We start from the raw sequence: 115,343 nt of genomic DNA, 5'->3' as shown, positions 1-115,343 counted from the left end.
GAGTCAGGTTTTTAATTTTAGACAATTATCAAAAGCAGAAAAAGAAAACACACTATTACAAAAACAGAATGAGGCCATATCAGGACTTCATAAATCATTAAATAAATTTAAAGAGCAGGAAGAAGAATTAAAAGCTTTAAGTAAAACTCAAAAAGAAAAGAAAAGATTAGATTTTAATGACAAAAAAAAGCTAGAAGACTTTTTAAAACGCCAAAAAGAGCAAGAGAAAATGATGCAAGATTTCTCTAGGGAATTGAAAGAAAACCTTAATCAGTTTGAAGATAAAAAAGAAGAACCATTTAAAGATGCCCTAAAAGAAAGACTAGAAAGAAATGAAGAAAAGCTCAAAAAAAATGAAAAGCTTTTAGAAGAAATAGAACGATTATCTAAAAAAATTCAAAAAGAAGAACTTACTAAAAAACTTGAAGAATTAGGTAAAGAAAATAAGAATATAAAGAAAAATTTAGAACAACTTCTAGAATTAACCAAACGATATTATGTTGCAGAAAAACATGAAAAACTCGTAGAGGAACTTGATAAATTATCTGATAAACAAGAAAAACTATCTAATAAAAAGGATGAAGATAATACTAAAGAAAAGCAAGAAGAATTAAATAATGAGTTTGAAGAATTTCAAAAAGAAATGGAGAAACTCAGAAAAGAAAATGAAGATTTAAAAAAACCCATGGATTTAGATCAGAAAAAAGAAGATGAAAATGAGATAAAAAAAGAGCAAGAACAAGCAAGAGATAACTTAGAGAAAAACGATAAATCCGATGCTAAGAAAAATCAAAAATCTGCCGCTCAGAAAATGAAAAAGATGAGTAATAGTATGAAAATGCAAATGCAGATGGCCGGAGGAGAACAGCAGCAAGAAGACATGCAAATGCTAAGACAGATTTTAGATAATCTAGTAGATTTTTCTATTGCACAAGAACGCTTAATGAAAGATTTTAAAGGAATAGATATTAATAATCCTTCATATTCTTCTAAGTTAAGAAAGCAAAGTGTTTTAAGAGAGAACTTCATACACATAGATGATAGTCTATATGCCCTTGCGTTACGTACACCTAAGATTACAGAAAGTGTTACTACTAAACTGACAGATATAGAATTTAATATAGATAAATCATTAGAAAAATTATCAGAAAACATGGTAGTGCCAGGTTCTGCAAATCAACAATATACCGTTACAGGATCTAATGATCTGGCATATTTGTTAAGTAGAGCATTAGATCAGATGCAGAATAGTATGTCTGCTTCGGGCAGTAAAGGAAAGAACGGTTCTAATGAATTTCAATTACCAGACATTATAAAAAAACAAGAAGAGTTAAACAAACAGATGTCTGAAGGAGCTAAGAAAGGAAAGAAGGAAGGAAAGAAGGAAGGAGAGAAAAAAGGTAAAGAAAAAGGAGAAAAGAAAGGTGATAAAGAAGGAGAGAAGAATAGTGGTAAAGGAAAAAAAGGAAATCAAAAAGGAGGTAAGAATGGTAATAAAGATGATGGAGGAAATAAGAATGGCGAGGGAGAATCACAAATGCAAAAAGAGAATCTAGATGGGGAACTATATGAGATTTATAAACAACAGCAACAGCTTAGAAATGCATTACAAGATCGGATTAAAAAAGAGGGAAAAGGAAATAAAATTGGTAGTGGCTTATTAAGAAGGATGGAAGAAGTGGAGCAAGAGTTACTAGAAAAAGGATTTAATGAGAGAACTCTTAGTAAGATGCTTAATTTAAAGCATGAATTACTCAAACTGGAAGATGCTACTCTAGAGCAAGGAGAAGAAAAGAAAAGAGAAAGCAAAACAAATAAAGTACAGTTTGATAACCAAAATAGTAACCAATTAGATAAAGCTAAACAATATTTTAATACTACTGAGATATTAAATAGACAAGTATTACCTTTGCGGCAAAATTATAAGCAAAGAGTACAACGTTATTTTAACAAAAAAAATGATTAATTTTTTTTACGAAACAGATAGTAAATTAGCTTCAGAAGCTAGTTTATCCTCATGGATCAGTACTGTTATCCTGTCCGAAAAAAAGACGGAGGGAGAAATTAGTTTTATCATATGTGATGATGAATATTTATTAAAGATTAACCAAGATTTTTTAAATCACGACACATATACTGATATTATAAGTTTTGATACCACATTAGGAAATCAATTAAATGGAGATATATTTATTTCTTCAGAAAGAGTGCGAGAAAATGCTACAGAATTTAAGGTTTCTTTTGATGAAGAAATGAGACGTGTTTTAATACATGGCGTATTACATTTCTGTGGATATAAGGATAAATCAGAAGAAGAGGCGAAGCTTATGAGGCAAAAAGAAAACGAAAAACTATTAATGTTCCACGTGGAACATTAATAGTTTTTCTTAAATAAGTGAAGATTGTTCCACGTGGAACAATCTTTCTTTTATAAAAATATAAATCATGTTCCACGTGGAACAATTGGATATAAAGTTATGTTTGAGAATGAATATGATGTAATAGTAGTAGGTGCTGGACATGCAGGAAGTGAAGCCGCAGCCGCAGCCGCTAATTTAGGATGTAGTACGTTGTTGATTACAATGAATTTGCAAAACATCGCTCAGATGAGTTGCAATCCTGCAATGGGCGGTATTGCAAAAGGGCAAATCGTAAGAGAGATAGATGCGCTTGGAGGGTATAGTGGAATCGTGAGTGATCGTACCGCAATACAGTTTAAGATGTTGAATAAATCTAAAGGACCTGCAATGTGGAGTCCAAGAGTTCAGAGTGATCGAATGCGATTCGCAGAAGAATGGAGACTGCTGTTAGAACAAACGCCTAATTTAGATTTTTATCAAGAGATGGTAAGCGGACTTTTAGTAGAGAATGGAGAAATAAAAGGAGTACGAACTTCATTAGGAATTGAAATAAAAGCTAAAACTGTTGTGCTAACAAATGGAACTTTTCTGAATGGATTAATTCATATAGGAGAAAAACAATTTGGTGGAGGTAGAGCAGGTGAAAAAGCTGCAACCGGAATTACAGAACAATTAATTGATTTTGGATTTGATGCTGGTAGAATGAAAACAGGAACACCTCCTAGAGTTGATGGAAGATCGTTAGATTATTCTAAGATGATAGAACAACCAGGAGATGATCAACCAGAAAAATTTAGTTATTCAGGTTTAACAAAACCATTAATAAAACAAAGATCATGTCATATGACATATACTTCCTTAGAAGTTCATAATGTACTTAAAGAAGGTTTTGATCGGTCTCCAATGTTTAATGGTAGAATTAAAAGTATTGGACCTAGATATTGTCCTTCTATAGAAGATAAAATTAATAGATTTGCAGATAAAGAAAGACATCAACTATTTGTAGAACCAGAAGGTTGGGATACAGTAGAAGTGTATGTAAATGGATTCTCTACATCATTACCAGAAGATGTACAATTTAAAGCATTAAGATCTGTAGTAGGTTTTGAGAAAGTAAAGTTTTTTAGACCAGGATATGCAATCGAATATGATTATTTTCCACCAACACAATTGACACATACCTTAGAAACAAAATTGATTTCAGGATTATTTTTTGCAGGACAAATCAATGGAACCACAGGTTATGAAGAAGCAGCTTCTCAAGGATTGATGGCAGGAATAAATGCAGCACTAAAAGTTAAAGAAGAAGAATCTTTTATACTTAAAAGAAGTGAAGCTTATATAGGAGTATTAATTGATGACTTAATTACTAAGGGAACAGAAGAACCATATAGGATGTTTACTTCTCGTGCAGAGTATAGAACATTATTACGACAAGATAATGCAGATTTTAGACTTACACCCCGATCTCATCAAATAGGTTTAGCATCTGATGATAGAATGAAAAGGATGGAAGAAAAAGAAAAGAAGTCTTCTGCATTTGTTAAATTCTTTAAAGACACAAGTGTTTCTCCTCAAGAAGCAAATCCTGTTTTAGAAGAAAAGAAATCATCACCAATTAATCAAAGTGGTAAATTATTTAAATTATTTTCACGCCCTCAGATTACATTAGAGGATATTAAACATTTTGATAAAGTTGCCGAATATATAGAAGAGAATAATTTGGATAAAGAAGTTTTAGAACAAACAGAAATTCAAATTAAATATTCTGGTTATATCGAAAAAGAAAAAAATAATGCAGATAAATTAAATAGATTAGAGAACTTAAAAATCCCTAAAGATTTTGATTATTCTAAATTAAAATCTCTTTCTTATGAAGCAAGAGAAAAAATGACTAAAATTAAACCGGCAACAGTTTCTCAAGCATCACGAATTAGTGGAGTTTCTCCAAGTGATATTTCTGTGCTTTTAGTTTATATGGGAAGATAATGGATTGTGTAATTATTAGAGAAACACAAACTTTTGGGATTAGAATATTATTATTTTCAGTAATTATATGTTGTGCATCTTTTCTTATTCTAATGGATGAGATTCCAATACTCCCTAGCATTTTTCTTGTTTGTATAACTATTATTTTATCAGGGTTTGTTAAATCATATAAAATCACTAAAGATTTTAAAAACGAGTTACTTTTAACTTTTTATGGAGTCATCATTCGTAGATCTCCACTTGATCTAGAATTTCCAGATTATATTTCAGTTTTTCATGCTTCATTTATTAGTAGAAATGAAGAAGATGGTACTGAAAATAAGTTTAAGAAATGGGTAGTTAGATTTTTTAATGAGAATCATCATTTTACAATTTTTGAAGACGGTAGTTATAATAATGCCTTAGAAATTGCAAAAGAATTGAGTGAGCTTTTAGAAGTAGAAATTTATGACACATCAAAACTATAGTTCCACGTGGAACATTTTTTTTAAAAAAATATAGAATAATTAGAATCTAAATCGTATTAAGAGCTTAATATGATTTTGTGTAGAGGAGTATTTATAAAAAAAATAGTAATGAAAATAAATTTTTATTGTTTTCTTGTTCTGTTTTATTCTTGCATTACTACACATAAAGTAAAGCAGATTGATAATTTTAGGATAGAAACAGAAAACATATTTAAAGAAGAAACTTTTGTATTTAAACCAAATATGCTCCCTGGCGTTGCAAGGAGATCTTTGCGTAAGCAATTTGGTTTAACAGATGATCAAAATATTTCTGATTTTAATATAAAATTGTTTAATGAGTTTGATTTGATGTTTAATGTTAAAATAAGTTTTGAAGTAGATAGAGAAGAATCAACTTATTTGCTTCCTTATGCCGATGAAGAAACTATTGGCGATGCAGAGACTTTTGTAAAAATTAGTATTGTAGATTCTAGCGGAAATAATTGCCTTTCTACAAGATCTCTATTTTATGCTAAAACAGTGTCGTTTTTGATGGATATTAAGAATACCATTAAAAAAGAAGAATATTATAATACTCCAATTATAAAATAATGAATACAGAAAAAACCTTAGATTTTTTTATAGAGTGTAAAGATCATACCGTTTCTGGAGAAAAGTTTCAATTACAATATGATAAAGAGTATGATATGCTAATTACCTCTCCAAAACCTAATAATAGCGAATTGAGTAAATATTACGAAAGTGAAGATTATATTTCTCATACAGATGCAAAACGATCCCTTTTTGAAAAACTATATCATATCGTTAAGACATATTCTCTAAACAAAAAAGTAAAACTTATTTCTCAATTGCATAAAACCCCAGGTTTGCTTTTAGATATTGGAGCAGGGACAGGAGATTTTTTAAATGTAGCAAAAAATGCAGATTGGAAAGTTGAAGGAGTAGAACCAAGTGATCAAGCAAAAAAACTAGCAGCGAAAAAAGGAATTGATTTAAAACTTGATACTAATGATTTAGAATCGTACAGTTTTGATATAATTACAATGTGGCATGTTTTAGAACACATTCCTGATATAAAAGATCAAATTAAAGAATTAAAACGTCTCATAAAACCAAATGGCTATGTGATTATTGCAGTTCCGAATTTTAAATCATATGATGCAACATATTATTCTTCTTTATGGGCAGCATATGATGTACCTAGACATCTCTGGCATTTTTCTAAAACATCTATTAAAAAACTTTTTGAAGAACAAGATATGAGACTAGAAAAAATTGTACCAATGAAATTTGATTCGTTTTATGTATCACTTTTATCAGAAAAATATAAAAGAGGCAAAATGAATTTTTTAAGAGCTTTTTGGCTAGGGTTCCTTTCAAATTATAAAGGAAAACAAAATAAAGAGTATTCTTCACATATTTATATACTAAAAAACAGCTAATTTCTATTTTTAGATAGCTGTTTTTGTTTTTTTAAGCTTGCAATATACATTTGTGTCTATTTTTATAGAAAACGCCTTAAAACGCTTTATTTTTAATATATTTTAATAGTTTTTATTTATTAAAAAAAACAAAATAATCATTTTTTATTATATATAGTTTTTTTGAGAGTATATAATGAATAACATCACATGAACTTTGATATTTTTGCTGAGAACTTAATTTTTGAAAAATGAAAAAAATTTTATGGATTGCAGGAGCACTTTTAATTTTAGCATCATGTAATCAGCAAATAGAGAAAACAGGTTATGTAAATAACACTAAAGTTGTTTCTGATTACAAAGAAATGAAAGCAGCACAAGAAAAATGGACAAAGAAAAATAATGAAGTACGAGCTGAACTTGAAGAAAAAGCAAAACAATTTCAGATCGAAGTACAAGGATATCAGAATATCCAGAAATCCATGTCTGCTGCTAATAGACAAAAAAAGGAGCAAGAGTTGATGACAAAACAGCAAGCTTTACAGAGAGAACAACAAGCTAAAATGCAAGAAATTCAGCAAGGAAGTCAAGTGGAGATTGATTCTATTATAAACAAAGTAAAGAGTTATATCGAAGATTATGGTAAGAAAAATGGATATACGTATATCTATGGAGATACAGAAACCAGTAATATACTATATGGTAAGAAAGAGTTAGATCTTACAGATCTAATTCTTAAAGAAATAAATGATGGAAATATCTCTACTAAGACAGATACTACAGAAACTAAAGAGTAATTTTTCTTTATAAATTTATAGCCCTTATCATGTACACATGATAAGGGTTTTTTGATTATAGAAATAAGCATTTTTTATACCATAATTTGATAATATATAGTTCATTTTTATTCTTAATTATGATATAAATAAGTACTATATAGTTGTAAGTAATTTAAATAGATTTTATACATAATGGGTATGAAAAAACTATTCAAAATATGATTTAGATAATTATTTTCTTCATAAAATTCATTTTACCTAATTAAATTTCATGAATGTTAATTTTTTTGAAGAATATAAAAAAATAAAAGGATTTTATAAATAAAATGAAATAAAATCAAAATTATGCACTAATTTATTCTTTATTAAGATACTTTTTTTTGGTGCTATTTTTTAATTTTAATAGTAGAGATTCTGTACTTTTTTTTACACTTTATCGTCAAAAACTGCCTTTTTCAGAGAGTTTTATTTTCGTTAAATGAGCAAAAAAAAAAGATTTTTTTTTAATTTCCATGACTTATACGCTAATTTTTAAGACATAATTAGGGGAGATTTAAGTTTTTTATATATAGGTATTATACTTTTTTTAAACATCTAAATATTTGATTAACAAAAAATTATGTATATTTAGATACTTGTTATTTTAGTTTCTATTTGATTCAAATTTGAACAATATTGTGTTGTAAGATAATTATTACAAAAAAAAGTTAAATTTTAGTTTGATATAAACATTTAATTTTTAATTTTATGTCTTGATAAAAAATATATTAACAATATTATTAACAAGCGCCCCAAATCGCAAAGTTAATAGTAGCATATCCACCCAATAATTTAAGTGTGATATCATGAAAAAAAAACTTAACCTATCGTTGCTAATCGCCTTGTTGGTGTTCTTGAACTTTCAAGAATTACGAGCACAGTCTGCGAGTTCTAGAGTTATTGGTTCTCCATCAATACCATCCAGTAGTGGTGATATTCAAATATGCGCAAGAACATCGTTTAATTCTTTTACAGTTACAGCTGATTTATCTTCAGGAAACGCTTTTGATTCAGGAAATCAGTTTTTATTAGAAGTGTCTGATGAAAATGGTAGTTTTGATGATCCAACTAATGTACAAGAATTAGCAAGTACAAGTGTCCCTAATAGTACTACAACTTCTACAGAAATTCTTTTTGAAAATTTTTCTGTTCCCGAAAATTTTAACAGTGATACTTATAGATTGCGAGTAAGAAGTACTTCACCAGAAGTTATTGGCTCTATAACCTCCGCACCCGTAGCCATACATTTTTTAAGAGATGATATAGATATAACCCTTGATAATCGTCGAGTTATTTTTTGTGATGTTACCTCTTTTAGTAAAACAGTTTCCGTTGTAATTAAAGAAACTTTAAGCGGTAATACTGTAGATCCGAATGATTTTGAGTGGGAATGGTTGAAAAATGGAATAGTAATACCAGGAGAAAATGCATCGAGTATAACAATTACAGAAGAAGGAACATATTTTGCCAGAATACCAGGACAAGGAAAATGTCAACCATTTTTTAATGCTACTGGGGTAGGGGAATCAACTAAAGTAAGAGCATCTATTATAAATACTTCTGATGTAACAATAGAAACTCCCGCATCTGATTTTTCTTTTTGTCCTAACGAATCAAAAATATTGAACTCTAGTGAAACAGATACAAGATATGATTATCAATGGATTAAAAATGGAGAACCTATAGAAGGAGAAACGAGCCCTTCAATTACATTACCAGACAATGATTTTGGTGGAGAATATACATTAAGTATTGTTTTTAGTGAAGATTGTACGTTACTTACTGATCCTATAGCTGTAATAAATGAGGGATCATCAATAACACAAACATTACCAGAAAATCTAATTCTTTTACCTACTCAAGTTATTGATCTACAAATTATGACAGATGCTCCAGAAGGAAGTAATGTACGATGGTTTGTAGAGACTACTCCTCAGACTTCATCACCTCTTGTAGGAAATACAAGCACATTTGCCGCACAATTTATAGGTAAATATAGAGTAGAAATATCCGCTACTGACCCATGTAATAGTATGTTATTCTCAGAAACAGAATTATTTGCTCCAACAGGAATTGAAATGAGTATTGGTTCAAAAAATGAAAATACTTGTGATGTTGATACTTTTACTGTAGAACTATTAGAAATGATAGGCGAAACAGTTAGTGGTTTAAAAATTGCTTTAACTCCAGAACAATATGCATTTTTTGATTTTGAGTGGTTTAAAGATGGAGTTCCTGTAGGAAATAACACCACATCATTAGATATTAGTAGATCTGAGGAAGATTCTGTATACGAGCTTAGAGCAAATTTGAAAACAGGAGAATTTACAAATATTACTTCTAATTCATTAACTGTTGCTTTTATACCCAATGATATTGTTATTCAAGCAAATCCTGCTGGATTAACATTAGGAGGTATTGTAACACTTTCTGTACCGCAAAATAATGCCTATACTTATCAATGGTTTAGAAATGTAGATAGCGAAGAAACACTGTTAGATGGTGAAACAAATAATACACTAGAAGTTAGTGAAAATGGAGAATATTTTGTGAGAATATCTTCACTAATATGTACGCTTACAGTACCAGTTATAACAATTGGAGAATTGCGAGGTAAATCAGAAATTATACCTAATATCGTTACGCCTAATAGTGATGGAATTAATGATAACTGGTTACTTCCACCTAACTTGTTTAATCAACAAGATGTAGAAATTACAATATATAACTCTCGAGGTCAAGTTGATTTCACTTCAGGAAACTATCAAAATAATTGGCCTGTAGAAAACTCTAAATCCCTAGGAAAAGATCCAATATATTATTATATAATAACAAAAAATAATTCCGTTGTTAGAAAAGGCTCAATAACGGTAATGAGATAATTTTATGATTAAAAAATTACTACTACTATTTGTATATATATCCTTTAGCTTTCTTAGGGGACAGGAAAAGAGTACTACTACTTATGGTATTCTTCCCACTGACATTCCTACTCATACTCTTGTAAAATATAATCGATTTTATTTTAACCCTACTTTTTCTTTAGTACGAGAAAATAAAAAATCAATTAATGTATATAATAAAACTCAGTGGGCTTCATTTAATGATAACCCTCAGACATATTTGATCAATTATACAACTAATTTTGATGAAAGAATAGGTGTTTCTATAGGTCTACATCAACAAAACGAAGGAATTTATAGATATTTTGGTGGTATAGCCAACTTTGCATATAACGTAGAGTTAAATAGAGACATGAATCTTACTTTTGGATTAAATCTTGGGTTTTCTCAAAGTGGAATTAAATCTAATATTGATTCAGCAACAAGTATAGTATTAAATAGTGGCGTAGAAATAAGTGATCCTGTTATTCTTAATTATGAAAAAAAATCTGTTTTTCAATTAACCCCAGGAGCCAATTTTAATTATGAAGAATTTGATGTCGGAGTTTCTTTAGTAAATTTAGTAGCTTATAATCTTACTGCTAGTGAATTGTTAACAGATAACATGGCAGTTACAGGGCATGTGATGTATACTACTAGTTTAGAACGAAGATCTGATAAAGTCATTAGAGGAATAGGATATGTAAATATGTTACCAGATTCAGGTTCTGATTCTAACCTTAGATACGGAGGTAGCGTTATTGCTGAGTTACCAGAATTAGGTTGGGCTCAGGCAGGGTATAATAGCTATTATGGGGTTTCAGTAGGTATTGGAGGTAATATTACATCTAATGTTTCTGTTGGATATACATATGAAACAGGACTAGGAGATACTAGTAATTTTGGAGCATCCCATGAGGTAGGACTAGCATATAATTTTGAAACCGAAAAACCACGTAGACGAACCAAGTCTAGATCTAAATCAAGCACACAAAAAGCATACGAAGCAAGAGATTCTGAAATTAGGAGACTCAAAAAAGAAATCTTAGATCAAAATAAACTAATAAGAGAGCTTCAAAATGAAAGTGGAGAATCTAAAAGTCAGAGAAAGAAAGCAATGAGTGAACTCGAAAGATCGATTGCTGAAGCTAAAGAAAAAGAGGCTAAAGCAGCGAGAGAACTAGAGTTACAACGTGAAGAAGAAGTAAAATTACTCAATAGACAAAGAGAAGAGAAAGAACGTTTAGCTGCTCAAAGAAGACTAGAGAGAGAAACTGCAGAGCAGAAAGCAAAAGAAGAACGTTTAGCTGCTCAGAGAAAAATTGAACGAGAAATTGAAGAACAGAAAGCCGAAGAGGAGCGTTTAGCTGCTCAAAGAGAGTTAAGTCGTGAAGAATCTGAAGAAAAAACAGAAGAAGAAAGAATAGCTATTGAAGAAGCTGCAAGAGAAGCAGAGGCAGCAATAGAACAAGCCGAAGAAGATCGTTTAGCTGCTCTTAAACAATTGGAACAAGAAAATTCAGAACAGAAAGCTGAAGAGGAACGTTTAGCTGCTCAGAGACAACTAGAACGAGAAGCTGCAGAACAGAAAGCCGAAGAGGAACGTTTAGCCGCTCAGAGACAATTAGAACGAGAAGCTGCAGAACAAAAAGCCGAAGAAGAACGTTTAGCCGCTCAGAGACAACTAGAACGAGAAGTAGCAGAACAAAAAGCCGAAGAAGAACGTTTAGCTGCTCAGAGACAACTAGAACGAGAAGTAGCAGAACAGAAAGCCGAAGAGGAACGTTTAGCTGCTCAGAAGCAATTAGAACGAGAAGTAGCAGAACAGAAAGCCGAAGAAGAACGTTTAACTTCTCAGAAGCAATTAGATCGAGAAGTTACAGAGCAAAAAGCTGAAGAAGAACGCTTAGCTTCTCAAAAGAAATTAAATAGAGAAGTTAACGAAAATATAGGAGTAGATCAAGTAGCTGAAGCTGCTCGATTAGCTGAAGTAGAGCGATTAAAACAAGTAGCAATAGCTAAAGCTGCTGCTGAGGCTGCCCGATTAGCAGAAGAAGAGCGACTACAACAAGAAGCTGCTGCTGAGGCTGCCCGATTAGCAGAAGAAGAGCGACTACAACAAGAAGCTGCAAAAACAACAACAAATGAAGAAGGCTTAGATGAAATTAAAAAAGAACTAGATAATAATAGTCGAATTACTGAAAAGATATATGCTCGAAGAGATTCATTATTAAATACTAGTTTAAATGTTGATAAACGGGAGTTTAGCAAACTATTAGAATCTCTTGTTAGTATGGATGATGATGCAGAAGAAGCTAAAAAAGATGTAGACCCATCTAGTTCTAAAAAACTTACGGCTAAAAATAGATTTATAAAATTTGCAGAGACAACAAGACCAGAAGCACAGATTGCTACCAAGTATATACCAGGATATCCAGAAGGATATTACTTAATTGGTAATGTATTTAAAGGAGGTGCATACGCTGATAAATTTACAGGTACATTAAAGGATTTAGGATTTAATGATTCTCAGATTATACTTAACCCAGAAAATCAATTTCAGTATGTGGCTATAGAGAGTTATACTAATAAAGATGAAGTCCAAGAAAAGTATTTAAATAATATTGATAACAGATATTTTGGTGACATGTGGATATTACATATTGCTAAAAGTAGGGTAGAATCCTATAAAAAATTATTACAAGAAACACGACTAATAAAAGATACTGTTAAAGATGATACTGTATTAACAGAAAACTTATCCTATATAGGAGGACATAATATAGAAAACGGATATTATTTAATCACTAATATCTTTAAAAGAGAAAATTATTTTGAAAGAGGAATGGCGAAGTTACGATCTCAAGGATTGGAACCTCAATATTTCAGGAACCCCAAAGACAACTATATATACGTATACTTAAAGAGATATGATAGAATTGATGAAGCTAAACAGAGCTTATTCTCTAATGTAAATAATTCGTATGATGGTGAGCTTTATATATTAAAAATTCAATAATGTAAGAGAGATATGACGACTAAACGCCCTAATACCCCACTGTTTATGAAACCTAAAATATCGATTAAAATACTATTGGCAATAGCATTTATAGTTATTAGTAATGTAAGTGATATATATGCGCAAGAAATTATAAAATTAAAGCCTAGAGAAACCAGAGATAGGATTAATGGTAACCTTATAATGACTGGTAATTCCATTGTTGGATTAGATCAAGTAGGTAGTACAGATCATGATCCTAATGCGGATTATAATGGAAATGCGAGTAATGGAAACAGTATTTCTGATTATATAGATATAGATGGTGATTCAAATACATTTAGTTCTAGTAGTGCTAATATTATAACTCCTAGACCTGACTGTACTGAGATTGTATACGCGGGACTATATTGGTCTGCAACATATTATTTAGAGAGAAAGCCTGTAAATTTTTTAAATTTAGAGATCAATAACACTTCCATTGCAGGAGATTATGAGACAGGATATCTTTATAATAGCCCTACAATACCCGCCGGAGGAATTACAAGAAATTTAGTGTTAGTCGATGATAATAGTGGTTTTGATACTGCGGATGCGTGTAGCCCGATATTTAACTGGCCACAGGTAAATGGAAACATAGCAGTAGTTAGAAGAGGAACCTGTAATTTTTCTGATAAAGTATTTTATGCTCAACAAGCAGGAGCTATCGCTGTTATTCTTGTTAATAATGTACCAGGATTTTCACCAGGACCTTTTCTAAACCCTGGATTCCTTACAATTCCTTCAATAAGAGTTAGTCAGGCAGATGGAAATGCAATTATAGCACAAATGTTTAGCAATACGGTAAATGCTACTTTAGAAACTAGAGTAGATACTACTATTGGTGATGAAGAATTAAATGGTTTACCCATCAATGATGCCAGAAAACAAGGAGCTGCAGACTTTAGAAATATAAAATTTAAAGTACCCGGAGGTTCTTATGTAGATATAACAGCTGATCAAACAATTTATGATGGGTATAGAGGCACACCTACCAATGTTTTACCTATAGGTATCGACCCCACTGATCCATCTGCTACCCCTAACCCACAAGCTACAGATGATGTACCATATGTATGTTATTCTAACGTAACGAGTTTAATAAATCAAAATGCTACTAATGGAGAATATACTGTAGCCAATATGAATGCTACTATAGGACAAACCTCAGGACAATCAGGAGCATCAGGAGGATGGACATTGGTTATTATTTACGAAGATCCTTTAGAGAGCAGTAAATACATCAGTACTAATGATGGTTTTGTACAAATTAATAGTGGGAGCGCAGCAGTAGATTTTACCTACACAGGGTTTACAACACTTCCTGGAACGTTGCCTGTAAAAGCTAGATATGGAGTTGCAGCTTTAGAAGGAGATCGTGGTTTAGGAGGAACGGTTTCAAGACCCAATGGTGATCAGTTATTAATCCTTAATGCTGCAAAACCAACACCAGCTTTTGTTCCATTAGGAGAAGATATTTCTACTCCTGCAAATAATTTTGATATCAATCCCACAATAAACTTTTTTAACAGTTCTGTGACATTTAATCATCAGTATATAACCAATCGTAATCCAGCTTCAGAAAATACATTAGGGTTTGATATTGATCTTTTTGATTTACCAAATACGAATAATGTATTAATAGATAACGATCAAGATAATGTTACATTTAGACTTGCCACCGATTCGGATACATATCGAGTATTTCTTAATACATTTTCAGTAGAAATTATTGAACCCGAACTGCGAGTTATAAAAAGAGTATATGAAACTACTGATGCTAATGGTAACGGAGTTCTTGATGAAATTACAAATGCTAATGTAGAACTTGGAAATGAATTATTTTATGATTTAGAAATCGAAAATGTAGGAAATGAAGATTTAATAGACGGTTCAATAACTATAACAGATACATTACCCGATAATGTAGATCTGGTAAATATTGAAACGTTACCTCCTGGAGTTACCTCTACGATAACACCTCCGAGTAGAATTGATTTTGCTATTCCTGCTAGTTTGGTCGAACAAACAGATGCTCCGATATTTATACGATTTAAAGTAAAATTGGTAGACACTTGTGAGAAACTGAGAGACGCTTGTTCTAATAGAATTCAGAATTCGGCAACGGCTACTTTTACTGGAGCAATCTCAAAAGGAAATCCTTCTACGACTAATAGTAGTAGTATTATTGGTGCTTGTGGTAATACAGATGGCGAAGCAACAAATTTCTTAGTTAATATCCCTGCTTGTGAGAGCAATTCTATATTTTGTGATGATGATTTTCAACTTACTGCAGGTACAGGCTATAATCAATACACTTGGTCAGGACCAGGTATAGCAGGAACAATTGTAGAAACAGATAATGTATTCGATTTTAGTGACTATTCTATAACTCCAGGAACAGGAATATATACTGTTGTTAAAGAAGATACTAGTGGTGTGTGTATGTCACTTACAGAAACTTTTGATGTAAAACCATTTAGAAATATAGAGAACCCAATTCTTGACTATGTTAACAATAGTACAGTGATTTCTACAAATTGTAGTGGTTTAGAATTACCTCAGATTTTATTGTGTGGTACATCTACGATGTTCTTAGATTCTAAGTTTCTACCAGCAGAATATGATAGCATATCTTGGCAAAAACTATCTCCAAGTGGCTCATGTATTCTTGATCCTAATGATGCTTGTTCTTTATTATCAGGTAATTGTACTGATAGTAACTGGGTAGAGCAGACAGGAGGTGATACTCCTACCTTTACCGTTTCTGAAGCAGGAGATTATAGAATATTTGTAGAATTTAAAGGAGGATGTACAAGACCATTTTATTTTAGCGTATTTAAAAATGACTATCAGCCTACACTTACTATGACACCAATAGAGTGTGGTAATGACGGTAGTGTGACGGTTACTAATGCTCCTACTAATTTTGCATTTAGTTTAACCTCAGGAGCGCCGACTTTTGATGTTGCCCATTATACAAATACTACAGGTGTTTTTCCTATTGATGCTGCTTCGGCAGGAGGTACTATTACTGTATATGGTATTGATACTACATTTCCTGGATGTGAATATTCTGCTATGATAGATGTACCAAAAATTAATCCAACATTTGAGTTGATAGGTACGAACCCAACCTGTACTAATGATGATAATAATACAGGGACAGGTAGTATTCAGATAAGAGTAACTAATGGGTCACCACAGTTTCAATATACGATTACTGGGGGTACGCTACCTGAACCAATAGTAGTTCCTAATAGTGGTGCTAATAATGGAAATTATATTCAAGAAAACCTACTTCCTGGTACATATGATGTAGAAGTTATATCCAATCGCCCTGCTCCTGAGTGTATCTATACTACTGCAATTGTGGGTGATGGTATTGATCCAATAGTAATTGCTCCTGCCCAAGATTTTAGAGCAGAAGCAGTTGTAATAGCACCAGAAACCTGTACTGCAGGAACTTTAGTACAGATTAATGTACTTGCTGGATCAGGAAATTATTTATATGATGATGGATCAGGAACTTTTCAAGCTAATAATGTATTTGAAATTCCTAGACCAGCTAATCCAGCTACAGAATATACATTCTATGTGACTGATAATAGTTTACCTGCTGGAACCGCTGCCTGTACTATCGAAGTAAAAATAAATGGAATCACACCATATCAACCTATAGTAATTGATAATGTAACAGTAACACAACCGGCTTGTTCTGGCGATAATGGGCAAGTACGAGTACAAGTATCACCAGAAGTTGCAGGAAGAACATATACATACCGTTTATTAAATACTACAGATCAAGATCCTTCTCCTGTATATACTGTAGTAGATGAGATTGTATCTACATCTAGAGATATTACATTTACTAATATTCCTGATTTAACATCTTATAGAGTACGTGTACTACACAATGATACCGCACTTCCTGTAAACCCAGCAAGTCCACCAATATGTATGGTAGAAGGAACAGATTTTCCTATTAGTACTCCTGATGCTATCACTGCTGATGTAACTACAGAAAGAGAATTGAGTTGTAATACACCCCCTGATAATACTGCAATTATCCTTATTAAGGATGTAGTAGGAGGATCAGGAAACTATGAATGGAGTTTTGATGCTACTACAAACTATACAGATATTACATCATCTGAAACACGTATTCCGGTAAGTGGATCAGGAGGGTATACAATATATATAAGAAATCGAGACACAGATGATTGTGTGGAAAACTTCACTACATCTGTAGCAGTGTTAGAACAAGTAACAGATATTACTTTTACTGCAGATCCAACAACATCGAGTTGTAGTGCACAGACTATAGCGGTTACTGCGGTGGCTGAACCAGTAGGTCCTACATACACCTATAGTGTAACTCCAGCACCAGTATCAGGCGATGCTAGCACAGGGGTGTTTGTTTTAAATAGAAATGTAGACTATAATTTTACCGCAACTAGAGGAGATAATCAATGTGCTCTTAGTTTAAATCACAGAGAAGAACTATTACCGATTATAAATATCATTGATGCTACCGAGATTAATGCAGTTACTTGTAAAGCAGGCAATGATGGCGCATTTACATTTAATGTAGGGAATAGTAGTTCATTTAGGTATACTGTAACAGGTCCTTTACCAGATACAACGACGATTGTGGCATCAGGTTCTTCTACAACAAGTTCAGTAACTATCCAAAGTCCTGCAACACCGTTAGTAGTAGGGACTTATACCATAACAGTAGTAGATGCAAGTCTTGCAGGTAACTCACCCCCTAATTGTACCGATTCTACAACAGTTACTATTACAGAACCTGCAGTTGCGCTTGATTTTGGTTTTACGACTAAGAACTCAGATTGTAATGCTGATACAGGAGTTATAACCGTAAATGCTATAGGAGGTAGAGGCAATTTTCAATATGAGCTTAGAGATAACACAAATACTGTTGTCAATGGATATCAGTATCCAAATACTAATAATGAATTTACGGGATTAGCTGATGGTAACTATACTATATTAGTTAGAGACGGTAATTCTAGTAATGCTTGCCAGGTTACAAAACCAGCTACAATAGAGCCATTTACAGGGCCTGTAATTGTACTAGCAACTGGTGGAGATGTATGTGTTGATACAAATCCTGCTACACAAAGAATTACCATTACACCAAGTACAACGACTACGACTACAGGACCGTTTGAGTACATTCTTAATGGAGCAACAAATGTACCAGTAACATTCTTGGCAGCTCCTGATGATGATACTTTTGAAATACCAAACTTAACCGCAGGTAATTATACTGTTACAGTACTTAATACGGAGACGAATTGTACTTCTAATGTGGTTAATTTTACGATAGATCCAGAACTTACCATTACAGCTTCATTGGCTAAAGATATAGACTGTAACTCAGGAGCTACTATAACATATATTCCAGGAGGAGGAAATGGTGTAGGCAGACAATTTAATTTATACAATCCTCCTGTACCTCCAAGTATCACACCAACACTAGTACAATCTAATATTCCTTCTCCGTACAGTGATGCTGCTGTACTTGTACCAGGAGATTATATTGTAGAAGTTACTGAAGCATCAGGATGTAATGCATTTTCTAATACCATTACGATTACGACATATACAGCTTTAACAGCTACTAATCCAGCGGTAGTAACAGAGCCAACATGTCCTGGAGAAACAGGATCAATTGATGTAGAAGTTACCGCAGGAAAAGGACCATTTACATATGTACTCGATGGTGATTTAACAACTCAAATAGGGCCAACAGTAGACACCACGGTAACCTTTCCTAATGTTACTGCTGGCGGACATACTGTTACTATTACAGATGGATCTGGTGCAACACCAGCGTGTACACTAGATGTTACAGCAACATTAACAGATCCAGACCCGATTGTTCCGACAATAACACAAACAACGCTAAGTTGTATTCCAGGGAGTGAAGATGCTATTATTACGATAACAGGTATTACAGGAGGATCAGGAAACTATGCATATACCTTAGATCCTACAGCCGGGTATACTAATATTACAGTATTCCCTGTACCATTACCAGCAATTACAGTAGCAGGAGATTATACGATTTATATAGCCAATCAGGGAACACCAGAAACATGTGCGGTTACCAGAGTTATTACTATTGATGAAAAACTAGAAGTAGAGAGTGTAACAGTAACTCCAACTCCAACAGGTCTAGATTGTATTAATGAAACAGTAGATGTAGTTGTATCTGCTTCTTCAGTAGGACCACCACCAACATATCAATATAGTATTACTCCAGATCCAGCAACCGGTGCAGCAGCAACTGGTTCTACAGCTTTTAGTGGAACTACTAATTATACGTTTACGAATGGAGTTACGTATAGAGTAACAGCAAGAAGAAATGATAGTGAGTGTACTAATTTTGAAGATTTTAATCAGTCTCCAATTGATAAGATCGAAATTACTAATGCTACCCAAACGCAACCTGTAACGTGTAAGGGTGATAATGATGGCGCATTTAATTTTACAGTGGATACTACAGCATTTCCTAACTTCACTTTTGAAGTTATAGGACCTGCTCCATCAGTTGCTGTTGTAGCTACAGGAACCTTTCCTGGAGACGCATTAGCTGCTACAGGATTGGAAAATGGTCAATATACTATTAGGGTTACAGATACGAATGCTAGTGTTGCAACCAATTGTACCACAACAGAAACAGTAGATATTGCAGAGCCAGCAACAGATATTACATTTAATGATAATGTTAATCAGACGTGTACTGATAATACAGTATCAGTAAATACTGTTGCAGGAGGTAATGGTGCTGAATATACCTATGAATTGTTTAATAGTTCAGATGTTTCACAAGGAGCAGCAATTCCTATTACACAAACGTATACAGGGGTAGCTAACGGTAATGGATACTATATTATAGTAAGAGATAGTAAACTTTGTGAAACTAGAGGTACACCTTTTAATATAACCCCTCTACCAACAGTAGGTTTAAGTGTTACATCTAGCGAATTATGTTTAGATGATAATGTGGCAACTATTGATTTTGCAATTACTAGTGGTAGTCCTGATTATTCTTATACTATTACTAGAGATGGTACTCAGATAGCAAGTACTCCATTAGGAGCAGGAGTAACCACATTTACCACTCCTAATTTAACACAATCAGGAACTTACATAATTACAGTTACTGATAATGTGGGTTGTACAGCTTCGTTTACTCAGGTAATCGCTCCAAAAGTATCAATTCAGGCTTCTTTGTCGCGAGATTTAACTTGTTTAGCTAATGCCGAAATCGCAATAACGACTAGTGGAGGTAATGGAGCTACTTCATTACAGATAAGTATTGATGGAGCAGCATTTACTAATTATACAGGTGCAATACCTTTTATAACTCCTACAGCAGCAACTTATCAGTTTAAAGTGATCGATTCTCAGGGATGTTTTGCAGATTCTGCTGTGATTAGAGTAAATCCGGCACCAAACCCTGTAGCAACAGTAACACCAACAGATATTTCTTGTAATGGAGATTCAACAGGGATTATAACATTTGCGATAGATAATACAGTTGGTACTGCACCATATACAACAAGTATTGATAATGGAGGAACTTTTAGCTCACGAACCGTTTATTCTGGTTTAACAGGTGGTATTTATGATTATATAGTACGAGATGCTAAGGGCTGTGATTTAACAGGGCGGGTTACAATTAATGAACCAGATGCTATAACTGCAACTTTTACAGAATCATTTGTTACATGTACAGGAGGAGGAACTTTTGATTTTGCAGACATTAATGTAACAGGTGTAACAGGGGGTACTATAACAGCAACCGGATATACCTATAAAATTTATGATAGTAGCACAGGTAATTTAGTAGTACCTGATCTAACTAATAACCCTTCTGATCCTCCATTGACTTCTGGTAATACCATAACAACTACAAGTACATCTGTTCTTTTTGAAGAACTTAGTTTTGGTACATATTATATTACTATTGAGGATGAAAAAAAATGTTTATTTAGATCAGATCCAATAACAATTTCTTCACCTGTTGATGATATTGATATTAATGCGATTCCTGTAGCTTCTGATTGTAATGCTAATGGAGCAGTTTATGATATAATTATTAGAGAAGGAACAAGACCTTATGAAATAAGAATAGTAGATGTTCCTGGTTTTGATACGTTTATATCAACTAATGGGACTATTCATGGATCTACCCCTATCCCTCCAGCACCGTTTGTTTTAGATGCTACACCCGGAGGAAATGTTCATCAATATACAGGATTAACATTTGATATACCATATATTATTGAAGTAAAAGATGTTGGAGGTTGTATCTATAGAGAAGCTATAGCAGCTGTACCTTCACCAAATGGAGTAACTGCTGTAATTAATGGAGATCCAACAGATATATCGTGTAATGGATTAACAAATGGAACAGTTAATTTTACCTTTGATGGATATACTGGGAATGATGTTCAGTGGGAAATTTTTAATTCTTCTTCAGGAATACCAATAGGAAGCGGAAGTGCTTCTCCTGGTCCAGCACCATATACTGATAATCTAGGAAGTTTTGATGTGGGTAGTTATTTAGTAGTATTTTCTACGCCTACAGCACAATTTTGTGGAGCTTCTATTGAATTTAATATTGAAGAACCTTCGGTTTTAGGAATAGAGCTTGTTAGTTCAAAAGATGCTCTTTGTGCCATAAATGGTTCTCCAAGACCTGGTGAAATAGTAGTAATTGGAAGAGGTGGTACTTCACCATATACTTATGATGTAAGTCCAACAGGAACTTTTACAAATACTACAGGAACTTTTGAGCTAGCTGCAGGGTCTCATGATATTTATGTTAGAGATGCTAATGGATGTGTAGAAGGACCTATTAATGAAACGATTAATAATACAACAACGCCGTCATTCACCAACTTACCGATTCAATTTGTTGTGGATCCTTGTAACTATGATAATGATTATACATTTACTGTCAATGCTTCTGGAGGAGTGGGTGATTTAGAGTACGGAATAGATGATGGTGATCCAGGAACAGCAGATGTACCATCTTACACTGCAGATTCACCTAGCGATGGGATATTTACATTTAGAGTATTTGGAGCAGGTGAGTATAATTTCTTTGTTAGAGATGCTAATGGTTGTACTGATACAGGAACAATTACAGTATATGATCCACTTACTCTAGCACCTACTTTTAGTGGTATTCCAAACTGTACTGCCGCTGATGGAGAAATTACGGCTAATGTTACAGGAACTATAGCAGGTACTTTAAGTTATGAGCTACAAAATTCTGCGGGTGTAGATACTGGTAATACAACAGGACTTACAACAGGTATATTTACTGGTGTTGCACCAGGTAGCTATATTGTAGAAGTTACTGATTCTGGGCGAGGTCCAACAGGATGTTCATTTAAAGAATCAGTGAGTATACAAGCACCACCACCACCAACTATAGATGGTACGACAGGTGCTACAAATATGACATGTATTAATGATGCTCCTCCTACAGGAAGTATAACAGTTTCTCTAACCGGAGCATTAGATCCTACAGTAACATATGAATATGAAATCACAACAGCACCTATTACAAGTGATACTAGAGCTAGACAATCTAATCCTACATTTAACAATCTAGATGTGGATAACTATACCGTAAGAGTATGGGCAACCTTTACCAATGGTTCTGGTGCTAGTGCACAAGATGTAGTTTGTTTTGATGATCATATCTTTAATATCACGGAGCCACCTGTAGTAAGTAGTGATCCACCAGTACAAGGCGATCATTTTGATTGTGATGGTGCTAATACCAACGCTACTATAGAAATCACGGGAGTTACAGGGGGTAGTAATTCTGGCTATACCGCTACAGTAACTAGACCAGATGGAGTGGTATTATCTGATATTGCGATTATTCCTTCTCCTGCAATAACAATTGTAGAAGCTCCTATTCCTGGAAATTATACTGTTCAGATTTTTGATAGTAATGATTGTCCTTCTACAATTTCTAATGTACCCATTGCAGCATATACTAAGATGTTTGATCCTTTAGTAACTCAGACACAACCTATTTCTTGTCGACCAAGCCCTGCAGGTGATGAAATTGTAGAGGTTTCTATTCAGGGAGGATCAGGAGATTTCTTGTTTGAGCGAGTTGATAATTTAGGAACTGTATTAGATGCTATAGACACCCCATCTGGTACTAGAATTGCACAATTCTTTAACCTTACTACTGTTGCTACACATACCTTCCGTATTACAGATCAAGGAGATGCTAATGGTATGGGACTAAATTGTACAATACCTGTTACGTATAAGGTTGATGATTTTGATACTATTGAAGCAACGATAGCCAAAGGACCTGCTACAATACAATGTTTTGGAGCTAATACAGCAAACGTTATCTTAGATGTAACTGGTCATACAGGACCATATAATTATACGGTTACTAATCTTACAACTGGAGATACAGATACTGGTTCCGGAGATACAACTATTGGATCAACAACAATTGGGACATTACGATCAGGAAATATACAGGTAACAGTAACCGATCCTATTACTAATTGTAATGATGAATCTAATATTGTAAATATTACTCAACCAGATCAATTAATTCTAAACCCTATTGTATCTAATATCAATGCGAACTGTAATGAAGATGCAAAAGTAAGATTTACAGCTATTGGAGGAACAGGAGCATATACGTTTACAGCAACAAATGTTCCTGTAGGAGGAACTGTTACTCAAACTAATGCTACTGGTACTTTCTCACTACCTTTTTCAACTACCGCAGCTGAAAATGAGTATACAATTAGTGTGGTTGATGCGAATAGTTGTACATCAACTCCGGTTTCGAGAAATGTAACCATAAATATGACAGCTGCTCCTACTTTAGCGCCGCTTACATTTGTTGATGATCCATGTGATTATACTGATAATAGTAATATTATAAGAGCTACAGGAACTACTAATGTAGTAGGAGGAACAGGAGTATTAACTTTCCAGATAACAAATATGACTACAGGCGTAGTAAGTAATCGAGTTCCTGGAAGCGGAGGTCTTACTCACGATTTTACGGTAACCTCACCAGCTATATATGAAGTAAGAGTATTTGATGAAAATGGATGTCCATCTAATGATCGACAAATTAGAGTGTTTCCTAAGTTATCCGTTACAGCTGATTTTACAGGTGATCCTACTTGTAGGCTTACAGATGGAACTATTACAGCTACACCAACAGGAGGTTCTGATTTTATAGCTAATCCAGGTAACTTTACATTTACTTTAATAAATAATGTTACCAATGCTATAGTCTTAGGACCACAAGCATCTAATATATTTACTCCTGTAGCAGCAGGAGACTATAGAGTAGAAGTTACGGATAGTAACGTTCTTCCTCTTACAGGATCTGGATGTACTAAATCAGGAAATGTTACTGAACTAACAGTACCATTAGACCCAGTACTTTCAGAAGATTCGGATGATGTATCATGTATTGGAGCGAGTGATGGAGCTGTTACTGTAGCAATACAAACAGGAACAGATCTTGATGGTCCATATACGTATCAGTTATTTGAAAATGATCCTGCTATAGCAGGAGTACAGCAGATAGGTGCTGATCAGGAAAGCAATCCTACATTTACAGGATTATCCTTTAATGCATTACCTGCACCACATCCTACGGGAGGACAATACTTAGTAGTTGTTACATCCAATAGAGGATGTTCTAGCTCAATCCCTGTACAGATAAATGAACCATCGGCTGTAACCGCAGATGCACCAACGTTAGGAGATGCTTTTAAATGTGGTGCAAATGCTACTATCAATATTGCTAATATAGCCGGAGGAACAGGGGCTAATTATACGGTTAGAATTACTGAACCTGCACCTAGTAGTATAACTAGAACAGTTGTAGTTCCAAGCCCAGTGCCAAATCCTTTTGTTGTAGATGCACCAATACCAGGATTGTATACTATAGAAATAGTAGATGGTAATAGTTGTACTAATGCTACTCCATTAGTAGTTACAGTACCGCCTTTATCAGAAATGACGAATGAAACAGTTAATGTAACTATTCCTATTAGTTGTCTTACTGCTAATACAGAAACGGTAACAGTATCTGTAGACCATTCTGCTACCAATACAGCTGGATTTGAGTTTGATTTATTACCTCTTGGTGGTGCGGATGTACAAACTATTGCAGGAGGACCTGCAGGAACGGTAACAAGTAATCCATTTGCATTAACAGGAGCAGTAGGAACAACCTATACATTCCAAATCAAAGACTTAGATACGGACTGTACTGTAAGAGTAAGTCATAAGGTAGAAGCATTTGATCTAGCTAAAGTAACAGCTGTTCAGCAAGCTCCAGAGACTTGTTTTGGTAGTGAAAACGGATCGGTACAAATCGGAGTGTCTGGATATATAGGTGATTTTGGATATACTATTGTAGATGTTGGAGTAACACCAGAAGCAATTGTATATACTAGTACAGCGGATCTTACTACAGATGGAGACCTTGCTACAGCAGATTCTTTCATTATACCGCTAGCACCTGCTGGAATAGGAGTAGGTACGTATAGAGTAGATATTATAGAACGTAGTGCACCAAATTGTCCTAGTAGTTCAGATGTATTTACTATTGATGGACCTACAATTGAGTTTGATGCCACTATTACAGAGATAAACGTGCAAGAAACGTGTGCTCCAGGAACTGATATTTCTTTTCAGACGAGTGTGACAGGAGCAAGAGGAGTAGTTACTTACTTACTTGTAGAAACAGGCGCTACTAGTTCGACAGGTTTATTTACTGGATTATCAATTGCTCAGGCATCACCAGTAGTACCAGCAACAGTACCACCAACATTTACATTTACAGTAACGGCAACAGATACTTTTGGAGCGATTGTATGTACTGATGATGCTGTGGTTACCGTAAGACCTCCATCAAATGATGTAGCGATTACTCCAATACCACCAAGTAGTATCAGTTGTTTTGGTGAAGAAGATGGAAGAATAACAGTTATTGCTACAGGAACAGATACACCACTTAGATATTCTATTACACCAGCTGCAACAGGTGTAGAAAGTGTATTACAGACGGGTACTATTTTTGAGTTATTGAAACCAGACAGTTATCTAGTAAAAGTATATGATAAATTAAATTGTACTGCACAAACTACTGCGGTTATTAATGATGTAGCAGAAGTAACAGTTAACTTAGGTACTGTAACACCAGTTACATGTAGTACTAGCACACGTGATGTAACAGTTAATGGTACGAGTAGTGTGGCAATACGTGATCATGTTATGGTTAATGTTACTGATTCAGACCCTGCAAATCATACAGAAACAGTGGTGACTACGAATACGGCATCACATACATTTACTGGTCTGACGCAAGGAGAATATGTATTCTATGTTGTTGATGTTAATGGCTGTAGATCAAAACGATCTAATCCAGTTCCGGTAATACCGATCACAGCGATTAATTTTGATCTAGATACAAGTGCAGCACAGGTTAATTGTCGTGATGAAGCTACAGGAGTAATTAATATTATGAATTTAACAGGAGGTGTTGGTAGTTATGAGTTTTTACTTCTTACAGGGACATCAGTGCTTCCTATACCAGCAGCACCTGCGAATTTACTTAGAGGTCCACAAGCAACAACAGAGTTTAGGTTGCTTCCTCCGGGTGATTATACCTATGTTGCTCGATCAGTAACAGATATTTCTTGTACTGCTATTCGTACATTTACAATTATCAACCCACCATTATTCGAACCAACGGTTAGTTTTACAGATGTTTCTTGTAGTGGAGAAGATGATGGTACAATAACGATTGATGCAGCAGGAGGTACTCCACCATATTCATTTGCGATTGATTCACAACCAGGAGTATTTTTTAATGATGCTTCTGATGGAGTACCAAATCAGCATATGTTTACAAATTTAGAGCCAGGAATATATACTGTATTAGCTCAGGACTCTAGAGGATGTGATGAGGTATTTACAATAACAATTAATGAACCTAATACTTTAGTTGCAAATATTGTAGGAACTGTAACTCCAGAAACATGTTTTGAAGCAGTAGATGGAGCAGTAACTATAGAAGTATCAGGAGGTACACCTCCATATCGTACTAGTATTACAAATAACCCTGCTGATTTTGTACAGGATATGTTTACGTATACAAGTTTACCAGGAGGAACAACCACTATCTATATAATGGATGCAAATGATTGTATACGTGAGTTGCCAGTAGAGATTCCAGGAGGAGTTGTACTTAATGCTATATTAACGCCTACACTAGTATGTCCTGTAAGAGATGTAAATGATCCATCAGTGATTTTAGAGGCTCCTAAGTATATTATAGAGTTCGAACTAGGATTAAATTCTGTGAAGAATGATATTATCTTTACTCTTAATGGTATTAACGGAACTCCTGATCCAGCGTCTAATACTAGTATTAGTGCAAACGCAAAATATGAAGTAACCCCAGGAGATTATCAAGGTATTCTAGAGCATTCTGGAGGATGTACTGTTATTACAGATGTTATTCGTATCGAAGAATATATTCCATTATCTGTTCCTGTTGCAGAAATGACAGGTAACACCCAAGATCCTAATGAATACCAAATCATAGAATCTGGAGGTAGAAGATTTAATAAGGAACCGTTCTATGCATTCTCATATGCAATCTTAAGAGATGGTAGAACAGTAAATCAATTGCAATCAGATGATTTTACAGAGCTAGAAGGAAATATTTTTACAGTACGAGAAACTGCTGATTATGCATTACGAGTGGTTGACGCAGATGGTTGTGAGGTTAGAGTAGTTCAGAATATAACGTATATTAATATTCGTATTCCTAATTACTTTACACCAGATAGCCCAAACAGTACTGTCGAAGAACAATTCTGGTATCCAAGACAGATTACGCCTAATCTAAATGACCCATTCTTCTTTGAGAATATGGAGGTGATGATTTTTGATAGATATGGTAGAATGCTGGTAGAGTTTAAAGGAAACCAACAAGGTTGGGATGGTCTTTATCAAGGAAAACAACTTCCTTCGGGAGATTATTGGTACACTATCATTTTAAACGATATTGATAATAGAGAGTTTACAGGTCACTTTACATTATATAGATAATATACTAAATGTATAAGACCAGATGGATAAAGTCGTAAGACGTAAAAGAAAAAGTTAATGATCTGTAATTTTTAATGTTAGATGAAAAAGTATATTGTAATATTTAGTCTATTGGCAAGTTATTGCACTTTTGCACAGGAGTTTTTTGCTCCTGTACAAAACCAGTATATAGCAGATAACCCATATTTAATATCTTCTGCATATGCGGGTATTGGAGACTGTTGGCAGGTTAGGGCTTCCGGTTTTGAGCAATGGGTAAATATAGAAGATGCACCAGGAACACAATCACTATCAATAGATGGTAGAATATCTGATCGTTCTGGTATAGGAGCCATTTTATTTAATGACAAAAATGGAAATACCTCACAGAAGGGGGTTCAGTTGTCTTTTGCACATCATTTAACACTAAGTGAATATAATAATCAATACTTATCTTTTGGGATCAGTTATAAGTTTACTCAGTTCGGAATTGATGCATCAAAATTTAACAATGGTAATCCCGATACCCCTTTTAATCCAGGTTTAGGAGATATAAGTGTAAATGACTCTAATTTTGATGTTGGATTATTATATCGAGTAGGGAGATTCTTTTTGAGTGCTAATGCAGTGAATTTATTACAGAAAGAAATTGATGATTTTAATCCTACTGAGCCTTCGCAGATACAAAATTACTATGTGTATTCTGGATATACTTTTTATCATAGATTTAGTGACATCGAAGTAGAGCCATCAGTATTATACCAAAGTTTTTCTGGTGATGGTCGTTCTACAACAGATCTTAATCTAAAGGTTCGAAAAATGCATCGTGGAGATTACTATTGGCTAGGTGTTAGTCTTAGATCTCTTGTTGATCAGGATTTTAAACCTTTATCAGTTTCTCCTATGGTAGGAATTAAAAAGGCTAACTTTTATGTAGCCTATGGGTATCAGGTTAATGTAAATGAGGTATTACAACCCAGTACTGCAGCAGGATCGCATATGATAACCTTAGGATTTGATTTTGGATGTAGACAGAGTAATTGTGGATGTACCTATTAATCTAATTATTGATATATAAATGTAGAATATAAAAGCTCTCTAATTTTTATAGAGAGCTTTTTGTATTGTTTTGTTATAGTCTTAATTATCTTCGATCAGGTTACCATCTTCATCTTTATAGAATCTGCTAAAATCTTTATAGATATATTTTCTTTGTGTCTGTGATCGTGACAAGGCATCAATGGACTTGCAAGATAAATTCGGACAATTTTTCTAAGACCTATGCTACATTTTTAAGTTTATAAAATTCTATTTCAACTTCTATTGGAGTTTTGTATCCCAAAGAAGAATGTAATCTTTTCCTATTATACCAGACCTCTATGTAATCAAATACAGCTGTTTTAGCTTCTTGTATTGTTTTGAAACTATGATGGTAAACAAGTTCTGCTTTTAATGTTTTAAAGAAAGATTCTGCTACTGCATTATCCCAACAATTAGCTTTTCTACTCATGGATTGGGTAATCAACTTATTAGTAGTAACAACTTTTCTAAACTCTTTACTTGCGTATTGAACCCCTCTATCAGAGTGAAAAAGTAAAGGCGCCTCTATTTTTCTTTTAGAAGTTGCCATTTTCCAAGCGGGTACTATGGTTTGATCAGTAAACAAAGAAGTACTCAATGACCAACCTATCACCTGACGGTCATAAAGATCAATTAATGTTGTTAAATATAACCATCCTTTATTGGTTTTAATGTAAGTAATATCAGAGACCCAAACCTGATTTAATCTCTTGGGGTTAAACTCCCTATCCAAATGATTTTTGAATATGGGAAAACAATGATTTGAATCTGTAGTAATCTTATATTTCTTTTTTAATTTACTTCTTAACCCGTTAGATTTCATTAATCGGGAGATCCTACTTCTGGATACCTTATACCCTCTTCTAAGAAGTTCTTGTTTAATTCTAGGACTCCCATAAGTTTGTCTACTATCATAGAAGATATTTTTTATTTCCAAAGTTAATTTCTGGTCTTCTAAAACCCTATTACAAGGGCCATTACTATACCATCTATAATAACTACTTCTACTAACTTTTAGTACTTTACACATTCTCTCAATGGAATACATATGTTTATATGAAACTATGAATTGATAGATTTTCCATCGCTCTTGGAGAAAATGTGAACGGCCTTTTTTAAGATCTCTAGTTCTAATTGAGCATCTTTAAGAGCTTTACGTAACTCCTTCACTTCTTGGTTATCTATTTGAGAAGAAGGTGGTTTAGAAGCTTTTTTAGAAACTCCATCTTCACTATCTAGCTTACGCCAACGATAAATCCTATCAACTTTAACTCCTAATTCATCGGCTAATTCTTTTATGTTTTCTCGCTGATAGCTTAACCGAACAGCTTCTGATTTAAATTCTTTACTGTAAAATCGTTTCTTCATTTTTCTAAGATATTTATTTAAACATAAACTGTCTTAAATATCTGTCCGAATAAAGGTAGCAACTCCAATCGCAGCAGTTGGTGGATACTAAGACATTATTGGATTATGATAATTATACGAATTCTCTAAGTTTTTATCGTATGATGCGTTTTCTGGCAGGAGAAAATGAACCGGGTGCTAAGTCGGTGTATGAGGATATGAAGGTATTGTTTAAAAAAGGAAATTCAGTAACTAAGCAAGATCCTTCTACAGAGGTATAGTGTTTATAAGGGGTCTAAGGCTACTAAGGAGGGTTCTAAGGGTGCCGGAGAAGGTTCTAAAGCTCTCCGAGGTAGTTCTAAGGATTACTAAGATGGTTGTAAGGATCACTAAGGTGGTTAGAAGAGTCATCGAGATGATTGTAGAGCTACCCGAAGTAGTTCCAAGGGTCACTGAGGTGGTTGGAAGTGATAAAAAAGTACTTCGAACCACCTTTTTATGGGTCGCCGACCCATAATGGATCAAAAATAAGGATGTAACAATGGGTTCGATGCCTTAATGGATCAAAAATAAGGGTGAGTCGATCAGTTCGATTCGATACAATATCAGTTCTAAGCGGTAACTTATCTGTTCTAACTACCTCTGGGAGGGGTAGAACGAGTGCTGAGGTGGGGTACCCCCCTTAGGTATACTTTTTATAAGTGCTAGTATAAGATACGATACCTTATAAAGAGATGATATATAACCCAAATACGGCTACTATAAAATAACAGGTGATCGTTAATGCTCCTTGATAATCTTTTGCTACTCTTTGCCCAAATAATAACATTAATAAGGTCATACAGGATAAGAACATGGCTAGAATAGCAAAATAGGTTTGATTATCGATGATTAAATAATAGATTCCTATAATAGCACAGATGGCGGTAATGATTTCAATAGCTAGAATGATACTTAGAAGGAGTGGTACGATTCCTTTGATAAAGGTTTTAGCAAAATGCTCTTTTAGCCAGCTGAGGTTTCCTGACCAATCTACTATTTTATCAATGCCTGATTGCAAAAAAGTGATTAGGAGAAATAATAAGATCGTTATTGAAACAATATTGGTTATAAAATTATCCATAGGTAGTAGTTTTTAAAGAGGGTAGTATTAGCTTGCTTTTTTATGAAGTAATCGTGTAAGTTTTATAGAGAGGTCAGTAAGAATGATTTTTGCATTACCATTACGTTCTATATGATACGCGGCATCTTGTAACTCTTTAGAGATATCCATAATATTAGCTCCGTGTATAAAAGGCGCAAAATTTTCTAATTTAAAACCTTTGGTAGTAGGTTCAAAAAACACTAAATCTTCGACACCATAATTAAGCAACATGGCTTGTCTAAAAAAGTCTAAGCAGTAGTTCAGGAATTTCTTTTGTGTTTCCCTTCCTGTTCCTGCAATGGATTCGCTCCAAGATATTAAATCATTCACTGCGGATTTATTTCCTTTAGCTTTAAAAGCAGTACGGATCCATTGTATAAACCATTCTTCAAACTGATCATCACCTCCATCATGATGTAATAAATGTAGTGCTTTACTATAATCTCCATTAGCCTGATGTGCAATTTTTAAGGCTTTGTTCTCGGGTATATTTTCTCTTGTCTGTAGTGCTTCTTTGATCACTTGTTCTCCTAAGGGAGGAAAATGAATTACTTGGCATCGAGATCTTATGGTTTGTATAAGTTGTTCTTCATCTTCTGTAATCAATATAAACAATGTCTTTTCTGGGGGTTCTTCAATTAACTTTAGGAGTTTATTAGAAGCAGCGATATTCATTTTATCCGCCATCCAGATTAGCATTATTTTATATCCTCCTTCATAGCTTTTTAGCGAAAGCTTTTTTACAATTTCTAGAGCTTCATCCACTCCAATTTGCCCTTGCTTTTTTTCGATCCCTAGAGATAAATACCAATCAAAAATACTACCGTATGGATTTTCATTTACAAAAATTCTCCATTCTTCGGCAAAATGATCCGACCTGGGATGTTTTTTTACTTTATCATTTACAGCGACAGGGTATATAAAATGTAAATCAGGATGTGCGAGGTGATCAAACTTTATATTACAAGCCTGATTGCCTCCAGTATTTTCATTATCCTGATTTTGACATAAGACATATTGCGCATAGGCAATAGCCATAGGTAAGGTTCCGCTACCATTAGATCCTACAAAAAGCTGTGCATGAGGTATTCTTTGGCGAGTAGCACTAGTGGTTAGATAACTTTTGATATGTTTTAAACCTAATATTTCTGAGAAAAGCATTGGCAAATATAATAGATACGTAAAAAAGAAAATGAATCTAATAGGTTTAAAACCTAATAAAAAACAAATAACACCAAATGAATCTTAAAAAGAGGTAAACATAAATAGAAATATTTTATAGATATGATTCCTCATGTTTCATGGGTATACCCTTATATTATATCTAACATGTTATGATACAGTAGACGAACCGTAATGAAAATAGGGTTTTAGAAGGGAGAAATTATAACCCTTTTAAATAAACACCTAACAGCAGAAATACATACCCCCCTAATAAAAGCCAAGTACTGTTTTCTATCAATATAGGATGAATGTGCGAACCAAAAAGACCTAAAAGAATAAGTACAAGACTAATAATTACTGTAGTTTTTTTTGGTGTTTGTGCAGATAAATTACTCATAATTAGTTGCTTTATGTTTTTACAGATACAAGATAGAAATATTTTTTTTAATATAAACTTATCCCCAAAGAATTCATTTTATATTCCAGTTGTATCTTCGGGGATATAAAAGCATACTGTATTTATTATAACCTTTCTGAAACCTTATAATTATAAAAAAACGATAAAATAGTATTGACCATAATTAGAGTACGATTCTTTTATTTAAATAGCTTTTTTTCTAAAAATTTAATAAAAGTGAAAATTTAGGTTAGGTTTCAGACAATTTTTCTATCAGATTTCAATGTTTTTGACGAAATAGAATTATTTTCGTTCATGAAAACCAATCCACCGATATGAAGACAATTAACGATTTTAATTTTGAAAATAAAAAAGCATTAATCCGAGTAGATTTTAATGTACCCTTAAATGAAAAATTTGAAGTAACAGATGATACTAGAATTCAAGCAGCGAAACCAACTATAATTAAAGTGCTAGAAGATGGTGGAAGTGCCGTTTTAATGTCTCACTTAGGTAGACCAAAAGGAGTACAAGATGAATTTTCATTACGACATATTGTGGATAAGGTTGCTGATACTGTTGGTGTGCAAGTGAAGTATGTGGATAATTGTGTAGGTCAGAAGGCAGAAGATGCCGTTGCAGCATTAAATCCAGGAGAGGTTTTATTACTAGAGAATTTAAGATTTCATTCTAATGAAACAGATGGAGATGTTGCTTTTGCAGAGCAATTATCAAAACTAGGAGATATCTATGTTAATGACGCCTTTGGTACAGCCCATAGAGCACATGCTTCTACGACTATTGTAGCACAATTTTTTCCAAAGCATAAATGTTTTGGTAGTTTATTGGCAAAAGAAATTGATAGTATAGAAAAGGTCTTAAAAAGTGGAGAAAAACCAATTACTGCTGTTTTAGGAGGGTCTAAAGTATCTTCAAAAATTACGATTATAGAAAATATTCTTGATAAGGTAGACCATTTAATTATTGGTGGAGGAATGACCTATACGTTTATCAAAGCAAAAGGAGGACAAATAGGAGGTTCTATATGCGAGGATGATAAGCAAGAGCTAGCCTTAGATATTTTGAAAAAAGCAGCAGAAAAAGGAGTGCAAATTCATCTTCCTGTAGATGTGTTGGGAGCAGATGCTTTTGATAATAATGCAAATACTAAGGTTATTGATGTAGATACGATCCCAGATAACTGGCAGGGACTTGATGCAGGACCAGAAACAATGAAAAACTTTCATGATGTAATCCTAAAATCAAAGACTATTTTATGGAATGGACCTCTAGGAGTTTTTGAAATGGAAAACTTTGCTAAAGGAACTATAGCTTTAGGACACTCCATTGCTGAAGCTACAGAAAAAGGAGCGTTCTCTCTTGTAGGAGGAGGAGACTCTGTAGCAGCGGTAAAACAGTTTGGATTTGGTAATAAAGTAAGTTATGTTTCTACAGGAGGTGGAGCGATGTTAGAAAGCTTAGAGGGTAAAACATTACCAGGGATTGCAGCAATAGAAGAATAATATAACTTGTAAGAAAACATGTATTTCTTACGAAAACACAAAAAAATCAGTTTTTTAACTGGTTTTTTTGTGTTTTTAACGCTTTGATTGTTTGTGGTTTACAAAAAAAAGTGCGATTTTCGCCTTTGTTAGTATTCATACTACAGAAAACAAAATAGTAAACCTCCCAAATTTTTTGAAAAATTTATAAGTAAATGTATTTATATGATGATGAACTATTGCTCAGTATTTCTTTCTTTTTTATTCCTTTCAGCTTCCTTAATGGGGCAAGAAACAGTACAACAAAATCAATCACCTGATGAGAATAAGGAGCATAAAGAAATTTTGCTTCAAGAAAATATAGGTTTACAGCAAGAACAGGTTACTGTAGTAGATACTACTCAGATTATTAAACCGATAGGAGAATTACAAACGACTACTATAGGGTTAACAAGTATAAAGGATAGCACAGTATATGTAGCGAATGATTATCCTAAGATGGCAGAATTAGATTCTCTATGGAAAGAAGAATTATATAATTCTTCTCTATATGATACGATCTATAAATCGGTTAGAGAACTAGAGTATGAACCAGTACCCTATGTTGATCTTCCTACAGATACACTAAAGGCACGATTAGCAGAATTGAATACACGAACTCCTTTTAATGTAGCCTATAATCCTGCATTAGAGAGTGTGATTAAGAGATACTTAAAAAATCGTCATAAACACTTAGAGCGATTAATGGCACTGAGTGAGTTTTATTTTCCCTTGTTCGAAACAGAATTAGATAATCAAAACATTCCATTAGAAATTAAATATTTAGCTATTGTAGAATCGGCTCTTAAACCCAGAGCAAAATCTAGAGTAGGAGCTACAGGATTATGGCAATTTATGTTTGGAACTGGTAAGATGTTTGGTTTAGAGGTAAGTTCTTATGTAGATGAGCGTATGGACCCTATTATGGCAACCAAAGCAGCATGCAAGTACTTAGCGAATTTATATAAAATATTTGGAGATTGGGATCTTGCATTAGCATCATATAATTCTGGACCAGGAAATGTAACTAAAGCTATTCGTCGTAGTGGGGGATATAGAAATTATTGGAATATTAGACATAATCTCCCTAGAGAAACTGCAGGATATTTACCTGCTTTTTTGGCTACGATGTATATTTTTGAATATGCAGATAAGCATAATTTTAAGCCAAGAAAACCTAAGTTTGCATATTTTGAAACTGATACAATACGAGTAAAACAAATGATCTCATTAGATCAAGTATCAGAATATATGAATATTGATATAGAAGAGTTACAATTTTTAAATCCTTCTTATAAGCTAGATATTATTCCTAATATAAAAGATGAAGATTATGTACTACGATTGCCATTGGATAAGATAGGATCTTTTGTAGCCAATGAAGATCAAATATATACTTTAGCTAAAGCAGAATTTGATAAGCGAGAAAAACCAATGCCTAAATATTTTGAGGCTAATGATCGAATCCGATATCGGGTTCGTAGTGGTGATTATCTAGGAAAAATTGCTAGAAAATATGGCGTTAGAGTAAGCCAGATTAAAAGATGGAACGGCTTGCGAAGTAATAACCTAAGAATAGGGCAACGTCTTACGATTCACCCTCGTAAACCTATAGTGCATCAATCTAATAAGACGACTAAAACAGTAACTAAAGTGGTTAATAATAGCCATTCAGAAACCTATACTGTTAAAACAGGAGATACCCTATGGAGTATTTCTCAAAAATTAAAAGGCATATCTGTCGAGAATCTTAAAAAATGGAACGATATTAGTGGTAGTGGTATAAAACCAGGGATGAAATTGAAAATTTCGAAATCATAATCACTAAATAGCATCATCTTATGAGAAAATTATCATTTGCAATTATTTGTTTATTGTGTATCATTAGTTGCACAGAGACTAAGAAAGATAAGAAACCTAGGATTAAGGGATCTATGGCGCACTCTGTAGGAAGAATAAATGAACTTTCTATAGCAATTAGTAATGAACTATGGAAAGGTAATGTTGGTGATACTATCAGAAAATACTTTGGAGCAGAGGTGCCAGGATTGCCACAGGAAGAACCTATCTTTTCGATACGTCAAATTCCAGAAGAAGTTTTTTCTGGTATAGCAAGAAAAAACCGTACATTTCTTTGGATTAAAAAAGAGAAGACAAAAAGCGATAGTTATAAAGTGCTTATTAATAAGTTTGCAACTCCACAGTTAGGTATTGTAATTTCTGGAAATACTGATGATGAGATTATTAATACCCTTCTAAAATATTACGAAACAATCGTTTCAAAATATAAAACTACAGAAACCAAAGAAAAACAAAGGCGAATAAAAAAGTCTTTGGAGAAAATCCCACAACTACAAGAAAAACTAGGAATTAATGTATTGATTCCCTCAGCATATCGCATAGCAGTCGAAGAAGATAAATTTTTCTGGATACGAAAAACAATTTCTCAAGGAAGTATGAATCTATTGATCTATGAATTACCATTAGGAACAGTCTCTAAAGATTCTAATACCGTTTCTAGTATTATAAAAATGAGAGATTCTATTGGTAAGATAAAAATCCCTACATCCGGAGTAGGTAATTTTATTACAGAAGAAGCATACGCACCTTACCTATATAAAACTAAATTAGATAATAAATTTACATTTGAAACTAAAGGAACCTGGGAAATAAAAGATCGTTTTATGGCAGGGCCTTTTGTAAATTATGTAATAGAAGATACTCCTAATAATAGATTAATTATCCTAGAAGGTTTTGTATTTGCTCCTTCAATAAGCAAAAGAGATAATATGTTTGAACTAGAAGCTATTATGAAAACGGTGAAGTTTCAATAGTTCTTCTAACATAGTATTAAATAAAATTTCAATGGATAGTAGATACACGTATTTGTGTCTAGTTTTTATTAAATGAATATCATTCATTTTTAGATTGTAGAAAACTTTTTCTTAAGGATAAAATAATGTTTTGAATTAGACAGTATATTTATCGATTCCAAAAAAAGACTTATATGAGTATTGTTTCGTTTATAGCTAAGCATGTTTCTATTTCTGAAAAACAAATTATTAAAACTACCTCTCTCTTAGATGATGGGGCTACCATTCCATTTATTGCGAGATATCGTAAAGAAATGACAGGAGATCTTGATGAGGTTGTTATTGGTGAAATTGTAAAATATAAAACCGCTTTTGAAGTATTAGAAAAAAGAAAAGAAAGTGTACTAGTAGTAATAAAAGAACAAGGAGTTTTAACAACAGAATTAGAGAAACGGATACGATCTGCACAGACACTTACTGCAGTAGAAGATTTATATTTACCCTATAAGAAAAAAAGAAAAACAAAAGCAACCGTTGCCAAAGAACAAGGATTAGAACCATTGGCTAAGATTATTATGCAGCAAAGAGAAGAAGAAGTCTTTTTTGTAGCTTCACAATACTTAAATGATACCATCCTTAATGAAGATATGGCTCTTCAGGGGGCAAGAGACATAATTGCAGAATGGATTAATGAAGATGAAAAGATTAGAACTAGATTACGGAGGTTATATCAGCGTAAAGCTACAATAACCTCTACGGTAATTAAAACAAAAAAAGAGGAAGAAGATTCACAGAAATACCAACAGTATTTTGATTGGGAAGAACCGTTGCATAAATGTCCGTCACATCGTTTATTAGCGATATTAAGAGCCGAAAAAGAAAAAGTAGTACGTGTAAAGATTACGGTTCCTGAAAATGATGCGCTAGATATCATAGATGATATCATGATTAAAACAAATATAGCACCTTGTACGGATCATATATTTTTAGCAATCTCTGATGCATATAAACGATTATTAGCCCCAGCAATGGCTACAGAAGCATTAAATCAATCTAAAGAAAAGGCAGATGATAATGCAATCAAAGTATTTGCACAAAACCTACAACAATTACTATTAGCCTCTCCTTTAGGACAGAAAAGAATATTAGCTTTGGATCCTGGTTTTAAATCAGGATGTAAAGTCGTTTGTCTTGATAAACAGGGAGATTTATTACATAATGAGAATATTTATCCTCACCCTCCACAACGCGAGACTACGGTAGCAATTAAAAAAATTCGGTCTCTGGTCAATGCGTATAAGATAGAAGTGGTTGCAATTGGTAATGGTACTGCAGCTAGAGAAACAGAAGCATTTATTAAGAAAATTCCTTTTGAGAGCCCTATTCAGGTATTTATGGTTAATGAAAGTGGTGCATCTATATATTCTGCATCCAAAATAGCCAGAGCAGAGTTTCCTAACTATGATATTACCGTACGAGGTGCAGTATCGATAGGACGAAGGCTTGCAGATCCACTTGCAGAATTGGTGAAAATTGATGCTAAATCTATAGGAGTAGGACAGTATCAACACGATGTAGATCAAACCAAACTTAAGCATGAGTTGGATACTGTGGTAATGAGTTGTGTAAATAGTGTAGGGATTAATGTAAATACGGCAAGTGTTCCATTATTAAGTTATGTATCGGGGATTGGAGAGAAATTAGCAGAGAATATTGTAGCGTATCGATCAGAACATGGAGCATTAGAATCTCGTGATGAATTAAAAAAAGTACCAAGACTAGGAGGAAAAGCTTTTGAACAAGCGGCAGCATTTCTTAGAATTACAAGCCCTAAAAACCCATTAGATAACTCAGCAGTACATCCAGAACGATATAAGCTAGTTTCTAAAATGGCAAAAGATGTAGGAGTTCCTGTTAGTGAATTAATAGGTAATAAAGAAGTAATTAAAAACATTATAATACAACAGTATGTGACTGACGAAGTTGGAATTCCTACACTAACAGACATTGTAAAAGAACTAGAAAAACCAGGTGTAGATCCCAGAAAAAAAGCCAAGATATTTCAGTTTGATCCTAATGTAAAAACGATAGCAGATATCAAAACAGGAATGAAATTACCAGGGATTGTAAACAATATTACAAACTTTGGCTGTTTTGTAGATATAGGAATAAAAGAAAGTGGATTAATTCATATTTCAAAATTAGCAAACGAATTTATTAGTGATGTGAATACTATAGTGAAATTAAATCAACACCTTAAAGTAACTGTAATAGAGGTTGATATAAGTAGAAAGAGAATTCAACTTTCTTTAATTGATTAACACCTCGATATTTTATAACAGAAGAACCCAATTCATATGAATTGGGTTCTTCTGTTATAAAATTATGTAAATATAAAAATTATTTTTTCTCATCAATTTTAGGATCCTCTTCCTCTTCTTTTGTAGCATCCTTAAATTCTTTTATACCACTACCAAGCCCTCTCATTAATTCAGGGATTTTCTTTCCTCCAAATAAAAGTAATAAAGCTCCTACAATTAAAGCAATTTGCCATGGGCCAATCATTCCTAAAAATATACTAGATAATATCATGATCTTAACTATTAGAGTACAAAGTTAGTAAGAAATGATTAAACCTACACAATTAAAGTAACCTTTAACGATATAAGATGGTGATTATATTTCTGAATCTAAGGTTATACCGCTTAAATTTCTGATGGGATTGCTCCCAATGTCATTAAGTTAAGGTTTAAATGTTTGATATAAATGCTGTTGTCTAATATATACAACAAATGTTATTTTTTTACACAAAGAAATTTAAGCTAAACATTTGTTTTTTAATATTTTAAATAAGGAAGTAGAAAAAACAACTAATTTCTTATCAACTAAAGCTTTATTTATTCCTTTTTGTGAAGACTATAATCTTTGATTGCAAAATCCCCCATTGAGGGATTCATATTAGTAGATTATGTATATTTGCGATTAATGATACCGATGTGATAGCATTCTCTATAGAAGGTGTGATCTATGGCAAAAAAGAATAAAGAACAAAAGAAAATTACTAAAAAGCTACTTAATAAGTATCGCTTAGTTATCCTTAATGAAGATACTTTTGAGGAGCGGATATCATTTAAGTTAAATAGGCTAAATGTTTTTGTAATGCTTACTATTACTTCAATAGTTTTGATTGCAGGAACTACTTTTTTAATTGCCTTTACTCCATTAAGAGAATATATACCTGGGTATTCTTCTACTTCATTAAATCTTAGAGCAACAAAACTAGCTGCAACCACTGATTCTTTAGAATCAGTAATAAGAGTTAATAAAGAATACTATAAGTCAATCAAAAAAGTACTTACGGGAGATGTAAAAACAGTAGAGTTTGATATTGATTCTGCAATACAATCCCAAAAATTACATCCAGAAGAAGTTAATCTAAAACCTTCGGAGCAAGATATAAAACTTAGAGAAGAAGTATCAAAAGAAGATAAGTACAGTTTATTTGAAAGTGAAAAATCAAATTCTGATTTTTCATTGTTTCCACCAGTAAAAGGTAATATTACTTCTACTTATAATGTAAATGAAAAACATTATGGAATAGATGTAGCTGTTCCTAAAGACACACCAGTAAAAGCAGCTTCCGCAGGGACTGTAATTTTTGCTGAATGGACCGCAGAAACGGGTCATGTAATTATACTTAAACACAGTAATAATTTACTTACTATATATAAGCATAATGCCTCTTTAACCAAACAACAAGGAGAGCAGGTTAAAGCAGGAGAAGTAATTGCTACAGCAGGCTCTACAGGAGAATTATCTACAGGACCTCATTTACATTTTGAATTATGGAGAGATGGATATCCTACAGATCCATCAAATTTTATTGATTTTCAACAATAATTACTTATGTCTTTAAAAGCAATCGGAGCCAAAGTTTTAGCCAATCGGATTCGTAAAAAAATTGATAAATGGGCTTTAAACCCTATAAAAACTCAAGAAAAAGTTTTTAAAAATTTATTAGAAACAGCTAAAGACACTGCTTTTGGAAAAGATCATGATTTCTATGCTATTAAAACGCATTCAGATTTTGCTAAAAATGTACCCATACGAGATTATGAAGGGTTAAAATCATATGTAGATCGTGTTGTAAATGGGGAGAGTGATGTGCTATGGCCAGAAAAACCTTTGTATTTTGCTAAAACTTCAGGAACGACAAGTGGAGCAAAATATATTCCATTAACCAAAGATTCGATGCCAACCCATATTAGAGCAGCACGTAATGCTATTTTATGCTATATACAAGAAACAGGGAAAACTGATTTTGTAGACGGTAAGATGATTTTTTTACAAGGAAGCCCAGAAATGGAGCAGAAGAACGGTATCTTTTTAGGAAGACTATCAGGAATTGTAGCGCACTATGTTCCTAAGTATCTTCAAAAAAATAGAATGCCTAGTTGGGAAACAAATTGTATTGAAGATTGGGAACAAAAAGTAGACGCGATTGTAGAAGAAACTATAGATCAGAATATGACTGTGATTAGTGGTATTCCACCATGGGTGCAGATGTATTTTGAGAAATTACAACAAAAAGCTAACAAAAGAATAGGAGAGCTTTTTAAAGGATTTGAACTATTTATATACGGGGGAGTAAATTATGAACCGTATAAAGCTACATTCGAGAAATTAATAGGAAGAAAAGTAGCAGGTATCGAATTATACCCAGCATCAGAGGGTTTTTTTGCATTTCAAGACAAACAAAATGAAAAAGGAATGCTATTACAATTAGACTCAGGTATGTTTTATGAATTTGTGAAAGCAGATGAGTTTTTTGAAGGAAATCCAAAAAGATTAACTATTGGTGAAGTTGAGAAAAATGTTAATTATGTCATGCTGATTTCTACCAATGCAGGATTATGGGCATATAACGTAGGGGATACAGTTGTATTTACAAGCATTTCTCCATACAGAGTAGTTGTTTCTGGTAGAATAAAACACTTTATTTCGGCATTTGGAGAACATGTGATAGGAAAGGAAGTTGATCAAGCACTTAAAGATGGAGCAGAAGCAACAGGTATATTAATTAATGATTTTACTGTAGCACCACAAGTTACTCCAGATACTGATGAATTACCTTATCATGAGTGGTTTATAGAATTTGTTGAAACCCCAGAAGATATAAATACATTGGCTCAGGAGATAGAAAATTCTCTAAGGAAACAAAACTCATATTATAATGACTTAATCGAAGGAAAAATATTAAGACCATTAAAAATTACTGTTGTTCCTAGAGATGGGTTTAAAAATTATATGAAATCCATTGGTAAGTTAGGAGGACAAAATAAACTACCAAGACTTTCTAATGACAGAAATATTGTAGATGCGCTCGTTACAATGATAGACAAATAAACTATATTTGTTACGAAAAATTTATGGCAAATAATTTAATATTACAAGGTAGAACCAGAGCTCAGGAAAGTTCCAACGCAATAGAACGTATGTATATTACCATGCGTCACCTTTTTAATAGAGGTTTCTATAAGCCCATGGGAGTTTCTGGAGATACTCTTAGAGAAGCTTTGTTAACACTTCGTCCAGAGATTTACGGATCTGTTGCCGAAGAAAAAGTAGAGCTTAATGGGTTGCTGTACGTTATAGACCGATTACCATTTGGTATAGAAGAATGCCGTTATATCAACCTTACTAGTGATGAAGGATATAAAAACTCTCATTTTGTAGCGATAGTGCCCCCTAAGAGACGTAGAAACTGCTATCGAATAGATGAAGAGCAGATGAATATTGAAATTACTAGAGGGCGGTCAGAAATATATGATATTCTTACACATCTTACATTTTTATTCATAGAATCACATAAGATTATGAATCGGGTGGTGATTAATGATCAAGGTAATGTAATTCGTGATTGGCAGAAACTAGAAAAAGCAGTATTGTCGAAAAAAGAGTTGACCCAAGCAGAAAGAGAAGTTGCTTTAACACATACTGCTAATATTTTAGGGAGAACTTTTGAAGAAGTATCTTCTGTATACAGTAATTTTTCTTGCCCAGAAAACAAAGAACGCTTTTTAGATATTATTTATTGGTTAGGTAAGCTAGCGATAGAAGAATCTATTGAAGATCAGAAAAGAACAGTGACTTTTAGCCCAGTTTTAAGAGAACGACTAGGACATCATATTCATGGAGAAATTTGGGCAAATACAATAAAAAAGAAGCTAGAAGAGCTAAACTTGCTTGATCGCCCAATTCATATCATTAGCGCTAATATGCATAGTGTTATGAATGCACTATATGTTCCTACAGCTTTAAAAACCGAACTAAAGAATAAAACACTTTTTGATATTTACGAATCCTTAAGCGATAATAAAAATGATCGTTTAAGAGCAAAAGTAAGAAAAGTAGCTTTGCAACAAGGAATGACCTATATAGAAGATCAGAGTGGAGCTAATATTAATGTTCAGATATTTGATATAGCAAAGTATAATGAAGAAACATATAAAGACCTAGTTGTAGATCTTGAAGATAATGATAAACCTGTAATTGTTGTAATGGATTATGCGTTTGGAGAACAAGCATATGAAACGATGGATGAACTCTTAAAGCCGTATATGACTCTTCAAGGAGTAAAAACGCACCTAGATGTAAAATCTATCTCTATTATGGGTAAAGCAGGTATTTTAGAAGGAGGAAAAGGAGATATTATGATACCATCTGCTCATGTTTTTGAAGGCACAGCGGATAATTACCCATTTAAAAATCAACTAAAAAAGAAAGAGTTAGAAGGTCACGGAATTGATATCTATGATGGAGCTATGATTACTGTCTTGGGAACATCGCTACAGAATAGAGATATCCTAAAGTTTTTTCATGACTCTACTTGGAATGTAATTGGATTAGAAATGGAAGGAGCACATTATCAAAAGGCAATACAATCAGCCTCAAAACTTAGAAGTAGTATAAGTTCTAAAGTTAAAGTGAGATACGCATATTATGCTTCTGATAACCCATTAGAAACAGGAAGTACTCTAGCATCAGGAGGATTAGGAACTACAGGAGTAAAACCAACGTATTTAATTACGGAGAAAATAATTGAGCAAATATTTAAAGAAAGATAATATAATGAGTAATACAGATCATAATGATGAAATAGATTTATTACAAATTTTTAAAATGATTAAAAATGGTTTTAAAAGTTTTCTAAAATTAATCATTTCTATAATTTCATTTTATAAGAAAAAAGCAATTTTATTTCTAGTTTTACTAGTTGTAGGAGTTGTAGTAGGATATTTTATAGATCAAAATCAAGATTCAAAAAATGAGTACATACAAGAAGTTATAATCGAACCTAAGCATGATTCTGTAGAGCATATATATGGTTTTATAGGTGGATTACAGGATAATTTTAAAGATAGTATATATGTAAAAAATCTCGGTTTAGAAGTAGCGTTAGTAGAAAATATAGAAAAAATTCTAATAGAACCTATTATTCAACCTGAAGAGGTATTGAGTGCATTACAAGAAAAATACGGAGGAAAAGAATCTTTTATAGAAAGTTATGATGAAAAATTATTAAGAGGAGAGAAATATAGGAATTTTTATCAACGACATAAATTGACAGTATCTTTTAAAAATAAAAACACGAATAATTATAAGATTATAAAAACCATCTTAGATTATGTTAAATCGAATGATTATTTTGAAGAGTTGATTACTTTAGAATTGAAACAAACTAAATCTAGTTTAGATCAAAATAAAAAATCATTACAGTTTATTAATCAATATCTAACGAGTTTAAGTAATAACCCTAATAAAAGTGATGGTAAATTGATTTTTGCAACCGAATCAGAAACACCAACTATCTCATCATTGTTAAAAAGAAAAGAAACCCTAATAGCTAAGATTAATAGTGAAGAAAAGTTACTAGCATTAGATAAGGAATTGTTTTCTATTATAGATTATGGAGATGTTGTCTCTAAACGTAAAATGTTATTAGGAAGAACCTTTTTAATTATTCCATTGGTTTTGTTTAGTATCGTTTCGTTATTTTACTTTTTTAAATACTTATCTAGATCTGTACATAATTTTGTAAAAGAAGAAGAGTAATTTAATCCTTATAAAACTATACTAAAGAGCTAAGCATATGTTATTATATCCATTAAAATTTCAGCCTATTTTAAAAGAAAAAATATGGGGGGGGAATAAATTAAAAACTATTCTTAATAAGTCTGCAATAGGAGATAATACTGGTGAAAGTTGGGAAATATCAACAGTAGGAAAAGATATTTCTACAGTTTCTAACGGTGAACTCGTAGGACAAAAATTAGACGAGCTTATTAAAGAATATAAAGGAACATTATTAGGTGAAAAGGTGTATCAAGAATTTGGTAATCAATTCCCATTACTAATTAAGTTTATTGATGCCAAAGAAGATTTATCAGTTCAACTACATCCAAATGATGAATTAGCAAAAAAACGACATAATTCTTTTGGTAAAACCGAAATGTGGTATGTAGTACAGGCCGATGAAGATGCGGAGTTAATTGTTGGATTTAAAAACGATACTACAAAAGAAGAGTATGAAACTTTTTTAGAAAAAGGAAAAATAACAGAATTACTCAATTTCGAAAACATTTCAAAAGGAGATAGCTATTTTATAAAAGCAGGTAGAATACACGCAATTGGAGGAGGGGCATTAATTGCAGAAATCCAGCAAACATCAGATATAACTTATAGGGTATATGATTGGGATAGAAAAGATAGTAATGGTATTGGAAGAGAACTACATACCGATCTTGCTTTAGATGCTTTGGACTATAATGCAGATCCCTCTTTTAAATTAGAATATGATCAAGATAAAAATAAGGTAAATAACCTTATTCAAGGAACCTATTTTACGACTAGTGCGATTGAAGTTGATGGTAATTTCGAAAGAGATTATAGTGATATAGATTCATTTATAATATTAATGTGTGTTGAAGGGAATGGTAAAATAAGTACAGAGAGCTATTCTGAGACTATTTCATATGGAGAAACGATTTTGATTCCAGCAACAATTGAGAATTTATCAATAGAAAGTAATGATCCAGAAATGAAATTATTAGAAGTTTTTATTTAGAGTAATAATGAAAAGGAATGTTTTGATAACGGGAGGAGCAGGATTTATTGGATCAAATTTTGTGAATTTTATTTCTAAAGACTCTGAATTAAAAATCATTAACCTTGATAAACTTACTTATGCAGCAGATCTTACTAATATTAAAATCAAGAATAAAAAAAACTATACTTTTATAAAAGGAGATATTTGTGATAAAGACATAGTCGAAAATATTTTTACACAGTATCAGATTGATACCATCGTACATTTTGCTGCAGAATCTCATGTTGATAATTCAATTATAGACCCCAAAGCTTTTATAGATACTAATATTGTAGGTACTTTTAACTTACTTCAAGCAGCATATAAAACATGGATGAAAGCTCCAAATCAGTTGAATCCGGAATTTGAGCATGCTCGATTTGTGCATATTTCTACTGATGAGGTATATGGAACACTAGGAGAAATGGGGCTTTTTACAGAAGATACTCCTTATGCTCCAAATAGCCCTTATAGTGCTTCTAAGGCATCTTCTGATATGCTAGTTAGAAGTTACTTTCATACCTATGGACTCCCTGTTCTAACAACTAACTGCTCAAATAATTATGGTCCTAGACAACATGAAGAAAAGTTAATCCCAACTATTATTAGAAAAGCAATTAATGAAGAGGATATTCCTATCTATGGCGATGGCAAAAATATAAGAGATTGGTTATATGTTTTAGATCATTGTAAAGGGATAGATTTGATATTGAAAACAGGGAATATTGGGGAAACTTATAATATTGGAGGTAAAAATGAAAGAGAAAATATATATATTGCTACTACCATTTGCGAAATTTTGGATACTATAATTCCAAGAAGTAATGCTAAATCATATAAAGACCTTATTACTTATGTCACAGACAGACCTGGTCATGATTTTAGATATGCGATTGATGCTTCAAAAATTGAAAATGAATTAAAATGGAGCGCAGAAGAAAATTTTGAAACAGGGATTGTAAAAACAATTAAATGGTATTTGAATAAGTATATTGATAAGAATTCCAAAGGAAGATAATAAATGTCGTCCAAGTTTAATATTAGATTACCAAAATTAGGTATTCTAGACTTATACTATTTAGACTTTTAATTTCGGTTAAACAGAAATTAGTGTTTTTTATAAAAAAGCAATAAGCCTCTGACTTCGGATACCCGACTTCAGACTAATAAAAAAGAGATGAAAGGAATACTATTAGCAGGAGGTTCAGGTACTCGTCTACATCCGCTTACATTAGCGGTTAGCAAGCAGTTGATGCCGATTTATGACAAACCGATGATTTACTATCCTCTCTCGACCTTAATTTCTGCTGGGATTAATGAGGTTTTAATTATATCTACACCGCAAGATTTACCACTATTTAAAAAACTTTTAGGGTCTGGTAGCGATTATGGCTGTCGATTTGAATATGAAACTCAAGAACATCCAAATGGATTAGCAGAAGCTTTTATTATTGGAGAAAAATTTATTGGAAATGATAAGGTAGCTTTAATATTAGGGGATAATATATTTTATGGATCTGGATTAGAGACACTTTTAGAAAATAATATAGATCCCGATGGAGGGATTATATATGCATATCATGTTCAAGATCCAGAAAGATATGGAGTCGTTGACTTTGATAAGAATCGGCAAGTAACTTCTATTGAAGAAAAGCCTAAACAACCAAAATCTAATTATGCAGTCCCAGGAATTTACTTTTATGATAATGAAGTTGTAGAAATAGCCAAATCTATTCAACCAAGCGCAAGAGGAGAGCTAGAGATTACAGATGTAAACAATACATATTTACAACAAGGAAGATTAAAAGTAAGTATTTTGGATAAAGGTACAGCATGGTTAGATACAGGAACATTTAATTCTCTTATGCAAGCAAGTCAGTTTGTTCAGGTTATAGAAGAAAGACAGGGGCTTAAAATTGGAGCAATAGAAGAAGTAGCATACAAAAAAGGTTTTATTAGTAAAAAACAGCTTCAAAAGCTGGCAAAGCCTTTGCTAAAGAGTGGCTATGGTAACTATTTATTAGAATTAGAATAAAATGGAAATTCAATCTACATTTATCGAAGGGTGTTTTATAATTAAGCCTAAAATCTTCAATGATGATAGAGGTTCTTTTTTTGAAACTTTTAATAAAGAACAATTCGAAAAAGCTTCAGGAGTAAAAGTTAATTTTGTTCAAGATAATCAATCAATTTCTAAAAAAGGAGCTCTTAGAGGATTACACTTTCAAACAGGAATTTATGCACAGGCAAAATTAGTTCGAGTAATTAAAGGTGAAGTATTGGATGTAGCTGTAGACCTAAGACCAAATTCTAAAACCTACCTTAAACACTATTCTATAGTATTAAATGATCAAAATAACTTTCAGTTATTTATACCTAGAGGATTTGCCCACGGATTTGTAACCCTAAGTGAGAGTACAATTTTTGGGTATAAATGTGATAATTATTATCATCAACCCTCAGAATCAGGTATTATATATAATGACCCAGAACTAGCTATTGATTGGGAGATAGATTTTTCAGAAATTCAACTATCTGACAAAGATAGAGAACTTCCTCCTTTTAAAGATTTGGATATACAACATGTTTGATAAAATGAAAATTCTTGTTACTGGTTCGTCAGGGCAATTGGGACAATGTATTCAAAAGATTCAAAGGAATTATGGAGCATTAGATTTCTATTTTACAAATTCTGAAGAATTAAATATCACCAAAAAAGAGCAAATCCAAAATTTATTTTCGAATAAACATTTTGATTTTGTAATTAATTGTGCGGCATATACCAATGTAGAACAAGCCGAAAAAGAACCCAAAAAAGCATTTTGGATTAATGCAGAAGGGGTTAAAAATCTTTCCGAAGTATGTCATAAAGAAAATAGTATATTGATTCATATATCAACAGATTATGTTTTTGATGGAGAAAAAGATACACCATATACTGAGGAAGATATACCGAATCCGATAAATGAGTACGGTAAATCAAAATTAGCAGGAGAACAATACATTCAACAAATACTTGAGAAGTATTTTATTATTAGAACTTCTTGGTTATATTCTGAATATGGTCACAATTTTTTTAAAACAATCTTAAAGAAATCTGAAACAGAAAAAGAACTAATGATTACGACTTCAGAAATAGGAACCCCAACCAATGCTAATGACCTTGCTAGATTTATCGTAGATTTGATTGTTAATAACTGTGAAGAGTATGGTATTTACCATTTTAGTAATCTCGGAGAAGCTACTTGGTATGATTTTGCTGAAGAAATTTTAAGATTATCAGGTAAACTTGAGAATATAATACTTAAAAAAACCGATAATTACCTTACTTTTGCACAAAGACCAAAATATAGTGTTTTAAGTAGACAAAAAGCTAACAAAATTTTTAACTCAAATATCCCAGATTGGAAAGAGTCTATTAAGAAGCTAATTCGCTTTGAAAAAAGTAATGTAAAGATTAAATGAGCAAAATAGTTAATGTGATATTAAGTGGTGGATCGGGTACGAGATTATGGCCATTATCAAGACAGTCTAGACCAAAACAGTTTTTGAAAATTTTTGAGAATCAATCACTTTTTCAACACACAATTAATAGAAATAGGGATTTTGTAGATGACTTTATGTTGCTTACCAATACGGATCATGAAAAACAAGCAGAAAATCAGTTAAAAGAATTAAAAACTTCAATAAAATATAAAGTTATAGAACCTATAGGTAGAAATACTGCACCTGCTATAGCGCTGGCTGCCTTAAGTGTTGACAAAGATGATATTTTGTTTATTACTCCTTCAGATCATATGATAAACAATATAGAAGAGTATAAAAAATGTCTTGATCGTGCAGTAACATTAGCTAATAAAGATTTTTTAGTCACCTTTGGAATACAGCCTGAATATCCTGAAACTGGTTATGGGTATATTGAAGCCAATGGAGAAGATGTTATTAGTTTTAGAGAAAAACCAGATTACAAGACAGCTCTTTCATTTATAGAAAAAGAAAATTTTTATTGGAATAGTGGTATGTTTTGTTTCAAGGCAAGTATTTTTCTTTCGGAATTAAAAAAATATAGAAAAGATATTTATGAAGCTTCTAAAAAAGCATTTGATTCTAATATTGATGGTAATATAAATTATGAAGATATGATTACTATTCCAGAGGAAAGTATAGATTATGCCGTTTTTGAAAGAAGTGACTTGATTAAAACGGTTATTTCAGAATTTAAATGGACAGATTTAGGCTCTTTTGATTCATTGATTAAATACTACAATCAAAAAAATCAAATTGAAGGAGTAAAACCAATAGAAGGTATTGAAAATACTAATGCTTTTTCTGTTGGATCTCAAGAAGTATATGGTATAGGAGTTGAAAATTTAATAATTGTTAATACTGAAGATTGTATTTTGTTATTACCAAATAATAACAGGAATAGAGTAAAAGAAATATACACACAAGTTAAGAAAACAAATAAAACGCTGATTGAATAAAATGAAAAAGGCATTTATAACAGGAGTTACTGGGCAGGATGGAGCTTATTTAAGTGAGTTTCTGTTAAAGAAAGGATATGAAGTACATGGCATGAAAAGAAGGTCTTCTCTTTTTAATACAGATAGAATTGATCATTTATATCAAGACCCACATGTAGAAAATAGAAATTTTCATTTACATTATGGTGATATGACAGATAGTACTAATCTGATCCGTTTAATTCAAGAGATCCAACCCGATGAAATATATAATTTGGCTGCTATGAGTCATGTACATGTTTCGTTTCAAACCCCTGAATATACTGCAAATGCAGATGCGACTGGTACCTTAAGGTTGTTAGAGGCAATTAGGATTTTGGGGCTTGAAAAGAAAACAAGAATTTATCAAGCTTCCACATCAGAGTTATATGGTAAAGTTCAGGAAGTACCTCAATCCGAAACTACACCTTTTTACCCTAGAAGTCCTTATGCAGTTGCTAAAATGTATGCATATTGGATAACTGTCAATTATAGAGAGGCTTATGACATGTATGCTTGTAATGGGATTCTTTTTAATCATGAATCTCCAATAAGAGGTGAAACTTTCGTTACTCGAAAAATTACTAGAGCAGCATCAAGAATAGCATTAGGTTTGCAAGATAAATTTTATTTGGGTAATCTAGATGCACAAAGAGATTGGGGACATGCTAAAGATTATGTTAGAATGATGTGGATGATTCTTCAAGCAGAAAAACCTGAAGATTGGGTAATAGCAACTGGAAAAACGACTACAGTTAGGGATTTTGTGAAAATGAGTTTTGCAGAAGCTGGAATAGAATTAGAATTTAAGGGAGAAGGAATAAATGAAAAAGCTTATATTTCTAAATGTAGTAATTCTAAATATCAGTTAGAAATTGGAAAAGAAGTTTTGAGTGTTGATCCAAAATATTTTAGACCAACTGAGGTAGATTTGCTGATAGGAAACCCAACAAAAGCTAAAGAAAAACTTGGGTGGACATTGAAGTATGATTTACAAGATCTGATAAAGGATATGATGAAAAGTGATTTGAAATTGATGGAAAAAGATCAGTTTCTTCAAAAAGGAGGATATACAACTCTCAATTATTTTGAATAAGAAATGCAGAAAGATTCAAAAATTTATATTGCAGGTCATAGAGGATTAGTGGGAAGTGCAATTCTTAAGAATTTGCTTGAAAAAGGGTATTCTAATTTCATTACTAGAACTCATCAAGAACTAGATCTTACCGATAAAAATGCAGTTACAGACTTTTTTAAAGAACAAAAGCCTGAATATGTGTTTTTAGCAGCAGCTAAAGTAGGAGGGATTATTGCTAACAATACATATAGAGCTGATTTTATTTATGATAATTTAATGATTCAAAATAATGTAATTCATCAAAGTTACATTCACGGAGTTAAAAAACTACTTTTTTTAGGAAGCACTTGTATTTATCCTAAGAATTGTCCTCAACCAATGAAAGAAGAGTATTTATTAACAAATACTTTAGAATATACTAATGAGCCCTATGCTATTGCAAAAATTGCGGGAATAAAAATGTGTGAAAGCTATAATCTGCAGTATGGTACTAACTTTATTTCTGTTATGCCAACAAATTTGTATGGACCAAATGATAATTTTGATTTAGAGAAATCACATGTTTTACCTGCATTAATTAGAAAAATGCATTTAGCAAAATTATTAAAAGAATCTAAGTATGATGAAATCATAAGAGATTTGAGCATGAATAGTATTGATGAGGCAAAAAAATATTTAGAAAAATTTGGAGTATCAAAAAACAATGTAGAAATATGGGGGAGTGGAAAACCAATGAGAGAATTTTTATGGAGCGAAGACATGGCAGATGCTTGTGTTTTTATTATGGAAAATAGAGATTTTAAAGATACTTATACTGAAAATATTAAAGAAATTAAAAATACTCATATAAACATAGGAACTGGCACGGATATTTCTATAAAAAATCTTGCAATTTTGGTTAAAGATATTGTAGGGTTTGACGGAGATTTGGTTTTTAATGAAAATAAACCAGACGGAACGATGAAAAAATTAACAGATGTTTCAAAATTGAATAATTTGGGATGGAAACATTCTGTTAATTTGGAAGAAGGAGTAAAAAATATATATACATGGTTTTGTAATAATTAGTTTAAATAGAGCTTCAACATGAAAAAATTGAAGAACAAAAAATAATTATCAATTGATGAGTTCAAAAAAAGTAACAAATATATGTTGTCTTGGTGCAGGATATGTAGGGGGTCCAACAATGGCAGTAATTGCTCAAAAATGTCCTCATATCAAGGTTAATGTAATAGATTTAAATAAAGAACGTATAGCCTTATGGAATGAAAGTGATTTAGGTAAACTACCAATATATGAGCCAGGTTTAGATGATGTTGTTTCTGAGGCTAGAGGAAGAAACCTATTCTTTTCTACAGATATAGAAAGACACATTTTAGAAGCAGACATGATATTTATTTCAGTAAACACACCTACAAAGACCTATGGAGTAGGTAGAGGAATGGCTTCCGATTTAAAATATGTTGAATTATGTGCGAGACAAATAGCAAGTATAGCTACTAGTGATAAAATTATTGTAGAAAAATCAACACTACCAGTTCGAACAGCAGAAGCAATAAAAACAATCTTAGATGCTACTGGAAAAGAAGGTGTTCGATTTCAAGTTTTATCGAATCCAGAGTTTTTAGCTGAAGGTACAGCAATAGAAGATTTACATTTTCCCGATCGAGTACTAATAGGGGGAGAAGAAGATCAAGATGGTCAAAATGCAATTCAAGCATTAGTTGAAATTTATGCGAATTGGGTTTCTAGAGAAAGAATAGTTACCACTAGAGTCTGGTCATCAGAGTTGTCAAAATTAACGGCAAATGCTTTTTTAGCACAAAGAGTATCCTCCATAAATGCTATATCAGCTTTATGTGAAAAAACTGGTGCAGATGTAAAAGAAGTAGCATATGCAATTGGTCAGGATAGTCGTATCGGGTCTAAGTTTCTTAAGGCTTCTGTTGGTTTTGGAGGTTCTTGTTTCCAAAAAGATATTTTAAATTTGGTTTATTTATGTCGTCATTTTAATCTGCCTGAAGTAGCTGATTATTGGCAACAAGTTGTAAAGATTAATGATTATCAAAAAGAACGATTTGCAAAAAATATTATTAGCACCTTATTTAATACAATTTCAGATAAAAAGATTGCATTTTTAGGATGGGCTTTTAAAAAAGATACTAATGATACGAGAGAGTCTGCCGCAATATATGTAGCAGATGAATTATTGCAAGATGGGGGCATAATACATGTATATGATCCCAAGGTGAGTGCTGATCAAATACATTCAGATTTAGAATATTTACAAAGAAATAGAATAGAAAAATCAAATGATAAATTGGCTTTTACTATTGAAGATATTAAAAAAAGAGTTTTTGTACATGACTCTCCTTATAATGCCCTTACAAATGCTCACGCTATTGCAATATTGACAGAATGGGATGAATTTAAAACCTATGATTGGATTAATATATATAACAAAATGATTAAACCAGCTTTTGTTTTTGATGGACGTGATATGGTTTCTAAAAAGGAAATGGAGAAGATAGGATTTAAGGTATACTCAATAGGAAAATAATATAGAATGAAGAAAATATTAGTTACAGGAGGAGCAGGTTTCATTGGATCTCATCTTTGTGAAAGATTATTAAAAGAAGGAAATGAAGTAATTTGTTTGGACAATTATTTTACAGGTGATAAGCAAAATATTATACATTTACTCGATAATCCATATTTTGAATTAGTACGACATGATGTAACAGAACCTTATTATGCAGAGGTTGATGAGATATATAATTTAGCATGTCCCGCATCTCCCGTTCACTATCAATATAACCCTATAAAAACGATTAAAACTTCTGTAATGGGAGCTATAAATATGCTGGGACTGGCAAAGCGTGTAAAAGCCAAAATTTTGCAAGCATCTACAAGTGAGGTATATGGGGATCCAAAGATACATCCTCAACCAGAAACTTATTGGGGACATGTAAACCCAATAGGAATTAGATCCTGTTATGATGAAGGAAAACGTTGTGCAGAAACACTTTTTATGGATTATCATAATCAGAATGATGTTAAAATTAAAATTATAAGAATTTTTAATACCTATGGTCCTAGAATGAATCCAGATGATGGTAGAGTTGTATCGAATTTTATTGTACAAGCTATAAAAGGTAAAGATATAACTATATATGGAGATGGAAAACAAACAAGAAGTTTTCAATATGCAGATGACTTAGTAGAAGGAATGATTCGAATGATGAATTCTAAAGATTCTTTTCTAGGTCCTGTAAACCTTGGAAACCCAGGGGAGTTTACAATGTTAGAATTAGCACAAAAAGTAATTGAAATCACAGATTCATCGTCTAAATTAGTTTTCTTACCATTACCAAAAGATGATCCTATGCAAAGAAAGCCAGATATTTCACTTGCTTATGATAACTTATCAGAATGGGAACCTAAGATTAATTTAGAAGAAGGACTTTTAAAAACAGTAAAATATTTTAAAAACGTTGTAAGCACTCAATAAGATGATTATTAAGATGAAATACGGTTTTGAGAAAGTTGTGAAGGCGTGAAATCAAAATTAAATTGAATATGCTTTTTCAAAAAATCAGCGAGTTAAGAAAAAATCAAGGGTTCTTGAAGTACTTCAAAAACATATCTTGGCTTTTTTTTGATAAAGGTTTAAAATTAATTTCTGCAATTGTTATAGGTAGTTTTATTGCTAGATATCTTGGTCCAACAAAATTTGGTGTTTTTAGCTATGTTCAAAGTTTTGTAGCTATTTTTATTCCAATTTCTTTATTAGGCTTAGATAGTATAGTGGTTAAAGATTTAATAGAACAGGATAGAAAAAGAGATTTAATTTTAGGATCTGCTTTTGGATTGAGAATTATTGGTTCATTTTCATTGATTACTATCTTATTAGTTATATTACAGTTTACAACGAATTCAAAATCTACTAATATATTTATATTGCTAATAGCTTTTACATCGATTTTTCAAAGTTTTAATGTAATAGATTTTTATTTCCAGAGTAAAGTTTTAAGTAAATATGTCGTTTTTTCAAACATATTTATGCTTAGTATTAGTAGTATTATTAAAGTAATTTTAATTTTTTCCAAAGCGTCATTATTAAGTTTTTTTTTAGTGGTTTTATTGGACTCTTTTCTATTAGCTATAGGGTTGATTTTTTTTTATTTTAGAAATGGTTTATCGATTATTAAATGGAAATTTAATTTCGAAATGGCTAAATATCTTTTATCAAATAGCTGGCCATTAATTCTTAGTAGTATTTTTGTAATGATGTACATGAGAATTGATCAAATTATGATTAAAGAGATATTAGGTAACGAGGCTGTAGGAAAATATGCAGCTGCTGTTAAATTGAGTGAAGCATGGTATTTTATACCCACTATTTTGGCCAATTCTTTTTTTCCAGCCATATTGAATTCGAAAAAAATAGGAGAAAAATTATATTATCAACGTTTACAAAGATTATTTAATTTAATGTTCAGAATAGCACTAATAATAGCTATCCCAGTAACTTTTTTAAGTGATTTTGCAATAGAAGTTTTATACGGAGTTGAGTATGAAGAATCGAGTAGGGTATTGAAAATTCATATATGGTCAGGTATTTTTATCTTCTTAGGAGTAGCAAGTAGTAATTGGTTTGTTGCTGAAAATTTACAAAGACTTTCTTTTTGGCGAACTTTTTTTGGCTTACTGATTAATGTTTTTGGAAATTTATTTTTGATAAAAAGATTTGGAGTTGAAGGAGCGGCTATTTCTACCCTTTTAAGTCAGATTATGGCATCCTATATTTTTGATTTCTTTCATGTTAAAACTAGAAAAATTTTTTATATGAAAACAAATTCGTTAGCCATTTTCAAATAAAATATAAACGATGGACAAAAAATTGAAAATAATTCATTTAAGTTATGCAGATAAACACGGTGGAGGAGCAGCCAGAGCTAGTTGGCGAATACATGAAAGCTTGTTAAGTATAGGAGTAGATTCTAAGATGTTAGTTTGGGATACGAGGATGAAAAACCCTAGTATTTTTAAGTTTTTTAAAGGAAAATCTGAGAAGTTGAAATTTTTCAAATTTTATCTTTTCAAATTTTTATCCCAAAAAATTATTGGTTTAATGAAAAGTAATAATACTACGTTACATTCGATAAACCGTTTTGGTTTAATAACAGCCAAAAATATTAATAAGCTTAATGGAGATATCATTCATATACATTGGATAGGTTCTGAATTCATAAAAATTGAAGAATTAAAAAAGATTAAGAAGCCCATAGTGTTCCATTTACATGATTTATGGTTGCTTCTTGGTTCAGAGCATTATCCTCTAAATAAAAATGATGAACGATATAAATTAGGGTACAGTAAAAAATCAAGGCACAAAAACCATAAAGGTATAGATGTTGACAGAAAAACATACATTCGAAAAAATAAAAACTTTAAGAATGTAAAGGTGAATATTATATCTACTACTTCATGGCTTAATTCATACGTTGAAAATAGTTCTTTATTTAATGAAATAAATTCTATTGTTATACCTTGCCCTATTGATTTAAACGTATTTAAACCTTTAGATAAAACTTTAACTAGGAAAGTCTTAAATTTGTCGCTAGAAAATAAAATTGTTTTATTTGGTGCTTTAGCAGCAACTTCTGATCAAAGAAAAGGATTTCATTTATTACTCGACTCATTAAGAAAAATAAATAACAAATTTACTAATATTGAAATCATAGTTTTTGGTAGTGATACACCAGATAATGCCCCTGATTTTGGTTTTAAAACAACTTATGTTGGTCAGATATTTGATGAGATTACTCTGGCTTTATATTATGCTACAGCTGATGTATTTATTAACCCAACTTTAATGGAAGCATTTGGTCAAACTACTTTAGAATCTATCTGTTGTGGTACACCAGTTGTCGCTTATGATTACTCTGGTACTACAGATATAATTGAACATAAGAAAAATGGATATCTGGCAAAGCCTTTTTCTACAGAAGATTTTGCGCTAGGAATTGAATTTTGCTTGAAAGAAGAATTAAAGGAGCAGTTGAGAGAAAATTGTATTAAAAAATCAAAGAATTATGAAAAATCAAAAATCGCATTACAACTTAAGAATTTTTATGAGTCAATCTAAATAGTTTCATTATACTGAAAGCGAAAAAAATTGATTTTTTACATCCCAAAATTTCTACAAACTTATGAGTTCAGAATTAATGCAAGAAAAGCCTATGGATATAGCAGTTTTATTTTTGGTTTTTAATCGACTTGACCCAACAAAAGAAGTATTTTCGACTATTCGAATGGCAAAGCCAAGTCGATTATATATTGCTTCTGATGGGCCAAGAATAGATAGACCTGAAGAAATTGAAAAGGTCAATCATATAAGAGATTACTTACTTAAACATGTTGATTGGGAATGTAAGATTGAGACACTGTTCCGAGAAAAAAATTTAGGATGTAAATATGCAGTTGGTGGTGCTATAAAATGGTTTTTTAAACATGAAGAAATGGGGATTATCCTTGAAGATGATTGCTTACCTAATCAGAGTTTTTTTAAATTTTGTAGCGATCTTTTAATTAAACATAAAGATGATGATAGGATTGGTATGATAAGCGGAAGAAATGAGTTGGGTGTATATGAAAAATCAAAAGAAAATGATTATTTTTTAACGAATAGATGTTTTATTTGGGGATGGGCTTCATGGAGAAGGTCTTGTGATATTTTTGATAATGAAATTGCAAACAAAAATCTTTTCGAGCTATTTTTAAAGATTTTTTCGACATCAAGTAATATAAACGAGTTTTTTCATAGATTGTTAATTATTAAAGAAGAAAGGAAGGCTATCGTAAACACCTGGGATTATCCTTGGAGTTTAAGTCAGATATTCAATTCAAAACTTACTATAGTTCCATCAAAAAATATGATCAAAAATATAGGGATGGGATCCGATGCTACTCATACCGTTGTAAATGCAGAAGATGAGGTTCCTGTGTATGAATTAGATTTTCCTTTAAGAAATAATAATTTGATAATTGATAAAAAATTCTCGGTTAAAACAATTTTAATTGCAAGAAGAAATGTTTTTAGAATAATTATGAATCTAATTTTACCCAAGAGTATAATTGAGAAAATAAAAATATTATTAAAATACAATCAATAAGATTATATCGAATAATTAATCTTACTAAGAAAAAAGACTAAATTGTGGGGCAAAATGTATTATTTACAATTATAACAGTAAGTTATAACTCCGAATCTACTATTCGAGAAACTATTGAATCGATAATACATCAAAATTACTCTAATTTTGAATATATTATTATAGATGGTGCATCTAGTGATAAAACTATTTCTATTATAAAGGATTATGAGCCTCTACTTCTAGAAAAAGGGATCTCATTTAAGTGGAAAAGCGAGCCTGATAAAGGTATAGGTGATGCTTGGAACAAGGGTTTACAGTTAGCAACTGGAGAAATGATAGGACTATTAAATTCTGATGATGCGTACCACCCGTCAACTATAGCAACTATTGCAAATCAAATAAAAAAAGATTCTAGCCCTAAAGTATATTATGGGATATGTAAGTTTATTCAAGGCAACGAGATAGTTGGTGTTAATAATTCATTGTTTGATGAAAATAAATTGACAAGAGGTTTTGGTTTTACTCATACGACTTGTTTTGTACATAAAGAGATTTACGAAAAAGTAGGAAACTTTAATACCGATGTAAAAATTGCTGTAGATACAGAATTTTTAATAAGATGTTTTCAACAAGGTGTAGAATTTCAACAGCTTAATAACATTACATATATGAGTTTGGGAGGTGTTAGTGATCAATATGCGAAAAAAGGTTATTTTGAGTATCTAGATATTCTTAAGGATAAAGAAATAGTTTCATTATATAAATTAAAAAAACAAAAATACATATACAATATTTTTGTCCCCTTTAGAAAAATTATAAAATCTTTGGTTTTAAAATCTTTTCTAAGACAAGTAAAGCATTATTTGATATATTTGTTTAACTTTTTTTATTTTTTGATACCAACCTTTTCATTAAAAAAAAATTATTTAAAAATTTTTGGGGCAAAACTAGGAGAGAAGAGCTATATTCATTCTAAAGTTATTTTTTATACTTGGGGTAATCTTGAGATAGGATCAAATTCTGTTATTAATAGTGGTTGCAGGATAGACAATAGAAAAAAAATATCTATAGGAAGCAATGTATCAATTTCACATAATACACAAATTTATACTTGTGGACACGATATTAATTCTCAATATTTTGATATTACATGTAAAGGTGTAAAAATTGATGATTATGCCTGTATCTTTTCAAATTGTTTAATTATGCCAGGAGTTCATATTGGTAAAGGAGCAGTAGTTTATTCTGGAGCTGTTGTTACCAAAGATGTAGAACCCTTTACAGTTATAGGAGGCAACCCTGCAAAAAAGATTTCTGAGCGAAATAAAAATTTACAATATAAAATCAACTATGGTTTTCATAAAGCATTGTAGTAAAAAATGAAAAGTGTCAGATTAAAAATTAATTCTGGATTAATTATTAATCTTATGTTTCTATTATCTTTTTTGATTTACATAAAAAAGATTCCAATTGAAACTGAGACTCAACCTATATTTATTTTTATCATCTCTATTGTCTATATTTTCACCTTCAGACTAAGGACAACCTCCAAAGATTTTTTAATCATTTTACAGATGCTATTGTTAACTACTTATTTTGTTATACAATATCTAGTATTTCAAACAGGTATTTTGGAGTATATTACTTTTTTAATAGGTCCTTTAGTATATTTAGTGTTTTTAAATAGAGTACATACTATATCAGTATTATTGATAAAATGGATAATAATTGTTTTTCTTTTTTTAACGATTATTATCTTATTTAGAATTCCAGGTTTCTATGACATATTGAATTGGTTAACTCAAGTTTTTATTAGCAGATCTCAAGAACATACTAGTTCTAGTATAAGAGGGGTTTCTTTATTAACACCAGAACCAAGTTATTTTGCATTTCCTCTTATTCTTTTACTTTCTATAATTGACCTTAAATTGGAGGAAGAAAATATAAAATCTTTAAAAAAATATAGATTAGTTTTATTTTTTATTGCTCTAGTTACTAAATCTGCTCTGGTATTTTTTTACTTGATTTTTTATTTGTTAGGAAAATATTTGAGCAGGTATTCATTGAACCTCTTTAAAATAAAATTTTCTACAAAGAATATTGTAATAGGAATATCATTAATAGTGATTCTATTAATGCCATTTCTTTTTTTGAGAAATAGTAGACCTGTACAAGTAGCAGAAAATGTTTATAAAAGTGTTTCTAAAGGAGATATGTTTGGATTGTTGTTTCGTGAATCAAGTGGAAGTACTAGGTTTATAATTAATACTCTGGGGGTTATTTCTATACAAAAAGAACCTTTTGGTTGGGGGATTGGAGAATTTAAGTATAACTTTTTTAAAGCAGGTAATACTAAGTTTAAAGAAGTGATAAAAAAACATGAGGTACTAAGGGCTTTCTATTATAATGATAACCCTGTTAAAACCCAGACTTATCTCACAAATCTTACAGGAGATATTGGTATTTTTTCATTACCACTATTTCTGTTTATTATTATTTCTATTTATAAAGCTAAGGGCGAGACTAGAGGGGGGATTAAGTGGGTTATACCACTCATGTTAATAATTGTGCAAGGCCAGATGAGTAATCCAGCTATATGGATAATATTGGCAATTCTAAATAGTAATAAATTTGATACGACAACAGATACTATTACACCGACCAAAAATCATATACAATAAAAAGCGAATTATTTATAAACTATTGTTATTAAATATTTAAAATACTTAATTAGTGAATAAAAAACCTAGATTACTACTCATTTTTTATAGACCACCTTATCCTTTGGTTGGAGGTGATAAAATAAGAATGCATCAAAATTTAAGATTATTATCGACAGAATTTGATGTAGATGTTTTATTCATAAATGAAAACAAAAAAACAAAAAATATAGAAAATGATATTCTGAAATACTCAAAAAATGTTATCTCTTTTTCTTTTAGTAAAATCAATTTCTATTTTTCTACTCTTATAGGTTTATTTAAAAATACTAAACCTCTACAAGTTAATTATTATTATTTTGAAAAAGTGCAAAAATGGATTGATCTACATATAAATAACTATGAATATGCTTTTTGTAGTACTATTAGAACTGCAGAATATATTAAAGATAAAAAGATTTTCAAGATAATAGATTTTGTCGATGCAATATCGATGAATTATGAAAAAGCTTTTAAAAATAAAAAATGGGGTCTTTGGAAATTAATATACATGATTGATAAAAAGAGAGTTCTAAACTATGAAATTTCCCTATTGCCAAAATTTGATAGAAAAATTATTATTTCCAATATAGATAAAGAGTATATCGAAAAAAATGCTATTGCTGTAAATATTGAAGTAGTATATAATGCAGTTAACATTGAGAGTTATGAAGAATATTATTATGAAGAGGTTGTAGATAGTATTGTATTCGTAGGAAAAATGGATTACGAACCAAATATAAGTGCTGTTAATTATTTTGCAAATAAGATTTTACCAGAAATTATTAAATTCTATCCAAATATTCAATTTTATATTATTGGAGCGAATCCTTCAAAAATTGTTAAGAAATTAGGTAACGATAAAAATATTATAGTTACTGGATATGTAGATGATATAAAAAAGTATATACTGCCCTCACGATTGGTAGTTGCTCCAATGGTCTCTGGTGCAGGTATACAAAATAAGATATTAATGTCTATGGCAATGAAAAAATGTGTTATTACTACAGAGATTGGAGCAGAAGGTCTTATCAATTTATCGAAAACTAATGCTGAGTTAGTAATAACAAAGTCAGATAAAGAAATGGTATCAGAAATACTAGAATTATTAAAAAAACCTGAACTTTGCAGATTAATAGGCAACAATAGCCTAGATTATATAAAAGAAAATTTTTCTGAAACTAGAATAAAAGAAAAATTATTGTCAATCTTTAATTTTAGAGAAAATGTTTAAAAACTTTAATTTTGAATATCTAGGGTTTTTATTTTTGGCTGCTTTTCCTATCTACCCTTATTTTCTACTATCTTTATCGATGATCTCTTTTTGTGTATTCACACTCATTGATTTTTTTTTAAGAAAGAAGAGTATTAATAAAAAACGTATTTACATCCCTATTATATTTACTTTCTATATTTTTCTAATGGTTTCCTCTATTTTAATAGAGGGGTTTCATATGGGATACAAACCTTTAAGAGCTAGTATGGTAATTTTTGTTTTACCCTTTCTTTCTTTCTTTTTTTCTAGACTGTCAATTAATTCTGAACAAAAGCGAAAAATATTTTTAATTTTTACTCTAGCTTCTTTTTTATTAGCTATTCTAATTATTATTACATCAGTTATCAGATCTCTTGATAATGAGATTGCTTTTTATAACATTGTTAGAGTTTCTGCTCAGAATATCTCATTTATTGATATTCATCCAGTATATGTTTCGATGTATTTTATAGTATCAATATTTTATATTTTGAGTTCCTTTAAAAGGATAAAAAAACTACCTAATAAAATTTTAAGTATAATTGTTATTGCTTTTTTTTCTTTAATGATTCTATTATTAGTTTCAAGAATTGCTATTTTTACATGTATAATTTTATTGTTTTTGATGTTCATTAAAAACAATAAAATAACTCTATTCAAAAAAATTCTATATTCTTTAATAACTATTTCTCTAATTATATTTTCATTATTAATAATTAAACCATTACGAGCGCAATTTGATGAGATTTCATCTAAGGAGGAATTTGTATTACCATATAAAAAATTCCCAACTTCTCCTCAAATAAGAATAGGAATCTACACTTGTTCATGGAGTATTATTGAATCTAATTGGATTATGGGTTATGGAGCGTTAGATTTTCAAAAAAAATTAAATAAATGTTATGAAAAATACAACAATTATCAAAAAATAAATTATAATACTCATAATTATTATTTATTTCTTTTAGGTTCTGGAGGTATAATATGTCTGGTCCTTTTTTTAGGTTCCATTTTTTTTCAGATAAAATCTTCAATTTTCAATAAAAACTTTCTCCATCTTGTGTTTATATTAATAATTATTACATTCTCTCTATCAGAGAACATACTTTCAAGATCTTATGGGGCTACTTTTTTTACTTTTTTTACCCTATTGTTTCTTTCAGTATCTAAACAAGATTCAGATAGACACGATGAGATTAGAGAGTAGTATTTAATTATAATTTTAAAAAACATTAGACTATTTTTTATATTTATTATTTTAGCAAAAAAAATTAAAAACGAAGAGTTTGCAATTATACTATCCCATTATATTTTTTTTTGGAGCATATGCTTTAACATATTTTACTATTCCTAAGATAATAGGATTAGTTGAGTATAAGAATCTTATGGATAAACCTAATAAAAGAAGCTCACATATAAGAGTTACTCCTACATTAGGAGGGATTTCTTTTTTTTATACATTAATAATTGCATTGTTTTTTCTGAAAGAATGGAGTTCTTATGACGAAGCTATTTATTTTGTACCTAGTTTAACAATCTTGTTTATAATTGGTTTAAAAGATGATTTGGTTGTTTTATCCCCTTATACAAAGCTTATTGCACAAGTATTTGCAATATGTTTTATTTTGAGTAATAAAAGTTTTATGATCATTTCCCTAAATGGTTTCTTTGGTGTAAATGAAATTCCATCCTACGTATATTATTTAATTGGAGGATTCATGATGTTGACAATTATTAATGCATATAATCTTATTGATGGTATTGATGGTTTAGCAGCAATTGTTGGGCTTGTTGTATTAATGATTTATACAACGATATTTTATATCACAAATGAATATTTTTATGTTTTATTATGTTTAACACTAAATGGTTGCCTTATTGCTTTTTTGAGCTTTAATCTATCTTCGAGTAAAAAAATTTTTATGGGAGATACAGGATCGCTTATTGTTGGTTTTATAATTGGAGTACTAACATTAAAATTTTTGGCATTATCACCAGAATCGTACGATAGCCTTCCCTTTTTGTTAGAAAATGTCCCATTAATAGCAATAAGTATACTTATCGTTCCTTTGTTTGATACAGCTAGGGTTTTTACCATAAGATTGGCAAATAAAAAAAGCCCATTTTCTGCAGATAGAAATCATACACATCATATATTAATAGATTATTTTAAAATTTCTCATAGACATGCTAGTTTTATCATTGGTGGTTTTAATTTAATTTTTGTAGTACTTTTCATTATTCTAGGAAGCTCTTCATATAATTTTTATTTGGTAATGACTCTTATATTAGCAGTTATCATATTAGGCTATTTTTTTTATCGTTTTGATTATAGCTTTGCAAATATCAAAAGAAAGATAATTTTTCGAAAAAAAGTAAATAATCTTAAGAGTGAAGTAAAAAAAGGTGGAGAAAAACTAATGTCAAAAAAAAACAGGAAGAAAAACATTAATGATAAATAAATATATTAAGTGCAACTTTTATAATTACACTTATTATCAATAGTTATAATTTGGTGGAGATAAAGTTTAAAAATACGCTAAAGAGTTTCTTGTCAAAAAAATCACAAGAAAAGAAGAACTCAATAAAAGCGAACACAGAGATTTTTCTTAACCAAATTGAAAAAAGGACTGATATATATTAGTAAGAAGAAAGTTAAATATCATAATAGAAACTCGAATAAAACGTTAACTACTCCATAACAGATCATAGTATAAGTGCAACTAGAATATATAATTAGTCGTATCACCAACATGTTTTATAAAGAAGATCACTGGATAGTAATGACTTTCTGGAATTCTTTATATATAGGTTTCTTTTTAATGCCTCTAGGAATTAATCTTCCAACTCCATTTTTTATAATCTCAATTCTTTTTGGTATCGGAGTCATATTTAAAGCACCTAAAAAATTTGTTTTAGATAAATCACTACTTCTTTTTCCATTGTATTTCATAATAATGTCTCTTGGTTTATTACATACAGATGATTTAGACAGCGGTTTACATTTACTACAGCGATCATTATCATTATTATTGTTTCCTATCATTTTCTTATTTGTTAAAGAAGATGCAGCATCAGTAAAAAGATTATTCAATTTTTTACTTTTAGGATTGATAGTATCTTTTTTTGTGAACATTTTTTATGCATCAGATCAACTGATAAACTATGTTATTGAAGAAAATAACACAATCGAATTATTTTCATTTATAGAGAAAGCTGTAGAAGGGTGGCGTTATTTTTTTATTGGTGCTGCTTTTTCACAATCAGTCCATTCTAATTATGTATCAATTTATATACTATTAGTATTAAGCTATTATCTTAAAAATAAGCTACAGTCGAGATTACAATTTATTGTAATCGTTATTTTATTTCTATATCTTTTTCTATTAGCTTCAATTGCCGCATATCTAATTTTGGCGATAATGTCATTGTTACTAATTTTAGAAATTAGGAATAAAGGAAAAAAATATACAATGATGATAGTTTTCTTTATGGGAGTACTATTATTTTTAAACAATCCTTTAGTGTCTAATTTTTATTATGGAGTTAGAGATTTTCATAAACCTTTAGTTTATGAAAATGCAATTTCAGAAAAATCCAGATTATTATCTTGGGATGCAAGTATAGAATTAATTAAAGAAGCCCCAATGTTTGGGTATGGTACTGGAGATGCAAATGCTGTTTTGATAAAAAAATATGATGAATTAGATTATAAAGTCAATTATAGAAATGAGTATAATGCACATAATCAATTTTTACAAACCTATTTACAAACAGGTATTATAGGTTTCATAACCTTACTTAGTATTTTCGTTCTTTTGGCACTACGTATGAGAAGAAGCCGAAATGAATTTTCGGTTTTTCTGATTCTTTTTATATCACTTCTATTTGAATCAATGTTGGTTCGATTTAGTGGTATTGTATTCTTTTCTATAGTTGTTCCTTTATTATTAAAGAAAAGAAGTATTTTAAGTAGCAGAATTATTCGTAATTAATAATCTCTTTTCTTTCAATTTTTTAGCACAAGTTTTTATCTAAAAGGATTAGTAATACAACGACGAATAAAGTATTTTTGAAGCTTTAAAATTTAAGTCATATCAAATCATGAATATTTTAGTATTAGGATCAGGAGGTAGAGAACATACATTTGCATATAAAATTGCGCAAAGCGAATTATGTGATACGTTATTTGTAGCACCTGGTAATGCAGGGACTGCAGCAATAGCAACCAATGTATCTATTGGAGTTACCGATTTTTCAGCTATTAAGGAATTAGTACTAAAAGAAAATATAAAAATGGTAGTGGTAGGACCAGAAGATCCCTTGGTACAAGGAATTAGCGACTTCTTTGCATCAGATGATCAACTAAAAGACGTTATCGTTATCGGTCCATCTAAAGAAGGAGCTCAACTAGAAGGGAGTAAAGAATATGCTAAAGAATTTCTATTTAGACATCATATACCTACTGCAGCATATCAAAGCTTTACAGCCGAGACTGTAGATCAAGGGAAACAATTTCTAGAAACACTTACTGCACCTTATGTGTTAAAAGCCGATGGACTTGCTGCCGGAAAAGGAGTTCTGATACTACAAGATATAGAAGAAGCAAAAAATGAGCTCGAAAATATGCTGACCAATAAAAAATTTGGTGCAGCTAGTGAGAAAGTAGTGATTGAGGAATTTTTAGACGGTATTGAACTAAGTGTTTTTGTACTTACCGATGGAAAAAATTATGTAACATTACCAACAGCAAAAGATTATAAACGTATTGGAGAAGGAGATACGGGATTAAATACAGGAGGTATGGGAGCTATCTCGCCAGTTCCTTTTGTAGATGATATATTTATGGGTAAAATCGAAAATCAAATTATTAAACCTACAGTTGATGGTCTAGCAAAAGAAAATATCGATTATAAAGGGTTTATTTTTATTGGACTTATAAAAGTAGGTGATGATCCAAAAGTAATCGAATACAATGTTCGTATGGGAGACCCTGAGACTGAAGCAGTACTCCCTAGAGTGAAGACAGATTTAGTACAGTTGTTTCAGCATGTAGGATCACAATCGCTAGATGAGGTTACCCTTCAATTAGATGAAAGAAGCGCTACAACAATAATGACTGTATCAGGCGGATATCCCGAAGCATACGAAAAAGGAAAAGAAATTACAGGTATTAATTCTATTTCAGAGTCTATAGTATTTCATGCAGGAACAAAATTAAATGAGGATAAAATAGTTACTAATGGAGGTAGAGTAATTGCTGTAACTTCGTTTGATCAAGATTTTAGAAAAGCACTTAAAAAATCGTATCAAAGTATAGAAAAACTTCATTTTGACAAGATGTACTATAGAAAAGATCTTGGATTTGACTTATAAGTTAGATTTTTAAAAGAAAGCAATTATAAAAAAAGCTATACTCTATTAATAGAGTATAGCTTTTTTTATAACAATTTTGAGGGTATGAAGGTCTTTTAGTTTAAAAAAGAGTGAGCTGTTGGGTCTCTATTCTCTTCATCATTATCATTAAATTTCTTCAACTCTTTAAACCAGTATAAAAAAGCTAAAAATCCGATTATCATAAATATCCAGTTTATCATATTAGCAGCTGTCCAACTCTCTAATTCTAGAGCTCTTAATACATCAAAAGGAGCGAATAATACATCTACACAAAAGGATGCTATAGCTTCAAAAAAATCTTTCATAACGTTGTTTTATATTTTCTTTTTTAAAAGTCTAGAGAAGTATCCTAAAAACTTTCATAAATTAGTTCAATAATATGTCAAAGACAATATGTTTGTCTATGCAAAAATATAAAAAATAGTAGTGTTATCAAGTTTTTTTAGTAAATCAAAGCCTATTAATTATATTGCTGTGGCATTATATATGGGAATACTTTTTGCAATCGCTCATTATAAAAAGGGGTTTAGTGTGGAGCTTAGCTATCTCTTATTAAGTTTTATCAGTCTTTTTATATATGTTTTGCCAATGTTAACGCTTAATCTTTTAGCTCAAAGAAATGGTCTTACTAATAAAGGAACATTTACAATACTTTTATATGCTTTTCTTACTGCATTGATGCCTAATTCATTAACAAATTTTTCTGTTTTGTTATCTAATGTATTTGTATTGTTAGCATTACAAAATATATTATTGCTACAAAATGATAAACAGACTAAAGCAAAAATTTTAAACGCATCAATTTGTATAGGCTTAGCATCCTTGGCATATTTTTGGAGTATAGGATTTATAGCGCTTGTTTTTTTAGGCATATTATATTTTGAAGCTAATAATTACCGAAATTGGATTATTCCTAGTATTGGGATTAGTATAGTATATCTTTTTGCGAATTGCTTTACATTATTGTTTTATGACTCATTCTATACATTTACCACTCATATTGATTTTAAACTATTTTCATTTCGTAATTATTTGAAAACAGATCAGCTTTTTTCTATAGGAGTTCTATCAATTTGTATTGTATTTTTTGTTTCGATATACCTTATTAAATTTCGTAGAAAAGCAGCAAATATCAAATCTATATTAAGAATTATTATTGCATACTTGTTAACTGCTATTGCAGTAGCTATTAGTACTCCAGAAAAAAACACATCAGAGTTATTTTTTATAGCGGCTCCACTTGCATTGATCGGAACTACATATTTAGAAGTGAATCACAATCAATTAGCTAAAGAAATTAATATGTGGGTCTTGATACTAATTCCATTTATCACCCTATTATTTTGATTTTTTTAAAATAAAATAGTTTTTCTATTATATGATATAAACTAAAGTATATATGATGATAATTTTATGAAGAAAAAATCAGGAATACTAAGAAAATTATCAGATCTGTTATTTTTTCTCCTTAGATATAGATTGAGTTATTGCATACTAAATACTATATACAAAATCCGTACATTTGTAGTTGCTAGAAAATATACTTATAGCTATCTCTTGCAACGTATCTTATGAAAAGAGATATATCTAAAATAGTATAAAAATAAGAGCCATAGAAAAGTTACACATTTAGAAAATAATAGCATACATGTTTACTGATAAAGCAAATACCATTTTTAAAGAAGTTATAGAAAAATACCATGTGATCGATAATGTAGATCAAGAATTCTCTAACCCCTATAACAGTACTTCACAGGCTATAGAACATTTATTATATCGTAAATGTTGGATTGATACAGTACAATGGCATTATGAAGATATCATCCGTGATCCTGAAATTGACCCTATAGCTGCTCTAAAACTGAAAAGAAAGATTGATGCTTCTAATCAGGATAGAACTGATATGGTAGAATATATTGATAGTTATTTCTTAGAACAATACAAAGATATAACTCCAAAATCGAATGCAACTATCAATACCGAAAGCCCAGCTTGGGGAGTAGATAGGTTATCTATTTTAGCACTAAAAGTATATCATATGCATGTTGAAACTATTAGAGAAGGTGCTGCTGACACACATAAAGAAGCATGCCAAAAAAAGCTAAACGTTTTATTAGAGCAACAAATTGATTTATCTACAGCAATAGACACCCTATTAAAGGATATTGAAAATGGAGATAAATATATGAAAGTATATAAGCAAATGAAGATGTATAATGATGATGAATTAAACCCAGTATTGCGTGGAGGTAAGTAATATCAGTCAATCTGATGCTATTGAAACGAACATTCTAGTTATTCGTCTTTCGGCTATGGGTGATGTAGGAATGACCGTTCCAGTTCTTAGAACCTTTAGAGCAACCTATCCAGATGTAAAGTTAACGGTGCTTACACGAAAATTTTTTGAACCTATGTTTTCTAATATAGAAAACTTAGAAGTGTATCATGCAGATGTTGATAATACACATAAAGGTATTTTAGGGCTTACCCGATTATCAAGTGAGTTAAGTAAATTACGGATAAGTGCTGTTGCCGATTTGCATAACGTACTTCGTTCTAATGTGTTAAAAACATTACTTTCATTACGAGGAATCAAAGTCGTGCAGATTGATAAAGGGCGAGCAGAAAAAAAAGCATTGACTAGATCAGAACGTAAAGTTTTTAAGCAATTAAAAACAACACATCAGCGATATGCAGACGTGTTTAAGAAATTAGGATACCCAATAGATCTTGCTACCCATCAATTTCCTGAAAAACAATCATTAACAACAGAGATTCTTTCTTTAACTCAGAAGAATTCAACAAAAAAATGGTTAGGAATCGCGCCTTTTGCACAATATGAAAGTAAAACATATCCATTAGAGTTAATGGTTGAAGTAATAGAAACTTTGGATAAAGAAAATAATTTCGAAATTTTCTTATTCGGAGGAGGTAAAAAAGAGACTGATATTCTAAACAATATTGGAAGTAAATATAAGAATGTAATAAATGTAGTTGGTAAACTATCTTTTAAAGAAGAACTAAGACTAATAAACAACTTAGATGCTATGATATCTATGGATAGTGGTAATGCACACTTAGCAGCTATGTATGGAGTCCCAACTGTTACATTATGGGGAGTAACTCATCCTTTTACAGGTTTTATGCCTTTTGGACAACCCATGAAGTATGCTATCTTACCAGATTTGACTAAATATGACTTAATCCCAACATCAATTTATGGGAATAAGGTACCGCCAAATTATGAAAAAGTAATGCATACTATCCAGCCAGAAACAGTAATAAAAACTATTAATTCAATTATTTAATAAATAGAGTTTCTTTAAAACTGATTAGATATTAAGAATAGAACTAGTAATTAGGATTTTTACACATCATCAAAATCAACCTTAATTGATGTAGAAGTGGGATGGGCCTGACAAGCCAAGACTAACCCCTCTGCTATTTCTCCATCAGTAAGAATACTATTTTTTTCCATTACAGCAGTACCCTCAGTAATTTTACAAATACAAGAACTACATACACCACCCTGACAAGAATAAGGAGCATCAATATCTTTTTGCAATGCTGCATCAAGGATTGTTTTTTTCTGATCCATAATAAAGCTAAACTCTTCATCATCTACCAGAATAGTGATATTTGATTTTCCCTTGAGATTAGCATCGATTTCAGCTTCTGTTGAGCTACTGGTAAATAACTCAAAATGAATAGCATCTTTACCAATACCATTCTCTTCTAGGACTGAAGTTACTGTATTGATCATCTCTTCAGGACCACATAGATAAAATGCTTTAAAAGAAGTGTCTTTATATTTATTTTTTAGAATATAATTTATGATCGGCTTTTCGATTCTTCCAAAATGAGTATTATCTTCTTGGCTTTGGCTATATACAAACTCTAGAAACAAACGATCTGTGTATTGATGTTGTAACTCTAATAATTCTTTATGAAATATAGTTTCCTTAGGAGTTTTATTTCCATATACCAATATAAAACGGCTATTAGGTTCTGTTTCTAGTACCGTTTTAATCATACTCATTACAGGAGTTATTCCACTCCCTGCTACAAAAGCAGTATATGTATTAGTAGCTTCAGAATTAGGAGTAAGTATAAAATTACCTTCTGGAGGGTGTACCTCTAGAGTATCACCTTTCTTTAAGGTAGTATTTGCAATGACAGAAAATGTACCTCCAGAGATTTCTTTTACAGTTACTTTAAGAATAGTACTATGGGGAGTACTACAGATAGAATATGCTCTACGAATTTCTTTTTCGTCAACTTTAGTTTTAATAGTGATATACTGCCCCGGAATGAAAGAAAATGTATCCTGTAATAGTGTCGGTACATCAAATGTTATAGAAACCGCATGAGGAGTCTCTCTAGTAATATCTGTTATATGTAACTTATGAAAATCTGACATTGCATTTTTTTGGCAAAAATAGTAAATGCAACAGAAGAGATTAAGTTTTCGTTAAAAATTATATATATGTGGTTATAAATAATCCAAAAAATGGGAAATTCTAAATTATATAAAGGCAGTCTTACTATTATTAGTACTAAAACTTTTGGAAGAAAATGATAAAATGTATGGGTATAAAATCACCCAAAAAGTAAAAGAAATCACCAAGGGAGAATTTAGTATTACCGAAGGGGCTCTTTATTTGTAACTCCTAAATTTTGTTTAAAACGATATGGGAGAAATCTCATTAAAACCATATATGCCGATTTTAAGACTCAATCTGTGTAAAATATAGAAAAAAGCACTAACAATCTATTTTTTTAATGAAAGAAATGTATTTTTACAACGTACATTCTAATTTTATGGATGTTGAACACACTAAAAAGTAACTTTTTTAGTTATCACACTTATAAATTATCTGGTTTGGGAAGAAAAATATCACAAATCGCCTTGGTGTTACTTTTGGCTATTTTAGGGTTTGCTTGTTCACGTAAGAAAAACAAGTTTGTAAATCGTGTATGGCATGATGTTACAACAAAAAACAATACACTGTACAATGGTCGATTGGCTTTTGATATGGGTAAAGAAGATATCATTACATCTTATAAAGATAACTTCTGGGAAGTATTGCCTGTAGAAAGAATGATTGTAAGTGAAGACGTTCGACTCCCTAATGAAGTACTCAACAAAAACTTTGATAAAGCAGAAGAAAAATCGGTAAAAGCAATCCAAAAACATAGCATGCTAATTGATGGTAAGGAGCGGAATCCTAAAATTGATGAAGCATTTTTGTTGTTAGGAAAATCAAGGTATTACGAACAACGATTTGTACCTGCATTAGAAGCATTTAATTATATTCTTTATAAATATCCGTCAAGTAATACGATCAATCATGCTAAAGTTTGGAAAGCAAAAACTAATCTTCGATTAGACAATAATGAAAAAGCAATAGAAGATCTAACAAAGATGATTGAAGAGGAATATATGAAACCTCAGGATTATGCTGATGCTGTAGCTATGATGGCTCAGGCATATATTAATTTAGAAAAAAAAGATTCTGCTGTTACCTATGTTAATAAAGCAGCAATCCATACTAGAAAAAATGAAGAAAAAGGGCGGTATTTTTATATAAAAGGACAATTACTCAATGAATTGGGGTATAAAGATAGTGCGAACTATGCTTTTGATAAAGTAATCGAATTAAATAGGAGGGCACCAAGACGGTATATGATGAATGCCTATATGGCTAAAGCGCGTAATTTTAATTACGAAAATGGAAATAAAGAAGAATTTTTGGAATTGTTAACAGATCTCGAAGAGAATCGCGAAAATAGACCTTTTTTAGATAAAATATACAACCAAAAAGCAGTATACTTTAAAACGCTAGATTCAATCGATCTTGCGGTAGCATATTATAATAAGTCATTACGTACAAAATCTGATGATGAGTATTTAGAATCCCTGAATTATTATACACTAGGAGATATTAATTTTGATAGAAAAGAGTACGCCACTTCTGGAGCATACTACGACAGTACACTTCAGCGAATGATAGTAGATTCAAAACGATATCGAGTACTAAAGAAAAAAAGAGATAATCTTGATGATGTTATTCTCTATGAGAGTATCGCTAAAACAAATGACAGTATTCTTACTGTTGTAGCAATGTCACCTGCCGAAAGGTTAACCTATTATTCTGAGTATACAGATAAATTAAAAACAAAAGCTATAGCTATAGAAAAGGCAGCGAAAATCGCTAAAATAAAAGAAGGACTTCCAGTAGAAGAAAGATTTAGACAACCTGGTTCTGGATTGAAGACAAACCCTAGTAGAGGTTCAAAAACAGAAAAAAGTGTTTTTTATTTTTATAATCAAACTACAGTAGCCTACGGAAAAACAGCTTTTAAAAGAATATATGGTAATAGAGAACTACAAGATAACTGGAGGGTTTCTAGTATTGTGAATCCTGATGTAATAGCTGCAGAAGAAGAACAAGATAAAGAAGAATATTCGATTGATGCAGACCCTACATTTGATCCACAAACCTATATCGCTCAATTACCTACAGACCCTGTTGTAGTAGATAGTCTGAAGACTGATCGTAATTTTGCATACTATCAATTGGGAGTTATCTATAAAGAAAAGTTTCAGGAATATGATTTAGCTGTTGATAAGTTTGAAAGTTTGCTAGAGAGTAGCCCCGAAAAACGCTTGGTTGTACCTTCTAAGTATAATTTATATAAAATATATCTTGCACAAGGAAATACTTCAAAATCTAATGTGTTATTACAAGATATTATCAATAACCATGGCGAGTCTAGATATGCTAAAATCCTTCAAAATCCCGAAGAAGCTTTAAAAGATGATAAGAATAGCCCTAAATCTATGTACAACAAGCTTTATAAAGATTTTCAGAAGCAAGAATATGCATTAGTCATACAGAGGAGTGATGAGATGATTGTAAAGTTTGGAGGAGATGAAGATTTTTTACCTAAATTCGAATTGTTAAAAGCCCAAGCAATAGGGCGATATAGAGGATTTGAAGCATACAAACAAGCTCTGAATTATGTAGCTCTAAATTATCCCCAAAGCCCTGAAGGAAAGAAAGCCCAATTAATTTATGATATTACTATTCCTCAAATACAAAATAACACATTCTTAACTGATTTGGATGAAGAAAAAAATCATAAATTGATTTATGCATTTTCAACACTAGGTAATAATCAGGCACAAGGTTTAAAAGAGCATATAGGAAATATTATAAAAGAACTACGATATGAGAAAATGACTGTCTCATTAGATGTTTATAATAAAGATCAGCAATTTGTAGTTGTGCATACAAAAAGAAATAAGCTAGCAGCAGAGGGTTTAGCAGAACTATTATCTTTAGGTAAAACAGAAGATACTCGTGGTGTTGATCTCACCAAATGGAATAGAAAAAAGAAATATTATCAAAAGGTAGAGGTACCGTTTTTTATTATTACATCCCCTAATTATAGAATTCTTCAGATTCATAAAAACCTAGAAGAATATAAACCTATAGAAACACCATTAGAAGCAGAATAATCATTTAATTCCCCGTATATATATTATGTTTTCAGACAATAAAAAAGGAAGAGACCAAGGCAATGCAACTGACTTCTCTCGTAATCAAAACAAAATTTCAGAAGGCACCAAAATTGTTGGTGATATCATTTCTGAAGGAGGTTTTAGAATTGAAGGGACTATAGAAGGAACTTTTAAAACTACAGGCAAAGTAGTTGTTGGTAAATCAGGTTTTATACAAGGAACCTTAGAATGCTCTGATGCTGATTTTGAAGGTAAGTTTTCAGGAAATCTGATGGTGTCTAACACATTATCTTTAAAACCAACTGCACATATCGAAGGCGAAGTTACCGTAGGTAAATTAGCTGTAGAACCAGGAGCAAACTTTAATGCCTCTTGTTCTATGAAAGGTGGTGTAAAATCATTGAGTAAGCCTAGTGGACAAAAACCAGGACAAGGGAAATCAGCTTAGAAGATTTGCCAAATTTACTACCATAGGAATCCAAATGATGGCAATCATAGTTGGAGGGTATTATCTTGGAATCTATTTAGATGAACAATCAGGAAATCAGGAGCCGTTTTATCAAAAATGGGTGGGTATGGGAGCTGTTTTCTTAGGTATAGGATCAGTACTTTGGCAAGTAATAAAAGAATCAAACAAAAGTTGATCATATAAAAAACGAAGATCACTCCAAAAAGATATATATTAAGATTAATGTTTCATAAAACTGTTATTAAACACTTAGCAATACTGATATCCACTAGTATTATCTTATATTGCATTCATAATTTTATTATTACTACATACTTAGAAGTCGGAAATAACGACCTGATATTAAAGCAACATATATTTCTCTGTAGTGCTGTTTTATTTGTTTATGGATCATCTGTAGCAGCCCATAAAATCACTCCAAAAAATACAGGCTTTATTTTTTTAGGACTAGTAATGGCTAAAATGATGATAGCAGGGCTATTTATATACCAATTAGGATGGTTAGACGACCCAAACTCAATGCCAAAACGATCTGTTTTTCTTATTTTTTACTTCATCTACTCTTTTACTTTAGTGTATAATATCTCTAGATTACTCAAAATATTTTCTGATAAATCCACATCAGAATAACTTCTAGATATAAAAACAGAAAAAAACTAAAACTCTGTATGTTTATTACTAATTAATAATGTACTTTTGCACCCAAATTCAGACGGCATATAAAAACATCAGAATTTAGGAAATGAAAGTATTTCAAAGATCTCTCAAGTACGCAACGATAGTGCTACTTATGTTAACAGGTTCGGTAGTATGCGCTTCATCAGGTGATGAACAGCATAAATCAGTAGGTAATCCTATTGATACCAAAGAAGAAATTAATGCTTATATCAAGCATCACTTACAAGATTCTCACGATTTTACATTTTACACAAATGGAGAAACAGGAACTCATTATGGGTTTCCGCTTCCCGTAATTTTGTGGGATGGAGGAATAAAGGCATTTATGTCTTCTAAGTTCCATCACGGAGAAACAGTTGCAGAATCAGGAGGTAGCTATTATAAGTTATATCACGGTAAAGTGTACAAAACAGATGCAGCAGGTACAATTACACTAGACGATCATCATCACCCTACTAATGAAAAACCATTAGATTTTTCAATTACAAAAAGTGTAGTTGGGATGCTATTTGCAGGAGTGTTGATGTTGTTGTTATTTTCAGCACTAGCTAGAGGGTACAAGAAAGGACCAATCCCTTCAGGATTTGCTAGAGTTTTAGAGCCGTTAGTGATTTATGTAAGAGATGAAATAGCAAAACCAAATATAGGAGAGCAGAAATATAGAAAATATATGGGCTTTTTATTGACTGTATTTTTCTTTATTTGGATTTTAAACCTATTAGGGTTAACTCCACTAGGATTTAATGTAACAGGTAATATAGCAGTAACAGTATGTTTAGCGCTATTTACATTTTTTATTGTGCAATTTAGTGGTAATAAAGACTACTGGAAACATATTTTCTGGATGCCAGGAGTTCCAATACCAATGAAAATTATTTTAATGCCTATAGAGGTTTTAGGAATATTAACAAAACCATTCTCATTATTGATACGTCTATTTGCTAATATTACAGCAGGACACTTCGTAGTAATGAGTTTAATAGGATTGATGATTTTATTAAAAGCTCAGTTTGGCCCAGTAGGATCTACAGGTATTTCTTTAATACTAACATTATTTATTTCTGTTATAGAAATATTAGTAGCATTTTTACAGGCTTTTATCTTTACAATGTTATCATCATTGTTTATAGGTATGGCAGTAGCAGAGCACGATCACCATTAATATAGAAAAAGAATTTGTTTAATTATATAAATCAATAGTATGTACAATTTAATTGGAGCAGGATTAATCGTAATCGGAGGAGGAATCGGATTAGGTCAAATCGGTGGAAAAGCAATGGAAGGTATTGCTCGTCAACCGGAAGCAGCTGGTAAGATTCAAACTGCGATGATTATCATCGGAGCACTTTTAGAAGGATTAGCTTTTGGAGCATTAATCTTAGGAAAGTAATTCTAAACAGAACAAACATTTTTCCTGCAACGGTTGGTTGCAGGAAATGTTTTAAGTAATTAAACAAGGAATTAAAGAACACAATAATAGTATACAATGGATCAGTTATTAAATGATTTTTCTCCTGGCTTGTTTTTTATGCAAGCAATCATCTTATTAATTCTTATTTTATTAATGAGAAAATTTGCTTGGAAACCGATTTTAAATAGTTTACAAGACCGTGAAGAAGGAATCCAAGGAGCATTAGATGCAGCAGAAGAGGCAAAAAAAGAAATGCAAAACCTTAAATCGGATAATGAGCGTATCTTAAATGAAGCACGCGCTGAGCGTGATGGAATGCTTAAAGAAGCAAGACAGCTAAAAGATAATATGATCGCTGATGCAAAATCAGAAGCACAAGCCGAGGCAGATAAAATTGTTGCCCAAGCACAAGCTACTATTGCTAGCGAGAAAAAAGCAGCAATTGCAGAGCTTAAAAATCAAGTAGCAGGGCTTTCTGTAGAAATAGCAGAAAAAGTAGTAAGAAATGAATTAGCTAACAAAGACAAACAGCTAGAATTAGTAGAGTCTATGTTAGGAGAAGTTACTTTAAACTAATAGTTAGATGAGTAGAGCAGCAATACGTTATGCTAAGGCAGTTTTGAGTATAGCTCAGGATAAAAAAACTACTGAGGATGTTCATAAAGACATGCAAAGTATTATCACTACAATTAGTGGTAGCGCTGATCTTAGAATGGTATTAAATAGCCCATTGATCAAAAGTGAAGTAAAACTTGCGTCATTAAAAGAGATTTTTAAAAACACTGGCGAGATTACTCAAAAAGTTTTTGACGTATTGATCGAAAACAAAAGAGTAAATTTACTAGCTGATGTGGCTAAGCAATATATTGTTTTATTTGATCAGTTGAATAATACTCAAGTAGCAAAAGTAACCACTGCTACAGCATTAGATGAAGCATTAAGTGCTAAAGTTTTGGCTAAAGTAAAAGAGTTGACAGGTAATGAAGCTACGATAGAAAATATCATTGATGAAAGTATCATTGGTGGATTTATTTTAAGAGTTGGTGATTTGCAATATAATGCCAGTATAGCGCATAAGCTTACGAATTTAAGAAGAGAATTAAGTAATTAATACATACGATTTAAAATATAAATTTAATAATAAGAGAATGAGTATTGATGCTCGTTCTTTCAAACTATTATAAAATGGCAGAAGTGAATCCTGCTGAAGTATCAGCAATATTAAAACAACAATTATCTGGATTTGAAGCAACAGCTTCATTAGAAGAAGTAGGTACAGTATTACAAATTGGTGATGGTATCGCCAGAGTATACGGATTGTCTAATGCTCAATATGGAGAATTAGTACAGTTCGAGTCTGGTTTAGAAGGTATCGTACTTAACTTAGAAGAAGATAACGTTGGGGTAGTACTTTTAGGTTCTTCAACAGAAGTAAAAGAAGGTGCAACAGTAAAGCGTACACAGCGTATTGCATCTATTAACGTTGGAGAAGGAATCGTAGGTCGTGTTGTAGACACACTAGGAACTCCTATCGATGGTAAAGGTGCAATCGAAGGTGAAACTTTCGAAATGCCATTAGAGCGTAAAGCTCCTGGTGTAGTTTTTCGTCAACCAGTAACAGAACCATTACAGACAGGTATTAAGTCTATTGATGCGATGGTACCAGTTGGTAGAGGGCAACGAGAATTAGTAATTGGAGATAGACAGACAGGTAAAACTACAGTATGTATTGATACAATTCTTAATCAAAAAGAATTCTATGACGCTGGTGAGCCAGTATACTGTATATATGTTGCGATAGGTCAAAAAGCATCTACAGTAGCAGGTATTGCTAAAGTATTAGAAGATAAAGGGGCTATGGCATATACAACTATTGTAGCAGCTAACGCTTCTGATCCTGCTCCAATGCAAGTATATGCTCCATTTGCAGGTGCTGCGATAGGAGAATATTTCCGTGATACAGGTCGTCCAGCTTTAATTATCTATGATGATTTATCTAAGCAAGCGGTAGCATATCGAGAGGTGTCTTTATTATTACGTCGTCCACCAGGTCGTGAGGCATACCCTGGAGATGTATTCTATCTTCACTCTAGATTATTAGAACGTGCTGCAAAAGTAATTGCAGATGATAGTATTGCAAAAGATATGAATGACCTTCCTGATTCTTTAAAAGATAAAGTAAAAGGAGGAGGTTCTTTAACTGCATTACCAATTATTGAAACACAAGCAGGTGATGTATCTGCATATATCCCAACTAACGTAATTTCGATTACTGATGGACAAATATTCCTAACATCAGATTTATTTAATTCAGGTGTTCGTCCAGCGATTAATGTAGGAATCTCTGTATCTCGTGTAGGAGGATCTGCACAGATTAAATCAATGAAGAAAGTAGCAGGAACTTTAAAACTCGATCAAGCACAGTTTCGCGAATTAGAAGCATTTGCTAAGTTTGGATCTGATCTTGATGCAGCTACATTAAACGTGATCGAAAAAGGGAAACGTAATGTAGAGATATTAAAGCAAGCACAAAATGATCCATATACTGTAGAAGATCAAATTGCGATTATCTATGCAGGGTCTAAAAACTTACTAAGAGACGTTCCTGTAAACAAAATAAAAGAATTCGAAAGTGATTATATAGAGTATCTTAATGCAAAACATAGAGATACGCTAGATACGCTTAAAGCAGGAAAACTTACAGATGAAGTAATCGATGTATTAGTTTCAGCTTGTAAAGAGATTTCAGCAAAATATAAAAATTAGTATTGAAGTTTTCTGTAATATGTCTAAAAACATATTACGGAAGCTTTAAAAGTTAATATTAGAAAGGTATTGCATGATTAAGTAGTTTTTAACTACTACTCTCGATACTTAATAGTAAAAACAATGGCAAACTTAAAAGAATTACGTAGTAGAATTACCTCTGTATCTTCAACAATGCAAATTACCAGTGCTATGAAAATGGTATCGGCAGCAAAGTTGAATAAAGCACAGATGGCAATTACTGCAATGCGTCCTTATGCAGATAAACTTACGGAGTTATTGCAAAGCTTAAGTTCTTCATTAGAAGGAGATAGCGCAAGTGCATATGCAGAACAGAGAGAAGTTAATAAAGTGCTTGTAGTAGCAATTGCTTCTAATCGTGGTTTAGCAGGTGCGTTTAACTCTAATATTGTTAAAGGAGTAAGAGAACTATATGAAAATGAATATGCAGGTAAGCAAGTAGATTTTGTTACTATTGGTAAAAAAGTAAATGATGTAGTGTCAAAAACACATACTGTAGTAGCTAATAAAAGTGAGGTATTTGATGATCTTACTTTTACTAATGTTGCTGCAATTGCAGAAGAATTAATGCAGTTTTTTACTAGTGGAGCTTATGATAAAATCGTGATTGTATACAATAAGTTTAGAAATGCAGCTTCACAAGATGTCACTACAGAACAATTTTTGCCTATCATTCCTATAACAGGAGATGATGCAGATGTGAATTTAGACTATCTTTTTGAGCCTTCTAAAGAAGAAATTGTAGAACAATTGATTCCTAAATCTCTAAAAACACAATTGTATAAAGCATTACGGGATTCATTTGCATCAGAACATGGAGCGCGTATGACAGCAATGCATAAAGCAACAGATAATGCTACTGAACTTAGAGACGCACTTAAATTGTCATATAACAAAGCGAGACAAGCTTCTATTACCAATGAAATCTTAGAAATTGTTGGTGGAGCAGAAGCATTAAATAATTAAATTATACTACATCGTTACATTCTAGCATAAAGTTAGAATCTAGAGTAGAGTATAAAGAAATACTTAAACCCTCATAAGGAAACTCATGAGGGTTTTTTTATGTCAAAAAAACAGACCTTATAATATTTAAGTTTAGTAACTAAACAAGCTTAATGATAATAAAATCATTATCGAGTAAAAAAAACAAAAATGTAAGGTAACATTTCATCTAGTCATAACATATACCTATTAACATGGGAAAATACAATTATAAAATTGTGGTAATAATTAATTAAATTTTTAAAAAATTATGAAAAAATATCTAAGTTATATTTTTGTTTTATGGGCTTTTGTTACTTCTTGTAATAAAGATGATGACGGAGGAGCTATTGCTCTGGTTACACCAACCGAGGTTAGTAATATCGGCGTAGAAAAACTTAGTGGTACTACGATTAAAGTATATTGGGATGCTCCTAAAAATAAAGAAATAACCTCTTATGATGTTATTGTAAATGACAAAATAAAGGCAAGTAAAATTACTGATACTTCAATTGAGTTTGATGCTGTCGAATTTATTTCTAAAGTAGGAAGTGATAAAAAAAATAATACAAACGGTTATGCAAAAGGAGCTAATCTGGTAATTACTATTAAAATTAAAACATATGATTCTAAAGGAGTTGTTTCTGAAGGGGTAGAAGCCAAAAGAAATATTTTTATCAATAGATCTCCAGAAGCATTTGAATTTGAGAATATTATTTTTGATACATATAGTTATGATTATATGGAGGTTGTTTGGAAACCAGCAATAGATGCAGATAAAGATATTTTGTCATACGATGTATATTTTAATGAAATAGTAGTTGCCGAAAAATATATTATTGGTTCAGATGCTTACGAGGGATTAGGAAGGGTGAGCTACAGGGAAAACTTTGGAGAGTATATCGACGATGAAATTACCATAAAAGTGGTTGCTAATGATAGGTCAGGAGGGTCGAGTGAAATTATTCAGAAATTTAATTTTAGAGCAACAGACTCAGATTTAGGTACATTATCACTGCCTTATGATGAAGTAATAGATTTTGAGCTTAATAGTAGTGAACCTGATGATAAGGTAGGATATTCGTTTCGATTAAGTGAAAAGGCAGGCTTTTCTATTTATACTGATTCCGACGTAAGGTTAGTTTTAAAAAATGCTAATGGTGATTATATATCTTCCGGTAGAAAAATGTATAGAGAGTCATTACAAGCTGGAGATTATTATTTAGAAATTTCGGATTATTATGATGTTTCAGTTTTTGGAACAGTAACAATGGTATTTACTACAAACTTTAAGTCTTCTGATGTAGATTTGGGGTTGTTAACACTACCGCATAATCAATCATATGATTTTACTATTTCTAGAAAAGAAATTGATAATAAAATTGGATTCGAGTTTCAGGTAAATGAAAATACAGGATACTTTTTTTCAACGCAATCAAATGTTCATTTAAGTTTATATGATGCTAATGGCAATTACATTAATAATAGTAATACTAAAAGTATTAGAGGGGCTGATCTAAACTCTGGAACATATTATTTAGTACTCGAAAATTATAATGGTTATAGTGAGCAAAATGGAACAATAAATATAGTACTATTAAGCGACCCGAGATTATCAGATATTAGTTTAGGAACCCTTACGGTTCCGCATAATCAGTCGTTTAGTTATAATACATCTAATGAGGTTGATGGCAAGATTAGATATGGGTTTAGTATTAGTGAAGAAGCTAATTATAATTTTAATATAAGCTTTCCAAATTATGATGCCTATATTTATCTTTATGACAATTCAGGGAACTTATTAAATAGTAGTGATTATTCAGCAATACAGGGTACTCTAGCGATAGGAAATTATTATGTAGAAGTAGGAGGTTATGCTTCTTATGTAGGAAGTGGTACTCTTTTGTTTGATCTTCAATAACTAGGTGTAATCTAAGTAAGCTATCTTATAAAGAGGTCATAAAATATGACCTCTTTATTTTTTTGGTATCAATTTTGTATTTTGAAACTAAAATATCAACCATGATACATCTTAAAAAAATATTGACACAAATACTAGTAATAGTAATTTTAATAATTTTTACACAATGCGCATCTAGTCAGCATATCGATAAACAATCACCTATACAGGTTAATAATCCATATTATGAATTAAGTACAGAGGATAAGAAATCAGAGTTTTCGGTATATATTCCTGTAGAAAAGAATGCTAAAGTAGTGTTAGATTACATATATTTTAAAGACAAAAAAATCAATTTAAAATATGATTCTAAAAAATCAATTTATATAGGTAGATATATACCTTCTAAGACTAATCTGATAATGAGTAGTGATCCAAAAGAAGAATTTGGTAATCAAGTACCTTTGATAGAAGAAAAACTTCCTTTTAAGCTAAAGAATAATGAAGCTGTTATTGCATATACTCAAGGAGATAAACAAGGTTTTTTTAAATTAGCAAATATGCCAGAGAATAAAGAGTAATCTTTAATATAACATTTAGATTGTTATAATTTATACAGAAATAGTATAGGAAATAAAAAAGTGTATTTTTACAGGATTAAGTACACTACCAACTAAGCATGTTTCAAAAACTTTTTAAACAGACTTTTATCTACGGTTTATCGACTGTACTACCAAGGATGTTATCTTTTATTTTAGTGATCATACATACCAAATATTTGGATGGTCCTGTAGCATTTGGTAAGGTTTCAATCATATTTGTTTGGATTGCTATTTTCAATGTTTTGTTATCCTATGGTATGGAAACCTCTTTTTTTAGGTTTTTAAATTTAGAGAATCATAAAGATAAAGTTACTAGTACAGCAGCTATATCAATCCTTATATCTACGGTTATTTTTATACTACTAGCATTGGTATTTCAGGATGACATATCAAACCTTATAGGGATGAAAAAGCAATTTTTAACTTATACAATATTCATTTTAGGATTAGATGCATTAATGATCATTCCTTTTTCAGAACTAAGAGCAAAACAAAGACCCATACGGTATGCTACGATTAAGATGATTAATGTAGTGATCTATGCTTTTTTAAATATTTTTCTCTTAATTTTTTTAAAAGACTGGTCTAAGGAATCACCATGGTTACAATCAATATATGTAGAAGACTTCAAAATAGACTACATTTTTATTGCTTTGATAGTCGCAAATGCTGTTACATTACTATTAGTATCTCCTTTTTATTATAGACTTACATATCAATTTGATAAAGCGCTTTGGAGAAAAATGATAACCTATGGAACTCCAATTTTGGTTTCTGGATTTGCATTTGCAATCAATGAACATTTTGATAAACAATTATTAGAGTGGGTATTAGGTGATGAAGAAGGATTGTTTGATTCAGGGGCATATTCAGCATGTTATAAACTAGCTTTATTTATGACTTTATTTGCAACCGCATTTAGATTGGGTATTGAACCTTTCTTTTTTAGCCATGCAAAAGATAAAAATGCTCCTCAAACATACGCAACTATAACACAATATTTTGTCATTTTTGGAGCTTTTATACTATTGGTAGTAACATCGTTTTCAGAATTTCTAAAAGAGCAGATGATCCCTAAATCAGAATACTGGGAAGCTATAATAGTAGTGCCTATTATCTTATTAGCTAATTTATTCCTTGGGATATATCACAACCTTTCTGTTTGGTATAAAATTACTGATAGGACTAAGTTTGGGGCATATATATCAGTTGTTGGAGCTATAATCACATTAACATTAAATGTTATATTAATCCCTAAGTATAGTTATCTAGGTTCAGCAATTGCAACTTTGACAGCTTATGGAACCATGATGGTACTATCATGGTATTTAGGAAGGAGATATTATCCAATTCCTTATAATCTAAAAAAAATAGGAATGTATTTATTACTATCGATTAGTTTTTCGATCTTATCATTTTATATATTTGACAGTAATTATATAGTTTCTATTCCATTGTTATTGGTGTTTTTAGTAGTTTTGTATGCGTCTGAAAAGAATGAAATAAAACAGATTTTAAAAAAATAAAGTACTCTATATAAGAGTGAAGAGCTATGCAAATAAAAATTATTAATAAATCATCGCATGAACTACCGCATTATGAAACGATAGCTTCTGCAGGAATGGATTTAAGAGCAAATATAACAACAGCCGTAACCCTAAAACCTTTGGGGCGTACTATTGTAAAAACAGGGTTGTTTATAGAATTGCCAGTAGGTTATGAGGCACAAGTGCGTCCTCGTAGCGGGTTAGCCGCTAAAAAAGGAATTACAGTACTTAATGCACCAGGGACTATAGATGCGGATTATAGAGGAGAAATTGGAGTAATTCTGGTGAACCTATCTAATGAAGATTTTATAATCGAAAATGGAGAACGAATTGCTCAATTGATAATTTCAAAACATGAACGTGCTGAGTGGATTGAGGTAAGAGAGCTATCAGAAACCTCTAGAGGAGAAGGAGGATTTGGTAGTACAGGAGTAAAGTAGATATCTTATTTTTTTAAGTAGTATATCCTAAAAGTAATACAAGATTAAATTAGTAATAAACAACAAAACGTACAAAAAAACAGATAATATTATGAAAATCATTGTACCTATGGCAGGGCGAGGATCAAGATTAAGACCTCATACACTTACAGTTCCTAAACCTTTAATACCCGTTGCAGGAAAACCAATTGTACATCGATTAGTTTCTGATATTGCTAGAGTTTTAGGAGAACCCATAGAAGAGATTGCATTTATATTAGGAGACCCTGCATTTTTTGGAGATGATGTGGTTGCTAGTTTAACTGATTTAGCAGAGAGCTTAGGGGCAAAAGCATCTATTTATAGACAAGATCAACCTTTAGGTACAGGTCATGCTATAATGTGTGCAAAAGAATCACTATCAGGGCCAGCAGTAATAGCATATGCAGACACTTTAATTCGTGCAGATTTTAATTTAGATAAAGACGCAGATTCTGTAATTTGGGTAAAGCAAGTAGATCAACCAGAAGCATATGGAGTGGTAAAGCTTAACGATAAAAACCAAATCGTAGAATTAGTAGAAAAGCCTAAAGAATTTGTATCAGATTTAGCCGTTATAGGAATATATTACTTTAAAGATGTAGCAGTTCTGAAGAACGAATTGCAATATGTTTTAGATCATAACATCATACATGGAGGAGAATATCAGATTAATGATGGTATTAAAAGAATGATGAATGATGGAAAAGTATTTGTGACAGGAAAAGTTGAAGAATGGATGGATTGTGGAAATAAGAATGTTACCGTCGAAACTAATACTAGAATGCTAGGGTTTTTACAAAAAGATGGAGAGCAATTGGTAAGTGATACGATACGACAAGAAAATGCAACTATAATTGATCCTTGTTACTTAGGAGAAGGAGTAGTACTGAAAAATGCAACCATAGGACCTAATGTTTCCATAGGAAAAGGATGTGTAATTGAGAATACAACCATTAAAAATAGTTTAGTTCAGACCAAAACTACCATAAAAAATGCTAACTTAGATAATGCTATGATAGGAAACAATGCTGTCTACGATGGGAATTTTACTACAGTAAGTATTGGAGACTATTCTGTTTTAGAATAATTTACAAAGCAATAGGTATATTGCTCAATTTTTTTATATGATTAATTATTGGAAATATCTTTTTCTTTTATGTCTATTTTTCGGAATAGAACATGGTGGTGTTTTTGCCCAAGATATAGAACCTAAACAAGAAATTAATATTGATGATTTAGGAAATGTTTCTGATGAGTTTCAAGAAAACTTTTTTGAAGCATTAAAACAAAAAGCAATTACGAATCATGATAAGGCGATCAAGGCTTTAGAAAAATGTATCGCAATTAATTCAAAATCCAATTTTTTATACCTAGAATTAGGTAAAAACTATTTAGAATTAAAACTATACCAAAGAGCAGAAGAAAATTTCAAAAAAGTGCTAGAAGCCAAGCCTAAAGATAAATTTATTTTGGAGCTTCTGTTTGAGGTGTATTTTCAGCAACGTAAGTATACAGAATCGATTACTGTGGTTGAAAAATTAGCCACATACAATACGATGTTTAAAGAGCAATTGGCAAATTTATATTTTCTAGAAAAACGCTATGATGATGCATTAGCAATGGTTGATGAATTAGATGAAGAATATGGTAATGATAGATACCGTGATCAGCTAAGAAAAAGAATTTCTTTAAAAATAACAAACCCCAATAGTCAGATTGGAAAATTAGAGCAAAAAATAAAAGAAAAACCTAAGGTAGAACAAAATTATTTAAATCTTATTTATCTCTACAGTGCAGATGGCCAAAAAGAAAAGGCTTTTGAAACTGCTAAATTATTATTAGATAAAAAACCAAAATCAGAATTGGTACATCTGGCCTTATATAAATTTTATCTAGAAGATAATAACATAAAAAATGCTTTAGAATCTATGAAAGTTGCTTTAAAGGGTGATAAAATAGATTCTGAATCTAAATATAAGATAATTAGTGACTTTTTATTGTTTTTAGATAAAAATCCACAATATGAAACCGAATTAAAACCCATTATAGAAACACTCTCTAGTGATCAAAATAGTACTAAGGTTTTTACAGAGTTAGGACATTACTTTTATAAAAAAAATCATAAAGAACAGGCGCTTAACTTTTATGAAAGAGGAATAAAAAGTAATGCTAATAATTTTATATTATTAAAAAGAGTACTATTACTACAATTGGATTTAAAACGATATAAAAAATCAGAAATAGGAAGCGAATTGGCGCTAGAGATGTATCCTGCACAACCAATTTTCTATTTGATAAACGGAGTATCACTAATTCATTTGGAAAAGCCAGAAAAAGCTCTTGAAACGCTAACTATAGGTATAGATTATGTAATAGACGATTTAAAAATGGAATCTGATTTTTATCAACAAATAAGTAAAGCATATCAAAAACTTGGAAATGATACAAAGGCTTTAGAATACCAGCAAAAAGTAGATCAATTACAGAAAAAATCATAAAAAATTAATGAATAAAATATGTTACCTATTATTTTTCTCAATACTAATGCTAGTATCTTGTAAAAGCACTAAAGTAATAACCGGATCCAAAGTCAAAAAGTTAAATGCAGAGAAAATAATATCCAATCATTATAATCGATCTTTTAATTTTAAAACACTTAATACTCGTGTAAAAGTTAAATATGATGATGGTAAAAAATCATTTAGCCCTACTGCATCTTTTCGATTTGAAAAAGATAAAGCAATATGGGTTAGTGTAAAAATGTTAGGGATTACATTAGCAAAAGCATTGATTACTCCAGAAAAAGTAAGCTATTATGAGAAAATTAATAATACTTATTTCGAAGGAGATTTTAAGCTATTAAGTAAGTGGTTAGGTACAGATCTTAATTTTGAAAAGGTACAACAGATGCTTTTAGGGCAAGCATTGTTTAATCTGAGAGAGGATAAATACAAATCATCCATTATAAATCAGCAATACCAACTTCAACCTAAATCAGAATTAGCATTGTTCGAAAGATTGTTTTTGATTCATCCAGATACCTTTAAAATGTCTTCTCAGCAATTAAAACAGCCTATTGAAAATAGAAATCTGATGATTAATTATCAAAGCTATCAAAAAGTAGGAAATCAAGATTTTCCTAAAGAAATATATATAGAAGCATTACAAGATAACAAGAAAACAATAATAGAAATAGATTATAAAACTATAGATTACAATGCTACAGTAAGTTTTCCGTTTAAAATACCATCAGGATATAAGCAAGTCACCATTAAATGAGATTTTTACAAGTCATATACTTCTTAGGGTTACTATTGTTTTACAGCCCATCATTTTCTCAGAGTACTCAGAAACAACTCGAAGAAGAGCGTCAACGTCTAAGGGAAGAAATTGCGCAAATGAAACAACTACGAGCAGATAATAAGCTTAAAGAACGCTCTATTCTTGATGAAGTAGAAACGATCAATTCGCAAATCAATACACGTAAAAACCTTATAAAAATTACGAATCAACAAGCTAATTTATTAAATAGAGAGATTAGTGCGAATTTAAAAAAAATAAAAATATATCGTAAGGAGCTGACTGTACTTAAGGAGGATTACGCTAAGATGGTTTCAAAATCTTATAAGAGTAAATCTCATCAGAGTAGGATCATGTTTTTGTTATCCTCATCAAACTTTACTCAAGCCTATAAGCGATTGCAATATATGAAGCAATATAATGAACATCGTAAGGAGCAGGCGGATCGAATAGAAAGTAATACAAAAGAACTTCAAGGATTAAATACGGACTTGTCTAAACAAAAAACAGAGAAAGAAGTATTGATTGAAGAAAATCGAGGTGAACAAGAAAAGCTAAAAGGAGAAAAGAGAGAACAACAGGTTTTAATGGCTTCTATTCGAAAAAAACAAGGAGTCTATACAAAGCAAATTAAGAAAAAACAACAGCAAGCCAATGCGATTGATAAAGCGATTGAAAAGCTAATTAGAGAAGCAATCGCTAGAGCTAATAAAAAAGCAGGTAAAAAGGTGGCCAAAAAAGGTTCTGCAACTACATTTGCGTTAACTGCAGAAGCTAAAATATTGGCAGATAATTTTACAGCTAATAAAGGAAAATTACCTTGGCCTGTAGGAACAGGTAGAGTAACTAAAAGATTTGGTCGTCAACCACATCCTACATTACCTAATATACAAATCAATAGTAGTGGAGTAGAAATTGAAACTAGAGCAGGAGAGAAAGCTAGAACGATTTTTGAAGGAGAAGTCATCGCAATACAAAAATTAAGAGGTGCCAGTCGTTTGATTCAAATACGACATGGTAACTATATCACTACCTATTACAATATTGAGAATATCACAGTAAAAGAAGGCGAAAAAGTAGCAACCAAACAAGCTATTGGTCAAGTACGAACTAATCCAACTACTGGTAGAGCGATTATGAAGTTTTTAATCTATCAAAATGCAAAACGACTAAACCCACAAAGTTGGGTATATAAGATGTGATATAGATAATACCTCATTTTAAGTTTCATTAAAGAGAGAGAATTCTTTAAAGTGACAGTATCCATAATTTTGTGTAAATAAAATTTCAGCGGGTTTAACTTTTTATAGTTGAACCCGTTTTTCATATATAGTTAAGAACTGATTAAGTATTAATCCCCAATTGGGTATTGGAGCTGTCCACTTTTTAGTACTCTGCATTAATGCTAGATATACTGATTTTTTGAGGGCATCATCTGTTGGGAATGCCATTTTATTTTTAGTGTACTTTCTGATTTTACCATTAAGGTTTTCGATAAGATTGGTGGTGTAAATAATCTTTCTGATCTCTATTGGGAAGTCAAAAAATACAGTGAGTTCCTCCCAGTTTCTTTGCCAGGATTGCACCGCATAAGGATATTTGTCATTCCATTTTTCTGCGAATCGATCTAGTTCTACTTTGGCCATTTCTTTATTTGGAGCATTGTAAATATGCTTCATATCTCCAGTAAATTCTTTTTTGTCTTTCCAGACTACATAACGTGCACTATTGCGTATTTGATGCACTACACAGACCTGAGTATCTGCTGTTGGGAATACGTTTTTGATAGATTGAGTAAAGCCATTAAGATTATCTGTTACAGTCACCAAAATGTCCTCTACCCCACGAGCTTTCATATCAGTAAGTACGCCTTGCCAAAATGCAGCAGACTCATTATGTCCAAGCCACATTCCCATGAGCTCTTTACGACCTTCTCGATTAAGCCCAACGGCTAGATAAATGGTTTTGTTTATTACTTTTCCAGCTTGTCTAACCTTAAAGACAATACCATCCATCCACACCACGCAATACACATTCTCTAAAGGCCTGTTCTGCCAATCTAGAACGTGTTGATTAACCCTATCAGTAATAATTGAAATCGCTGAAGTAGAGAGTTTAAATCCGTAGATTTCTTGCAACTCATCTTCAATATCAGAAACACTCATTCCTTTAGCATAAAGAGAGATCACTATGTTTTCAACTGATAAGGAGTTGCTTTTGTGTTTAGGCACCACAATAGGTTCAAAACTACCTTGACGATCTCTAGGAATCGTAATCTGGCTTTTACCAAATTCAGTCTTGACCTGTTTACTAGTGGTTCCGTTTCGAGCATTACTGGTAAGGTTCTTGGCATTCTTGGGATAACCCAAGTGAGCATCAAGTTCTCCCTGCAACATTGATTCTAAAGCAGTACTGTGAAGCTGTTTTAATAAACTGGTTAACTCGGCTTCGGTCTTTAAACCATCCAGTAAGCCACTTTCTAAAAATTGTTTCTTTAAATCTTCCATAAGAAAACTGTGTTATTAAAATTAAACAAAAAAAATTAGGCGGGTTTTAAAACCCGCCTAATTTTTATTTACACAGTTTATTGGACACTACCTTTAAAGTAGATTACTTTTCTAAACAAATAATGCTTTAAGCTCTGTAGCATCATTAGGCTTCATTTTTCCAGCTAGGACCAGACTTAATTGCTTGCGACGTAAAGCAGCATCATATCTTTGTCGTTCCTGATCTGTTTCTGGTTGTATAGACGGTACAGCAACAGGAGTTCCGCTTTCATTTACTGCTACAAACGTATAAATAGCCTCATTGGCTTTGGTTTTATCACCGCTTTGGCGGTCTTCTACCCAGACATCTATAATGACTTCCATAGAAGTAGTAAAGGCCCTTGATACCTTAGCCTCTACAGTTACAACGCTACCTAATGGTATTGCCCTGTTAAATGCTACATGATTAACAGATGCAGTAACTACAATCCTTCTTGAGTGTCTCCCCGCTGCAATTCCTGCTGCGCGATCCATACGGGCAAGAAGCTCACCTCCAAATAAATTATTAAGAGGATTTGTTTCTCCGGGTAATACAAGATCAGTAAGGACAGTTCTTGATTCTGAAGGGTGTCTAGATTCCATGCAATATTAAATTTTGGCAAAGATATGAGGTAATACCGTAATGAAAAAATTAGTTAATAGGTTGCCTATCCTTTAACATAAATTATATTGTTTCGATTACAGTAAAGCTTCTTTAGTAATAAAACTGTAATCTTCTGTCAGAGCTTAGTGTATGAAAATTAAAAACAACTATTCTTTAATTAATAACCAAGCTCCAGAGTTTTGATGTTTTTTAATTTCTCTTAGAGCATTTACTGCTTCTGTTCGATTTTCATAAGTTTCATATGCTACTTGGTGTAAGTCATATTTATTTATACCAATAAGGCTGGCATTATACCCTAACTTTTTAAGTTTTTCTATTTTTTTATAAGCATTAGATTTAACTCTAAAAGCACCGGCAACAATATGAAATTTGGTTGCAGCTATATCAGTAATAATTCCTTTTTCATCATCTTTTATGATATTTAGGTTAATTGCAGGAAGTGGATTAGTAATTTCAAAAGTCGCTTCTTGTATTTTATTATCAATCTCTTGATTCGCTTTTTTTAACTCTTGATTGTTATAACTAATAGTGGTGTCACTAACTTGCTTAAGACCAAAAAAACCACCAATTCCTAATACGACTGCTGCAACAGCTGCATATTGTAAATAAGGTCGTTCACGACGTTTTTCAGGAGTAAATGTAAGAGGTGTCGTTTCTTCAATAGCTTCGGTTTCTTTCTTATAAACTTCTCGTTTTATTATAGGATATGCAAAAGAGTGAAGACCAAAAGCTTCTGTGAGATAGTTTACTTCTTGTATAGGTTCGAATTGTAGTGTGTTTTCTATTGAAGTAAAAAATACACCAATTTTCTCTAACTCTACACGTTGGCCTTGAGCCATTTTTTCTTTAAGTGATACTATATAGCGTTGAATTTTAGCAACAGCATCAGTATATGATATGTTTTCTGCAGAAGCAATGTAGTTAGCTAGTAAACCATCATTGTTCTGTAGTTGACTATTAAAAGAAATTAATTTTTGAGGAGGATAAAAAGAATTCGTGTCTTTCTGAATCATTGCAGGTTGGCGTCTTGTTAGAAATGCTCCAAATCCTGGTACGATTACACACTCATATCGGTATAATAATTCACTTATATAATTAGCTGTAGTATTCATTTATGTATTCCCCCCTCTAATGGTATTCTCTTTTAAATTTACTAGAAGTTATTTTTGGTTATTACTCCATAAAATAATCTAGCAAATTTAGTTTTTTAAAAATTAAATTTTCCAAAATAGACCTTAATAATATAGGCTATTTCACTAAAATCAAAGGTATAAAAAAATGAGAATCATTTAAACTCTAACCATTGAATTTATTAACATCTTCGTTTTTTTTTGTTTCTTGCATTGATATACAAAATAGTACATGACTGTCGAAAAAATTATCGCTTTACTGAGCTTAAAAAAAGTAATACATCTAGGAGATAACTCTATCAAAAAATTAATTAGAGAAGTTGGTGATGCAGAAGCAGTACTAACCGAAAAAGTAAGTAATTTACTAAAAATTGATGGCATAGGAAAAACAAAGATTAAAGATCTTCATAACCCTAAGCATCGTAAAGCGGCAGAAGACGAACTGAAATTTATTCAGGAGAATAAGATTAATTATTGGATTTATGATGAGAAAGAATACCCTGAGAAATTAAAGCATTGTGTCGATGGTCCAGTAGTGTTATTTAGCTCTGGAAATATTAATCTTAAAGATAAAAAAATACTAAGTATTGTTGGTACACGCCAAGTAACAAATTATGGAATTAATTTTTGTGAGGAGTTAATAGAAACGCTAGCACCAGTAAACCCTATTATTGTTTCTGGTTTTGCTTATGGTGTAGATATTACAGCACAACGTGCTGCGGTACAGCATAATTTACAGACCATAGGTTGTCTGGCACATGGATTAAATCAAATTTATCCTAAAGCACATAAAAAATATGTTGCTCAGATAGAGGAAAATGGCGGTTTTTTTACAGATTTTTGGAGTACAGATACTTTTGATAGAAAAAACTTCTTAGGCCGTAATAGAATTATTGCAGGACTTAGTGAGGCCACCGTAGTTATCGAAAGTGCTCATAAAGGAGGGTCACTTGTTACAGCCGAGATTGCCAATTCGTATAATAGAGACGTGTTTGCTGTACCTGGTAGAGTAAATGATCCTTTTAGTAAAGGATGTAATATGTTGATAAAAACACAACGCGCACATATGCTTACCAGTGCTGCTGATCTAATTTATATGTTGAATTGGGAACTGGATGAAAAAGAAAAACCTGCCGCGATACAGAAAAAATTATTTATAGAGCTTAATGAACAAGAAAAAAAGATTTATAATTTCTTAAATGATAATGGGAAAGAACTATTGGATCATATTGCTTTGCAATGTCATATTCCAACATTTAAAGTAGCTTCGATCTTACTTAATATGGAGCTTAAAGGTATTGTAAAACCGCTACCAGGTAAATTATTTGAATTAACATGATTATTCACTTAAAAGAGAATCACTTCTTTGTAAGTTTCCATTTATGATAACTTGAATAATAAAATTAAAAGTTTTTTAATAATTTCATATAACTTTTTTTGAAATTTTGAGGTGTATTTTTGATAGAATTATATCTATTTTATCCTCTATATAAAATATATGACGCCTGTAAAAATGTTTATTTTTATTAATTAAAGTTAATAATCAGTTAAATAAACCTTGCTTTAATAATTTTAAATATTTTAAAATACTAAAAATCAATCAATTGAATAATTTTGCTGTGTAAGCATAGAATAACTACGGCTTAACAGTATATATTCTATGCGTTGAAATATGTAATTTTGATCGACTAGATTTATGGTGTATAGTAATTTGATCATATTGCTACCTTTATTTTAAAAATAGATTGATTTAGGTGAAAACCCCATCTTAAACGATTCAATTTTTAAAATTATTTTCTCAATATATTTTTAATGTTGTAAATGACAAAATGTAAGTCAGATGGCGAAGCCTTGCCTCTAATTAAACAAAAAGACTTATAAAAAGAACAATTAAAGCATACTTAACTTTAAATTATTTTGATAGAGGTTTTTCTCATTTTAATCTCTATATACTAAATGAAAATTAGATATGTAGCATTGCCTTTAGGCAATATATTTTACCATAATCTATGCTATTAGAAATGAATAATAATTTAAGCATATTTTAATTTATTATTTAATAGAATATCACTGAATCTATAAAGTGACTTTATTTAACTTGTTTCTACTTTTTTTCATATTTCAAAATAAAATAGAAACATCATTTTTATTCTTCATTATGAAGAAAAGATGATTCAAATTCATCAATAAAATACAATTTCTATAAGATCAAGTATAAAAACAAATACATCATGTTTTGTTATATCCTTGATTAATCAATTTAAAATTATTCTTATTTCATACCCTTTAAAAAAGCAACTTTTTTATAGTTGTCTTTTTAAAGGGTATATGAAATGAAATATAAGAGTAGTTTTTTACAGCTAAAAAATTTCAAAAAACACTTAAAACTCATTTATTTACTATGGACCCACTTAAAAAATATCATTTATCAGAAACTTCAAAAATTGTTTCATCTTCTATACCAGGAGAAAAGTCAAAAGCTTTATTAGAACTACAAAAAGATATTGAAGGTAGTATTGTTTCATATCCTAGAAGTATGCCTATTGCCATAAAACGAGCAAAAGGTAGTATTATAGAAGATGTAGATGGTAACCAATTCATAGATTTTTTTGGAGGCTGTGGGGTTTTAAATGTAGGACATGGAAATGATTATGTACTAGATTACGTTAAGAAACAGCAAGAAGAGTTAATCCATGCATTAGATTTTCCAACAGAGAATAAACTTTCTTTGATTAAGACAATACTAAAAAAATTACCAAAAAACATACAAAATGATTATAAGGTATGTTTCGGAGGTCCTACAGGATCAGATGCAGTTGAAGCAGCAATAAAACTTGCAAAAATAAAAACAGGAAGAGATGGAATAATCTCTTTTACAGGTGGTTATCATGGGATGACCTCTGGAGCTTTAGCAGTAACTTCAGATATTGGTTTCAGAAATAATCTAACATCTTTAATGCCAAATGTTCATTTTGCACCTTATAACTATTCTTATAGAGGTGAGTTAAATGAGTCTATGGGGAGTAAAAATGATAGTATAGAATATTTTAGAAATCTATTAACGAATAGTCATTCAGGAGTATGTAAACCAGCAGCAATTCTTTTAGAGCCTGTTCAGGGAGAAGGAGGTAATATAGTGCCAGAAGAAGGATACTTAGAAGAACTAGTTCAGATAGCACATGAAAATGATGTGTTAGTCATATTTGATGAAATTCAGAGTGGTTTCTTTAGAACAGGAAGTTTCTTATCATTTATGAACACAAAAGCTGTTCCAGATATCATTACATTTTCTAAAGGTTTTGGAGGAATAGGATTCCCAATTTCTGGATTGATTTATAAAAAAGAAGTAGAGGCATGGGGTCCTGCGGCACATATAGGAACATTTAGAGGAAATCAAGTAAGTATAGCAGCTGCCCGAGGAGCTTTTGATTTTATTGAAAGTCATAATATTGAAGAGCATACCAAAAATATAGGAGCATATCTTACAGATAAATTAATACAATTACAAGCAGAAAATCCATTTATAGGAGATGTTAGAGGGGTAGGTATGATGATAGGTGTAGAGTTTGTAAAAGATAGAAAAACTAAAGAACCTTTCCCAGAATTTATAAAAAACTTTAGAGGAGAATGTTTTAAGAGAGGATTACTATTTGAAGTAGGAGGGCATTATGACAATGTATTACGATTAGTACCACCATTAATTACTACCCATAACATTGTAGATGCAGCAATAGTAATTATGAAAGAAGCTATGGCTGTTTGTATGGAAAAACATTTAGAACCAACTTTTGCCTAAATAATAAATCACAAGTAAAGAGATGTCACTAATAAACCCATCAAATTCTGAAGGTATGCCTTCTAAAGAAACATTAATAGAGGTATTTAAAAGTCATTTGAACCAATCTCCAGATAAGGTTTTATATAGGTTTTTACCCAATGGAGAAGAAGAAAGCGATTCGAGAACCTATAAGGAATTATACGAAAACTCTAAGAGGATTGCATCACATATCTTAGAAGTTGCAAATCCTGGAGATCGTATTCTATTGTTATATCCCTCTGGATTAGAGTTTGTAGATGCTTTTTTAGGGTGTTTATTAGCAGGTGTAATTGCTGTACCTGCTTTCCCTCCACAGGGGAAACGCAGGATAGGTAGATTAGAAAAAATAGTATCAGATTGTAAAGCAACTCTCATTTTAACAACGAGTAATGTTTATACTAAGAGTTTTAAATGGTTTGATAATGAAGTTTTTTCTGATATAAAATGGATTCAAACAGATATGGTAGGGAACTTTGTAGATACGGAGTTCCCTACTATTTTTCCCAATACAGTTGCTTTTCTTCAATATACTTCTGGGTCAACAGGAGATCCAAAGGGAGTTATAGTGAATCACTCTAATATTATTCATAATAATACACTAATTCAGAATGCTTTTCATCTCACTAAAAAATCGGTAGGAGTTAGTTGGTTACCCATTTATCATGATATGGGGCTAATAGGAAATATTCTTCAAGCTTTTTTTGTCGGATATGAAATGATTGTAATACCCCCCAATGCTTTTATTCAAAAACCTGTTCGATGGTTAGATACTATATCTAAGTATAAAGCAACTTATAGTGGGGGACCTAATTTTGCATACGATTTATGTGTTAGTCATATAAAAGGAGATAGTTTACAAAATTTAGATTTAAGCAGTTGGAGAGTAGCCTATAATGGATCAGAGCCTATTCGTTCAGAAACGATGAGTAATTTTGCTACTTACTTCAAAAATGCAGGAATTAAAGAAACAGCTCTGTTTCCCTGTTATGGAATGGCAGAGACCACTTTAGTAGTAAGTGCATGTAAATATAATAATATCCTATCTACAATAAAATTAGATAAAAACGATTTCTATTCTGGTAAAATCAAAATATCTAATGAAGAAAAAGATGAGTTAGATCAAATAAAATTTGTCGGTAATGGTCCAGTTTTAGGAGACTTGAAAGTAAAAATAGTAAACCCAGAGACAAAACAAGTATGTAAAAAACATGAGATAGGAGAGATATGGGTTAAAGGTTCTAGTGTCGCAATGGGATATTGGAATCGAGATGAATTATCATCAGAGATTTTTGATGCATATCCTGTATATGCTAATGGAAAAGTAGCTAAAAAAAATGGCCCTTATTTACGTACTGGTGATATGGGTTTTTTAAATGCTAATGAATTATACATTTCTGGGAGGTTAAAAGAAATGATGATTATCAATGGAGCTAATTATTTTCCGCAAGATATAGAACAAACAGTTCAATATTCTAACTCAGATTTGCAAAATAATGCAGGAGTTGCATTTGCTACTGAAATCGAAGGAAAGCAACAATTGATTATTGTACAAGAGGTTAGAAGAACAAGTATACGGAATTATGATTTTGAACACATAGTTCGATCTATTAGTGAGTCAATATGGTTAGAGCATGAGTTATCAGTATATAGTATAGTATTAGTAAACCCAGGTAAAGTAGGTAAGACATCTAGTGGAAAAATACAACGATTAAAAACTAAAACCTCTTATGAACAGAAAACCTTGGATGGAGTTTTAGATATCTGGTCTGTAGGAACTAAGATTAAGAAAGATCAGAAAAAATCAGTTACAAAACTAAAGGAATCATATAACCTAAAGGTGTCGAATAACGAAATCACAAAATGGTTACAACAAGCGATAAGTCAGGAGTTAAATACAGGGATAGAAAATATTGGAATTGATACATCATTTGCAGAACTAGGAATGAGTTCTTTTCAAGGAATTCGACTATCAGGTTTACTATCCGACTATTTAGAGAAAGAAATATCCCCCACATTGATATATAGCTATCCTACTATCTCTAAATTAGTAACGTACATATCAGATCAAGAAAATACTATTGATCAAGTAAAACAAAATGATCAGGATACTGAACCCATAGCGATTATTAGTATGGCTTGTAAGTTTCCTGGAGCAAATAGTGTAGAAGAATTTTGGGAAAATTTAAAATCAGGAAAAGACGGTATTACAGAAGTTCCTCAGAGCAGATGGGATATAGACGAATATTATAAAACGGAAGTAGACGGGTATAGTATGAATACTCGTTGGGGAGGTTTTATAGATAATGTAGATATGTTTGATGCTTCCTTTTTTGGGATATCCCCTAGAGAAGCAAAATTAATGGATCCTCAGCAACGTATTTTATTAGAGTTGAGTCATGAGTTAATTGAACGTTCGGGTTATGTTTCTTCTGATATAAAAGGAACAAAAACAGGTGTTTATATTGGAGTAGAGCAAGTTGATTATAGTGGTTATATGAAGAATAACCAAGCAGATCTCTATTCGGGAACAGGCTCAGCTTTAAGTATCCTTGCTAATAGATTATCATACTACTATGATTTTAGAGGTCCTAGTATGTCTATAGATACTGCTTGTTCAGCCTCTTTAACAAGTATACATACAGCTGTTAAAGATATCCGTAGTGGAGAATGTACAATGGCAATTGCAGGTGGAGTAAATTTAATATTATCACCTCAGGTAACAGTAGCATTATCTCAGGCAAGTATGATGTCAATAGATGGTCGATGTAAAACCTTTGATGATTCAGCTAATGGTTATGTACGCAGTGAAGGATGTGGATTAGTGTTACTGAAACCGCTTTCTAAAGCTATAGAAGATGGAGATACAATAGAAGGTGTGATAAGAGGTTCGGCAATAAACCAAGATGGTAGAAGTAATGGATTAACAGCGCCTAATGGTTTGTCTCAACAGGATCTTATCCAATCTGCGTTAAGATCAGCACGTCTTGTTTCAAAAGATATAGATTATGTGGAAGCTCATGGAACAGGTACAGCTTTAGGTGATCCCATAGAGATTAATGCATTAAATGCTGTATATGGAAAAGATAGAGACCCCAAAAAACCTTTGATCATAGGGTCTGTAAAATCTAATATAGGTCATTTAGAAGCAGCAGCAGGGATAGCAGGATTAATTAAGGCCCTATTATGTATAAAACATAATCAAATCCCTAAACAGTTGCATTATAAAACTCCTAATACTCATATTAATTGGGCAAACCTTAATGTTTCAATTCCTAACGAATTATTAACTTGGAATAAAAAAGAAAATACATTAAGAAAAGTAGGAGTCAGTTCTTTTGGTTTTGGAGGATCAAATGCTCATATTATAGTAGAGGAAACACCAGCAACCTCTATAAAGGAAAATGAAAATACAATCTCATCGAGAGTATTAGAATTAATAACAATATCAGGAAAAAATGAAAAAGCATTACATGCTCAGGTAGATAATTTACGCAGATACATAAAAACAACTTCAGAATTATCTTTAGAAGACCTATCCTATAGTTTATCGATTACCAGAAATCATTTTCCACATCGTTTAGGAATTGTTAGTGATAGTATACCATCTCTTCTAGAGCAATTGAATGATTATAGTATTACTACAATAAATATTTCGGAACAACCAAAAACAGCATTTTTATACACAGGGCAAGGGGCTCAATACATTCATATGGGAAAATTACTGTATGATAGTGAACCTGTATTTAAAAAAGCACTTGATACCTGTGCATCTATTTTAGAAGCTTATCTAGATACTAATTTGCTAGCAATTTTATTTGTAGAAGAGAATGCAAATGTATTAAATCAAACTCAGTATACACAACCAGCTTTATTTTCAATAGAATATGCATTGTCTGAATTGTGGAAAAGTTGGGGAGTTACCCCAGATGTAGTAGTAGGGCATAGTATAGGAGAGCTTACAGCTGCCTGTATTGCAGGCATATTTAGTCTAGAAGATGGGCTGAAACTAGTGTCAGCTAGAGGTAAGTTAATGCAAGGAGTATCAGAAAAAGGAAGTATGATTTCTGTGCGATCTAATGAAAAAGATATTTTAGAATTTTTAAAAGGTTATGAAGAAAAAGTAACTATAGCTGCTATCAATAGTCCTACTCAAATAGTTCTATCAGGAGCGACAAAATCAATTGATAAAATATGCTCTCAGTTAGTATCTAAAAATGTAAAATATAAGAAACTAGAGGTTTCTCATGCGTTTCACTCTCCTCTTATGGATACTATTTTAGCAGACTTTAGAGCGGTAGCAAAAAGTATTACATACCATTCGCCACAATGTGATATTATAAGTAATATATCTGGAGATTTAGCAAAAGATGAAATGACAACCCCCGACTATTGGGTGAAGCATATTAGTGCTCCTGTATCTTTTTTACAAGGAATGAAGACTCTAGAATCTATCAAAACTAAAGTGTACTTAGAAATAGGACCACACCCAGTATTGATTACTCAAGGAAGTCAGTGTGTAGAAGACAGTACTAATGCTATTTGGTTACCTTCTATAAGAAAAGATAAAAATAATACTCAGGTTATACTAGAAAGCTTAGGAGCGTGGTATACCAACGGAGGAGATATCAATTGGTCTACTTTTTATGCAAATAGAGAGAGAGCTAAAATTGCTATTCCAACCTATGCTTTTCAACGACAAAGCTATTGGATTGAAAGGAAAAATGACATTCTCACTACTGTTAATACAGTTAAAAATACTCAAGAAACAGCTATGGTGAATACTTCGCATGTTTTTGATACTGTTTATAATCGTTTGGCAACGCTAATTGCTACTTCTCTTCAAATGGATGTTGAGGAATTATCACTTAAGACTCCTTTATTAAATCTGGGAGCTGATTCTCTTGTATTAATGGAGATCACCAAAAAAATAGAAAAAGAATATAAAATAGCAATACCAATTCGAAGATTATTTGAAGATGTAACTAATCTAGAATTGATGGTAGCGTATATTTTAAAAGAAACGAAAGATCATAATCAAAAAATTCTAACTGATTCCTCTACTACTATAGAGACACATACCGAAAAAAATATAACCAACCAGAGTACTAATGATGTGATAAAAACAGAAGGTGTTGATAAGACATTAGCACTCATTTTAAATCAGTTTTCGGAGCAAAATCGTATACTTTCGGATTATCTTAATCAATCAGGTAAATCATTACCCAAAATAGCTCAAACTAATGAAGCAAATCTAGAATCTAAAACCTCAAAAGAGATCAATATAAGCTCTGTAAGGAAAAGTACTAGTCAAAATGATTCTAAGAAAGAAGGTACACTGACAAGTAATTTAGCTGATACCAGTTTTTTCTTTCAAAAGCTTCCTGAAAATCAAGAAAAGCAGCTTCCAGAATTAATAAAAAACTTTACGGATAAAACAAAGAACTCAAAATCATATACAGCAAAATATAGAGAAGTATTAGCTGACTTTTTTATGACTAGAGCTTTTAAAATGTCTACTAAAGAAATGGAGTATTTAGTTGTATGTGATCATGCATCTGGCTCAGGCTTTACTGATATTGATGGTAATAAATATATAGATATTACTATGGGGTATGGGTCATGCATATTTGGGCATCAACCAGATTTCATAATCAATGCAATGCAAGAGCAACTTCATAAAGGAATTACGGTTGGTCCTTTAGCTAAATTATCCGGAGAAGTTGCAACACTTGTTTCTGAGCTAACAGGAATGGAACGGGTTGCTTTTGCAAATACAGGAACAGAAGCGATTTCTTTTGCAATGCGTTTAGCACGTGCTGCGACTGGAAAAAATAAAATAGTATTGTTTTCGGGATCTTATCACGGACATATAGAGACTGTTTTGGGGATGCAAGGAGATAATGGAGTTAAACCGATGGTTCCAGGGGTGACAGAGAATATGGTCAAGGATTTGATTGTAATGAATTATACAGATCCTGATGTTTTAGAACAGGTTAGAGCATATGCAGATGATTTGGCAGGTATTATGGTAGAGCCAGTACGAAGTCGTTTCCCTGATTCTCAACCAGTAGCATTATTAAAGCAGTTAAAAGAGCTTACCTTAGAATTGGATATTCCTTTACTATTTGATGAGATGATTACAGGTTTTAGAATCATGCCTGGAGGAGCTCAGGAGTATTTTGGAATTAAAGCAGACATTGCTACCTATGGAAAAATAGCAGGAGGAGGTATGCCAATAGGTATTGTAGCTGGATCTAGAAGATATATTGATATTGTAGATGGAGGAGATTGGAAATATGGGGATGATTCTTATCCAAAAATTCCTAAAACATTAGTAGCAGGAACATTTACAAGACATCCTTTAACGATGGCTTCTGCAAAAGCAGTACTTACACGTATTAAAGAGATAGGAAGTAAAGAATATAATGCACTAAACGAAAGAACAGATAGTTTAATGAAACGCTTGAACACATTTTTCAAGCAAGAATCTCTTCCACTAGAGGTTGTTAATTTTGGTTCGTTATTTCGTTTTAAGTTTAAAGAAAACTTTGATTTATTACTTTTTCATCTTATTCAGAAAGGAATCTATGCATGGGCTCCAAATAATCTTTATATAACATTTGCACATACAGATGATGACATTGATGCTATATATAAAGCTATTTGCGAGAGTGCTTATGCTGTTCATAAACTAGATACCATAGAGGATGTTACATCATCGACCACTACAGAAGTAGTTGTAGGTATTTCTAAATCAGAAGCTACACTAGCTCAGCAACAATTATTCTTGTTAGATCAAATCGATACAGAGAAATCGTTGGCATACATTCTTTCATTAAGTATAAAAATGAAAGGAGATATAAATGTTAAGGTTTTAGACGAAGCTTTAGATCATTTACTGAAACAACATAATATATTACAAAGTAGGTTTTCTGATGATGGTAAATATTTGATCTATGATAGATCAATTTCTATATCCATACAAAAAATTGATTTCTCGACTGAGACTACACAACAGCATAAGGAAGATAAGTATGGCGAATTCATACAACAGGATTTAGAGACTCCATTCTCTTTTACTAAAGGACCATTAGTTAGAGTACACCTTATAAAATTTGCAGAAGAAGAACACGTGTTACATGTATCGATGCATCATAGTATTGCTGATGGGTGGTCATGTTCTTTATTTTTAAGATCACTTACAGAAAACTATAATCAGATTCTTGATGGTCAGCATATTGATACACAAGTAAAAGTGCAATTTTCAGACTATGTAACTTGGTTAAATCAACAAAAAGAAAGTAGTATCTGGAAAGAGTATGAGGAGTATTTTAGAACGCAGTTTATTGATAAACCATTACGTACAGAATTACCTTTTGATAAGGAGATATCAGAGGATAGTATGATAGGGAGTTCTACAGTAGTACGGATTTCAGAAGAAGAAACTAAGGGGTTAAAGCAATGGAGTGGCGAAAAGGGACTGACACTTTTTATGACTTTTTTATCTGCTTTTGAAATTTTGATGTTTAAGTTGTGTCAGCAAAAAGAGATGGTGATAGGAATTCCTGTTGGAGGACGTTCTATGTTAGATTCAGACAATTCTATAGGCTATTTTTCACATATTATGCCTTTGGCATCAAATTATGACGCAAACCAATCTATATCAGAATATCTAAAAATACTGAAAGGTAGACTATTTGATGCTTATGATTACCAAGAGTATCCTTATGCAGATTTAATGATATTACTCCAAAAAGAAAGAAAGATAACATCAGAAGAGTTTATCAATGTAGTATTTAATTTTGATGTCAATGTAGGGGCTATTGAAATGAACGGTATACAACAATTGGAACTAGAAGAAAATAATCCATTATATAACACTTTTGATATTAATTTTAGTGTTATTGAAGATACTACAGGGGAATTAATAATAAGTTTAAATCATCGCCAATCTGCATTGAGTAATGATGTGGCTAATGAATTCTTAAAATGTTTTAAACATGTATTAAACCAAATAATAGCTAAACCAACGTTATTATTGAATAATGTAGAGGTGATATCTGAGTCTCAAAAACAAGAATTAAGAACAATAAACTCTGTTGAGGTTGAGTATCCTAAGGATAAGACGATTATTGATCTATTTAGGGAGCAAGTTAAGAGTACTCCTAATGCTGTAGCAATTGTTTTTGAAGGAGAAGAATTGACATATAAAATGTTGGACCAACGTTCTAATCAGTTAGCACGTTATTTACAGGATAAAGGTGTACAAAAAGAAGATTTAGTAGGAATATGTCTAGAGCGTTCATTAGAGATGATTATTGGGATCTTAGGAATTCTAAAAGCTAGTGGAGCTTACGTTCCTATTGATCCAGTGTACCCTAAAGATCGTATAGAGTATATAGTAGAGGATTCTAAAGTGTCTTTAGTATTGAGTACTAAAAAAAGTAGATTTGTTTTAGAAGGAAATTCGAATCTGACTATCGTATCATTAGACAGCGATTGGAGTGCTATTGCTAAAAAATCTAAAACAAAACTTAAAAGAAGTGTTTTTCCAGAGGACTTAGCGTATGTTATTTATACATCAGGAAGTACAGGAAAACCAAAAGGAGTTTTATTAACACATCTTAATGTAGTTCGATTATTTAAGCACGAGGGTTGCCTATACGATTTTAATGAAAATGATGTATGGACAATGTTCCATTCATTTTGTTTTGATTTTTCAGTATGGGAGCTGTACGGAGCTTTATTTTATGGAGGTCGCTTAGTTATTGTACCTGAGTCTATTACTAAAGATGCACACTCATTTAAAGACCTATTGATAAAGGAAGGGATTACGGTATTAAATCAGACACCTAGTTCTTTTTATACACTACAAGAAGAATTCTTTTTAACTGAATCAGATACATCACTTCGTTATATCATATTTGGAGGAGAAGCATTGAATCCGTCTTATTTAAAGAAATGGAAAGATAACTATCCATCAAGTAAGTTAATAAACATGTATGGTATTACAGAAACTACTGTACATGTTACCTATAAAGAAATTACAGAAGCTGACACTCTTCATACAACAAGTACTATAGGTACTGCTATACCAACATTAAATTGTTACATACTAGGTGATGATCTACAACTATTACCTGTTGGAGTTGTTGGAGAATTATGTGTATCAGGGCTAGGTTTAGCCCGAGGGTATTTAAATCGAGAACAACTGACGCAAGAGAAATTTATATCAAATCCATTTGATAATGACCCAGAATCTCGTTTATACCTTTCAGGAGATTTAGGTAGATGGCTACCAGATGGTACTATAGAATTTGTAGGAAGAAAAGATGATCAGGTAAAGATTCGTGGATATCGAATAGAATTAGGAGAGATAGAAAGTGTTTTATCAACACATGTTGATATTCAGCATTGCTGTGTTTTAGCCAAAAAAGATACTCAAGGTGTTAATCGATTAATAGGGTATGTTGTACTAGATGGAATTATAGAGAAGGAAAATTTACAAGAACATCTACGATTAAAATTGCCAGATTATATGATACCTGCAATATGGGTTGAGTTAGATCATATGCCTTTGACCAGTAATGGAAAAATTAATAAAAGATCATTACCAGACCCAAATATGTCTTCTCTTTCTAGTCAGAAATATATTGCTCCTAGAAACGATATAGAAGAAAAATTAGCTATTATTTGGCAAGAAGTATTAGATATAAGCCAAGTAGGTATTCATGATAATTTCTTTGAGTTGGGTGGTCATTCTTTACTAGCTACTCGTTTAGTTTCTTTAATTCGTAGAGATTTAGAGATAGAGATTACCATAAAAGATGTTTTTACACATGTTACGATAGCTACTTTAGGACTTCATTTATCATCTCAGTTAGAAAAAATAATAGTACCAACTATAGTTGCTCAAGAAAAACAAGAAACTATTCCATTATCGTTTAGTCAAGAGCGTTTATGGTTTCTAGATCAGTTACAGGGTAGTAGTTTAGAGTATCATATTTCAGGTGGTTTACGTTTAGAAGGTGATTTAGATAGTGTTATTTTAGAAGAATCATTGAGAACTATAGTTGATCGTCATGAGATATTGCGTACTGTAATTTATTCAGAAAATGGAGTTGGATATCAGAAGGTTATTTCTTCGGATAATTGGAAATTAACCAAATCTAAAGTAGAAAATCATTCGAATATAGAGGAAACGATTTCTTCATTTATGGATATTCCTTTTGATTTATCTACGGACTACATGTTTCGAGCATGTTTATACGATTTGGGCACCAATGAATATATACTTGCTGTGGTTTTTCATCATATTTCTAGTGATGGTTGGTCTAATAGTATTTTGATGTCAGAATTAGTAGAACTATATAGTGCTAATTTAGAAAACCGTTTAGTTACTCTACCAGAATTATATTTACAGTACTCAGATTATGCCTTATGGCAACGAGAATATATTAATGGAGCTGTTTTAGAAGATCAATTATCGTATTGGGATACTAAATTAAGAGATGTTACTTCACTATCCTTACCTACAGATTATGCGCGCCCTTCTGTTCAGAGTACTGAAGGAGCTACGATATATTTTAAGTTAGAAAAAGAATTAACAGATAAATTGGTTGCTCTTGCTCAATCAGAAGACGCTACCTTATTTATGGTTTTATTGGCTGGATTTAAGATTTTATTATCTCGATATAGTAGTCAAGAAGATATTTGTGTAGGAACTTCTATCGCCAATAGAACCCAATCTGAGGTAGAAGGGATGATTGGTTTTTTTGTAAATACATTAGCATTACGTACTGATCTAAGTAACACTAGTTTTCAAGAGATTTTAGATCGTGTTAAAGAAACTACACTGGAGAGTTATGATTATCAGTTAGCTCCATTTGAGAAAGTTGTAGATCGTGTCGTTGATAATCGTGATATGAGTATGACCCCACTATTTCAAGTGATGTTTACCTTACAAAATACTCCAGAAAAGAATGATGCGATATTATCAGGATTACAAGTATCTCCTTATCAATATACCAGTAATACTTCACAGTTTGATTTAAACTTAACAGCAGAAGAAACTACTTCAGGGATTGTTTTGGATATGGAGTATTGTACAGATTTATTTAATGAATCTACTATCCTACGTATGTTGAATCACTATAAGAAGTTATTAGAAGATATTGTTAAAGATACTTCTAAGAATATTGCTTCATTGTCAATGTTGACATCAGAAGATGAGCATAAATTGATATATGATTTTAATGATACCGTAGTTGATTATCCATTGGATAAAAATGTTATAGATTTATTTAAAAAACAAGCTCATAGTACTCCAGATGCTATTGCTGTACTATATGGGGATCAGCAATTAACATATAGACAACTCGATGAAAAATCAAATCAATTAGCTCATTACTTATGTGAGAAAGGAGTTAAGGAAGATGCTTTGGTAGGAATTTGCTTAGATCGTTCAATATCCATGCTAGTTGGTGTTTTGGGTATTTTAAAATCAGGAGGCGCTTATGTTCCTATTAAACCTGATTATCCAGAAGCTCGTATTTCTCATATTTTATCAGATACAGGTTTAGATATTATACTTACAGATGTTTTAAGTACGTCTGTTTTATCATCTTTTATCTCTCTTCATCAAGTTGTTTTAGATGAAGACAATTCAATATATGATTCGTATCCAACAGTGTCATTGGATAATGTTATCTCTAGCGATTCATTAAGTTATGTAATTTATACTTCAGGTAGTACTGGTGTTCCTAAGGGAGCTATGATTGAGCATAGAGGCTTATTGAATCACCTTTTGATTATGGTTGATGAGTTAGAGATGGACTCTAGTAGTGTTGTAGCATTTACAGCACCATTTACTTTTGATATTTCAGTATGGCAATTATTGAGTGCCTTATTATGTGGAGGACGTATTGCAATGTATAGTGAGCATCAGATTATGGACGCCACGGTTTTACAGAGTTGTTTATATGATGATAATGTTACCATTTTACAATTGGTTCCCTCATACGTCTCAGAGCTACTTACAGTAGAATCGAATAAAGATTTATCACAGCTACATCATTTTCTAGTTACTGGAGAAGCCACCCAACACTCATTATTATCACGATGGTTTTCGAGATATCCAAATATTCCAGTAGTAAATGCTTATGGTCCTGCAGAGGCGGCTGATGATGTGAGTCTTCATATTATGAAAGATATACCAAAGGGATCAGTTATTCCTATAGGAAAACCAGTATCTAATATGCAGATCTATGTTGTAGACGCTTTTGGTAATTTATGCCCAGAAGGTGCAGTTGGAGAGTTGTGGGTTAGTGGAGTAGGAGTAGGTCGAGGATATATAAACGATCCAGAGAAGACAGCTCATAGTTTTATAGAAAATCCATTTACTGATACTTTATATAAAGTATATAAGACAGGAGATTTAGGGCGTTGGTTATCTGACGGAACTTTAGAATTTATAGGAAGAGCAGATGATCAGGTAAAGATTCATGGATATCGTATAGAATTAGGAGAAATAGAAAATGTTTTATCATCTCACTCTATAATTGATAGCTGTTGTGTTTTAGCAATACCAGATAACTCTGAAACAAATCGTTTAGTTGGTTATGTTGTCACTAAAGAGGACGTAGATAAGAAAAACCTTCAAGATCATTTAAGTTCTAGACTTCCAGAATATATGGTTCCAGGAATATGGGTAGAATTAGATAGTATGCCATTAACTAGTAACGGTAAGATTGATAAAAAATCATTACCAGATCCAGATAATAATTCTCTGTCTAATGATGGTTATGTAGGCGCTAGAAATGATATTGAAGAAAAATTAATTTCTATTTGGGAAGAGTTATTAGATTTAGATCAAGTAGGGGTCTATGATAACTTTTTTGAACTAGGGGGACATTCTTTATTAGCGACTCGCTTGATTTCTATGATCCGTAAAGAGTTAGATGTAGAGATTGAGATAGGAGATATTTTTGTGTATAGTACAGTTTCGGATTTAGGAAATTACTTGTCAACACAATCAGAAAATGCTTTATTACCTGTTATAACCGTTCAGAACCGATTAGAAAAAATTCCATTATCATTTAGTCAGGAACGTTTATGGTTTTTGGATCAGTTACAAGGCAGTTTAGAATATCATATGCTTATTGTATTGCGATTAAGTGGTGATTTAAACATTCCTGTTTTAGAAACTTCTTTTAAAACTATAGTTGATCGCCATGAAGTGTTGCGAACAGTACTACACTCAGAAGATGGTATTGGTTATCAAAAAGTAATTTCGCCAGAAAACTGGAAATTACATACGATTAGTTTAGAATCTGTGGATACTATAGAGGAAGAACTTTCTTCTTTCTTGAGCGCTCCTTTTGATTTATCAAGCGATTATATGTTTCGTGCTTGTTTATATGATTTAGGTGATGAGAATTATATGTTAGCAGGGGCTCTTCATCATATTGCTAGTGATGGTTGGTCAGAAAGAATATTAGTTTCAGAGTTTATGGAACTATATAACGCTTTACAAGAAAATCGAGAAATAATTCTTCCAGAATTGCCATTACAATATGCTGATTATGCCATTTGGCAGCGAGAGTATGTAGAAGGAATTGTTTTAGAAGATCAGTTATCATATTGGGAGAATAAATTAAAAGGAGTACCCCCCTTATCATTACCTACGGATTATGTACGTCCTTCTATTCAGAGTATAGAAGGGGCTAGTACTAAATTTCAATTAGAAAAAGAATTAAGTAATGCTCTTATTCAATTAAGTAAAGAAGAAGGAGTAACTCTATTTATGGTATTGCTATCTGCTTTTAAAATTCTATTATCTCGTTATAGTAACCAAGATGATATTTGTGTAGGTATTCCCATTGCTAATAGAACACAATCAGATATAGAGAGTATAATTGGTTTCTTTGTAAACACACTTGCATTGCGTAGTGATTTAGGAGGTAATCCGAATTTTAGAGAAGTTTTACATCGCGTAAAAGAAACAACCTTAGGAGGTCATAATCACCAATTAGTTCCATTCGAGAAAGTTGTTGATCGAGTTGTAGATACTAGAGATATGAGTATGACACCTCTATTTCAGATAATGTTTGATTTACAAGATACCTCAGAAGATAATGAAATAATGCTAAACAAATTAGTATTATCTGATTATGATTATAAGGTAAAAACATCTCAATTTGACCTTAGTTTAATTGCAAAAGAAACGGAGACAGGTATTTCTTTAGAAATGGAGTATTGTACTGCTTTATTTGAAGAAGATACAATCAATCGTATGCTATTACACTATAAAGAGTTGTTAAATAGTATTATAAAAAATAACACTCAACCAATGAGTGATCTATCGATGTTAACGATAGAGGAAGAAACTAAAGTGGTATACACTTTTAATGATACATCTGTTTCTTACCCTACAGATAAAACGGTATTAGATTTTTTTGAAGAACAGGCTAAAAAAACTCCGGATGCGATAGCAGTAGTTTTCGAAAAAGAAAAGTTAAGTTATAGAAAACTGGATGAGAAAGCTAATCAGTTGGCACACTATTTACAGCAACAAGGTGTAATACCAAACAGTTTAGTAGGGATCTGTCTAGAGCGTAGTCTAGAAACACTAATAGGAGTTCTAGGAGTCTTAAAATCAGGAGGAGCATATGTGCCAATAGATTCTAATTATCCTGAAGATAGAATAGAATATATGCTATCTGATACTAGATTAGATGTGATTTTAACACAATCCTCATTAAAAAGGTTTTTTGATCATAGAAAAGAGATTCAACTAATTTATTTGGATAAAAAACAATATATATCAAATCCGATATCCAAACCATTAGTTGAAATCACACCTGCTAATTTAGCCTATATCATTTATACTTCTGGATCTACAGGAAGACCTAAAGGAGTAATGGTTTCTCATTATAACCTTTTAAATGTAGCCTTATTTTGGAGAGCTAATTATAAGTTAGATAGTAGTACAAGGTTGTTACAAATGGCAAGCTTTTCTTTTGATGTTTTTTCTGGAGATTTTTGTAGAGCTCTACTGTTTGGAGGGCAATTAATCTTAAATTCTGTTTATGACTATGATTTACACAAACTTTATAAATTAATTAAGCAACATCAAATTAATATTCTAGAGTTTACTCCAGGAGTTATAATTCCTTTAATGAATTATATCTATCAAGAGAATTTAGAAATACCATCATTGAAACTACTTATTTTAGGGTCTGATACACTTCCTATAAGTGACTCTTTAAACTTAAGAGATAGGTTTGGTGATAAGATTAGAATACTGAATAGTTATGGAGCTACAGAAGCAACTATTGATACCTCTTATTTTGAATTCTCTGACTTTTCTAAAACACCTAATATAAGTAATGTACCTATTGGTAAACCTATTTCAAATACTCAAGTTTATATACTAGATAATTATAAAAACGTATTACCAATCGGTATTATTGGTGAATTATGCATAGGCGGATCAGGAGTTGCCATAGGTTATCTAAACAAGGAAGAGCTAACTAGCCAGAAATTTATACCTAACCCTTTTAAGGAAGGGGAAAGAATTTATAAAACAGGCGATTTAGCACGTTGGTTGCCAAATGGTAATTTAGAACTTATCGGAAGAAAAGATAATCAAGTTAAAATCCGAGGGTATCGTATTGAATTAGGGGAGATTGAAAATACTTTATTAGAAGCAGAAGAAGTAGTTCAATGTTGTGTTTTGGCAAAAGAAGATGCTAATGGTAATAAGCATCTTGTAGGATATACTGTATTAGACGGAGATTTAAATAAAGGGGCTATACAAAAACATTTAAAGCTAAGTTTGCCAGAGTATATGGTTCCTAAGCTTTGGGTCACTTTAGAAGCTATGCCATTAACCAGTAATGGTAAGATTGATAAGAAAGCTTTACCAGATCCAAATATGTTAGAGTTATCCACTCAGGAATATATAGCCCCAAGAAATGAGACTGAACTACAATTGTCGATTATTTGGCAAGAACTACTAGGATTAGATCAGGTGGGTGTGTATGATGATTTCTTTGAATTGGGCGGTCATTCGTTATTAGCGACTCGTTTGGTTTCTATGATTCGTAAAGAATTGAATGTAGAAATTGAGATAAGAGATGTTTTTTCTTATAATACGATTTCAGAATTAGGGCTTCATTTATTTACATCAGAAAGTGCCTTATTACCAGCTATTGTTGCTCAAGATCGTCCAGATAGGATTCCATTATCCTTTAGTCAGGAGCGTTTATGGTTTTTAGATCAGTTACAGGGCAGTTTAGAATATCATATGCTTATTGTTTTACGATTAGAAGGAGATTTAAATGTTACTGCTTTAGAAACCTCTTTTCAAACTATAGTTGATCGTCATGAAGTATTACGTACAGTTATTTATTCAGATGATGGTATTGGGTATCAAAAGGTGATTCCATCTGAAGAGTGGCAATTATCAAAAGCTAAGTTAGAATCCGAAGAAAATCTAGAAAGAGAGCTTTCTTCCTTTTTGAATATTCCTTTTGATTTATCGAAGGATTATATGTTTCGAGCATGTTTATATGATTTAGGAGATAATAACTATGTACTAGGTGGAGCTATTCACCATATTGCTAGTGATGGTTGGTCAGAGAGGGTATTGGTATCAGAATTTATGGAGCTATATAATGCTTTACAAGAGGATCGAGAGGCAAATCTACCTAAATTAT

General features: G+C 31.7%; 74 protein-coding genes and 3 pseudogenes (1 of these 77 running past the window's edge). 66 read left to right on the top strand and 11 right to left on the bottom strand.

What is annotated here, in order from left to right; translation table 11 throughout:
• The 11 genes from N456_RS06400 to N456_RS06350 all read left to right on the top strand — a co-directional run.
• A protein-coding gene (locus N456_RS06400; protein ID WP_062055091.1) for a DUF4175 family protein crosses the window boundary here: on the top strand, positions 1-1,966 show its 3' portion. The gene continues 1,433 nt to the left of window position 1, outside the view; 1,966 of the gene's 3,399 nt are visible here — the last part of the coding sequence; its start codon lies off the left edge, out of view; its stop codon occupies positions 1,964-1,966.
• Entirely contained in the window at positions 1,959-2,378 is a 420-nt protein-coding gene (gene ybeY, locus N456_RS06395; protein WP_062055090.1) for an rRNA maturation RNase YbeY, read from the top strand. Before N456_RS06400 ends, ybeY begins: the two co-directional genes overlap by 8 nt.
• A 99-nt stretch (positions 2,379-2,477) precedes the next feature.
• Positions 2,478-4,349: a tRNA uridine-5-carboxymethylaminomethyl(34) synthesis enzyme MnmG gene (mnmG, locus tag N456_RS06390; protein WP_062055118.1), complete on the top strand. Its 1,872-nt coding sequence runs from the start codon at positions 2,478-2,480 to the stop codon at positions 4,347-4,349.
• Positions 4,349-4,816, top strand: a complete 468-nt coding sequence (locus N456_RS06385) for a hypothetical protein (protein ID WP_062055089.1) — start codon at positions 4,349-4,351, stop codon at positions 4,814-4,816. The genes mnmG and N456_RS06385 overlap by 1 nt, the downstream gene beginning before the upstream one ends.
• 108 nt (positions 4,817-4,924) lie before the next feature.
• A complete protein-coding gene (locus tag N456_RS06380; protein WP_062055088.1) occupies positions 4,925-5,407 on the top strand; it encodes a hypothetical protein in 483 nt (160 codons plus the stop codon).
• Entirely contained in the window at positions 5,407-6,258 is an 852-nt protein-coding gene (locus tag N456_RS06375; protein WP_062055087.1) for a class I SAM-dependent methyltransferase, read from the top strand. The genes N456_RS06380 and N456_RS06375 overlap by 1 nt, the downstream gene beginning before the upstream one ends.
• Positions 6,259-6,488: 230 nt before the next feature.
• Positions 6,489-7,034 carry an OmpH/Skp family outer membrane protein gene (locus N456_RS06370; protein WP_062055085.1) on the top strand — a complete coding sequence of 182 codons (546 nt, stop codon included), beginning with the start codon at positions 6,489-6,491 and terminating at the stop codon, positions 7,032-7,034.
• An 827-nt stretch (positions 7,035-7,861) separates the two neighbouring features.
• Positions 7,862-9,937: a T9SS type B sorting domain-containing protein gene (locus tag N456_RS06365; protein WP_082422452.1), complete on the top strand. Its 2,076-nt coding sequence runs from the start codon at positions 7,862-7,864 to the stop codon at positions 9,935-9,937.
• 4 nt (positions 9,938-9,941) lie between these two features.
• Positions 9,942-12,956, top strand: a complete 3,015-nt coding sequence (locus N456_RS06360) for a PorP/SprF family type IX secretion system membrane protein (protein ID WP_062055081.1) — start codon at positions 9,942-9,944, stop codon at positions 12,954-12,956.
• A gap of 45 nt (positions 12,957-13,001) precedes the next feature.
• Complete coding sequence (locus tag N456_RS06355) at positions 13,002-28,154, top strand: T9SS type B sorting domain-containing protein (protein WP_148639216.1); 15,153 nt, start codon at positions 13,002-13,004, stop codon at positions 28,152-28,154.
• A gap of 81 nt (positions 28,155-28,235) precedes the next feature.
• Positions 28,236-29,192: a PorP/SprF family type IX secretion system membrane protein gene (locus N456_RS06350; protein WP_062055077.1), complete on the top strand. Its 957-nt coding sequence runs from the start codon at positions 28,236-28,238 to the stop codon at positions 29,190-29,192.
• 220 nt (positions 29,193-29,412) lie between these two features.
• On the opposite strand, the gene N456_RS06345 is transcribed toward N456_RS06350, so the two are convergent.
• Both N456_RS06345 and N456_RS06340 read right to left on the bottom strand, forming a co-directional pair.
• Positions 29,413-30,279 (bottom strand): IS3 family transposase, encoded by an 867-nt coding sequence (locus N456_RS06345; protein WP_240315472.1) that lies wholly within the window; start codon positions 30,277-30,279, stop codon positions 29,413-29,415.
• Positions 30,276-30,581, bottom strand: coding sequence for a transposase (locus tag N456_RS06340; RefSeq protein WP_033566529.1), 306 nt, complete (start codon positions 30,579-30,581; stop codon positions 30,276-30,278). The genes N456_RS06345 and N456_RS06340 overlap by 4 nt, the downstream gene beginning before the upstream one ends.
• 80 nt (positions 30,582-30,661) lie before the next feature.
• Between N456_RS06340 and N456_RS24035 the strand changes: the two genes are divergently transcribed.
• Positions 30,662-30,841: a hypothetical protein gene (locus N456_RS24035; protein WP_148639214.1), complete on the top strand. Its 180-nt coding sequence runs from the start codon at positions 30,662-30,664 to the stop codon at positions 30,839-30,841.
• A gap of 443 nt (positions 30,842-31,284) precedes the next feature.
• On the opposite strand, the gene N456_RS06335 is transcribed toward N456_RS24035, so the two are convergent.
• From N456_RS06335 to N456_RS24275, 3 genes are all read right to left on the bottom strand, one after another.
• Entirely contained in the window at positions 31,285-31,683 is a 399-nt protein-coding gene (locus N456_RS06335; protein ID WP_062055076.1) for a hypothetical protein, read from the bottom strand.
• A gap of 27 nt (positions 31,684-31,710) precedes the next feature.
• Positions 31,711-32,865 (bottom strand): DNA polymerase III subunit, encoded by a 1,155-nt coding sequence (locus N456_RS06330; protein ID WP_062055074.1) that lies wholly within the window; start codon positions 32,863-32,865, stop codon positions 31,711-31,713.
• A 223-nt stretch (positions 32,866-33,088) separates the two neighbouring features.
• Positions 33,089-33,265, bottom strand: coding sequence for a hypothetical protein (locus N456_RS24275; RefSeq protein ID WP_158447835.1), 177 nt, complete (start codon positions 33,263-33,265; stop codon positions 33,089-33,091).
• A gap of 335 nt (positions 33,266-33,600) precedes the next feature.
• Here N456_RS24275 and N456_RS06325 point away from each other — a divergent pair, with 335 nt between their 5' ends.
• The 4 genes from N456_RS06325 to N456_RS06310 all read left to right on the top strand — a co-directional run bounded on the left by N456_RS06325 (position 33,601) and on the right by N456_RS06310 (position 39,940).
• Positions 33,601-34,788 carry a phosphoglycerate kinase gene (locus N456_RS06325; RefSeq protein WP_062055072.1) on the top strand — a complete coding sequence of 396 codons (1,188 nt, stop codon included), beginning with the start codon at positions 33,601-33,603 and terminating at the stop codon, positions 34,786-34,788.
• A 210-nt stretch (positions 34,789-34,998) separates the two neighbouring features.
• On the top strand, positions 34,999-36,627 hold the full coding sequence (locus N456_RS06320; protein WP_148639220.1) for a lytic transglycosylase domain-containing protein: 1,629 nt from the start codon (positions 34,999-35,001) through the stop codon (positions 36,625-36,627).
• A gap of 20 nt (positions 36,628-36,647) precedes the next feature.
• Positions 36,648-37,640, top strand: coding sequence for a DUF4837 family protein (locus N456_RS06315; protein ID WP_062055067.1), 993 nt, complete (start codon positions 36,648-36,650; stop codon positions 37,638-37,640).
• A gap of 173 nt (positions 37,641-37,813) precedes the next feature.
• Positions 37,814-39,940 carry a Tex family protein gene (locus tag N456_RS06310; protein ID WP_062055065.1) on the top strand — a complete coding sequence of 709 codons (2,127 nt, stop codon included), beginning with the start codon at positions 37,814-37,816 and terminating at the stop codon, positions 39,938-39,940.
• 79 nt (positions 39,941-40,019) lie between these two features.
• On the opposite strand, the gene N456_RS06305 is transcribed toward N456_RS06310, so the two are convergent.
• Positions 40,020-40,211, bottom strand: coding sequence for a Sec-independent protein translocase subunit TatA/TatB (locus N456_RS06305; RefSeq protein ID WP_062055063.1), 192 nt, complete (start codon positions 40,209-40,211; stop codon positions 40,020-40,022).
• 435 nt (positions 40,212-40,646) lie between these two features.
• On the opposite strand from N456_RS06305, the gene N456_RS06300 reads away from it, so the two are divergent.
• The 25 genes and pseudogenes from N456_RS06300 (at position 40,647) to purD (ending at position 68,837) form a co-directional block, all read left to right on the top strand.
• Positions 40,647-41,519, top strand: a complete 873-nt coding sequence (locus N456_RS06300; protein WP_062055061.1) for a M23 family metallopeptidase — start codon at positions 40,647-40,649, stop codon at positions 41,517-41,519.
• A gap of 6 nt (positions 41,520-41,525) precedes the next feature.
• On the top strand, positions 41,526-43,025 hold the full coding sequence (locus N456_RS06295; RefSeq protein WP_062055059.1) for a GH3 auxin-responsive promoter family protein: 1,500 nt from the start codon (positions 41,526-41,528) through the stop codon (positions 43,023-43,025).
• Between the two features lie 23 nt (positions 43,026-43,048).
• On the top strand, positions 43,049-44,746 hold the full coding sequence (locus N456_RS06290; RefSeq protein WP_062055057.1) for a DUF6909 family protein: 1,698 nt from the start codon (positions 43,049-43,051) through the stop codon (positions 44,744-44,746).
• Between the two features lie 4 nt (positions 44,747-44,750).
• A complete protein-coding gene (locus N456_RS06285) occupies positions 44,751-45,734 on the top strand; it encodes a hypothetical protein (RefSeq protein WP_148639213.1) in 984 nt (327 codons plus the stop codon).
• Positions 45,735-45,771: 37 nt separating this feature from the next.
• Entirely contained in the window at positions 45,772-46,746 is a 975-nt protein-coding gene (locus N456_RS06280; RefSeq protein WP_062055053.1) for a type I phosphomannose isomerase catalytic subunit, read from the top strand.
• A 7-nt stretch (positions 46,747-46,753) separates the two neighbouring features.
• A complete protein-coding gene (gene rfbB, locus N456_RS06275; protein WP_062055052.1) occupies positions 46,754-47,785 on the top strand; it encodes a dTDP-glucose 4,6-dehydratase in 1,032 nt (343 codons plus the stop codon).
• A 159-nt stretch (positions 47,786-47,944) separates the two neighbouring features.
• A complete protein-coding gene (rfbA, locus tag N456_RS06270; RefSeq protein WP_062055050.1) occupies positions 47,945-48,802 on the top strand; it encodes a glucose-1-phosphate thymidylyltransferase RfbA in 858 nt (285 codons plus the stop codon).
• Between the two features lies 1 nt (position 48,803).
• Positions 48,804-49,358: a dTDP-4-dehydrorhamnose 3,5-epimerase gene (gene rfbC, locus N456_RS06265; protein WP_062055048.1), complete on the top strand. Its 555-nt coding sequence runs from the start codon at positions 48,804-48,806 to the stop codon at positions 49,356-49,358.
• A 4-nt stretch (positions 49,359-49,362) separates the two neighbouring features.
• Positions 49,363-50,232, top strand: coding sequence for a dTDP-4-dehydrorhamnose reductase (gene rfbD, locus N456_RS06260; RefSeq protein WP_062055116.1), 870 nt, complete (start codon positions 49,363-49,365; stop codon positions 50,230-50,232).
• Positions 50,229-51,251, top strand: a complete 1,023-nt coding sequence (locus N456_RS06255; protein ID WP_062055046.1) for a mannose-1-phosphate guanylyltransferase — start codon at positions 50,229-50,231, stop codon at positions 51,249-51,251. The genes rfbD and N456_RS06255 overlap by 4 nt, the downstream gene beginning before the upstream one ends.
• Before the next feature lies 1 nt (position 51,252).
• A complete protein-coding gene (gmd, locus tag N456_RS06250) occupies positions 51,253-52,365 on the top strand; it encodes a GDP-mannose 4,6-dehydratase (RefSeq protein WP_062055044.1) in 1,113 nt (370 codons plus the stop codon).
• Positions 52,366-52,368: 3 nt separating this feature from the next.
• Entirely contained in the window at positions 52,369-53,415 is a 1,047-nt protein-coding gene (locus N456_RS06245; protein WP_062055042.1) for a GDP-L-fucose synthase family protein, read from the top strand.
• Positions 53,416-53,470: 55 nt separating this feature from the next.
• Positions 53,471-54,907, top strand: coding sequence for a UDP-glucose 6-dehydrogenase (locus tag N456_RS06240; protein WP_062055040.1), 1,437 nt, complete (start codon positions 53,471-53,473; stop codon positions 54,905-54,907).
• Positions 54,908-54,913: 6 nt separating this feature from the next.
• Positions 54,914-55,858, top strand: coding sequence for a UDP-glucuronic acid decarboxylase family protein (locus N456_RS06235; protein WP_062055038.1), 945 nt, complete (start codon positions 54,914-54,916; stop codon positions 55,856-55,858).
• Between the two features lie 68 nt (positions 55,859-55,926).
• Positions 55,927-57,228 carry a flippase gene (locus N456_RS06230; protein WP_062055036.1) on the top strand — a complete coding sequence of 434 codons (1,302 nt, stop codon included), beginning with the start codon at positions 55,927-55,929 and terminating at the stop codon, positions 57,226-57,228.
• Between the two features lie 10 nt (positions 57,229-57,238).
• On the top strand, positions 57,239-58,498 hold the full coding sequence (locus tag N456_RS06225; protein ID WP_062055034.1) for a glycosyltransferase: 1,260 nt from the start codon (positions 57,239-57,241) through the stop codon (positions 58,496-58,498).
• Positions 58,499-58,562: 64 nt separating this feature from the next.
• The gene (locus N456_RS06220; RefSeq protein WP_062055032.1) at positions 58,563-59,525 is read left to right on the top strand and encodes a hypothetical protein; all 963 of its coding nucleotides are present in this window, start codon (positions 58,563-58,565) and stop codon (positions 59,523-59,525) included.
• Between the two features lie 44 nt (positions 59,526-59,569).
• A pseudogene (locus N456_RS25350) lies at positions 59,570-59,920 on the top strand (glycosyltransferase); the annotation flags it as partial.
• Positions 59,921-60,691: 771 nt separating this feature from the next.
• Positions 60,692-60,829, top strand: a pseudogene (locus tag N456_RS25515) (acyltransferase); the annotation flags it as partial.
• Positions 60,830-61,081: 252 nt separating this feature from the next.
• Entirely contained in the window at positions 61,082-62,188 is a 1,107-nt protein-coding gene (locus N456_RS06210) for a hypothetical protein (protein ID WP_148639212.1), read from the top strand.
• A 52-nt stretch (positions 62,189-62,240) separates the two neighbouring features.
• Positions 62,241-63,440, top strand: coding sequence for a glycosyltransferase (locus N456_RS06205; protein WP_062055026.1), 1,200 nt, complete (start codon positions 62,241-62,243; stop codon positions 63,438-63,440).
• Positions 63,433-64,668, top strand: coding sequence for an O-antigen ligase family protein (locus N456_RS25345; protein WP_062055024.1), 1,236 nt, complete (start codon positions 63,433-63,435; stop codon positions 64,666-64,668). The genes N456_RS06205 and N456_RS25345 overlap by 8 nt, the downstream gene beginning before the upstream one ends.
• A gap of 79 nt (positions 64,669-64,747) precedes the next feature.
• Positions 64,748-65,923, top strand: a complete 1,176-nt coding sequence (locus N456_RS06195; RefSeq protein WP_062055022.1) for an MraY family glycosyltransferase — start codon at positions 64,748-64,750, stop codon at positions 65,921-65,923.
• Positions 65,924-66,178: 255 nt separating this feature from the next.
• Positions 66,179-67,456, top strand: coding sequence for an O-antigen ligase family protein (locus N456_RS06185; RefSeq protein WP_148639211.1), 1,278 nt, complete (start codon positions 66,179-66,181; stop codon positions 67,454-67,456).
• A 109-nt stretch (positions 67,457-67,565) separates the two neighbouring features.
• On the top strand, positions 67,566-68,837 hold the full coding sequence (gene purD / locus N456_RS06180; RefSeq protein ID WP_062055016.1) for a phosphoribosylamine--glycine ligase: 1,272 nt from the start codon (positions 67,566-67,568) through the stop codon (positions 68,835-68,837).
• 95 nt (positions 68,838-68,932) lie between these two features.
• Here purD and N456_RS06175 read toward each other — a convergent pair whose 3' ends face one another.
• Positions 68,933-69,163: a DUF6341 family protein gene (locus N456_RS06175; RefSeq protein WP_062055014.1), complete on the bottom strand. Its 231-nt coding sequence runs from the start codon at positions 69,161-69,163 to the stop codon at positions 68,933-68,935.
• A 121-nt stretch (positions 69,164-69,284) separates the two neighbouring features.
• Here N456_RS06175 and N456_RS06170 point away from each other — a divergent pair, with 121 nt between their 5' ends.
• The 3 genes from N456_RS06170 to N456_RS06160 all read left to right on the top strand — a co-directional run bounded on the left by N456_RS06170 (position 69,285) and on the right by N456_RS06160 (position 72,166).
• Complete coding sequence (locus N456_RS06170) at positions 69,285-70,205, top strand: DUF6427 family protein (RefSeq protein WP_148639210.1); 921 nt, start codon at positions 69,285-69,287, stop codon at positions 70,203-70,205.
• Between the two features lie 301 nt (positions 70,206-70,506).
• Complete coding sequence (locus N456_RS06165) at positions 70,507-71,115, top strand: DUF4254 domain-containing protein (RefSeq protein WP_062055011.1); 609 nt, start codon at positions 70,507-70,509, stop codon at positions 71,113-71,115.
• On the top strand, positions 71,102-72,166 hold the full coding sequence (locus N456_RS06160; protein WP_338021347.1) for a glycosyltransferase family 9 protein: 1,065 nt from the start codon (positions 71,102-71,104) through the stop codon (positions 72,164-72,166). Before N456_RS06165 ends, N456_RS06160 begins: the two co-directional genes overlap by 14 nt.
• 59 nt (positions 72,167-72,225) lie before the next feature.
• Here N456_RS06160 and N456_RS06155 read toward each other — a convergent pair whose 3' ends face one another.
• Positions 72,226-73,278, bottom strand: a complete 1,053-nt coding sequence (locus tag N456_RS06155; protein WP_062055007.1) for a ferredoxin--NADP reductase — start codon at positions 73,276-73,278, stop codon at positions 72,226-72,228.
• A 90-nt stretch (positions 73,279-73,368) separates the two neighbouring features.
• Between N456_RS06155 and N456_RS24835 the strand changes: the two are divergent.
• The 19 genes and pseudogenes from N456_RS24835 to N456_RS06065 form a co-directional block, all read left to right on the top strand.
• A pseudogene (locus N456_RS24835) lies at positions 73,369-73,519 on the top strand (PadR family transcriptional regulator); the annotation flags it as partial.
• A 221-nt stretch (positions 73,520-73,740) separates the two neighbouring features.
• Positions 73,741-76,383, top strand: coding sequence for a type IX secretion system periplasmic lipoprotein PorW/SprE (gene porW, locus N456_RS06145; protein ID WP_062055114.1), 2,643 nt, complete (start codon positions 73,741-73,743; stop codon positions 76,381-76,383).
• Between the two features lie 25 nt (positions 76,384-76,408).
• Positions 76,409-76,834, top strand: coding sequence for a bactofilin family protein (locus N456_RS06140; protein ID WP_062055005.1), 426 nt, complete (start codon positions 76,409-76,411; stop codon positions 76,832-76,834).
• Complete coding sequence (locus tag N456_RS23645; protein ID WP_240315493.1) at positions 76,800-77,030, top strand: AtpZ/AtpI family protein; 231 nt, start codon at positions 76,800-76,802, stop codon at positions 77,028-77,030. The genes N456_RS06140 and N456_RS23645 overlap by 35 nt, the downstream gene beginning before the upstream one ends.
• A 47-nt stretch (positions 77,031-77,077) precedes the next feature.
• The gene (locus N456_RS06135; protein WP_062055003.1) at positions 77,078-77,485 is read left to right on the top strand and encodes a hypothetical protein; all 408 of its coding nucleotides are present in this window, start codon (positions 77,078-77,080) and stop codon (positions 77,483-77,485) included.
• Positions 77,486-77,597: 112 nt separating this feature from the next.
• Positions 77,598-78,695 (top strand): F0F1 ATP synthase subunit A, encoded by a 1,098-nt coding sequence (gene atpB, locus N456_RS06130; protein ID WP_062055001.1) that lies wholly within the window; start codon positions 77,598-77,600, stop codon positions 78,693-78,695.
• Between the two features lie 39 nt (positions 78,696-78,734).
• Positions 78,735-78,923 (top strand): ATP synthase F0 subunit C, encoded by a 189-nt coding sequence (gene atpE, locus N456_RS06125; RefSeq protein WP_004569351.1) that lies wholly within the window; start codon positions 78,735-78,737, stop codon positions 78,921-78,923.
• Positions 78,924-79,019: 96 nt separating this feature from the next.
• On the top strand, positions 79,020-79,520 hold the full coding sequence (locus N456_RS06120; protein WP_062054999.1) for a F0F1 ATP synthase subunit B: 501 nt from the start codon (positions 79,020-79,022) through the stop codon (positions 79,518-79,520).
• 7 nt (positions 79,521-79,527) lie between these two features.
• Positions 79,528-80,055, top strand: a complete 528-nt coding sequence (gene atpH / locus N456_RS06115) for an ATP synthase F1 subunit delta (RefSeq protein ID WP_062054997.1) — start codon at positions 79,528-79,530, stop codon at positions 80,053-80,055.
• 74 nt (positions 80,056-80,129) lie between these two features.
• The gene (gene atpA / locus N456_RS06110) at positions 80,130-81,710 is read left to right on the top strand and encodes a F0F1 ATP synthase subunit alpha (RefSeq protein WP_062054995.1); all 1,581 of its coding nucleotides are present in this window, start codon (positions 80,130-80,132) and stop codon (positions 81,708-81,710) included.
• A 123-nt stretch (positions 81,711-81,833) separates the two neighbouring features.
• On the top strand, positions 81,834-82,697 hold the full coding sequence (gene atpG, locus N456_RS06105) for an ATP synthase F1 subunit gamma (RefSeq protein ID WP_062054993.1): 864 nt from the start codon (positions 81,834-81,836) through the stop codon (positions 82,695-82,697).
• A 289-nt stretch (positions 82,698-82,986) separates the two neighbouring features.
• The gene (locus N456_RS06100) at positions 82,987-84,636 is read left to right on the top strand and encodes a hypothetical protein (RefSeq protein ID WP_062054991.1); all 1,650 of its coding nucleotides are present in this window, start codon (positions 82,987-82,989) and stop codon (positions 84,634-84,636) included.
• A gap of 101 nt (positions 84,637-84,737) precedes the next feature.
• Entirely contained in the window at positions 84,738-85,196 is a 459-nt protein-coding gene (locus N456_RS06095; protein WP_062054989.1) for a hypothetical protein, read from the top strand.
• A 98-nt stretch (positions 85,197-85,294) separates the two neighbouring features.
• A complete protein-coding gene (locus N456_RS06090; protein WP_062054987.1) occupies positions 85,295-86,743 on the top strand; it encodes a lipopolysaccharide biosynthesis protein in 1,449 nt (482 codons plus the stop codon).
• A 26-nt stretch (positions 86,744-86,769) separates the two neighbouring features.
• The gene (gene dut, locus N456_RS06085; protein ID WP_062054985.1) at positions 86,770-87,204 is read left to right on the top strand and encodes a dUTP diphosphatase; all 435 of its coding nucleotides are present in this window, start codon (positions 86,770-86,772) and stop codon (positions 87,202-87,204) included.
• A 91-nt stretch (positions 87,205-87,295) separates the two neighbouring features.
• Positions 87,296-88,312 (top strand): sugar phosphate nucleotidyltransferase, encoded by a 1,017-nt coding sequence (locus N456_RS06080; RefSeq protein WP_062054983.1) that lies wholly within the window; start codon positions 87,296-87,298, stop codon positions 88,310-88,312.
• 37 nt (positions 88,313-88,349) lie between these two features.
• Positions 88,350-89,723, top strand: a complete 1,374-nt coding sequence (locus N456_RS06075) for a tetratricopeptide repeat protein (RefSeq protein ID WP_082422449.1) — start codon at positions 88,350-88,352, stop codon at positions 89,721-89,723.
• Positions 89,724-89,730: 7 nt separating this feature from the next.
• Entirely contained in the window at positions 89,731-90,504 is a 774-nt protein-coding gene (lolB1, locus tag N456_RS06070) for a lipoprotein insertase outer membrane protein LolB1 (RefSeq protein ID WP_082422448.1), read from the top strand.
• Complete coding sequence (locus N456_RS06065; RefSeq protein ID WP_062054979.1) at positions 90,501-91,727, top strand: murein hydrolase activator EnvC family protein; 1,227 nt, start codon at positions 90,501-90,503, stop codon at positions 91,725-91,727. The genes lolB1 and N456_RS06065 overlap by 4 nt, the downstream gene beginning before the upstream one ends.
• A gap of 102 nt (positions 91,728-91,829) precedes the next feature.
• Here N456_RS06065 and N456_RS06060 read toward each other — a convergent pair whose 3' ends face one another.
• The 3 genes from N456_RS06060 to N456_RS06050 form a co-directional block, all read right to left on the bottom strand.
• Complete coding sequence (locus N456_RS06060; protein WP_062054977.1) at positions 91,830-93,032, bottom strand: IS256 family transposase; 1,203 nt, start codon at positions 93,030-93,032, stop codon at positions 91,830-91,832.
• Between the two features lie 111 nt (positions 93,033-93,143).
• The gene (locus N456_RS06055; RefSeq protein WP_062054975.1) at positions 93,144-93,653 is read right to left on the bottom strand and encodes an acyl-CoA thioesterase; all 510 of its coding nucleotides are present in this window, start codon (positions 93,651-93,653) and stop codon (positions 93,144-93,146) included.
• Positions 93,654-93,821: 168 nt separating this feature from the next.
• Entirely contained in the window at positions 93,822-94,787 is a 966-nt protein-coding gene (locus tag N456_RS06050; protein WP_062054973.1) for an HU domain-containing protein, read from the bottom strand.
• A 250-nt stretch (positions 94,788-95,037) separates the two neighbouring features.
• Here N456_RS06050 and dprA point away from each other — a divergent pair, with 250 nt between their 5' ends.
• The 3 genes from dprA to N456_RS06035 all read left to right on the top strand — a co-directional run.
• Positions 95,038-96,144: a DNA-processing protein DprA gene (gene dprA / locus N456_RS06045; RefSeq protein ID WP_062054971.1), complete on the top strand. Its 1,107-nt coding sequence runs from the start codon at positions 95,038-95,040 to the stop codon at positions 96,142-96,144.
• A gap of 1,062 nt (positions 96,145-97,206) precedes the next feature.
• The gene (locus N456_RS06040) at positions 97,207-98,601 is read left to right on the top strand and encodes an aspartate aminotransferase family protein (RefSeq protein WP_062054969.1); all 1,395 of its coding nucleotides are present in this window, start codon (positions 97,207-97,209) and stop codon (positions 98,599-98,601) included.
• A gap of 22 nt (positions 98,602-98,623) precedes the next feature.
• Positions 98,624-115,343, top strand: a 16,720-nt coding sequence (locus tag N456_RS06035) for a hybrid non-ribosomal peptide synthetase/type I polyketide synthase (protein ID WP_062054967.1), incomplete at its 3' end; no start/stop codon positions are given.

Origin of the sequence: Aquimarina longa SW024, from assembly GCF_001401755.1 — a bacterium.
GTDB lineage: Bacteria > Bacteroidota > Bacteroidia > Flavobacteriales > Flavobacteriaceae > Aquimarina > Aquimarina longa.
This window is presented reverse-complemented; position numbering and strand designations above follow the sequence as displayed.

Excerpts from the sequence above, each read along its gene's own strand:
- ybeY (WP_062055090.1), top strand. The coding sequence starts at position 1,959 with ATGATTAATTTTTTTTACGAAACAGATAGTAAATTAGCTTCAGAAGCT.
- mnmG (WP_062055118.1), top strand. The coding sequence starts at position 2,478 with ATGTTTGAGAATGAATATGATGTAATAGTAGTAGGTGCTGGACATGCA.
- N456_RS06385 (WP_062055089.1), top strand. The coding sequence starts at position 4,349 with ATGGATTGTGTAATTATTAGAGAAACACAAACTTTTGGGATTAGAATA.
- N456_RS06380 (WP_062055088.1), top strand. The coding sequence starts at position 4,925 with ATGAAAATAAATTTTTATTGTTTTCTTGTTCTGTTTTATTCTTGCATT.
- N456_RS06375 (WP_062055087.1), top strand. The coding sequence starts at position 5,407 with ATGAATACAGAAAAAACCTTAGATTTTTTTATAGAGTGTAAAGATCAT.
- N456_RS06370 (WP_062055085.1), top strand. The coding sequence starts at position 6,489 with ATGAAAAAAATTTTATGGATTGCAGGAGCACTTTTAATTTTAGCATCA.
- N456_RS06365 (WP_082422452.1), top strand. The coding sequence starts at position 7,862 with ATGAAAAAAAAACTTAACCTATCGTTGCTAATCGCCTTGTTGGTGTTC.
- N456_RS06360 (WP_062055081.1), top strand. The coding sequence starts at position 9,942 with ATGATTAAAAAATTACTACTACTATTTGTATATATATCCTTTAGCTTT.
- N456_RS06355 (WP_148639216.1), top strand. The coding sequence starts at position 13,002 with ATGAAACCTAAAATATCGATTAAAATACTATTGGCAATAGCATTTATA.
- N456_RS06350 (WP_062055077.1), top strand. The coding sequence starts at position 28,236 with ATGAAAAAGTATATTGTAATATTTAGTCTATTGGCAAGTTATTGCACT.
- N456_RS06340 (WP_033566529.1), bottom strand. The coding sequence starts at position 30,581 with ATGAAGAAACGATTTTACAGTAAAGAATTTAAATCAGAAGCTGTTCGG.
- N456_RS06335 (WP_062055076.1), bottom strand. The coding sequence starts at position 31,683 with ATGGATAATTTTATAACCAATATTGTTTCAATAACGATCTTATTATTT.
- N456_RS06330 (WP_062055074.1), bottom strand. The coding sequence starts at position 32,865 with ATGCTTTTCTCAGAAATATTAGGTTTAAAACATATCAAAAGTTATCTA.
- N456_RS24275 (WP_158447835.1), bottom strand. The coding sequence starts at position 33,265 with ATGAGTAATTTATCTGCACAAACACCAAAAAAAACTACAGTAATTATT.
- N456_RS06325 (WP_062055072.1), top strand. The coding sequence starts at position 33,601 with ATGAAGACAATTAACGATTTTAATTTTGAAAATAAAAAAGCATTAATC.
- N456_RS06320 (WP_148639220.1), top strand. The coding sequence starts at position 34,999 with ATGAACTATTGCTCAGTATTTCTTTCTTTTTTATTCCTTTCAGCTTCC.
- N456_RS06315 (WP_062055067.1), top strand. The coding sequence starts at position 36,648 with ATGAGAAAATTATCATTTGCAATTATTTGTTTATTGTGTATCATTAGT.
- N456_RS06310 (WP_062055065.1), top strand. The coding sequence starts at position 37,814 with ATGAGTATTGTTTCGTTTATAGCTAAGCATGTTTCTATTTCTGAAAAA.
- N456_RS06305 (WP_062055063.1), bottom strand. The coding sequence starts at position 40,211 with ATGATATTATCTAGTATATTTTTAGGAATGATTGGCCCATGGCAAATT.
- N456_RS06300 (WP_062055061.1), top strand. The coding sequence starts at position 40,647 with ATGGCAAAAAAGAATAAAGAACAAAAGAAAATTACTAAAAAGCTACTT.
- N456_RS06295 (WP_062055059.1), top strand. The coding sequence starts at position 41,526 with ATGTCTTTAAAAGCAATCGGAGCCAAAGTTTTAGCCAATCGGATTCGT.
- N456_RS06290 (WP_062055057.1), top strand. The coding sequence starts at position 43,049 with ATGGCAAATAATTTAATATTACAAGGTAGAACCAGAGCTCAGGAAAGT.
- N456_RS06285 (WP_148639213.1), top strand. The coding sequence starts at position 44,751 with ATGAGTAATACAGATCATAATGATGAAATAGATTTATTACAAATTTTT.
- N456_RS06280 (WP_062055053.1), top strand. The coding sequence starts at position 45,772 with ATGTTATTATATCCATTAAAATTTCAGCCTATTTTAAAAGAAAAAATA.
- rfbB (WP_062055052.1), top strand. The coding sequence starts at position 46,754 with ATGAAAAGGAATGTTTTGATAACGGGAGGAGCAGGATTTATTGGATCA.
- rfbA (WP_062055050.1), top strand. The coding sequence starts at position 47,945 with ATGAAAGGAATACTATTAGCAGGAGGTTCAGGTACTCGTCTACATCCG.
- rfbC (WP_062055048.1), top strand. The coding sequence starts at position 48,804 with ATGGAAATTCAATCTACATTTATCGAAGGGTGTTTTATAATTAAGCCT.
- rfbD (WP_062055116.1), top strand. The coding sequence starts at position 49,363 with ATGAAAATTCTTGTTACTGGTTCGTCAGGGCAATTGGGACAATGTATT.
- N456_RS06255 (WP_062055046.1), top strand. The coding sequence starts at position 50,229 with ATGAGCAAAATAGTTAATGTGATATTAAGTGGTGGATCGGGTACGAGA.
- gmd (WP_062055044.1), top strand. The coding sequence starts at position 51,253 with ATGAAAAAGGCATTTATAACAGGAGTTACTGGGCAGGATGGAGCTTAT.
- N456_RS06245 (WP_062055042.1), top strand. The coding sequence starts at position 52,369 with ATGCAGAAAGATTCAAAAATTTATATTGCAGGTCATAGAGGATTAGTG.
- N456_RS06240 (WP_062055040.1), top strand. The coding sequence starts at position 53,471 with ATGAGTTCAAAAAAAGTAACAAATATATGTTGTCTTGGTGCAGGATAT.
- N456_RS06235 (WP_062055038.1), top strand. The coding sequence starts at position 54,914 with ATGAAGAAAATATTAGTTACAGGAGGAGCAGGTTTCATTGGATCTCAT.
- N456_RS06230 (WP_062055036.1), top strand. The coding sequence starts at position 55,927 with ATGCTTTTTCAAAAAATCAGCGAGTTAAGAAAAAATCAAGGGTTCTTG.
- N456_RS06225 (WP_062055034.1), top strand. The coding sequence starts at position 57,239 with ATGGACAAAAAATTGAAAATAATTCATTTAAGTTATGCAGATAAACAC.
- N456_RS06220 (WP_062055032.1), top strand. The coding sequence starts at position 58,563 with ATGAGTTCAGAATTAATGCAAGAAAAGCCTATGGATATAGCAGTTTTA.
- N456_RS06210 (WP_148639212.1), top strand. The coding sequence starts at position 61,082 with ATGCTATTGTTAACTACTTATTTTGTTATACAATATCTAGTATTTCAA.
- N456_RS25345 (WP_062055024.1), top strand. The coding sequence starts at position 63,433 with ATGTTTAAAAACTTTAATTTTGAATATCTAGGGTTTTTATTTTTGGCT.
- purD (WP_062055016.1), top strand. The coding sequence starts at position 67,566 with ATGAATATTTTAGTATTAGGATCAGGAGGTAGAGAACATACATTTGCA.
- N456_RS06175 (WP_062055014.1), bottom strand. The coding sequence starts at position 69,163 with ATGAAAGATTTTTTTGAAGCTATAGCATCCTTTTGTGTAGATGTATTA.
- N456_RS06165 (WP_062055011.1), top strand. The coding sequence starts at position 70,507 with ATGTTTACTGATAAAGCAAATACCATTTTTAAAGAAGTTATAGAAAAA.
- N456_RS06155 (WP_062055007.1), bottom strand. The coding sequence starts at position 73,278 with ATGTCAGATTTTCATAAGTTACATATAACAGATATTACTAGAGAGACT.
- N456_RS06140 (WP_062055005.1), top strand. The coding sequence starts at position 76,409 with ATGTTTTCAGACAATAAAAAAGGAAGAGACCAAGGCAATGCAACTGAC.
- N456_RS06135 (WP_062055003.1), top strand. The coding sequence starts at position 77,078 with ATGTTTCATAAAACTGTTATTAAACACTTAGCAATACTGATATCCACT.
- atpB (WP_062055001.1), top strand. The coding sequence starts at position 77,598 with ATGAAAGTATTTCAAAGATCTCTCAAGTACGCAACGATAGTGCTACTT.
- atpE (WP_004569351.1), top strand. The coding sequence starts at position 78,735 with ATGTACAATTTAATTGGAGCAGGATTAATCGTAATCGGAGGAGGAATC.
- N456_RS06120 (WP_062054999.1), top strand. The coding sequence starts at position 79,020 with ATGGATCAGTTATTAAATGATTTTTCTCCTGGCTTGTTTTTTATGCAA.
- atpH (WP_062054997.1), top strand. The coding sequence starts at position 79,528 with ATGAGTAGAGCAGCAATACGTTATGCTAAGGCAGTTTTGAGTATAGCT.
- atpA (WP_062054995.1), top strand. The coding sequence starts at position 80,130 with ATGGCAGAAGTGAATCCTGCTGAAGTATCAGCAATATTAAAACAACAA.
- atpG (WP_062054993.1), top strand. The coding sequence starts at position 81,834 with ATGGCAAACTTAAAAGAATTACGTAGTAGAATTACCTCTGTATCTTCA.
- N456_RS06100 (WP_062054991.1), top strand. The coding sequence starts at position 82,987 with ATGAAAAAATATCTAAGTTATATTTTTGTTTTATGGGCTTTTGTTACT.
- N456_RS06095 (WP_062054989.1), top strand. The coding sequence starts at position 84,738 with ATGATACATCTTAAAAAAATATTGACACAAATACTAGTAATAGTAATT.
- N456_RS06090 (WP_062054987.1), top strand. The coding sequence starts at position 85,295 with ATGTTTCAAAAACTTTTTAAACAGACTTTTATCTACGGTTTATCGACT.
- dut (WP_062054985.1), top strand. The coding sequence starts at position 86,770 with ATGCAAATAAAAATTATTAATAAATCATCGCATGAACTACCGCATTAT.
- N456_RS06080 (WP_062054983.1), top strand. The coding sequence starts at position 87,296 with ATGAAAATCATTGTACCTATGGCAGGGCGAGGATCAAGATTAAGACCT.
- N456_RS06075 (WP_082422449.1), top strand. The coding sequence starts at position 88,350 with ATGATTAATTATTGGAAATATCTTTTTCTTTTATGTCTATTTTTCGGA.
- lolB1 (WP_082422448.1), top strand. The coding sequence starts at position 89,731 with ATGAATAAAATATGTTACCTATTATTTTTCTCAATACTAATGCTAGTA.
- N456_RS06065 (WP_062054979.1), top strand. The coding sequence starts at position 90,501 with ATGAGATTTTTACAAGTCATATACTTCTTAGGGTTACTATTGTTTTAC.
- N456_RS06060 (WP_062054977.1), bottom strand. The coding sequence starts at position 93,032 with ATGGAAGATTTAAAGAAACAATTTTTAGAAAGTGGCTTACTGGATGGT.
- N456_RS06055 (WP_062054975.1), bottom strand. The coding sequence starts at position 93,653 with ATGGAATCTAGACACCCTTCAGAATCAAGAACTGTCCTTACTGATCTT.
- N456_RS06050 (WP_062054973.1), bottom strand. The coding sequence starts at position 94,787 with ATGAATACTACAGCTAATTATATAAGTGAATTATTATACCGATATGAG.
- dprA (WP_062054971.1), top strand. The coding sequence starts at position 95,038 with ATGACTGTCGAAAAAATTATCGCTTTACTGAGCTTAAAAAAAGTAATA.
- N456_RS06040 (WP_062054969.1), top strand. The coding sequence starts at position 97,207 with ATGGACCCACTTAAAAAATATCATTTATCAGAAACTTCAAAAATTGTT.